This is a genomic window from Streptomyces sp. XY006, from assembly GCF_002237655.1.
Lineage (GTDB): Bacteria > Actinomycetota > Actinomycetes > Streptomycetales > Streptomycetaceae > Streptomyces > Streptomyces levis.
The window spans coordinates 1-114,049 of the sequence record NZ_NOKT01000008.1 but is presented as its reverse complement, the minus strand read 5'-3'; the positions used below and the strand labels follow the sequence as shown (position 1 = coordinate 114,049).

101 protein-coding genes, 2 tRNA genes and 2 pseudogenes (1 of these 105 cut by a window edge) are annotated in these 114,049 nt (G+C 71.9%); 48 read left to right on the top strand and 57 right to left on the bottom strand.

From position 1 onward, the window contains the following. On the top strand, positions 1–324 hold the end of the coding sequence (locus CHR28_RS11585) for a S41 family peptidase (protein WP_094053464.1). The gene continues 2,907 nt to the left of window position 1, outside the view; 324 of the gene's 3,231 nt are visible here — the last part of the coding sequence; its start codon lies off the left edge, out of view; the stop codon is at positions 322–324. Between the two features lie 88 nt (positions 325–412). Here CHR28_RS11585 and CHR28_RS11580 read toward each other — a convergent pair whose 3' ends face one another. The 4 genes from CHR28_RS11580 to CHR28_RS11565 all read right to left on the bottom strand — a co-directional run bounded on the left by CHR28_RS11580 (position 413) and on the right by CHR28_RS11565 (position 4,017). Beyond that, positions 413–610: a hypothetical protein gene (locus tag CHR28_RS11580; RefSeq protein WP_094053463.1), complete on the bottom strand. Its 198-nt coding sequence runs from the start codon at positions 608–610 to the stop codon at positions 413–415. 76 nt (positions 611–686) lie between these two features. Continuing rightward, on the bottom strand, positions 687–1,571 hold the full coding sequence (locus CHR28_RS11575; RefSeq protein ID WP_094053462.1) for an SDR family oxidoreductase: 885 nt from the start codon (positions 1,569–1,571) through the stop codon (positions 687–689). Continuing rightward, entirely contained in the window at positions 1,568–2,491 is a 924-nt protein-coding gene (locus CHR28_RS11570; RefSeq protein WP_094053461.1) for an alpha/beta fold hydrolase, read from the bottom strand. Before CHR28_RS11570 ends, CHR28_RS11575 begins: the two co-directional genes overlap by 4 nt. Next, positions 2,488–4,017, bottom strand: coding sequence for a flavin-containing monooxygenase (locus CHR28_RS11565; protein ID WP_094053460.1), 1,530 nt, complete (start codon positions 4,015–4,017; stop codon positions 2,488–2,490). Before CHR28_RS11565 ends, CHR28_RS11570 begins: the two co-directional genes overlap by 4 nt. 130 nt (positions 4,018–4,147) lie before the next feature. Between CHR28_RS11565 and CHR28_RS11560 the strand changes: the two genes are divergently transcribed. Continuing rightward, on the top strand, positions 4,148–4,786 hold the full coding sequence (locus CHR28_RS11560) for a MerR family transcriptional regulator (protein ID WP_094053459.1): 639 nt from the start codon (positions 4,148–4,150) through the stop codon (positions 4,784–4,786). A 56-nt stretch (positions 4,787–4,842) separates the two neighbouring features. On the opposite strand, the gene CHR28_RS11555 is transcribed toward CHR28_RS11560, so the two are convergent. Next, complete coding sequence (locus CHR28_RS11555; protein ID WP_094053458.1) at positions 4,843–5,646, bottom strand: exodeoxyribonuclease III; 804 nt, start codon at positions 5,644–5,646, stop codon at positions 4,843–4,845. A 60-nt stretch (positions 5,647–5,706) separates the two neighbouring features. Here CHR28_RS11555 and CHR28_RS11550 point away from each other — a divergent pair, with 60 nt between their 5' ends. After that, positions 5,707–6,183: a GNAT family N-acetyltransferase gene (locus CHR28_RS11550; RefSeq protein ID WP_094053591.1), complete on the top strand. Its 477-nt coding sequence runs from the start codon at positions 5,707–5,709 to the stop codon at positions 6,181–6,183. Between the two features lie 78 nt (positions 6,184–6,261). Here the strand turns inward: CHR28_RS11550 and CHR28_RS11545 are convergent. From CHR28_RS11545 to galU, 7 genes are all read right to left on the bottom strand, one after another. Further along, positions 6,262–6,335: transfer RNA gene (locus tag CHR28_RS11545), tRNA-Ala, on the bottom strand. 83 nt (positions 6,336–6,418) lie between these two features. After that, positions 6,419–7,627, bottom strand: coding sequence for a divisome protein SepX/GlpR (gene sepX / locus CHR28_RS11540; RefSeq protein WP_094053457.1), 1,209 nt, complete (start codon positions 7,625–7,627; stop codon positions 6,419–6,421). A gap of 172 nt (positions 7,628–7,799) precedes the next feature. Next, a complete protein-coding gene (locus tag CHR28_RS11535) occupies positions 7,800–8,447 on the bottom strand; it encodes a GNAT family N-acetyltransferase (protein WP_094053456.1) in 648 nt (215 codons plus the stop codon). Next, positions 8,444–8,941, bottom strand: a complete 498-nt coding sequence (locus tag CHR28_RS11530; RefSeq protein WP_094053455.1) for a MogA/MoaB family molybdenum cofactor biosynthesis protein — start codon at positions 8,939–8,941, stop codon at positions 8,444–8,446. Before CHR28_RS11530 ends, CHR28_RS11535 begins: the two co-directional genes overlap by 4 nt. Beyond that, positions 8,938–9,447: a cyclic pyranopterin monophosphate synthase MoaC gene (gene moaC, locus CHR28_RS11525; RefSeq protein WP_094053454.1), complete on the bottom strand. Its 510-nt coding sequence runs from the start codon at positions 9,445–9,447 to the stop codon at positions 8,938–8,940. The genes CHR28_RS11530 and moaC overlap by 4 nt, the downstream gene beginning before the upstream one ends. An 82-nt stretch (positions 9,448–9,529) precedes the next feature. After that, positions 9,530–10,870, bottom strand: a complete 1,341-nt coding sequence (gene glp / locus CHR28_RS11520; RefSeq protein WP_094053453.1) for a molybdotransferase-like divisome protein Glp — start codon at positions 10,868–10,870, stop codon at positions 9,530–9,532. A gap of 4 nt (positions 10,871–10,874) precedes the next feature. Next, a complete protein-coding gene (gene galU / locus CHR28_RS11515) occupies positions 10,875–11,777 on the bottom strand; it encodes a UTP--glucose-1-phosphate uridylyltransferase GalU (RefSeq protein ID WP_094053452.1) in 903 nt (300 codons plus the stop codon). Between the two features lie 168 nt (positions 11,778–11,945). On the opposite strand from galU, the gene CHR28_RS11510 reads away from it, so the two are divergent. Then, positions 11,946–12,494: a 5-formyltetrahydrofolate cyclo-ligase gene (locus CHR28_RS11510; RefSeq protein ID WP_373453344.1), complete on the top strand. Its 549-nt coding sequence runs from the start codon at positions 11,946–11,948 to the stop codon at positions 12,492–12,494. Between the two features lie 165 nt (positions 12,495–12,659). Here CHR28_RS11510 and CHR28_RS11505 read toward each other — a convergent pair whose 3' ends face one another. Beyond that, positions 12,660–15,515 carry a penicillin acylase family protein gene (locus CHR28_RS11505; protein ID WP_094053451.1) on the bottom strand — a complete coding sequence of 952 codons (2,856 nt, stop codon included), beginning with the start codon at positions 15,513–15,515 and terminating at the stop codon, positions 12,660–12,662. Positions 15,516–15,753: 238 nt separating this feature from the next. Here CHR28_RS11505 and CHR28_RS11500 point away from each other — a divergent pair, with 238 nt between their 5' ends. The 6 genes from CHR28_RS11500 to mscL all read left to right on the top strand — a co-directional run bounded on the left by CHR28_RS11500 (position 15,754) and on the right by mscL (position 21,683). Further along, positions 15,754–17,283 (top strand): potassium/proton antiporter, encoded by a 1,530-nt coding sequence (locus CHR28_RS11500; RefSeq protein ID WP_094053450.1) that lies wholly within the window; start codon positions 15,754–15,756, stop codon positions 17,281–17,283. Between the two features lie 289 nt (positions 17,284–17,572). Then, the gene (locus tag CHR28_RS11495) at positions 17,573–18,865 is read left to right on the top strand and encodes an MFS transporter (RefSeq protein ID WP_094053449.1); all 1,293 of its coding nucleotides are present in this window, start codon (positions 17,573–17,575) and stop codon (positions 18,863–18,865) included. A gap of 67 nt (positions 18,866–18,932) precedes the next feature. After that, on the top strand, positions 18,933–19,256 hold the full coding sequence (locus tag CHR28_RS11490) for an FmdB family zinc ribbon protein (RefSeq protein WP_094053448.1): 324 nt from the start codon (positions 18,933–18,935) through the stop codon (positions 19,254–19,256). Positions 19,257–19,333: 77 nt separating this feature from the next. After that, on the top strand, positions 19,334–20,248 hold the full coding sequence (locus CHR28_RS11485) for an S-methyl-5'-thioadenosine phosphorylase (RefSeq protein ID WP_256984222.1): 915 nt from the start codon (positions 19,334–19,336) through the stop codon (positions 20,246–20,248). 226 nt (positions 20,249–20,474) lie between these two features. Then, entirely contained in the window at positions 20,475–21,074 is a 600-nt protein-coding gene (locus CHR28_RS11480) for a hypothetical protein (RefSeq protein ID WP_256984221.1), read from the top strand. Positions 21,075–21,224: 150 nt separating this feature from the next. Continuing rightward, on the top strand, positions 21,225–21,683 hold the full coding sequence (mscL, locus tag CHR28_RS11475) for a large conductance mechanosensitive channel protein MscL (RefSeq protein WP_094053446.1): 459 nt from the start codon (positions 21,225–21,227) through the stop codon (positions 21,681–21,683). Between the two features lie 70 nt (positions 21,684–21,753). On the opposite strand, the gene CHR28_RS11470 is transcribed toward mscL, so the two are convergent. Beyond that, positions 21,754–21,933 (bottom strand): hypothetical protein, encoded by a 180-nt coding sequence (locus CHR28_RS11470; RefSeq protein WP_094053445.1) that lies wholly within the window; start codon positions 21,931–21,933, stop codon positions 21,754–21,756. Positions 21,934–21,989: 56 nt separating this feature from the next. Between CHR28_RS11470 and CHR28_RS11465 the strand changes: the two genes are divergently transcribed. From CHR28_RS11465 to CHR28_RS11450, 4 genes are all read left to right on the top strand, one after another. Then, positions 21,990–23,219, top strand: coding sequence for a low temperature requirement protein A (locus CHR28_RS11465; RefSeq protein ID WP_094053444.1), 1,230 nt, complete (start codon positions 21,990–21,992; stop codon positions 23,217–23,219). A 157-nt stretch (positions 23,220–23,376) separates the two neighbouring features. Beyond that, positions 23,377–24,417: a P1 family peptidase gene (locus CHR28_RS11460; protein WP_179272397.1), complete on the top strand. Its 1,041-nt coding sequence runs from the start codon at positions 23,377–23,379 to the stop codon at positions 24,415–24,417. Positions 24,418–24,800: 383 nt separating this feature from the next. Next, positions 24,801–26,018 (top strand): L,D-transpeptidase, encoded by a 1,218-nt coding sequence (locus CHR28_RS11455; RefSeq protein WP_094053588.1) that lies wholly within the window; start codon positions 24,801–24,803, stop codon positions 26,016–26,018. A gap of 179 nt (positions 26,019–26,197) precedes the next feature. After that, a complete protein-coding gene (locus CHR28_RS11450) occupies positions 26,198–26,944 on the top strand; it encodes a DUF6227 family protein (protein WP_094053442.1) in 747 nt (248 codons plus the stop codon). Between the two features lie 35 nt (positions 26,945–26,979). Here the strand turns inward: CHR28_RS11450 and CHR28_RS37750 are convergent, their stop codons facing one another. From CHR28_RS37750 to CHR28_RS11430, 5 genes are all read right to left on the bottom strand, one after another. Continuing rightward, entirely contained in the window at positions 26,980–27,135 is a 156-nt protein-coding gene (locus tag CHR28_RS37750) for a hypothetical protein (protein WP_179272396.1), read from the bottom strand. A 149-nt stretch (positions 27,136–27,284) separates the two neighbouring features. Then, a complete protein-coding gene (locus CHR28_RS11445) occupies positions 27,285–29,486 on the bottom strand; it encodes a PTS fructose transporter subunit IIABC (protein ID WP_094053441.1) in 2,202 nt (733 codons plus the stop codon). A 183-nt stretch (positions 29,487–29,669) separates the two neighbouring features. Next, positions 29,670–30,617: a 1-phosphofructokinase gene (gene pfkB / locus CHR28_RS11440; RefSeq protein ID WP_094053440.1), complete on the bottom strand. Its 948-nt coding sequence runs from the start codon at positions 30,615–30,617 to the stop codon at positions 29,670–29,672. Next, a complete protein-coding gene (locus tag CHR28_RS11435; protein WP_094053439.1) occupies positions 30,614–31,375 on the bottom strand; it encodes a DeoR/GlpR family DNA-binding transcription regulator in 762 nt (253 codons plus the stop codon). Before CHR28_RS11435 ends, pfkB begins: the two co-directional genes overlap by 4 nt. A 272-nt stretch (positions 31,376–31,647) precedes the next feature. Continuing rightward, the gene (locus CHR28_RS11430; protein WP_094053587.1) at positions 31,648–33,144 is read right to left on the bottom strand and encodes an MFS transporter; all 1,497 of its coding nucleotides are present in this window, start codon (positions 33,142–33,144) and stop codon (positions 31,648–31,650) included. A gap of 61 nt (positions 33,145–33,205) precedes the next feature. On the opposite strand from CHR28_RS11430, the gene CHR28_RS11425 reads away from it, so the two are divergent. After that, on the top strand, positions 33,206–34,171 hold the full coding sequence (locus CHR28_RS11425) for a helix-turn-helix transcriptional regulator (RefSeq protein WP_094053438.1): 966 nt from the start codon (positions 33,206–33,208) through the stop codon (positions 34,169–34,171). A 406-nt stretch (positions 34,172–34,577) separates the two neighbouring features. Here CHR28_RS11425 and CHR28_RS38960 read toward each other — a convergent pair. The 3 genes and pseudogenes from CHR28_RS38960 to CHR28_RS11400 form a co-directional block, all read right to left on the bottom strand. Next, positions 34,578–35,030: pseudogene (locus tag CHR28_RS38960) on the bottom strand (TetR/AcrR family transcriptional regulator); the annotation flags it as partial. A gap of 480 nt (positions 35,031–35,510) precedes the next feature. Further along, on the bottom strand, positions 35,511–36,509 hold the full coding sequence (locus CHR28_RS11405) for a sigma-70 family RNA polymerase sigma factor (RefSeq protein WP_094053437.1): 999 nt from the start codon (positions 36,507–36,509) through the stop codon (positions 35,511–35,513). Between the two features lie 446 nt (positions 36,510–36,955). Then, positions 36,956–37,741 carry a dioxygenase family protein gene (locus tag CHR28_RS11400; protein ID WP_179272395.1) on the bottom strand — a complete coding sequence of 262 codons (786 nt, stop codon included), beginning with the start codon at positions 37,739–37,741 and terminating at the stop codon, positions 36,956–36,958. An 86-nt stretch (positions 37,742–37,827) separates the two neighbouring features. On the opposite strand from CHR28_RS11400, the gene CHR28_RS11395 reads away from it, so the two are divergent. Further along, positions 37,828–38,361 (top strand): MarR family winged helix-turn-helix transcriptional regulator, encoded by a 534-nt coding sequence (locus CHR28_RS11395; protein WP_094053585.1) that lies wholly within the window; start codon positions 37,828–37,830, stop codon positions 38,359–38,361. Between the two features lie 274 nt (positions 38,362–38,635). Here the strand turns inward: CHR28_RS11395 and CHR28_RS11390 are convergent, their stop codons facing one another. Further along, a complete protein-coding gene (locus tag CHR28_RS11390) occupies positions 38,636–40,165 on the bottom strand; it encodes an MFS transporter (RefSeq protein ID WP_094053436.1) in 1,530 nt (509 codons plus the stop codon). Positions 40,166–40,429: 264 nt separating this feature from the next. Beyond that, entirely contained in the window at positions 40,430–41,083 is a 654-nt protein-coding gene (locus tag CHR28_RS11385) for a TetR/AcrR family transcriptional regulator (protein WP_094053435.1), read from the bottom strand. Positions 41,084–41,373: 290 nt separating this feature from the next. On the opposite strand from CHR28_RS11385, the gene CHR28_RS11380 reads away from it, so the two are divergent. The 3 genes from CHR28_RS11380 to CHR28_RS11370 all read left to right on the top strand — a co-directional run bounded on the left by CHR28_RS11380 (position 41,374) and on the right by CHR28_RS11370 (position 45,261). Next, on the top strand, positions 41,374–42,786 hold the full coding sequence (locus CHR28_RS11380; protein WP_094053434.1) for a M6 family metalloprotease domain-containing protein: 1,413 nt from the start codon (positions 41,374–41,376) through the stop codon (positions 42,784–42,786). 250 nt (positions 42,787–43,036) lie between these two features. Beyond that, entirely contained in the window at positions 43,037–44,722 is a 1,686-nt protein-coding gene (locus CHR28_RS11375; protein WP_094053433.1) for an IclR family transcriptional regulator domain-containing protein, read from the top strand. A 92-nt stretch (positions 44,723–44,814) separates the two neighbouring features. Continuing rightward, positions 44,815–45,261, top strand: a complete 447-nt coding sequence (locus CHR28_RS11370) for a hypothetical protein (RefSeq protein WP_094053432.1) — start codon at positions 44,815–44,817, stop codon at positions 45,259–45,261. 41 nt (positions 45,262–45,302) lie between these two features. On the opposite strand, the gene CHR28_RS11365 is transcribed toward CHR28_RS11370, so the two are convergent. Continuing rightward, a complete protein-coding gene (locus CHR28_RS11365; RefSeq protein ID WP_179272394.1) occupies positions 45,303–46,397 on the bottom strand; it encodes a toll/interleukin-1 receptor domain-containing protein in 1,095 nt (364 codons plus the stop codon). A gap of 305 nt (positions 46,398–46,702) precedes the next feature. Between CHR28_RS11365 and CHR28_RS11360 the strand changes: the two genes are divergently transcribed. From CHR28_RS11360 to CHR28_RS11340, 5 genes are all read left to right on the top strand, one after another. Further along, positions 46,703–47,842: an FxsB family cyclophane-forming radical SAM/SPASM peptide maturase gene (locus CHR28_RS11360; RefSeq protein ID WP_256984228.1), complete on the top strand. Its 1,140-nt coding sequence runs from the start codon at positions 46,703–46,705 to the stop codon at positions 47,840–47,842. Between the two features lie 261 nt (positions 47,843–48,103). Then, entirely contained in the window at positions 48,104–49,366 is a 1,263-nt protein-coding gene (gene fsxC, locus CHR28_RS11355; RefSeq protein WP_094053431.1) for an FxsC protein, read from the top strand. A gap of 64 nt (positions 49,367–49,430) precedes the next feature. Then, complete coding sequence (fxsT, locus tag CHR28_RS11350; protein ID WP_094053430.1) at positions 49,431–53,402, top strand: FxSxx-COOH system tetratricopeptide repeat protein; 3,972 nt, start codon at positions 49,431–49,433, stop codon at positions 53,400–53,402. A gap of 58 nt (positions 53,403–53,460) precedes the next feature. Next, the gene (locus CHR28_RS11345; RefSeq protein WP_094053429.1) at positions 53,461–54,408 is read left to right on the top strand and encodes a hypothetical protein; all 948 of its coding nucleotides are present in this window, start codon (positions 53,461–53,463) and stop codon (positions 54,406–54,408) included. Positions 54,409–54,597: 189 nt separating this feature from the next. Then, positions 54,598–54,670: transfer RNA gene (locus tag CHR28_RS11340), tRNA-Arg, on the top strand. A gap of 330 nt (positions 54,671–55,000) precedes the next feature. Here the strand turns inward: CHR28_RS11340 and CHR28_RS38285 are convergent. Next, positions 55,001–55,345, bottom strand: a complete 345-nt coding sequence (locus CHR28_RS38285) for a CU044_2847 family protein (RefSeq protein ID WP_256984219.1) — start codon at positions 55,343–55,345, stop codon at positions 55,001–55,003. A 582-nt stretch (positions 55,346–55,927) separates the two neighbouring features. Here CHR28_RS38285 and CHR28_RS11335 point away from each other — a divergent pair. The 4 genes from CHR28_RS11335 to CHR28_RS11320 all read left to right on the top strand — a co-directional run bounded on the left by CHR28_RS11335 (position 55,928) and on the right by CHR28_RS11320 (position 58,877). Then, a complete protein-coding gene (locus CHR28_RS11335; protein WP_028799214.1) occupies positions 55,928–56,131 on the top strand; it encodes a cold-shock protein in 204 nt (67 codons plus the stop codon). Positions 56,132–56,377: 246 nt separating this feature from the next. Then, positions 56,378–57,916 (top strand): DEAD/DEAH box helicase, encoded by a 1,539-nt coding sequence (locus tag CHR28_RS11330; RefSeq protein ID WP_179272393.1) that lies wholly within the window; start codon positions 56,378–56,380, stop codon positions 57,914–57,916. 153 nt (positions 57,917–58,069) lie between these two features. Then, positions 58,070–58,318: a CBS domain-containing protein gene (locus CHR28_RS11325; protein ID WP_094053581.1), complete on the top strand. Its 249-nt coding sequence runs from the start codon at positions 58,070–58,072 to the stop codon at positions 58,316–58,318. A 208-nt stretch (positions 58,319–58,526) separates the two neighbouring features. Continuing rightward, positions 58,527–58,877 (top strand): MerR family transcriptional regulator, encoded by a 351-nt coding sequence (locus CHR28_RS11320; protein WP_094053428.1) that lies wholly within the window; start codon positions 58,527–58,529, stop codon positions 58,875–58,877. Positions 58,878–58,894: 17 nt separating this feature from the next. On the opposite strand, the gene CHR28_RS11315 is transcribed toward CHR28_RS11320, so the two are convergent. After that, positions 58,895–59,203, bottom strand: coding sequence for a hypothetical protein (locus CHR28_RS11315; RefSeq protein WP_143655824.1), 309 nt, complete (start codon positions 59,201–59,203; stop codon positions 58,895–58,897). A 324-nt stretch (positions 59,204–59,527) separates the two neighbouring features. Between CHR28_RS11315 and CHR28_RS11310 the strand changes: the two genes are divergently transcribed. Continuing rightward, positions 59,528–60,712, top strand: a complete 1,185-nt coding sequence (locus CHR28_RS11310) for a polyketide synthase (protein WP_094053426.1) — start codon at positions 59,528–59,530, stop codon at positions 60,710–60,712. A 67-nt stretch (positions 60,713–60,779) separates the two neighbouring features. Here the strand turns inward: CHR28_RS11310 and CHR28_RS11305 are convergent, their stop codons facing one another. Continuing rightward, positions 60,780–62,933, bottom strand: a complete 2,154-nt coding sequence (locus CHR28_RS11305) for an ATP-binding SpoIIE family protein phosphatase (RefSeq protein WP_094053425.1) — start codon at positions 62,931–62,933, stop codon at positions 60,780–60,782. Between the two features lie 330 nt (positions 62,934–63,263). Between CHR28_RS11305 and CHR28_RS11300 the strand changes: the two genes are divergently transcribed. The 4 genes from CHR28_RS11300 to CHR28_RS11285 all read left to right on the top strand — a co-directional run bounded on the left by CHR28_RS11300 (position 63,264) and on the right by CHR28_RS11285 (position 66,429). Next, positions 63,264–63,926 (top strand): glycoside hydrolase family 11 protein, encoded by a 663-nt coding sequence (locus CHR28_RS11300; RefSeq protein ID WP_094053424.1) that lies wholly within the window; start codon positions 63,264–63,266, stop codon positions 63,924–63,926. Then, positions 63,923–64,633 carry a polysaccharide deacetylase family protein gene (locus CHR28_RS11295; RefSeq protein ID WP_094053423.1) on the top strand — a complete coding sequence of 237 codons (711 nt, stop codon included), beginning with the start codon at positions 63,923–63,925 and terminating at the stop codon, positions 64,631–64,633. Before CHR28_RS11300 ends, CHR28_RS11295 begins: the two co-directional genes overlap by 4 nt. A gap of 194 nt (positions 64,634–64,827) precedes the next feature. Then, entirely contained in the window at positions 64,828–65,637 is an 810-nt protein-coding gene (locus CHR28_RS11290) for an SAM-dependent methyltransferase (RefSeq protein ID WP_094053422.1), read from the top strand. 90 nt (positions 65,638–65,727) lie between these two features. Then, entirely contained in the window at positions 65,728–66,429 is a 702-nt protein-coding gene (locus CHR28_RS11285; RefSeq protein ID WP_094053421.1) for a nucleotidyl transferase AbiEii/AbiGii toxin family protein, read from the top strand. Here the strand turns inward: CHR28_RS11285 and CHR28_RS11280 are convergent. Then, the gene (locus CHR28_RS11280; protein ID WP_256984218.1) at positions 66,383–67,621 is read right to left on the bottom strand and encodes an MFS transporter; all 1,239 of its coding nucleotides are present in this window, start codon (positions 67,619–67,621) and stop codon (positions 66,383–66,385) included. The genes CHR28_RS11285 and CHR28_RS11280 overlap by 47 nt on opposite strands. Before the next feature lie 70 nt (positions 67,622–67,691). On the opposite strand from CHR28_RS11280, the gene CHR28_RS11275 reads away from it, so the two are divergent. Then, positions 67,692–68,675 (top strand): ArsR/SmtB family transcription factor, encoded by a 984-nt coding sequence (locus CHR28_RS11275; protein ID WP_094053420.1) that lies wholly within the window; start codon positions 67,692–67,694, stop codon positions 68,673–68,675. A 9-nt stretch (positions 68,676–68,684) separates the two neighbouring features. After that, entirely contained in the window at positions 68,685–69,194 is a 510-nt protein-coding gene (locus CHR28_RS11270; protein WP_094053419.1) for a glutathione peroxidase, read from the top strand. A 151-nt stretch (positions 69,195–69,345) separates the two neighbouring features. On the opposite strand, the gene CHR28_RS11265 is transcribed toward CHR28_RS11270, so the two are convergent. The 3 genes from CHR28_RS11265 to CHR28_RS11255 form a co-directional block, all read right to left on the bottom strand. Further along, entirely contained in the window at positions 69,346–69,537 is a 192-nt protein-coding gene (locus tag CHR28_RS11265) for a DUF397 domain-containing protein (protein WP_094053418.1), read from the bottom strand. A 196-nt stretch (positions 69,538–69,733) separates the two neighbouring features. After that, complete coding sequence (locus CHR28_RS11260; protein ID WP_094053417.1) at positions 69,734–70,591, bottom strand: helix-turn-helix domain-containing protein; 858 nt, start codon at positions 70,589–70,591, stop codon at positions 69,734–69,736. A gap of 253 nt (positions 70,592–70,844) precedes the next feature. Further along, positions 70,845–71,597 (bottom strand): GOLPH3/VPS74 family protein, encoded by a 753-nt coding sequence (locus CHR28_RS11255; protein WP_094053416.1) that lies wholly within the window; start codon positions 71,595–71,597, stop codon positions 70,845–70,847. A gap of 415 nt (positions 71,598–72,012) precedes the next feature. Between CHR28_RS11255 and CHR28_RS11250 the strand changes: the two genes are divergently transcribed. Together CHR28_RS11250 and CHR28_RS11245 are read left to right on the top strand one after the other, a co-directional pair. Then, complete coding sequence (locus CHR28_RS11250; protein WP_373453343.1) at positions 72,013–74,721, top strand: D-alanyl-D-alanine carboxypeptidase; 2,709 nt, start codon at positions 72,013–72,015, stop codon at positions 74,719–74,721. A 195-nt stretch (positions 74,722–74,916) separates the two neighbouring features. Further along, entirely contained in the window at positions 74,917–76,800 is a 1,884-nt protein-coding gene (locus tag CHR28_RS11245; protein WP_094053414.1) for an MFS transporter, read from the top strand. Between the two features lie 24 nt (positions 76,801–76,824). Here the strand turns inward: CHR28_RS11245 and CHR28_RS11240 are convergent, their stop codons facing one another. Both CHR28_RS11240 and CHR28_RS11235 read right to left on the bottom strand, forming a co-directional pair. After that, positions 76,825–77,262 (bottom strand): glutaredoxin family protein, encoded by a 438-nt coding sequence (locus tag CHR28_RS11240; RefSeq protein ID WP_094053413.1) that lies wholly within the window; start codon positions 77,260–77,262, stop codon positions 76,825–76,827. Positions 77,263–77,311: 49 nt separating this feature from the next. Further along, complete coding sequence (locus tag CHR28_RS11235) at positions 77,312–78,151, bottom strand: hypothetical protein (RefSeq protein WP_094053412.1); 840 nt, start codon at positions 78,149–78,151, stop codon at positions 77,312–77,314. A 77-nt stretch (positions 78,152–78,228) separates the two neighbouring features. Here CHR28_RS11235 and CHR28_RS11230 point away from each other — a divergent pair, with 77 nt between their 5' ends. Both CHR28_RS11230 and CHR28_RS11225 read left to right on the top strand, forming a co-directional pair. Continuing rightward, on the top strand, positions 78,229–79,014 hold the full coding sequence (locus tag CHR28_RS11230) for an SDR family oxidoreductase (RefSeq protein WP_094053411.1): 786 nt from the start codon (positions 78,229–78,231) through the stop codon (positions 79,012–79,014). Between the two features lie 126 nt (positions 79,015–79,140). Further along, positions 79,141–80,715, top strand: coding sequence for a sodium:solute symporter family protein (locus CHR28_RS11225; RefSeq protein WP_094053410.1), 1,575 nt, complete (start codon positions 79,141–79,143; stop codon positions 80,713–80,715). 64 nt (positions 80,716–80,779) lie between these two features. Here the strand turns inward: CHR28_RS11225 and CHR28_RS11220 are convergent, their stop codons facing one another. The 5 genes from CHR28_RS11220 to CHR28_RS11200 form a co-directional block, all read right to left on the bottom strand. After that, positions 80,780–82,096, bottom strand: a complete 1,317-nt coding sequence (locus CHR28_RS11220) for a phytase (protein ID WP_373453342.1) — start codon at positions 82,094–82,096, stop codon at positions 80,780–80,782. 166 nt (positions 82,097–82,262) lie between these two features. Beyond that, complete coding sequence (locus CHR28_RS11215; RefSeq protein WP_094053579.1) at positions 82,263–83,381, bottom strand: ADP-ribosylglycohydrolase family protein; 1,119 nt, start codon at positions 83,379–83,381, stop codon at positions 82,263–82,265. Between the two features lie 170 nt (positions 83,382–83,551). After that, positions 83,552–83,869 (bottom strand): DUF6247 family protein, encoded by a 318-nt coding sequence (locus CHR28_RS11210; RefSeq protein ID WP_094053409.1) that lies wholly within the window; start codon positions 83,867–83,869, stop codon positions 83,552–83,554. Positions 83,870–83,871: 2 nt separating this feature from the next. Next, the gene (locus CHR28_RS11205; protein WP_256984216.1) at positions 83,872–84,660 is read right to left on the bottom strand and encodes a helix-turn-helix domain-containing protein; all 789 of its coding nucleotides are present in this window, start codon (positions 84,658–84,660) and stop codon (positions 83,872–83,874) included. 248 nt (positions 84,661–84,908) lie between these two features. Further along, the gene (locus tag CHR28_RS11200; protein WP_094053407.1) at positions 84,909–85,331 is read right to left on the bottom strand and encodes an ATP-binding protein; all 423 of its coding nucleotides are present in this window, start codon (positions 85,329–85,331) and stop codon (positions 84,909–84,911) included. A gap of 113 nt (positions 85,332–85,444) precedes the next feature. Between CHR28_RS11200 and CHR28_RS11195 the strand changes: the two genes are divergently transcribed. From CHR28_RS11195 to CHR28_RS11185, 3 genes are all read left to right on the top strand, one after another. Beyond that, on the top strand, positions 85,445–86,257 hold the full coding sequence (locus tag CHR28_RS11195) for a helix-turn-helix domain-containing protein (protein ID WP_094053406.1): 813 nt from the start codon (positions 85,445–85,447) through the stop codon (positions 86,255–86,257). Continuing rightward, positions 86,254–86,448, top strand: coding sequence for a DUF397 domain-containing protein (locus CHR28_RS11190; protein ID WP_094053405.1), 195 nt, complete (start codon positions 86,254–86,256; stop codon positions 86,446–86,448). The genes CHR28_RS11195 and CHR28_RS11190 overlap by 4 nt, the downstream gene beginning before the upstream one ends. Before the next feature lie 147 nt (positions 86,449–86,595). Next, positions 86,596–87,108, top strand: a complete 513-nt coding sequence (locus CHR28_RS11185) for a DUF2165 domain-containing protein (RefSeq protein WP_094053578.1) — start codon at positions 86,596–86,598, stop codon at positions 87,106–87,108. On the opposite strand, the gene CHR28_RS11180 is transcribed toward CHR28_RS11185, so the two are convergent. Together CHR28_RS11180 and CHR28_RS11175 are read right to left on the bottom strand one after the other, a co-directional pair. Beyond that, positions 87,101–87,661 (bottom strand): hypothetical protein, encoded by a 561-nt coding sequence (locus CHR28_RS11180; protein ID WP_179272392.1) that lies wholly within the window; start codon positions 87,659–87,661, stop codon positions 87,101–87,103. The two genes, CHR28_RS11185 and CHR28_RS11180, sit on opposite strands and share 8 nt — an antisense overlap. Positions 87,662–87,754: 93 nt before the next feature. Next, positions 87,755–88,753, bottom strand: coding sequence for a glycosyltransferase family 2 protein (locus tag CHR28_RS11175; RefSeq protein ID WP_094053403.1), 999 nt, complete (start codon positions 88,751–88,753; stop codon positions 87,755–87,757). Positions 88,754–88,861: 108 nt separating this feature from the next. Here CHR28_RS11175 and CHR28_RS11170 point away from each other — a divergent pair, with 108 nt between their 5' ends. Together CHR28_RS11170 and CHR28_RS11165 are read left to right on the top strand one after the other, a co-directional pair. Next, positions 88,862–89,332, top strand: coding sequence for a GtrA family protein (locus CHR28_RS11170; protein WP_094053402.1), 471 nt, complete (start codon positions 88,862–88,864; stop codon positions 89,330–89,332). A gap of 24 nt (positions 89,333–89,356) precedes the next feature. Beyond that, positions 89,357–90,763, top strand: coding sequence for a hypothetical protein (locus tag CHR28_RS11165; RefSeq protein WP_256984214.1), 1,407 nt, complete (start codon positions 89,357–89,359; stop codon positions 90,761–90,763). Between the two features lie 91 nt (positions 90,764–90,854). On the opposite strand, the gene CHR28_RS11160 is transcribed toward CHR28_RS11165, so the two are convergent. The 9 genes from CHR28_RS11160 to CHR28_RS11125 form a co-directional block, all read right to left on the bottom strand. After that, the gene (locus CHR28_RS11160; protein ID WP_094053400.1) at positions 90,855–93,440 is read right to left on the bottom strand and encodes a bifunctional FO biosynthesis protein CofGH; all 2,586 of its coding nucleotides are present in this window, start codon (positions 93,438–93,440) and stop codon (positions 90,855–90,857) included. Next, a complete protein-coding gene (locus CHR28_RS11155) occupies positions 93,437–94,906 on the bottom strand; it encodes a phytoene desaturase family protein (protein ID WP_094053399.1) in 1,470 nt (489 codons plus the stop codon). The genes CHR28_RS11160 and CHR28_RS11155 overlap by 4 nt, the downstream gene beginning before the upstream one ends. A 146-nt stretch (positions 94,907–95,052) precedes the next feature. After that, positions 95,053–95,259 carry a hypothetical protein gene (locus CHR28_RS11150; RefSeq protein WP_094053398.1) on the bottom strand — a complete coding sequence of 69 codons (207 nt, stop codon included), beginning with the start codon at positions 95,257–95,259 and terminating at the stop codon, positions 95,053–95,055. Positions 95,260–95,302: 43 nt separating this feature from the next. Continuing rightward, on the bottom strand, positions 95,303–96,154 hold the full coding sequence (locus CHR28_RS11145; protein WP_094053397.1) for a serine hydrolase domain-containing protein: 852 nt from the start codon (positions 96,152–96,154) through the stop codon (positions 95,303–95,305). A gap of 20 nt (positions 96,155–96,174) precedes the next feature. Further along, the gene (locus tag CHR28_RS11140) at positions 96,175–97,197 is read right to left on the bottom strand and encodes an HTTM domain-containing protein (RefSeq protein ID WP_094053396.1); all 1,023 of its coding nucleotides are present in this window, start codon (positions 97,195–97,197) and stop codon (positions 96,175–96,177) included. Beyond that, complete coding sequence (locus CHR28_RS11135) at positions 97,194–97,835, bottom strand: DUF5819 family protein (RefSeq protein WP_179272391.1); 642 nt, start codon at positions 97,833–97,835, stop codon at positions 97,194–97,196. Before CHR28_RS11135 ends, CHR28_RS11140 begins: the two co-directional genes overlap by 4 nt. Positions 97,836–97,842: 7 nt before the next feature. After that, on the bottom strand, positions 97,843–98,280 hold the full coding sequence (locus CHR28_RS37745; RefSeq protein WP_179272390.1) for a hypothetical protein: 438 nt from the start codon (positions 98,278–98,280) through the stop codon (positions 97,843–97,845). 140 nt (positions 98,281–98,420) lie between these two features. Beyond that, the gene (locus CHR28_RS11130; protein ID WP_094053394.1) at positions 98,421–98,693 is read right to left on the bottom strand and encodes a response regulator transcription factor; all 273 of its coding nucleotides are present in this window, start codon (positions 98,691–98,693) and stop codon (positions 98,421–98,423) included. A gap of 193 nt (positions 98,694–98,886) precedes the next feature. Beyond that, on the bottom strand, positions 98,887–99,741 hold the full coding sequence (locus CHR28_RS11125) for an LLM class F420-dependent oxidoreductase (protein ID WP_094053393.1): 855 nt from the start codon (positions 99,739–99,741) through the stop codon (positions 98,887–98,889). A gap of 199 nt (positions 99,742–99,940) precedes the next feature. On the opposite strand from CHR28_RS11125, the gene CHR28_RS11120 reads away from it, so the two are divergent. Continuing rightward, on the top strand, positions 99,941–101,470 hold the full coding sequence (locus tag CHR28_RS11120; protein WP_094053392.1) for a CehA/McbA family metallohydrolase: 1,530 nt from the start codon (positions 99,941–99,943) through the stop codon (positions 101,468–101,470). Between the two features lie 9 nt (positions 101,471–101,479). Here CHR28_RS11120 and CHR28_RS11115 read toward each other — a convergent pair whose 3' ends face one another. Beyond that, a complete protein-coding gene (locus CHR28_RS11115) occupies positions 101,480–102,307 on the bottom strand; it encodes an endonuclease/exonuclease/phosphatase family protein (RefSeq protein ID WP_094053391.1) in 828 nt (275 codons plus the stop codon). 101 nt (positions 102,308–102,408) lie between these two features. On the opposite strand from CHR28_RS11115, the pseudogene CHR28_RS11110 reads away from it, so the two are divergent. Beyond that, positions 102,409–102,801: pseudogene (locus CHR28_RS11110) on the top strand (nitroreductase/quinone reductase family protein). Between the two features lie 49 nt (positions 102,802–102,850). On the opposite strand, the gene CHR28_RS11105 reads toward CHR28_RS11110, so the two are convergent. The 6 genes from CHR28_RS11105 to CHR28_RS11080 form a co-directional block, all read right to left on the bottom strand. Beyond that, positions 102,851–104,302 carry an aldehyde dehydrogenase family protein gene (locus CHR28_RS11105; protein WP_256984213.1) on the bottom strand — a complete coding sequence of 484 codons (1,452 nt, stop codon included), beginning with the start codon at positions 104,300–104,302 and terminating at the stop codon, positions 102,851–102,853. Continuing rightward, on the bottom strand, positions 104,299–106,029 hold the full coding sequence (locus tag CHR28_RS11100; RefSeq protein ID WP_094053390.1) for an N-acyl-D-amino-acid deacylase family protein: 1,731 nt from the start codon (positions 106,027–106,029) through the stop codon (positions 104,299–104,301). Before CHR28_RS11100 ends, CHR28_RS11105 begins: the two co-directional genes overlap by 4 nt. A gap of 94 nt (positions 106,030–106,123) precedes the next feature. After that, a complete protein-coding gene (locus CHR28_RS11095; protein WP_094053389.1) occupies positions 106,124–107,242 on the bottom strand; it encodes an LLM class flavin-dependent oxidoreductase in 1,119 nt (372 codons plus the stop codon). A gap of 97 nt (positions 107,243–107,339) precedes the next feature. Next, positions 107,340–108,110, bottom strand: a complete 771-nt coding sequence (locus CHR28_RS11090) for an SDR family NAD(P)-dependent oxidoreductase (RefSeq protein WP_094053388.1) — start codon at positions 108,108–108,110, stop codon at positions 107,340–107,342. A 9-nt stretch (positions 108,111–108,119) separates the two neighbouring features. Continuing rightward, positions 108,120–109,022: a TIGR03619 family F420-dependent LLM class oxidoreductase gene (locus CHR28_RS11085; protein WP_094053576.1), complete on the bottom strand. Its 903-nt coding sequence runs from the start codon at positions 109,020–109,022 to the stop codon at positions 108,120–108,122. Positions 109,023–109,036: 14 nt separating this feature from the next. After that, positions 109,037–110,281: an amidohydrolase family protein gene (locus tag CHR28_RS11080; protein ID WP_094053387.1), complete on the bottom strand. Its 1,245-nt coding sequence runs from the start codon at positions 110,279–110,281 to the stop codon at positions 109,037–109,039. A gap of 227 nt (positions 110,282–110,508) precedes the next feature. On the opposite strand from CHR28_RS11080, the gene CHR28_RS11075 reads away from it, so the two are divergent. Both CHR28_RS11075 and CHR28_RS11070 read left to right on the top strand, forming a co-directional pair. Further along, complete coding sequence (locus tag CHR28_RS11075) at positions 110,509–113,520, top strand: AfsR/SARP family transcriptional regulator (protein ID WP_094053386.1); 3,012 nt, start codon at positions 110,509–110,511, stop codon at positions 113,518–113,520. A gap of 179 nt (positions 113,521–113,699) precedes the next feature. Beyond that, complete coding sequence (locus CHR28_RS11070; RefSeq protein WP_094053385.1) at positions 113,700–113,885, top strand: hypothetical protein; 186 nt, start codon at positions 113,700–113,702, stop codon at positions 113,883–113,885. Positions 113,886–114,049: the final 164 nt, after the last annotated feature.

Sequence of the window (114,049 nt, the reverse complement as noted above, 5' to 3'; positions counted from 1 at the left end):
CTGGGGCCGGTGGTGGGGCAGCGCACCTGGGGCGGGGTGGTCGGCATGACCGGCCGGCACGAGCTGGGCGACGGCACGGTGATCACGGTGCCGATGAACGCGGCCTGGTTCGAGGCCTACGGCTGGTCGGTGGAGAACCGGGGCGTCGCCCCGGACGTCGACGTGCTGCGCACCCCGCTGGACTGGGCGGAGGGGCGGCACGCGCAGCTGGCCGACGCCGTCGAACTCGCTCTGGGACTGCTGGAGTCCAACCCGCCGGCGACGCCGCCGACCTACAGCGACGTGCCGGACCGCTCCCGTCCGAAGCTGCCGCCCCGGTCGTGACGGACGTCCGGGCCCGCGGGGCGAGCGGGCCCCACAGGGGAAAGGGGCGCCCCGCACGGGGGCGCCCCGGTCCGCTCAGCGCGCAACGTCAGGCGTCGTAGTCCTGGTCGAAGCGGTCCTCCTGCTCGCGCTCCCGCTCACGGTCGCGCTGCGGCTGCGAGGGGTCCATGTCCTCGTCACGCCGGCGGTCGCGGCCCTGCATCTGCTCGCGAGCCTGGTCCGCCTTCTGACGGGCCTGGTTCTGCCACTGCTCGGACTTCTCCTGGAACTGGTCCTTCATACCCATGTGGGTTCACTCCCGTTGGGGGTGAGGGGATCTGGCTCGATCAGATTCACACGGGTCGTGACGCTGCGCATGTCGATCACTCACGGAGCGTGGTGCGCTGCTGTTCGTCGGCGGCGCCACCGGCTCCGACCAGGCCCGTTCGCATGCCCGTCAGCCGGTCCGCGAACCGCCGCATCTCGCGCTGGCCCACCGTCCCGATGACCCCGGGCAGGTAGCCGCGCACGCCCTGCATGCCGCGCAGCCACCACTGCCCGTAGACGTGGCTCGACCGGCGCTCGATCCCGGTCACGAGCCGGTCCACCGCCGGGCCCAGCGGGTAGGTCTTGTTGGACGGCCAGGGCAGCCGCTGCCGCAACTCCCGCATGACGTCCTCCTGGTCGGCCCCGCGCACCATGTCGGTGTCGGTCCACGACAGGTACCCGACGCCGACCTTCACGCCCCGGTAGCCGACCTCGGCGCGCAGGCTGTGCGCGTACGCCTCCACGCCCGACTTGGACGCGCAGTACGCGGTCATCATCGGTGCCGGGGTGATCGCCGCGAGGGACGCGATCTGCAGCAGGTAGCCCCGGCTCTCCAGCAGCATCGGCAGGAACGCGCGGGCCGTCACGGCCGAGCCGACCAGGTTCACCTCGATCACCCGCCGCCAGGACTCCGGGTCGGAGTCGGCGAACGGACCGCCGGTCGCCACACCGGCGTTGGCGACGACGATGTCCACCCGCCCGAAGCGCTCTTTCACTTCTTCGGCGACCCGGGCCATCGCCTCGTGGTCGGTGACGTCGGCGTGCCAGTGGTCGCTGTCGCTGTGCAGCCGCGCGGAGACCTGCTTGAGCGCGTCCGGCTCCAGGCCGACCAGGGCGATGCGCACACCGCGCGCGGAGAGCTTGCGGGCCAGCAGCTCCCCGACGCCGCGCGCCGCTCCGGTCACCACGGCGACCTTGCCTTCGAGGCTCACCCTGCTCATGCGCTCTCCTCGGATCGAACCTGGATGTGTGTGCTGACGAGCTCGCGTATCTTGCCGGTGACCAGCTCGGGCGCCTCGACCGGGGTCATGTGGCCGATGCCGGGCAGCTCGGTGAACCCGGTGCAGTTCGGCAGGGCCTCGCACAGGGCCCGGGACTGGGCGGGCGGCGTCAGCCGGTCCGCCGTACCGACGACGATGGCCGTGGGCACGGTCAACTCCCGCACGCCCTGGTCGAGATCGAGCAGGTCCAGCACCTGCGACCAGCTGTGCCGGACCTTGCGGGGGCAGGCGTGCACGATCCGGGCGCAGGCCTCGACCATGTGCGGAGCCGAACCGGGGCCCATGGTGCCGTACTTGAGGATCCGGCGGGCCGCCGGCGTGACCGGCCCCAGCGGGGCGCGGGAGCCGAGGATCCGCCGGGTCAGCCAGGTCCGCACCCGCCCGGGCCGCATCGGGACGACGGTGGAGCCCGCGACCAGCTGCGAACTGCCCGTGCTGCACAGCAGGACGGCGGCCGCGTGCGCCTGGAAGGCGGCCCGCACGGAGGCCGCCATGACGGTCATGCCGCCCATGGAGTGCCCGGCGATCACGGCCTGTTCACCTGGGGCGAGGGTGGCTTCGAGGACGGCTTCCAGGTCGTCGGCGAGCGCGTCGGTGCTGCACGCCGGGCTCGCGGGGCTGCGGCCGTGGCCGCGCTGGTCGTAGGCGATGACCCGGTGGTCGGCGGCCAGGTCGCGGATCTGCGCCGCCCAGAAGGCGGTCGAGCAGGTCCAGCCGTGGGCGAGGACGACGGCGGGGGCGAACTCGGGCCCGTGGATCTCGACGTGCAGCCGGGCGCCGTCGGCGGAGACGGCGGTCAGCTCGCGCACGGGAGCGGGCGGGGCGTACGGCCCGGACGTGACGTGCGACAGGCGGCTCACGCGTCCACCCCGGCCTTCCGCGCGGCCTGCGCCTCGCTCGCCCCGGCCGCCGGCGGCCGCAGGACGTCGTACTCGGCGAGGTCCACCCGGCGCGTCGCACGCCGGAACTCGGCTGTCGTGCCGGGCCAGATGGTGGTGTTGCGGCCGGCCGCGTCGAGGTACCAGCTGGTGCAGCCGCCGGTGTTCCACACCGTGCGCTTCATGCGCTCCTGCACCCGGTGGTTCCAGCCCCGCACGGCCTCGGGGCGGGCGTCCAGCGCGACCCGGCCGCCGAGCACGTCCAGCTGACGGACGTAGTCGGCCAGGTAGTTCAGCTGGGACTCGATCATCAGGATCATCGAGGAGTTCCCGAGGCCCGTGTTGGGGCCGATGATCGTCATCCAGTTGGGGAAGCCGGCCGCGGAGGCGCCGCGCAGGGCCTCCATACCGCCCTTCCAGGTCTCGGCGAGGGTCCGCCCGTCGGCGCCCACGACCCGCTCGGCGATGGGCATGTCGGTGACGTGGAAGCCCGTGCCGAAGACGATGGCGTCCACCTCGGCCTCGCTGCCGTCGGCGGCGACGAGGGTCGAGCCGCGCACCTCGGAGAGGCCGCTCGCGACGACGTCCACATTGGGCTGCGCGAGCGCCGGGTAGTACGCGCTGGACAGCAGGATCCGCTTGCAGCCGATGCGGTAGTCGGGCGTGAGCTTGGCCCGCAGCTCCGGGTCCTTGATGGCCCGGGCCATGTTGCGCTTGGCCAGCTGCTCGACGAACCCGAGCTCGTTGGGGTGCTTGGTGAACGCCTGGACCTGCAACTCCCGGATGCCCCACAGCAGTCCGCGGCGCAGTTGCGAGGTGAAGGGCAGCTGCCGGTGCAGCCACCGCTCGGCGTCGCTGATGGCCCGGTCCATCCGGGGCATGACCCACGGCGGGGTGCGCTGGAAGAGGGTGAGCCGGGAGACGTCCGGCTGGATGGACGGCACGATCTGGATGGCCGAGGCGCCGGTGCCCACCATGGCGACGCGCTTGCCGCGCAGGTCGTAGTCGTGGTCCCAGCGGGCGGAGTGGAAGACCTTGCCGGGGAAGGAGTCCAGGCCGGGGATGTCCGGCACCTTCGGGTCGGACAGCGGACCGGTGGCCGACACGACGAGGTCGGCGGAGAGGTTCCCGCTGCTGGTCTCGATGTCCCAGCACAGCCGCTCGGCGTTCCACGTCATCCGCTTCACCTCCGAGTCGAAGCGGATGTGCGGCCGCAGCCGGAACGTGTCGGCCACGTGCTCCAGGTAGGCCCGGATGTGCTCCTGCCCCGAGAAGGTGCGCGGCCACTCCGGGTTGGGCGCGAAGGAGAACGAGTACAGATGCGACGGCACGTCACAGGCGCACCCGGGGTAGCTGTTGTCCCGCCAGGTGCCGCCGACACTGCTCGCCCGTTCCAGGACGACGAAGTCGGTGACGCCCTCCCGGCGCAGCCGTACGGCGGCCCCCAGCCCGCCGAACCCGGACCCGACCACCGCGACCCGCACATGCTCGTGTTCGCGCTCGCCCATGCCGACACCTCCACACACCACGAGAACCGCGCCAGTGAACACTGGCGCAATGGGAGCGTAGAGCAGAGGCGTACTGATGGGTAGGGGGTGCGACGAGGAAGTTACCCGCGGTACGCCTTAAGGTGCCCAGGTGGCCGAGAAGCGTGAATACCGCATGGAAGAGCTGGCCCGCCTCGCCGGGATCACGGTGCGCACCCTGCGCTTCTACCGCGAGCGCAAGCTGATCCCGCCACCGCGCCGGGAGGGCCGCATCGCCTGGTACGACGACCAGCACCTGGCCCGGCTGCGCACCATCACGGCCCTGCTGGAACGCGGCCACACCCTCAGCGGCATCGCGGAACTCGCGGAGGCGTTCGACCACGGCCGGGACGTCGGCGACCTGCTCGGCGTGGGCGGCCCGACCGAGGAGGAACCGGTCCACCTCACGCCCGAGGAACTCGCCGACCACTTCGCGGGCGAGGCCACCCCGGAGAACCTCGCCACCGCGATGGAACTGGGCTACCTCGGCACCGACGGCGGGGAGATCGTCCACATCAGCCGCCGCCTGCTGGACGTCTCCTCGGCCCTGGTCCGCGAGGGCATCCCGCTCGCGGAGGTCCTCGGCGCCGCCAAGGAGGTCCGCGCCCACGCCGACGCCCTGGCCGGCCTCTTCGCCGACCTGGTCCTGCGCCACGCCTCCGCGGACGATCTGCCGCGGCTGCGCCCCCTGGCCCGCAGCGTGGTGGAGGCGGAGCTGTCCCTGGCCCTGGACCGCAGAATGCGGTCGTAACCGGCCGGCGGTCGCCTCCCGCCCAGCGGTCGTAGCCGGCCGGCGGTCGCCGCCACCTAGCGGTCGTAGACGACGGTCACCGGCGCGTGGTCGGACCACCGCTCCGAGTGCGTGGCGGCGCGCTCCACGAACCCCTTGACCGCCCGTTCGGCGAGCCCGGGGGTCGCCACGTGGTAGTCGATCCGCCAGCCGGTGTCGTTGTCGAAGGCGCGCCCGCGGTACGACCACCAGGAGTACGGCCCCTCGGTGTCCGGGTGCAGGGCGCGCACCACGTCGACGTAGCCGCCGTCGGCCGGGTCGAGGACGCGGCCGAGCCACTCACGCTCCTCGGGAAGGAAGCCGGAGTTCCTGGTGTTGCCGCGCCAGTTCTTCAGGTCGGCCCGCTGGTGGGCGATGTTCCAGTCGCCGCAGACGACGACCTCGCGCCCCTGAGCCGCGGCCCGCTCGCGCAGCCCCTTCAGATAGGCGAGGAACTCGCCCATGAAGCGCTCCTTCTCCTCCTGCCGCTCGGTGCCGACCTCGCCGGAGGGCAGATAGAGGGAGGCGACGGTGATCCCGGGCAGGTCGGCCTCCACGTACCGTCCGCTGCCGTCGAACTCGGCGGACCCGAACCCGATCCGCACCCGGTCGGGCTCACGCCGGCTGTACAGGGACACCCCGGCCCGGCCCTTGGCGGCGGCCGGCGCGTGCACCACGTGCCACCCCTCGGGCGCGCGGACGTGCTCGGGCAGCTGCTCCGGCTCGGCGCGCACCTCCTGCAGGCACAGCACATCGGCGTCGGTCGCGGCCAGCCACTCCACGAAGCCCTTCTTCGCGGCGGCCCGCAGCCCGTTCACATTCACAGAGGTCACAGTGAGCACCCGGGCACGATACCGGCACCCTGGACGGAGTCCAGTTCCGGATCACATACGGTGGTCGGCATGCACATACGCCGGGTCTCCTTCGACCACCCCGACGCCATGAAGCTGAACGACCAGGTCCAGGCCGAGTACGCCGTCCGCTACGGGGACGACGGCGACGCCACGCCCATGGCCGCCACCGACTTCGACCCGCCGAACGGCACCTATCTGATCGCCTACGACGAGCACGGCAGCCCCGTCGCCTCGGGCGGCTGGCGCGCCCAGGACGCGAACGACGAGGGCAACCTGGACGGCGACGCCGAGCTGAAGCGCATGTACGTGATCGAGCAGATGCGCGGCCGGGGCCTGGCCCGCCGCATCCTGGCGGCCCTGGAGGAGGACGCCCGCGCGGCCGGGCGCGTCCGCATGGTCCTGGAGACGGGCACCAAGCAGCCGGAGGCCATCGCCCTGTACACGTCCAGTGGTTACGAGCCGTGCGCCAAGTTCGGCTACTACCGCCACCACGAGTCCAGCCGCTGCTTCGCGAAGCGTCTCTGACGACCCGAAGGGCCCTACGGGGCCCGCGAACAGAGCAGAGCCCCTGTCGGCTGTCGCCGACAGGGGCTCGAAGCTGCGTGGACCTGAGGGGATTTGAACCCCTGGCCCCCTCGATGCGAACGAGGTGCGCTACCGGACTGCGCCACAGGCCCTTGCAACGAGTGAAACTCTAGCACCCCGATCGGCCTGCATAAAAATCCGTTCCCGGGCGGCGGCCGGCCGCGGGCGCGCGGGGCTACTCGTTGGCGGCCCGGGGCCGGTCCCCGTCCTCGTACTGGTCGAACAGCGGCGTCCGGCCGCGCTCGCGGGCCCGCCGCGCGGAGGCCGCGGCGGGGTTCTGGCCGCGCGGGCGCTTGCGGGCGGCCGGCGGGGCCTCGCCGAGGCCGTCGCCGTCCGCCCCTTCCGGCGCGTGGGGCTCCGCAGCGGCCGGGCCCGCGGCGCCGGCCTCGTCCGCCGTTTCCGGGGTGACCGAGCTCGACCGGGCCGCGCTCCAGGTGTCGGGGGCCCCGAGGTCCACGTCGCTCGTCGCCCGGGGGGCGACCGGCGCGGTCACGTAGGTGGGCAGGGGCACCGGCACCGGGTCCCAGCTGTCGCCCTGTCCCGGGCGCCGCTGCCGCTCGCGCTGCTGGTCGACCCACTCCGCGTGGTCGGTCTGCTCGACGAGGGCGCGCCGGTCCGCCGCGAGGGCCGAGAGGCCGGGGTCGGTCACCGGCTCGGGTCCCTCCTCCGGTTCGTCGGCCTCGTCCTCGGCCAGGGGGCGCCGCCGGGGCTGGCGCTGCCGCTCCCGCAGCCGCTGGGCGGCGGCCTCGGCCCGGCGGCGGTCCATCTGGTAGGTGAAGCGGCGCCGCTCCTGGGCGCGCAGATAGGCGATGTACACGCTGAGCATCACGGCGGGCACGCCCGGGGCCCACAGGAACGCCAGGCCTCCGACCGCGGCGACGATCGCGCCGAGGGTGAAGGCGAGGAAGAGCATGGTGGTGGTGCGCCGGCGGCGCGCGAGCACCTTCGAGCGCCGGGCCCGTGCCGCGGCCGCCTGGGCCTGCGGCGACATGCCGCGCCGGGCGGCGGGCACCCGGCCCTCCTCGCGCTCGGGACGGACCGCGTGCGGCGCCGGGCGGGCCGGCTGCTCGGGGACGGGCGACGGAACGGGCGCCTGGGTCTGGGGGCGGGTCTTGGACACGGCGAAGGCCCGGACGTCCACCGACTCGGTGACGGCGTCCGGATCGCCGGCGTCCTGCTCCCCCTCCTCGGTGGAGCGCGCCCGCAGGTCCTTGGCGTACCGGCGCTCCATGGCCGCCTTTCCGGACAGAAGCCGGATGGCGGTGCTGAAGCGTTCCGTCGGACGGGCCTCGTTCAGCTCGTCCTGCCTACGGAGCCACATCGGCACCAAGTAGGCGGCCCAGGCCCCGACAATGACTGCGTAGATGAGGCCGCTGCTGCTCACGCCTCACACCGTAGAGGGGTTTGCGTGAGGCCATCTGCCAATTGAGCCGGTGTGTCGCACGATCTGGCTGATATTTCGAACTTTTTTTGCGACTGATGCGATCAGCACACCACCGAGGCCGGGAATTCCTGGCTCCGAGACGGTCAGTGGCCGATCAATTTCGAACACATATTCAATTTCCGGGGTGGGGTCGCATTCCCGGATTACTCTGCGATCGTGCCCGCTGCCAGCGCCTGAGCAAACCGTCCGGGACCTCTTCCGCCGTGAGCGCGAAGACGAGGTGGTCGCGCCAGGCCCCGTCGATGTGGAGATAACGGGGCCGCAGCCCCTCCTCGCGGAATCCGAGCTTTTCGACGACCCGGCGGCTCGGGCCGTTCTCAGGGCGAATGCAGACCTCGACGCGGTGCAGTCCGACGGTGCGGAAACAGTGGTCGACGACGAGCGCCACCGCCGTCGGCATGACCCCGCGCCCGGCCACCGCCTCGTCCACCCAGTACCCGACGTGCCCCGAGCACATCGAACCCCAGGTGATCCCGGCGACCGTCAGCTGTCCCACCAGCCGCCCCTGGTACTCGATGACGAACGGCAGCATCCGGCCGGCGTTCGCCTCCGACCTGAGGTGGCGGACCATCTGGCGGAAGGTCGGGCGGTGCGCGATCGGCCCGCTCGGGGTGGGCGGCGGGATCGTCGCCTCCCAGGGGCGCAGCCAGTCGCGGTTGCGCCGGTTGACCTCGCGCCACGCCCGCTGGTCGCGCAGCTTTATCGGCCTGAGGACGACGTCGCCGTCGACCAGCTCGACGGGCCAGGCTGGGCTGTTCAGCTCGCACCCCCGTCGGGTCTGGGGTGGTCGCCGCCGCGCAGCTGCTCGACGGCGTGGACCAGCAGCGGCTCCAGCACGGCGAGGCCGTCCCTGACACCGCCGCTGGAACCGGGCAGATTGACGATCAGGGTGCCCCCGGCCACTCCGGCCAGGCCCCGGGAGAGCGCCGCGGTCGGCACCTTCTGCCGGCCGAACGCCCGGATGGCCTCGGCGATGCCGGGCACCTCGTGGTCGATCACCCGGCGCGTGGCCTCGGGGGTGCGGTCGGTGGGCGAGATGCCCGTGCCGCCGGTGGTGACGATGACGTCGTAGCCCGCCTCGACCCCGGCGCGCAGGGCCGCCTCGACCGGGTCGCCGTCGGGGACGACCTGCGGGCCCTCGACCGCGAAGCCGAAGCCCTTCAGGCCGTCGGCGATCAGCGGGCCGCCCTTGTCCTCGTAGATGCCCGCGGCGGCCCGGTTGGAGGCCGTCACGACGAGAGCGCGGTACGTCATGTCCGGCTCCAGTCGCCCGACTTGCCGCCCGTCTTCTCCTCGACCCGTACGTCCGTGATGACCGCTCCCTTGTCGACCGCCTTGACCATGTCGATCACGGTGAGCGCGGCGACGGAGACCGCGGTGAGGGCCTCCATCTCGACGCCCGTGCGGTCCGTGGTCTTCACGGTGGCCAGGATCTCCACGGCGTCGTCCGCGACCGACAGGTCCAGTTTCACACCGGACACCGACAACGGGTGGCAGAGCGGGATCAGGTCGGGGGTGCGTTTGGCCCCCATGATCCCGGCGATGCGCGCGGTCGCGAGGGCGTCTCCCTTGGGGACGCCCTCACCGCGCAGCAGCTCGATCACACGGGGCGAGACGAGGACGCGTCCGCTGGCGCGGGCGGTGCGCGCGGTCACGTCCTTCTCCGACACGTCCACCATGCGGGCGGCACCCGCCTCGTCGAGGTGCGTCAGCCTGCTGTGCGTGGAGCCGTCCTGCGTGCGTGGGTCCTGCGTGCTCATGCTGTGTGGCGCTCCCGGTCCGGGCCCGTCGCGGTGCGGCGCACGGGCCTGCTGTGCGCGACACGGTACCCCCAACCAGCGGCTATCGGCCGAGCAGGACCACCTCGACCGGGGCGCCGGGCTCGACGGACTCGGTGTCCTCGGGGACGACGATCAGCGCGTCGGCGTGGGCCAGGGCCGCGACCAGGTGGGATCCGGCGCCGCCGACCGGGGTGACCCGGCCGTCCGCGTACGTGCCGCGCAGGAACTGGCGGCGGCCCTTCGGGGAGGTCAGCGCCTTGTCGGCGGCCAGGGTCGCCCGGGTGGTCGGGCGGTGGACGTCCGGCAGTCCCATGAGGGCGCGGATGGCGGGGCGCACGAACAGTTCGAAGGAGACGTACGACGACACCGGGTTGCCGGGCAGGGCCAGCAGCGGGGTGTGGTCGGGGCCGATGGAGCCGAAGCCCTGGGGCTTGCCGGGCTGCATGGCCAGCTTGCGGAACTCCACGCCGCTGCCCGGCTCGTCCTCGTCCCCGACGTGGGACAGGGCCTCCTTGACGACGTCGTAGGCGCCGACGCTCACCCCGCCCGTGGTGACCATCAGGTCGGCGCGGACCAGCTGGTCCTCGATGGTGGAGCGCAGGCCGTCGGCGTCGTCGGCGACGGCGCCCACGCGGTAGGCGATGGCGCCGGCGTCGCGGGCGGCGGCGGTGAGGGCGAAGCTGTTGGAGTCGTAGATCTGACCCGTGCGCAGTTCCTCGCCGGGCTGGACGAGTTCGCTGCCGGTGGAGAGCACCACCACGCGCGGGCGCGGGCGCACCCGCACGCTGCCGCGGCCGATGGCGGCGAGCAGGGCGATCTGCGGCGGGCCGAGGATCGTGCCGGCCTCCAGGGCGCGGTCGCCGGCCTTCACGTCGCTGCCCTTGGCGCGCACATGGGCGCGGGCCCCGGCCGGGCGGTACACCTGCACCTGGCCGGTGGCGTCCTCGGGGCCGAGGCTGCGGGCGCGCATCCCGCGCACCGGGCCCTCGCCGAGCCCGCCGTCGGTCCACTCCACGGGCACGACCGTCTCCGCGCCGGGCGGCAGCGGGGCGCCGGTCATGATGCGGGCGGCCTGGCCGGGCCCCACGTGCGGCGGTTCCGCCTGGCCGGCGGCGACGTCCCCGACGACCTCCAGGGCCGCCGGGAACTCCTCGCTCGCGCCCGCCACGTCCGCGACCCGCACCGCGTAGCCGTCCATCGAGCTGTTGTCGAAGGGCGGCAGGGACACCGGCACCGTGACGTCCTCGACGAGGACGCAGCCCTGCGCGTCGAGCAGATGCAGCTCGATCGGCTCCAGGGGCCGGACGGTGGCCAGGATGTCCTCCAGGTGCTCGTCCACCGACCAGAGGTGGTCGGGGCCCGAGTGCTCCTGGTCCGTGACGCGGGGCGCGGCGCTGCTCAACGTGCTACATCTCCTCGGCTACGTAACTGCGAAGCCAGGTCCGGAAGTCCGGGCCCAGGTCCTCACGTTCGCATGCGAGTCGGACAATGGCACGCAGGTAGTCGCCGCGGTCGCCGGTGTCATAGCGGCGGCCCTTGAAGACGACGCCGTGCACCGGGCCGCCGATCTTCTCGTCCTCGGCGAGCTGCTGCAGCGCGTCCGTCAGCTGGATCTCGCCACCGCGGCCCGGCTCCGTCCGGCGCAGTATGTCGAAGATGTGCGGGTCGAGGACGTAGCGGCCGATGACCGCGTAGTTGGAGGGAGCGTCGGCCGGGTCCGGCTTCTCGACGAGGCCGCCGACCTTGACGACGTCGCTGTCCTCGGTGGTCTCCACGGCCGCGCAGCCGTAGAGGTGGATCTGCTCCGGGGCGACCTCCATGAGCGCGATGACGCTGCCACCGCGCTGTTCCTGGACCTCGACCATGCGCTGCAGCAGCGGGTCGCGGGGATCGATCAGGTCGTCGCCGAGGAGGACGGCGAAGGGCTCGTGGCCGACGTGCGGGGCGGCGCACAGCACGGCGTGGCCGAGGCCCTTGGGGTCGCCCTGGCGGACGTAGTGCATGGTCGCGAGGTCGCTGGACTCCTGCACCTTGGCGAGACGGTCGGCGTCGCCCTTCTTCTGGAGCGCCGACTCCAGCTCGTAGTTCCGGTCGAAGTGGTCCTCAAGGGGGCGCTTGTTGCGGCCCGTCACCATGAGGACGTCGTCGAGACCCGCCGCGACGGCCTCCTCGACCACGTACTGGATCGCGGGCTTGTCCACGACCGGCAGCATCTCCTTGGGAGTGGCTTTGGTGGCCGGCAGGAACCGGGTGCCGAGGCCTGCTGCGGGGATGACAGCCTTGCTGATCCGAGGGTGCGACTGAGTCATGCCCGCCACCCTATCCGGTGCCTTTGCATGGAATCTGCGGCTCCGGTTCATAGGCGCTCATATGAGCGTATTGCGACGGTACGGGAGCAACCATTGAGGCCTATCGCACGTCCGGGCGAGCCTGACAAGCGGAGTTTGCGGCGCGAGATCCTCGCGGTGAGGAACAGGTTGACAGCGGATGACCTGCGGGAATCGTCGGCCGAGCTGGCCGGGCGGGCCCTGGAGCTGCCCGAGTTGGCGCGGGCCGGCACGGTCGCCGCGTACGTCTCCGTGGGGAGTGAACCCGGGACGCTCGCGCTCCTGGACACCTTGCGCGCCCGGGGCGTGCGCGTACTGCTGCCGGTACTGCTGCCCGACAACGACCTCGACTGGGGCCGGTACGAGGGCGAGGACTCGCTCGCGCGGATCCGGCACGGCGGCCGGATGGACCTGTTCGAGCCCGCGGGCGAACGCCTCGGGCCGGACGCGGTGACCGCGGCCGACGCCGTGCTGCTGCCGGGGCTCGCGGTCGACACGCGCGGGATGCGCCTGGGCCGCGGCGGCGGCTCCTACGACCGGGTGCTGGCGCGGCTGGAGCGTGCGGGGGCCCGTCCCGCGCTGGTGGTGCTGCTGTACGACGCCGAGGTCGTCGAGCACGTCCCCGAGGAGCCGCACGACCGGCCGGTGCACGCGGTGGTGACGCCGTCGGGCGTGCGGCGGTTCGGGCCGGAGACCTGACACCGGAAAGCGGCCCTGACATCGGACAGCGGCCCCGACGCCGGAAAGCTGCTCTGACACCGAAAGCGGCCCTCCACGCGTGCGTGGAGGGCCGCTTTTTGTCGCCGTCGCGGTCGCCGTCGCCGTCGCCGTCGCCGGGTCAGTGCCGCACGGCGGGTCGGTGCCTCACGGCTTGAGCACCAGCTTGTCGGCCGTGTTGCTCTCGACCGCCTGGTCAGAGAAGGACCACGGCAGCAGTTCGCCGTCGGCCCACTTGTCGGTCTGGTCGACGTAGTGGGCGCTGTAGGCGTGCCCGGAGGCGCCGGTGAGGTTGATCCAGCGGGACTTGTCGAGGTCGCCGAGGTTCACCACCATCCGCATGGACGGCACCCACACCACCCCGTAGCCGCCGGCGGCGTTCCAGCCGGTCGCGTTCACCGTCGCCTCGCCGCCGCTGAGCTCCCAGGGGCCGCGGTTGAGGGCGTACTGGACGAACCCGGGACCCGCGGTGCCGAGGGTCTGGTTCTTCAGGAACAGGCGGTGCAGCCGGCCCCAGCTCCAGGTGTCGATGTCCTTGCCGAGCTTGGCGGTCAGCTCCCAGCGGGCGTCGACCATGGCCCGCTTGAACAGCTGGTCGCGGTTGACGGCGCCGTCGCGGGTGCCCACCTCGGGCGTCTTCCACCAGTCGCTCTTCGGCTGGTCCATCAGCTTGCGGACCACCTCGAACCAGCGGTCACCGCCGTCGGGCTGCGCGCGGTCCGGGGCGCGCTGGCCGCACTCGCGGACCTCCTCGGCCTCGTCGGCGGGGCCGGTGGTGTTGACCGGCTTGACCCACAGGCACTGTCCCTTGGGCCGCAGTTCCTTGGGCAGCTTGTTGCCGAAGGCCAGCTTCAGGACATTGCGCCAGACGGCGTTGAAGTACGCGGCGGCCGCCGAGTCGGCGTCCTGGGTGTAGTCCCAGCCCTCCAGGAGCTTCTGGGCCTCGCGGACGTCCTTGTCGCCGGTGTCGATCTTCAGCAGGGTGGGCACCAGCAGCCGGGCGATCTCGCTGCTGTTGTCCAGCTGCATCTGGCGCATGTCGTCCGTCGAGATCTTGCCGCCGTCCTTGATCTTCGACTGGATCAGGTCGGTGATCCGCTGACTGCGCGTGCCGTAGCCCCAGTCCGTGGTGAGCGTGAGGGCGTACTTGTCCTCGTCGATCACGGCCTGGTTGGCGGTGACGATGTACCCGCGGTCCGGGTTGTACTCGTAGGGCAGCGCGTCCTGCGGGATGTAGCCGGTCCAGCGGTACTCCGGGTCCCAGCCGGGCGCCGGCAGGGAACCGTCGTAGTCCTCCGCGCGCGTGGGGATCCTGCCCGGCAGGGTGTAGCCGATGTTGCCCTCGGTGTCGGCGTAGACCAGGTTCTGCGAGGGCACCTCGAACAGGGCGGCGGCCTTGCGGAAGTCGGTCCAGTTCCTCGCCTTGCCCATGGCGAAGACGGCTTCCATGCTGGTGCCCGGCTGCAGGGCGGTCCAGCGCAACGCGACGCCGTAGCCGTCGCCCCGGTCGGGCGCGGCGGTGTCGACGGTGGCCTTCTTGCCGACCTTCACGAGTTCCTGGTCGCGGTCGGAGAGCAGGGGCCCGTTGTTGGTCTCGCGGACGACGATCTTCTTGGCCGGGCCGCCGGCGACCTTGATGGTCTCCTCGCGGGTCTCGAACGGCTTGGCCTTGCCGTCGTAGAGGTAGCCGGCGCCGGTGATCTTCTCCAGGTACAGGTCCGTGACGTCGACGCCGGAGTTGGTCATGCCCCAGGCGATGTCCTGGTTGTGACCGATTATCACGCCCGGCATGCCGGCGAAGGTGTAGCCGCTGACGTCGTACTGGCAGGTGCTGGAGACGCTGCGGCAGTGCAGGCCCATCTGGTACCAGACGGACGGCAGGGAGGGTCCGAGATGCGGGTCGTTGGCCAGCAGCGGCTTGCCGGTGATGGTGTGCTCGCCGCTGACCACCCAGGAGTTGGAGCCGATGCCGTCGCCGTTCACGCCGACCGCCGGGGGGAGGTCGTCCAGGACGCGGGTGAGGCCGGTGAGCTGGCTGTCGAGGCCCGAGGTGCCGGAGGCGGTGCCGGCCGTGCCGGACGCGGTGCCGCCTGTGCCGGACGTGCCCGCGGTGCCCGCGCCGGTGCCGGCGGTTCCGCTCGTGCCGGCGGTCCCGCTCGTGCCGGAGGTTCCGGCGGTGCCCGAGGTGCCGTTCGTGCCGGAGGCGCCGGTGCCGCCCTGCTCGAAGGCGCCGGTCAGCTCGCTGTACTGGCCCTCCTGGACGATCGCCTTGTTCCGGCTGTACGGGTACTTCGGGTACAGGTCGGCGATCTGCTTGGGGCCGAGGCGGCTGGTCAGCAGGGCGCGGTCGATCTCGTCCTGCATGTTGCCGCGCAGGTCCCAGGCCATCGCCTTCAGCCAGGACACCGAGTCGACCGGGGTCCACTTCTGCGGCTTGTAGTCGTTGGTGAAGCCCAGCGCCGCGTACTCCAGGGAGATGTCCTCGCCGTCCTTGCCGTCGAGGTAGGCGTTGACCCCCTCGGCGTAGGCCTGGAGGTACTTCTTCGTGGCCGCCGACAGCTTGGTGTCGTACTCCTGCTTGGCGACCCGGTCCCAGCCCAGGGTGCGCAGGAACTCGTCGTTGTCGACCTGGCCCTCGCCGAACATCTCCGACAGGCGCCCGGCGGCCATGTGGCGGCGGACGTCCATCTCGTAGAAGCGGTCCTGGGCCTGGACGTAGCCCTGGGCCATGAACAGGTCCGCGTCGGAGGAGGCGTAGATCTGCGGGATGCCGTAGTCGTCGCGTTTGACCTCGACGGGTCCCGAGAGGCCCTTCAGCGTGAGAGTGCCCTTCGTCTGCGGGAAGGACGCCCGGACGGTGCTGATCGACCAGTACGCCCCGAAGGCGACGCCTCCGATGACGGCCAGCACCAGGACGAGCACGATCAGCCGTACTTTGCGCCCCTTTCTCCTGCCGGACTTGACGGGCTGCTGACCCGTGGAGGCGGTGGTGTCGGTGGGCATCGCTGTCCTTGCTGTCCTAAGTCGAGCGGCAGGTTCGGCTGTGCTTTTAACTGAGCGCTGGAGCAACGATAGGCGCAGGGCCTTGCGCCCCTTGACGCGGAGTCGGGAACCGGCGCGGACGGACGTTCGATCTTGCCCTCCCGAGTGTCAAGAAATCGTCAAGAGTTAGGTAAGGTAACGAAGTAGTCGGCGCGCTGCGCCACCACTTCGTGTGCGATGTACGTGAGCCCACGCACGCGTGCGTGCGGGCCAGGGAAGGATTCGGCCGCTGACTGTTCACCACCTCAACCAGCTCCTGCTCGTCTGCTCGCTCGTCCTGCTCGTCGCCGTCGCAGCGGTACGGATCTCCTCGCGCAGCGGGCTCCCCAGCCTGCTCGTGTACCTGGGCATCGGCGTCGCCATGGGCCAGGACGGCATCGGGGACATCCACTTCGACAACGCCGAGCTGACCCAGGTCATCGGGTACGCGGCGCTGGTCGTGATCCTGGCCGAGGGCGGTCTGGGCACGAAGTGGAAGGAGATCGAGCCGGTGATGCCGGCCGCCACGGCACTGGCGCTGGCCGGTGTCGCGGTGAGCGTCGGGGTCACGGCGTCGGCCGCGCACTACCTGGTCGGGCTGGAGTGGCGGCAGGCACTGATCATCGGGGCGGTGGTCTCCTCGACCGACGCGGCCGCCGTGTTCTCCGTGCTGCGAAAAATCCCCCTGCCCGCGCGCGTGAAGGGCACGCTGGAGGCGGAGTCCGGCTTCAACGACGCGCCCGTGGTCATCCTCGTGGTGTCCCTGTCCACGGCCGGGCCGGTCGAGCACTGGTACGTGCTGCTGGGCGAGATCCTGCTGGAGCTGGCGATCGGCGCGGCCATCGGGCTCGCGGTGGGCTGGCTGGGCTCCTGGGGGCTCAGGCACGTGGCGTTGCCCGCGTCCGGCCTGTACCCGATCGCCGTCATGGCGATCGCCGTGGTGGCGTACGCGGCGGGCGCCCTGGCCCACGGCAGCGGCTTCCTCGCGGTCTACCTGGCCGCCATGGCGATGGGCAACGCGCGGCTGCCGCACTGGCCGGCCACGCGCGGGTTCGCCGACGGGCTGGGCTGGCTGGCGCAGATCGGCATGTTCGTCATGCTCGGCCTGCTGGTCACCCCGCACGAGCTGGGCGACGACATCGTCCCCGCGCTGGTCATCGGGCTGGTCCTGACCGTGGTGGCGCGTCCGCTGGGCGTGTTCGCCTGCCTGCTGCCGTTCCGGGTGCCCTGGCGGGAGGCGGCGCTGATGTCCTGGGCCGGGCTGCGCGGGGCGGTGCCCATCATCCTGGCGACCATCCCGATGGTGAAGGGCGTCGAGGGCAGCGACCGGATCTTCAACATCGTCTTCGTCCTGGTCGTCGTCTACACCCTGGTGCAGGGCCCGACACTGCCCTGGCTGGGCCGCAAGCTGCGCCTCGGCGAGGACTCGGAGGCGGCCGACCTCGGCATCGAGTCGGCCCCGCTGGAGCGGCTGCGCGGGCATCTGCTGTCCGTCGCGATCCCCGAGGGGTCGAAGATGCACGGCGTGGAGGTGGCCGAGCTGCGGCTGCCGCACGGCGCCGCCGTGACGCTCATCGTGCGCGGCGGGGAGTCCTTCGTGCCGCTGCCGACCACGATCCTGCAGCGCGGGGACGAGCTCCTCGTGGTCGCCACGGACCCGGTCCGGGACGCGGCCGAGAAGCGGCTGCGTGCGGTCGGGCACGGCGGCAAGCTGGCCGGCTGGCTGGGAACGGACGGACCGGCCTCCTGACAGGCGATTCGCTCGGTTTGACCGCCGTACGGCCCCCCTTGTGCATTTGTAAGGCCTACGGATCCATGGTGCTCACTTTCACAGGGGGACGAGCCCTTGATCCCTGTAGGATGAAGGCGAACCCAGATCGAACCAACTCTGCCTGACGCAGAGCTGGCGCGACCGTATGGCGGTCGGGACACCCCTCCTCACCGGGCCCCGGCATCTACCGCAGTTCCGCGCAAGAGGACAGCTCTCGGCGCCCCCCGCTGACGGGGCCGCGCTACCAGGCGGCAGAAAGGCACGGGCCGTGGCATCCACGGTCACCTCGAAGACGTCGGAGAACCCGTCGGCTTCCGCCCGCCCGGGATACGGCCGGCTGCTGCGCACCCGCGGCGCCTGGACGTTCCTGCTCCCCGGTTTCGCGGCGCGCCAGCCGTTCGCGATGCTGACGATCTCCATCGTGCTGCTGGTGCAGCACACCACCGGCTCCTACGGCGCGGCGGGCGCCGCAGCGGCCGTCACCGGTGTCTCGATGGCCCTGTTCGCGCCCTACAGCGGACGCCTCGCCGACCGCTACGGGCAGCGCGCCGTGCTGATCCCTGGCGTGCTGCTGCACGCCCTGTCCGGGCTGACGCTGACGGCGCTGGCGCTCATGGACGCACCCCTGTGGGCGCTGTTCGCGGCGGCCGTCCCGACCGGCGCCTCGGTGCCGCAGGTCGGGCCGATGGTGCGGGCCCGCTGGGGCGTCAAGCTGGGCGACTCGCCCCTGATGAGCACCGCGGCGGCCTTCGAGTCCGTCACGGACGAGCTGACCTTCGTCGTCGGGCCGCTGCTGGCCACCGCCCTGTGCACGGCCGTCGACCCGGCCGCGGGCCTGGTCACGGAGGCCTCGCTCACCCTGGTCGGCGGTCTGCTGTTCGCCGCGCAGAAGAGCACCCAGCCCTCGGTCTCGCGCGGCGGCCACGCGCGCGTGGAGCACGTCTCGGCCCTGCGCGTGCCCGGGGTGCGCGTGCTGATCGTGACCTTCCTCGGCATCGGCACGGTCTTCGGCGGCATGCAGGTCTCGCTGGCCGCGTTCACCGAGTCGATCGGCGAACCGGGCCTGAACGGCGTGCTCTACGGCGTCTTCGCCGCGGGCAACATGCTCTCCGGCCTGGTGTGCGGCGCGATCGCCTGGAAGCTGGCTCCGCAGCGGCGCCTGGTCGTCGGCTACGCCGCGCTCGCGCTGACCGCGTCGGGCCTGTGGGCCGCCCACTCGGTACCGGTCCTCGCCGGCCTGGGCCTGCTGGTCGGCGTGTGCATCGCGCCCGCCCTGATCACCGGCTACACCCTGGTCGAGAGCCTGGTCCCGGCCGGTGCCCGCACGGAGGCCTTCACCTGGCTGACCGGCGCGGTCGCACTCGGCCAGGCGGCGGCCGTCACGGTCGCCGGGCAGCTGGAGGACCGTCTGTGGGACGGCGCCGGCTTCCTGGTGCCGATGGGCGGCACGGTCCTGGCCCTGCTGACCCTTCTGTCCCTGCGTTCCCGGCTGTCCGCGCGGGGTCCCGGGCGGACCGTCGCACGTGGCGTGGGTCACCGCGTGCCGGTGGCAGTGGACTGAGCGGCCGGAATACGTCACTATGGAGCGTCGTTAGCACTCATCGAGTGAGAGTGCCAGGAGGAAGACAGTGCCCACCTACCAGTACCAGTGCACCGAGTGCGGCGAGGGCCTCGAGGCGGTGCAGAAGTTCACCGACGACGCCCTGACCGAGTGCCCCAGCTGCCAGGGCCGCCTGAAGAAGGTGTTCTCGGCGGTCGGCATTGTCTTCAAGGGCTCCGGCTTCTACCGGAACGACAGCCGCGGCTCCTCGTCCAGCAGCTCCCCGGCGTCGAAGTCGTCGAGCTCCTCCTCGTCGTCCTCGGACTCCGGCTCGTCGAGCTCGTCGAGTTCGTCCGGCTCGTCGTCGAGCGCGGGCAGCAGCTCCACGAGCAGCAGCACGACCGCCGCGTAAGGTCTTTTCTTCCGGGACCCTGTCGCCCCCGGGGCGACAGGGTCCTCGGCGTTTCCGCGTGCGGTTAGGGTGCGGGCATGGCGAACAACGCGAACGCGGCGAGCTCGGCCGACTCAGAGGTCAAGGGGAGCACAGGGGGCCCGGAGGGCGCGGGCGGCACGGAGGATGCCGGGATCGGCGTCATCGGCGGCTCCGGGTTCTACTCCTTCCTCGACGACGTGACCGAGGTCCGGGTCGACACCCCGTACGGGCCGCCCAGCGACTCCCTCTTCCTCGGTGAGGTCGCCGGCCGGCGGGTCGCCTTCCTGCCCCGGCACGGACGAGGCCACCACCTGCCGCCGCACCGGATCAACTACCGGGCCAACCTGTGGGCGCTGCGCTCGGTCGGCGTGCGCCAGGTGCTCGCCCCCTGCGCGGTGGGCGGTCTGCGCCCCGAGTACGGGCCGGGCACCCTGCTGGTGCCGGACCAGCTGGTCGACCGCACCAAGTCCCGCGCGAACTCCTACTTCGACGGGCTGCCGCTGCCCGACGGCACGGTGCCGAACGTCGTGCACGTGTCGCTGGCCGATCCCTACTGCCCGACCGGGCGGGCCGTCGCGCTGAAGGCGGCGCGCGGGCGGGACTGGGAGCCGGTGGACGGCGGCACGCTGGTGGTGGTCGAGGGGCCCCGCTTCTCGACCCGTGCCGAATCGTTGTGGCACCAGGCGCAGGGCTGGTCCGTGGTGGGCATGACCGGCCATCCCGAGGCGGCGCTCGCCCGTGAGCTGGAGCTCTGCTACACATCGCTGACGCTGGTCACCGACCTCGACGCCGGTGCGGAGACCGGCGAGGGCGTCTCGCACGACGAGGTGCTGCGGGTCTTCTCGGCGAACGTCGACCGGCTGCGGGGCGTGCTGTTCGACGCGGTGGCCGGGCTGCCGGCGGTGGCCGAGCGGGACTGCCTGTGTGTGGGCGCGCTGGGCGGGATGGACCCGGGGTTCGCGCTGCCGTAGCGGGCTGGGGGCTGGGAGCTGTTGGGTGCGGGCTGTCGGCTGCGGGTTGGCCTCTGGCGGCTGCGGGCTGGAGTCTGCCCGGCTGCGGGTTGGGGGGCGGAAGTTGCCGTTCGGGTGAGGGAGTTGTCCACAGGCCGGCGGTGGGTCCACAGGCCCGAGCGGGGTGCGGCGGGACGCCTCATCGTGGGGAGCGCAAGCCGGTCCCTCGTCGCAGGTGGTGGTCCCCGTGTCTCTCGCTCGCCCTTCGTTCGCGCCGTCGTCTCCCTCCTGGTCCGTCGCACCGGGCCCGCCCGGGGCCGAGGTCCCCGCGACCCGCGAGGTGCCGAGGTTCGACCCGGTACGGGTGCGCGGGGTGCGCGGCCGGTGCCGCTCGGGCCGGCTCGTGCGGCACCGGCGGCCGGCCGTCGCGGTCGGGCTCGCGGTCACGGCGACCGCGCTGGTGGCGGCGGGGCCGCGCGACACCGACGGGGCCCGCGGTCATCCCCGCGCGCAGACGCCCGCCCGCACGGCTCCGGTCTCCGGGGAGCACTCCGGCCGGGCCCGCCGCGCGGCCGCCGCGGTGACGGCCCCGGTCCGGATCGCCGACGCCGCGACCGTACGGCTGCTGCGGCCCGGTGACCGGATCGACGTCATCGCCGCCGAGGAGACGGCGACGGGCGGGGACGCCCGGGTCGTCGCGCGCGGAGTCAGGGTGACGGAGGTGCCGGAGCCCGTGACGGACGCCTCCGACGGCGGAGCGCTGATCGTGCTCTCGGTGCCGCGTGCCACCGCCGCGCGTCTGGCCGGCGCGAGCGCCACCGCGCGACTGGCGGTGACGCTCTGGTGACCGGCGTGAGGGCGAGGGACGCGATGAGGCGGCGCAGGGTGCCGTCAAGTCCCTCGTTGGAGGGACCCGCGTGGTCGGTTCGGCCCAAGGGTGCCGTAGGTTGCGGAGCGTTTTGTTCCACAAGCTGCTCGTACGAGGAGAGGCCCCCAGGTGAGCGAGAAGAAGGAGCCGAGCGTCTGGGAGGGCTTCAAGGCCTTCCTGATGCGCGGGAACGTCGTCGATCTGGCGGTGGCGGTGGTGATCGGTGCCGCCTTCACCAACATCGTCAACGCCGTGGTGAAGGGGATCATCAACCCGGTCGTCGGTGCCATCGGGACCAAGAACCTCGACCACTACAGCTCGTGCCTGAGCTCCACCTGCGAGGGCGAGCAGGGCATCCAGATCCTGTGGGGCTCCGTCCTCGGCGCCACCCTGAGCTTCGTGATCACGGCGGCGGTCGTCTACTTCCTGATGGTGCTGCCCATGGCGAAGTACCTGGCCCGGGTGGAGGCCCGCCGGAAGGCGAAGGAGGGCACGCAGGAGGTCATCGAGGTGACCGAGCTGGAGGTGCTGAAGGAGATCCGGGACGCCCTGGTCGCGCAGCGCGGCTCGGGCCACGACCGGCAGTAGCGCTCGGCACGGCGGCCCGGGTCCTGCGCGCCACGGCCGGAGGCCCGGTAGCGGCGGCGGCCCGGCTGCTTCAGAGGTGGTGCGGCGGCTTCTCGTCGAGGAAGCGCTTGAGGTCGGCCGCGCCACCGCCGGAGTCGGTGCGCTCGCCCCAGCCGCGGTCGGTGTCGTCGGAGGACTGCTGGTCGAGCGGGTCGTCGAAGACCAGCGCGGGCTTCGGCGCGCGGGGCTCGGGTTCGGGGGCGGTGCTCATGCGTCCAGGGTACGGTCGCGGAGAAAATCCCGGCGCCTTCTGTTGTGCTGGGAATCATGACCTCCAGCACCCCTCCCCCGCCCGACCTCCCCGACGCGCCCGGCGGCCGGGGCCCGCTGCGCCGGCTGAGGGCCCGCGGCCGGGACGAGGAGCACCGGACGGCCTCGCCGCTGGAACTCTTCTTCGACCTGTGCTTCGTCGTGGCCGTCGCCCAGGCCGGCATCCAGCTGGTCCACTCGGTCGCCGAGGGGCACGCGGGCGAGGGGATCGCCGACTACGCGATGGTGTTCTTCGCCCTGTGGTGGGCGTGGATGAACTTCACGTGGTTCGCCTCGGCGTACGACAACGACGACGTCCTCTACCGGGTGGTCACGCTGGTGCAGATCGCGGGCGTGCTGGTCCTCGCCGCGGGCGTCTCCCGGGCGTTCGAGGAGCACGACTACCTCGTGGTCTGGCTGGGGTACGCCATCATGCGGCTGGCCCTGGTGTCCCAGTGGCTGCGGGTGGCCCGTTCGAGCGAGGGCCCGGAGCGCACGACGGCCCTGCGCTACGCCGGCGGTGTGCTGCTGTGCCAGGTCGGCTGGCTCGGGCTGCTGTTCCTGCCGGAGGGGGCCCGGCCCTGGTGGTTCCTGGCGATGGCGCTGCTGGAGATGTGCGTGCCGCCCCTCGCGGAGCGGGGATACGGCACGGCCTGGCATCCGCGCCACATCGCGGAGCGGTACGGGCTGTTCACCATCATCGTGCTCGGCGAGACGATCGCCGCGGCCACGGTCGCGGTGAAGTCCGGTATCGACGAGAACGACGCGCTGGGCGAGCTCCTCCCCATCGCGGCGGGCGGCCTGCTGATCATCTTCGCGGCGTGGTGGCTGTACTTCGTGGTGCCCATCCACGGCCATCTGCGCTCCAACCGGCAGGCGTTCCTGTGGGGCTACGGCCACTACCTGGTGTTCGCCTCGGCGGCCGCGATCGGGGCGGGACTCGAGGTGGCGGTGGAGCAGACGGTCGGCAAGGCGCACATCTCCACGCTGGCCGCGTCGGCCGCCGTGACCCTGCCGACGGCCCTGTATCTGCTGACCCTGTGGGCCCTGCACTCCCGGCACTTCAAGGTGGGCATCACCCAGCAGCTGGTGCTGCCGACGACGGCCCTGCTGGTCATCTGCTGCACCTTCCTGGGCGACTGGGCGGTGTTCACGGCGGGCCTGGTGTGCGCGCTGTCGGTGGTGGTGGGCGAGACGCTGGCGACGCGCCCGCCGAAGATCCACACGGCGGAGGGCCGAGCGGCCTGAGCCCGCGCCGGGCCGGGCGGCCTGAGCCCGCGCCGGGCCGGGCGGCCTGAGCCCGCGCCGGGCCGGGCGGCCTGAGGCGGCGCCGGGCCAGGGGCCATGGACGGCGTCGGCCGCGGTGCCGGTCCGTGTGGGTCGTTGTCTGGACGAGACTGTCGCCATGACAGACGAGGCTCGGATGGACGCCCTGACGGATGTGGCCGGTCTGCGGGTGGGTCACGCGACCCGCGCCGGCGACGGCTGGCTCACCGGCACCACGGTCGTGCTCGCCCCGGAGGGCGGGGCCGTGGCCGCCGTGGACGTACGGGGCGGTGGTCCCGGCACCAAGGAGACGGACGCGCTGGATCCGCGCAACGTGGTGCGCAAGGTCGAGGCGGTCGTGCTGACCGGCGGCAGCGCGTACGGGCTCGACGCGGCGTCGGGGGTGATGGCCTGGCTGGAGGAGCGGGGACGCGGCATCCGGGTCGGGGCGGACCCGGCCCACGTGGTGCCGGTGGTGCCCGCCGCGTGCGTCTTCGATCTGGGGCGGGGCGGTGACTTCCGGGCCCGTCCGGACGCGGCCCTGGGGCGTGCCGCGGTCGAGGCGGCCGCGGCGAGCGAGCCGGGGGCGCGGGTGCCGCAGGGGTGTGTGGGCGCGGGCACGGGCGCGGTCGTCGGGGTGATGAAGGGCGGCGTCGGCAGCGCGAGCACGGTGCTCGGGTCGGGGATCACGGTGGCGGCGCTGGCGGTGGCCAACGCGGCAGGGTCGGTGCTGGATCCGGAAACGGGGGTGCTGTACGGGGAGTTGTTCCAGGGGCGGGTGGAGTACCCGCGGGCGGAGGTGCACGAGGCCGCGCTGCGGCGGCTCGCCGAGACGTCCGCGCGCAGCGCGCCGCCGCCGCTCAACACCACGCTCGCCGTGGTGGCGACGGACGCCGACCTGACGAAGGCGCAGGCACAGAAGCTGGCCGGCACGGCCCACGACGGCATCGCCCGCGCGGTGCGGCCGGTGCATCTGCTGAACGACGGGGACACGGTGTTCGCGCTGGCGACGGGCGACCGTCCCCTGGACGCGGCGGACCCGCTCGCGCTCAACGAGGTCCTCGCGGCGGGCGCGGACGTCGTGACGCGGGCGATCGTCCGGGCCGTGCGGGCCGCCGGGCCGGTCGACGGCCCGGGCGGGACGTGGCCGTCGTACGGCGAGCTGTACCCGGGGCACTGAACGGAGTTGGGCTCGGGGCGCCGAACTGGATCGACCCAGGGTGCTGAACGGGGTGGGGCCAGCACGCTGAACGGGGTGGGACCAGCGCGCTGAACCGGGTTGGTCCCAGGCGCTGAACTCGCTGTTCCCAGTTGGCTGCTCGGGTCGGTCCCAGTTCGCTGAGCGGGTCGGTCCCGGTTCGCTGGGCGGGTCGGTCCCGGTTCGCTGGGCGGGTCGTCCGGGGGCCGTGCGCGTACGGCGATGTCACGGCGGGCCGGACTTTGTCGCGGTTCTGTCACGTGACGGCGTTCACCGCGCACGGACGGAACCCGGCCGGGTGCCGGTCCCCTCTTCTCCCACGTACTGGAGCGGATCACGCACATCACATGAACTGGGAGCAGCCCGTGACAACGCCGGACATTGCAGCGCGGCGCGTACTGGGGGCCTGTGCCGCCCTGGTGGTCGGCGCCCTGACGCTCACCGCGTGCGGTGGCAGCGCCAACGCCGAGGACGACGACAAGGGCGGCAAGGGCGCCACGAAGACGTCCGTGGCGAAGATCGCCATCTCGGCCGAGGACGGCTCGACGGGCGCGTCCATCAACACGACCGGCGTGAAGGTCAGCGACGGCAGGCTGACGGACGTGAAGATGACGGTGGCGGGCAGCGGGCAGGCCGTGCCGGGCTCGCTCTCCTCCGACGGCCGGGTGTGGAAGCCGAAGGAGCAGCTGGAGCGCGGGACGAAGTACCGGATATCGGCGACCGCGAAGGACGCCGACGGCCGGACGTCCGCCGCCAACTCCATCTTCACGACGGTGTCGTCCTCGAACAGCTTCATCGGGACGTACACGCCGGACAACGGCACCACGGTCGGCGTGGGCATGCCGGTGTCGTTCACCTTCGACAAGGCGATCACCGACCGCAAGGCCGTGCAGTCGCACATCTCGGTGACGTCCAGCAGCGGGCAGAAGGTCGTCGGGCACTGGTTCAACGGGCAGCGGCTGGACTTCCGGCCGGAGGAGTACTGGAAGGCCGGCTCCAAGGTCACGATGAAGATCGACCTGGACGGGGTCGAGGGCGCGAACGGTGTCTTCGGTGTGCAGAAGAAGACGGTCACCTTCACCATCGGGCGCTCCCAGGTCTCCACGGTCGACGCGAACACGCAGACCATGACGGTGGTCCGGGACGGCAAGACGCTCAAGTCGGTCCCGATCTCGACCGGCGACGCGCAGCACACCACGTACAACGGGCAGATGGTGATCTCCGAGAAGTTCGTGCAGACGCGGATGAACAGCCGGACGGTCGGGCTGGGCGGCGAGTACGACATCCCGGACGTGCCGCACGCGATGCGCCTGACGACCTCGGGGACGTTCCTGCACGGCAACTACTGGTACAACAAGGACAATCCGCCGTTCGGCCGCCAGGGCACCAGCCACGGCTGCGTGGGTCTCGCCGACGTCCGGGGCGCCGGGGGCGACACCCCCGCGAAGTGGTTCTACGACAACTCCCTGGTCGGGGACGTGGTGATCGTCAAGAACTCGCCCGACAAGACGGTGGCACCCGACAACGGGCTCAACGGATGGAACATGGCGTGGAGCCAGTGGGTCGCGGGCAGCGCCTCCTGACCCCCTGAAGTACCGCTCCAGCAGCGGTTTTTGACGAACCGGCCGGGCCGCGCGGGAACTTTTCGCGCGGCTCGCGCGTTTTCCTGGACGTACGTTTCCTCGGTTCCCGGACATGATGTCCGACCGAGGGGCTACGGTATGCACCCACAAGGTGACATGCAGCAACGCCGGGAGAAACCTTGAGCGTTCCGTACGAGACGGCAGCGTACGAACCCCATGACTCGCCCGAGTCTCCGGAGGAGCAGCTCGCGCGACTCCTCGGCCGTGCCCTGAACTCCTTCGAGCTACCGGACGAGACGCTGAGGCGGCTGGACTGCGCGCTGGCGCACGACGGTTCGCTGCACTCCGCGCACCACAGCGCGGGCCTGCACCGGGAGACGTACCGGCACACGTGGCTGCTGGCCGACGGCTCGGCACTCACGCTCTGGGAGCTCGTCCACAACACCGCGCCGGGCAGCGAGCCGCAGCACGAGGTGTACGTCGACGAGGAGGAGCTGCGTGCCGCGACGTCGCGGCTCCCGCTGCCGCCGGACACGCCGGACTTCGAGCTGCCGGTGACGGTGCAGCTGTCCCCGGCCCCCACGCCCCGGCACGCCTACGCGGCGGAGGACTCGGCCGACCACGCACGCCGTTTACTGCGCCGGGCGGAGAACGCGGACCGGCCGGGCGCGGACACGGCGGCCCGGCTGGCCACGGCGTCCGGTCACCAGATCACGCAGGCCTTCGGCCGACCGTGCCGCGCGGGCCGGGCGGGTCTGGGCTTCTCGCTCTACGAGCACGCGTTCCTGCTGCGCGACGGCGAGGAGCTCTCCCTGTGGGAGGTCGAGCACACGGCCACGCCGGACGGGCGGCACATGTGCGAGGTGTACGTGAGTGAGGACGCGGCGCGCGAGGCGATGGAGCGGCGGGCGGCGCAGCTGTCGTGAACCACGCCGCGCCGCAGCAGCGCATCGGACGCGGTTCAGTCGCCTTCGGCGAGGTGGCGCACCAACGCGGCGAAGGCGTCTCTCTCCTCGGGGGTCAGTTCCACGGACTCCGCCCGGGAGCCCGTCTGCCGCTGCTGCGGGAGGGCGGGGAGGGAGTGGCCCTCGGGCCACCGGGAGACGTGATCGGGCATGCGCCCCAGTAGACACCACGGCCCGGGACATCGGTCCCGGGCCGTGATTTTCGTGATCTATCTCGCAGGAGGCATGAACAGCTCACACCACCCGAAAGGGACGGCCTGCGACGGGCCTCGGATTCCCGTGAATCTCAGGCCCGCGGCCCTCAGGCCGCCACCGGCTGCTTGTGCTCCGCCGCCGGTGCCATGGTGTCCCCACCGGAGGCCGTGGTTGCGCCGGGAGCCGGCTTCCGCAGGCCCTTCAGGACGACGACCAGGGCGGTGGTGACGCAGACGCCCGCGGCGATGGCGACCAGGTAGAGCAGCGGGTTGCCGATCAGCGGGACCACGAAGATGCCGCCGTGCGGGGCGCGCAGGGTGGCGCCGAAGGCCATCGACAGGGCGCCGGTGAGGGCGCCGCCCGCCATCGAGGCGGGGATGACGCGCAGCGGGTCGGCCGCCGCGAAGGGGATCGCGCCCTCGGAGATGAAGGAGGCGCCGAGCACCCAGGCGGCCTTGCCGTTCTCGCGTTCGGTCTGCGTGAAGAGCTTGCCGCGCACGGTCGTCGCCAGGGCCATCGCCAGCGGCGGGACCATGCCGGCCGCCATCACCGCGGCCATGATCTTCATCGCCGAGTCGCTGGGGCTGGCCACGGCGATGCCGGCGGTGGCGAAGGTGTAGGCGACCTTGTTGACGGGGCCACCGAGGTCGAAGCACATCATCAGGCCGAGGAGGGCGCCGAGCAGGATGGCGTTGGAGCCGGACAGGCCGTTCAGCCAGTCGGTCATGCCCTTCTGGGCCTCGGCGATGGGCTTGCCGATGACGACGAACATCAGGAACCCGACGATCGCCGAGGAGATCAGCGGGATCACCACCACCGGCATGATGCCGCGCATCGCCGCCGGGATCCGCACCTTCTGGATCGCGATCACCACGCCACCGGCGATGAGGCCGGCGGCCAGACCGCCGAGGAAGCCCGCGTTGATGGTGAGCGAGATCGCGCCGCCGACGAAGCCGGGCACGAGGCCGGGCCGGTCGGCCATGCCGTAGGCGATGTAGCCGGCCAGGACGGGGACGAGGAAGCCGAAGGCGACGCCGCCGATCTGGAAGAGCAGGGCCGCCCAGCTGTCGGCCTGCGTCCAGACGAAGTGGTCCATCACCGACGGAGCCTTGTTGATCTCGTAGCCGCCGATCGCGAAGCCGAGGGCGATCAGCAGACCGCCCGCGGCGACGAACGGCACCATGTAACTGACGCCGGACATCAGCCACTTGCGCAGCTTGGTGCCGTAGCCCTCGCCGGAGTCGCCGGAGCGCTCCACGGGCGTGGCCGGGGCGGATCCGGCGGTGACCTCGCCGCGGGCGGCCTTCTCGCGGACCTCGGCGATGAGTTCCGCGGGGCGGTTGATGCCCGCCTTGACGCCGACGTCGACGGTCGGCTTGCCGGCGAAGCGTTCCTTCTCCCGTACGGGCACGTCGTGGGCGAAGATCACGGCGTCGGCCGCCGCGATGACCCGCGGGTCGAGCCGGGTGAATCCGGCCGAGCCCTGGGGCTCGACAGTGAGTTCGACGCCGGCCTCGCGGCCGGCGTTCTCCAGCGACTCGGCCGCCATGTAGGTGTGGGCGATGCCGGTGGGGCAAGAGGTGACGGCGACGATCCGGAACGGGCGGTCCTCGCCCGTGGCGGTGACGTCGTCCTTGCCGGTGACCTTGGCGGCGTCCTCGCCGGTGGCGGTGGCGGCGTCCTCGCCGGTGGCCGTGGCGCCGACCTCACCCGTGGCGGTGGCGCCGACCTCGCCGGTGGCCGTGGCGCCGACCTCACCCGTGGCGGTGGTGGCGTCCTGGCCCGTGGCCGTGGCGTCGGCGGGAGAGGCCGCTCCCGCCGACGCCACGGGGTCTTCGGAGGCCGGCTGCCCGGCGGGCCGCGCCGGCTCGTCGCCGCGGAGCAGCGCCGCCGCGGCCGCCGGGTCGTCCACCGCGCGCAGGGCATCGGTGAACTCGCTGTTCATCAGCTGCCGGGCCAGGGACGACAGGATCGTCAGATGGGCGTCGTCGGCGCCGGCGGGCGCGGCGATCAGGAAGATCAGGTCGGCGGGGCCGTCCGCGGCGCCGAAGTCGATCCCGGCCGCGCTGCGCCCGAAGGCGAGCGTCGGCTCGGTGACGTGTGCGCTGCGGCAGTGCGGGATGCCGATGCCGCCGTCCAGGCCGGTCGGCATCTGGGCCTCGCGGGCGGCCACGTCGGCGAGGAAGCCGTCCAGGTCGGTCACCCGGCCCAGGGCCACCATGCGCTCGGCGAGGGCACGGGCCGCCGCTTCCTTGGTGTCGGCGGACAGGTCGAGGTCGACCAGCTCCGCCGTGATCATGTCGCTCATCGCGGGCTCCTTAGCACGCGTATCGCCCGGTCGGTGGGGTGGGCGGGAGGGGGACGGGGGTGCGATGGGGGGGTGACGGGTGAGGCTGGTGAGGCGAGCGGGACGAGGCGGCCGCGGGGAGTGACGGGGAGGTCTGGCGCCCGGGTGCCGGTGGGTGCCGCCCGTCGTGGGCCGGGGCACCGGTCATGACACCGGCTCCGTCAGCGCGCGGTCGACGGGCAGGTCCGCCGTGACCGTCACCGCCGCCGGGTCGAGGTCGGCCGGCGTGGGCATGACGCTGCCGGGCAGCCGGACGGCCGCCGCTCCGTGGGCGACCGCGGAGGCGAGGGCCTCGGGGCCGCTGCCGCCGGCGATCAGGAAACCGGCGAGGGAGGAGTCGCCGGCGCCCACGTTGCTGCGTACGGCGTCCACCCGGGCGCTGCCGAACCAGGCACCCTGGTCCGTCACGAGCAGCTGCCCGTCGGCGCCGAGGCTGGCCAGGACGGCCCGGGCCCCCATCTCGCGCAGTTCCTCGGCGGCTTTCACGGCGTCCGCGACGGTGGCGAGGGGGCGGCCGACGGCCTCGGACAGTTCCTCGGCGTTGGGCTTGACGACGTCGGGGCGTTCGCGCAGGGCCGCGAGCAGGGCGGGGCCGGAGGTGTCCAGGGCGATCCGGGCACCGGCGGCGTGGGTGCGGGCGACCAGGTCGGCGTACCAGTCGGGGGCGAGGCCGCGCGGGAGGCTGCCGCAGCAGGCGATCCAGGAGGCGTCGCGGGACTGCTGCCGGACGGTCTCCAGGAGCAGTTCGCGTTCGGCGCCGGTGAGGTGCGGGCCGGGCGCGTTGATCTTCGTCAGTACGCCGTCGGCCTCGGCCAGGGCGATGTTGGAGCGGGTGGCGCCGGCGACGGGGACCGGGGCGACCTCGATGCCCTGCTGGTGGAGCAGGTCGGCGACGAGCGCGCCGGGGGCGCCGCCGAGCGGCAGGACGGCCACCGTGCGCTGTCCGGCGGCGGCGACCGCGCGCGAGACGTTCACGCCCTTGCCGCCCGGGTCCATCCGCTCGCCGGTGGCGCGGATGACCTCGCCGCGGTCGAGGGACGGCACCTCGTAGGTGCGGTCCAGGGACGGGTTGGGGGTGACGGTGAGGATCATGCGCGCACTACTTCCGTGCCGCCGCGCTCGATCGCGACGGCGTCTTCGGGGCTCAGCCCGCTGTCGGTGATCAGCAGGTCCACATCGCTCAGGTCGCCGAAGCGGGCGAAGTGCTCCTGGCCGTGCTTGGAGGAGTCGGCGAGCAGCACCACGCGGCGGGCGGCGGCCACGGCCGCGCGCTTCACGGCGGCCTCGGCGAGGTCGGGCGTGGTCAGGCCGTGTTCGGCGGAGAAGCCGTTGGCGGCCACGAACAGCACGTCGGCGCGGATCTCGCCGTAGGCCCGCAGCGCCCAGGCGTCCACCGCCGCGCGGGTGCGGTGCCGTACGCGGCCGCCGACGAGGTGGAGCTGGATGCCGGGGTGGTCGGCGAGGCGCGCCGCGATGGGCAGGCTGTGCGTGACGACGGTGAGGGAGCTCTCCAGCGGGACGGCGGCGGCCATGCGGGCCACCGTCGTACCGGCGTCGAGGATCATCGTGCCCTCGGTGGGCAGTTCGACCAGGGCGGCCTTGGCGATGCGGTCCTTCTCGTCGGCGGCCGTGGACTCGCGCTCGGCGAGGTCCGGCTCGAAGTCCAGGCGCCCGACCGGGATGGCCCCGCCGTGCACCCGGCGGACCAGACCGGCGCGGTCGAGGGCCTTCAGGTCCCGGCGGATCGTCTCCGCCGTCACCTGGAACTCCTCGGCCAGCGACACGACATCCACTCGGCCGCCGTCACGGGCGAGCCGGAGGATCTCCTGCTGCCGTTCCGGTGCGTACATGTCCGTTCGCCTCCGCCTCATGCCCGAACGTGTGGTTTCAGCGGGAGGCTACGCCGAGATTTCTGCGAAGTAAACAGGTTCGGACCCAATCGGGCATGATCGGAAATCGGCGGGACGGGCCCGTCGCACACGCGGGACGGCCCCGCCGCACACGCGGGAGGGGCCCGTCGCACACGCGGCACGACCCCGCCGCACACGCGGGAAGGGCCCGTCGCACACGTGGACGGGCCCGGCACCCGAAGTGCCGAGCCCGTTCCGCGTCCCCGGACCGGTCAGACCAGCGCCGGTTCCTGGTCCTCGCGCCCGGCCGGCTCCTGCTCCCCCTCGACGTGCTGCGCGGGCCGCTTCGGCAGCGCGAACATCAGCAGGAAGATGGCGCCCATGACCGCGGCGACCCAGCCCAGCGCGTTCTCGAAGGCGTCCGCGAAGGCCGGACCCACCTGTTCCGGGCGCAGGTGCTCGGCGATCGTGCCGAAGAAGACCACCGAGACCAGCCCGAGCCCCAGCGCGTTGCCCATCTGCTGCACGGTGTTGATCAGGCCGGAGGCCGAACCGGAGTGCTCACGCGGCACCTCGGAGAGGATCGCGTCGGTCAGCGGCGCGACGATCAGGCCCATGCCGACCCCCATCACGACGAGCGGCAGTGCCATCTGCCACGGGGTGATCGCGAGGCCGTAGTGGCCGGACTCCCAGATGTAGAGCAGCACCCCGGCCGCCATCACCAGCGCGCCCGCCTGGAGCACCTTGCGCCCGAAGCGCGGCACCAGCATCTGCACCGACATCCCGGCCGCCGCCGACACGGCGATCGAGAACGGCACCCCGGTCAGCCCGGCCTTCAGCGGGCTCCAGCCCAGCCCGATCTGCATGTACAGCGTCCAGACCAGGAAGAACACACCGAGCGCGACACCGAAGACGGTCTGTACGGCGATACCGGCCGCGAAGCTCTTCACCTTGAACAGGGACAGTTCCACCAGCGGCGAGCCGTCCCGCACGGCCTTGCGCCGCTCGTACGCCACCAGCACCGCGAGCACCACGAGCGAGCCGGCCATCGACAGGTGACCCCACAGCGGCCAGCCCAGCTCACGGCCGCGGGTGAGCGGATAGATCAGCATCAGCAGGCCCAGCGTGACCAGTGCGACCCCCACGAGGTCGAGCTTCAGGGCCCGCGGCGCCCTGGACTCGGTGATGAAACGGCTGCCGAGGACCAGGCCGGCGACACCGACGGGCAGGTTGATCAGGAAGATCGAGCGCCACTCCCAGCCGAACAGGTTCCACTCGGTCAGCAGCGCGCCGAGCAGCGGACCGGACACCGCCCCGAGGCCGACGACCGCGCCGAACAGCCCGAACACCTTGCCGCGCTCGTGCGCCGGGAAGGTCGCGTGCACGATCGACAGCACCTGCGGCACCATCAGCGCGGCCATGCCGCCCTGCAGGAACCGCGAGGCGACCAGCATCTCCGGGTTCACCGCGAGGCCGCACAGCGCGGAGGCGACGGTGAAGCCCCCTATGCCGACGAGGAAGATCCGCTTGCGGCCGTGGATGTCGCCGAGCCGCCCGCCGGTGATCAGCCCGGCGGCGAAGGCGAGGGCGTAACCGGCGGTGATCCACTGGATCTCGCTGAAGGACGCGCCCGCGTCCCGCTGGATGGACGGGATGGCGATGTTGACGATGGTCACGTCGACGAGGTCCATGAAGGCCGCGGTCATCACGATCGCGAGGGCGAACCAGCGGCGGCGATCCGTGCCGGGAGTGGTCTCGGTGGAGTTCATGCCGTGACAGTAGAAGGCCACTAGGTCAGATCGTGTCCTAATGGTGCGGCATCCTCACCTCATGACGACGGACACCCCGGCCCGGCTGCTGACGCTCCTCTCCCTCCTCCAGACGCCCCGCGAATGGCCCGGCGGCGAGCTCGCCGACCGGCTCGGGGTCTCCCGCCGCACGGTCCGGCGCGACATCGACCGGCTGCGCGAACTCGGCTATCCCGTGCAGGCGACCAAGGGCGCCGACGGCGGCTACCGGCTCGTCGCCGGCAAGGCCATGCCGCCGCTCGTGCTCGACGACGAGGAGGCCGTGGCCATCGCGGTCGGCCTGCGCGCCGGGGCGGGACACGCGGTGGAGGGCCTGGACGAGGCGTCGGTGCGGGCGCTGGCCAAGCTGGAGCAGGTGCTGCCCGGCAGGCTGCGCCATCGCGTGACCACGCTCCAGGCCGCCACCACCCCGCTGACCAGCGGGGACGGACCCAGCATCGCGCCCGAGACACTGACCGTCATGGCCTCGACGGTGGCCGGGCACGAGCGGCTGCGGTTCGCCTACCGGGCCGCGGACGGCACCGAGTCGCGGCGCCTGACGGAGCCGTACCGGCTGGTGTCGACGGGCCGCCGCTGGTACCTGGTGGCGTACGACCTCGACCGCGACGACTGGCGCACCTTCCGTGTCGACCGGGTGAGCGAGCCGTTCGCCACCGGGGCCCGGTTCACGCCGCGCGAGCTGCCGACGGGGAACGCCGCGGAGTACCTGCGGCGCTCGATGCAACGGCAGCAGCGGACCTACGACTTCGAGGTCACGTTCGCCGCGCCGGCCGCCTTCGTCGCCGCCCGGCTGCCCGGGTGGCTGGGCACACCGGAGCCGGTGGACGAGCACAGCTGCCGGCTGCGCGGGTCGGTGGGGGACGCGACGCAGTGGGTGGCGTTCCGGCTGGCCATGCTGGAGTGCGACTTCCGGGTGCACGAGCCCCGGGAACTGGTCGACGCCGTGCGGGAGTTGGGTGCGCGGCTGAGCAGAGCGGCCGGGGCGTGATCCGGCGGGGTCACGGAGCGAACGGGAAGTTCCGCAGGGCCGCGAGGTTGCGCAGCGCGAGGTCGGCCGGGCTGCCCGGCCCCTCCGCCGGCCCGTCCCCTTCGGCCCAGCCTTCGAGCGCGGTCCGCACGGCGGCACTGGCGACGGCCGCCGCGAAACGCGATTCGGCGTAGGCGAAGCGCGGTTCCGGGCTGGCGAAGCGCGGTTCAAAGTCGGCGAGCCGTCCTTCCGGGTCGGCGAGCCGCCGCCCAGAGTCGGCGATGCGCAGCTCCCGGTCGACGAGGCCCGGTTCCGCTTCGGCGAGACCCGGTTCCGGGTCGGCGAGGCCCGGTTCCGGGTCGGCGAGGCCCGGTTGCGGGTCGGCGAGGCGCGATTCCCGTTCGGCGCGGCGCTGTTGAAAGGCGGAGGCAACGTTGTCGTCCCCGGCCGTCGCCGCGGAGCCCGTGGCGGTACCGGCACGTGTCACCCGTTGCGCCAGCACCTCCCCCAGCATGCGTTCCGAGTCCTGGCACACCTCCGCCCACACCCGGCGCAGCGACGGGTTGGCCGCGGCCAGGCGCAGCAGCGTGCGGACCCACTCCCAGGAGGACGCCGAGACGCCGACGCCCGGGGTGAGGGTGTGCCGGACCCCTTCCTCCAGGGCCTGCGCGACGCTCACCGCGGCGGGGGCGGCCCGGACCGCCTCCACCCAGCGCTGGGCACCGGCCGCGTACAGCGGGGCGACGGCCTCCTCCTTGGTGGCGAAGTACCGGTAGAAGGTGCGCGGGGCGATACCGGCGGCCTGGGCGATGTCCTCCGCGCGGGTGGCGCGCAGTCCGTGCCGTACGAAGAGACCGGCCGCCGCCCGGGCGATCTCCATGCGCGTCTCGGCCTTGCGCCGCTCGGTCAGCGAGGCCTGCGGGGTCGGGGTGGTGCTGCTCACGCCCGGCAGGCTATGCCCATGTGACACAATCTGCCATCTGGCGGGCCACCCCGTGGTTCAGGTACGGGGTGGCCCGCTCTCCAGCGGCGCCTCGGCGCGGGTCGGCCCGGTGCGCGCACAGAGAGAGCCGGGCCCCGGCGTCCGGGGGGAGGGACGCCGAAGCCCGGCCTTGGGAGAGTCCCGGCACCGGGGGGAGTGCGACGGGACTTGGCTCTGCGGGGCCGGGGGGTCGGCCCCGGGCCCGAACTGATGGACCCGGAAGTCTTGTTCCCGGAGCCCTGCGGGTTGAAGCGGCGTTACAACGCCATGTTTGCGCGGTCTTTCGCCACCCGGCGTACGCGGTGACCACCAGGCGCACACGAACCGTCACCCAGGGGCCACGGCTCGTGCGCCGGGGCGATCAACGCTGACCGCCGGTCAGGCCGCCGCGTCGAAACCGGTGCTGCGGGCCAGCTTCTTCAGCTCCAGCAGCGCGTGCTTCTCGATCTGGCGGATGCGCTCGCGGGTCAGGCCGTGCTCCTTGCCCACCTCGGTCAGCGTGCGCTCGCGGCCGTCCTCGATGCCGTAGCGCATCTTGATGATGGAGGCCGTGCGCTGGTCCAGTCGGCCGATGAGGTCGTCGAGCTCCTCGCTGCGCAGCAGCGTGAGCACCGACTGCTCGGGCGACACCGCGGAGGTGTCCTCCAGGAGGTCGCCGAACTGGGTCTCGCCCTCGTCGTCCACCGACATGTTCAGCGAGACCGGGTCGCGGGCCCAGTCCAGCACGTCGGTGACGCGCTCCGGCGTGGAGCCGAGCTCGGCGGCGATCTCCGCCGGCTCCGGGTCCCGGCCGTGCTCGCGGTTGAACTCGCGCTGCACACGGCGGATCCGGCCGAGCTCCTCCACGAGGTGGACGGGCAGGCGGATCGTGCGGGACTGGTCGGCTATCGAGCGGGTGATGGCCTGGCGGATCCACCACGTGGCGTACGTGGAGAACTTGAAGCCCTTGCGGTAGTCGAACTTCTCGACCGCGCGGACCAGGCCGGCGTTGCCCTCCTGGATCAGGTCCAGCAGCGGCAGGCCGCTGCGGGGGTAGCGCCGGGCGACGGCGACGACCAGGCGGAGGTTGGAGCGGATGAACACGTCCTTGGCGCGCTCCGCCGCCGCGACCAGGGCTTCGAGCTCCTCGCGGGTCGCGTCCGTCTTCGTCTCCTCGTACCCGTCGAGGACCTGCCTCGCGAACACACCCGCCTCGATGACCTGCGACAGCTCGACTTCCTTGGCTGCGTCGAGCAGCGGTGTGCGCGCGATCTCGTCGAGATACATGCCGACCAGGTCGCGGTCGGCGATCTCGCCGCCATGGGCGCGAACACTGCTTGCCGCGTCGGCCGTCTCGCCGGTGGCGGACTGACGACGGGCGACGGCACGGGTTGCCATGCGTGCTCCCTTGCGATGTGAGGTCAGCGGGTGGTCCTTCGGACGCCTGACTCCGTCTTCCGGACTCTCTCCGGACTCTCCTCGGGTGCCCTGCATCCGATGGAAACAACGACTGGAATCAGGACAGAATTCCCAACCGTGCCTCCAATTTTTCTGATCATGCAGTACCCTGTCGGACCGCTGCCCGGACCAGGGGGAGGCCCGGTACCGCCGGGACGCACGGAGGCGCAGGTCAGGCCGGGAGTCGAAGACGCCCTCCCGGCCCTCACCACGCGCTCCCACCCCCACGAAGGTGAGACGGCGCTCACACGCGACACCGCGATCTTCACTCCGCAGGACCGCGACTCCGGCCGCTCTCCCACCTGGAAGACGGGCCGTGCCCGCTGATGGTTGCCACGCTCGGGGACCCACGGCCCCACACGAAGGAAGCCGCAGAGGGGAAGCCCTCAGCCGAACTGCACCGACCGCTTCGCCAGTCCCATCCAGAACCCGTCGATCACCGACTTCTGCGCGTCCAGTTCACCGGTGGCGTCGGCCGCGCCCATGGTGACGAAGAGCGGGGCGAAGTGCTCGGTGCGCGGGTGGGCGAGCCGCCCGGCGGGCGACTTGCGGGTGAAGTCGAGCAGGGCGTCCACGTCCCGCGACTCCAGCGCGCGCCGGCCCCAGTCGTCGAACTCGGCCGACCAGGCGGGGATGCCGCCCTGCCGCAGGGCTGCCAGGTTGTGGGTGAAGAAGCCGGAGCCGACGATCAGCACGCCCTCGTCCCGCAGCGGGGCGAGCCTGCGGCCGATCTCCAGCAGCCGGACCGGGTCGAGCGTCGGCATGGAGATCTGGAGGACGGGGATGTCCGCGCCCGGGTACATCTCCACCAGCGGGACGTACGCGCCGTGGTCGAGACCCCGGTCGGGCACGTCCTGCACGGGCATCCCCGGGGCGCGCAGCAGCTTCCGTACGGACTCGGCGAGCTCCGGTGCGCCGGGGGCGTCGTACCTCACCCGGTAGTAGTGCTCAGGGAAGCCCCAGAAGTCGTAGACGAGCGGGACGGTCTCGGTGGCGCCGAGGGCGAGCGGGGCCTCCTCCCAGTGCGCGGAGACCACAAGGATCGCCTTGGGCCGGGGCAGGCCGGCGGACCAGGCGGCGAGTTCGCCGGGCCAGACCGGGTCGTCCGCCAGGGGCGGCGCGCCATGGCTGAGGTACAGAGCGGGCATGCGCTCCTGAGTGGCGGCGGACATGCTGCGGCTCCTTCCATCCGTGGTACTTGAAAACTGTACGACACACTTGTTGAAAGTTCAAGGAGAGTCCGCGTACAGTGGAACGCATGAAGGCACCCGCATCCGCACCGGCAACCGGCTCCACCGCGGAGCCCCAGGAACCACGCTGGCTCACCGACGAGGAGCAGCGCGTCTGGCGTTCGTTCATGGAGGGCGTCACCCTCCTCGACGACCATCTCGACCGTCAGCTCCAGCGCGACGCGGGCATGCCGCACGTCTACTACGGCCTCCTGGTCAAGCTCGCCGAGGCGCCGCGGCGGCGGCTGCGGATGACCGAGCTGGCGATGCTGGCGAAGATCACCCGCTCCCGTCTCTCGCACGCGATCGCGCGCCTGGAGAAGAACGGCTGGGTGCGCCGCGAGAACTGCCCCGACGACAAGCGGGGCCAGTTCGCCGTGCTGACGGACGAGGGCTACGAGGTGCTGCGGAAGACCGCGCCGGGCCATGTGCAGGCCGTGCGCCAGGCGGTCTTCGACCGGCTCACCCCGGAACAGCAGAAGTCCCTCGGCGAGATCATGCGGATCATCGCCGAGGGACTTCAGCCGGCCGAAGCCGGTGCGGACCTGCCCTGGCTCCGCTGAGCCGGGGCAGGTCCTGGATTCCGTAGGCCGGGGCGTCCCCTTCCCCGGCCTACGGATGGCCCGAAGTGCCCGTGAGGGGCCCGAAGGGGTGGGCGCCGCCGCTGACCGGGCGTCGCCGCTCAGTGGGCTCCGCCGCTGGGCGGGCGATGCCGCTCAGCGGGTCCCGCCGCTCAGTGGGTCCCGTGGGTCCCGCCGCTCAGTGGGTCCCGTGGGTCCCGCCGCTCAGTGGGTCCCGTGGGTCCCGCCGCTCAGTGGGTCCCGTGGGTCCCGCCGCTCAGTGGGCGACGACCGGGATCTGCACCTCGTCCGCCGCGCCCTCGTCGGAGCCGGTCACCGCGGTCATGTTCGGGCGGCCGGCGTTGACGAAGGTCAGGGCGATCGTGGCGGCCACCACGAGGATGCCCACGGCGAACCAGATGGCGCTGGTGTAGCCCTGCACCATGCCCTCCAGCTGGACCAGCTGCTGCTGGGACCGGCTGGTCGCCCCCACGATGTGGTCGGCGATGTAGGAGGTGGTCGCCGAGGCGGCGATGGTGTTCAGCAGGGCCGTGCCGATCGCGCCGCCCACCTGCTGCGAGGTGTTGACCATCGCGGAGGCGACACCGGAGTCCCGGGGCTCGACGCCCTGGGTGGCCAGCGACATGGCCGGCATGAACGCCGTACCCATGCCGAGGCCGAGCAGCAGCATCGCAGGCAGCAGCAGGGCCGCGTACGAGGAGCCGATCTCCAGCTGCGTCAGCAGCAGCATGCCGAGCGCGGCGACCAGGAAGCCGGGGCCCATCAGCAGGCGCGGGGCGACCCGGGTCATCAGACGGGTGCCGATCTGCGTGGAGCCGGTGATCATGCCCGCGATCATCGGCAGGAAGGCGAAACCGGTCTTGACCGGCGAGTAGCCCTTCACGATCTGCAGGTAGTAGGTCAGGAAGAGGAACAGGCCGAACATCGCGATGATCGCGAGACCGAGGGACAGGTAGATGCCCCCGCGGTTGCGCTCGGTGACCACGCGCAGCGGCAGCAGCGGGGCCTTGACCTTGGACTCGACGACCACGAAGGCCAGCAGCAGCACCGCCGAGGCGACGAACATGCCCACGGTCACGGCGTCGCTCCAGCCGTCCGACTCGGCGCGGGTGAAGCCGTAGACCAGGGCGACCAGGCCGAGGGTGGACAGGATCACGCCGGGGATGTCGAGCGGGGAGCGGTTGCGGCCGCCCTCGGGCTCACGGATGACGAAGTACGCACCGGCCGCGGCGACGACGGCGAACGGGATGTTCACGAAGAACGTCCAGCGCCAGTCGAGGTACTCGGTGAGGAAGCCGCCCAGGATCAGGCCGACGGCACCGCCACCACCGGCGATCGCGCCGTAGATGCCGAACGCCTTGGCGCGCTCCTTGGCGTCGGTGAACATCACGGCCAGCAGGGAGAGCGCGGCGGGCGCGAGCAGGGCGCCGAAGACACCCTGGAGGGCGCGGGCACCGAACATCATCGCCTCGTTGGTGGCCGCGCCGCCGAGCGCGGAGGCCGCGGCGAAGCCGCCCAGACCGACGACGAAGGCCTTCTTGCGGCCCCACAGGTCGGCTATCCGGCCGCCGAACAGCAGCAGACCGCCGAAGGCGAGGGCGTAGGCCGTGACGACCCACTGCCGGTTGCCGTCGGAGATGCCGAGGTCCTGCTGGGCGGAGGGCAGGGCGATGTTCACGATGGTCGCGTCGAGGACGACCATCAGCTGGGCGAGGGCGATGAAGACCAGCGCTTTCCAGCGATTGGCGTCCGGGACGCTCGGTGCCTTTACGGCTGTTTCAGACATGGGGGTACCCACTTCGGGACTTCGTGACGGAACGGGACGGAAAAAGGGCGACAAAAGGTGACGACGGAGGATGGCGCCGAAAGGTGGCACCGAAAGGCAGGGGCTCGTCGACGATGACGGCCGTGTCGGAGTGTCGTGGGACTGTCGTCCGCGCTGCAGACGACTGGCTGTCGCCGGTGTTTCAGGCGGCTGGCTGTCGTCCGTGCTGCAGACGACTGGCTGTCGCCCGTGTTTCAGACGGCTGGGACGAGCTGAACTAATCGGTCAGGACGGGCAGGGCTTGCGAAGGTCCTCCAGGGTCACGGCCGTTCCGGGCAGGGTGGAGCGGGCCGGAGCCCGCAGCCCGTCCAGGAACAGCTGGAGATGACGGTGGACGAAGCGGTCGGCGCGGAAGCAGTCCGTACCGGCCGGGGGCCGGCTGAGCTGGGCCACGGCGATCATCACGTCCCCGACGTCCACGTCGGAGCGGAGCTGACCGGCCGTCCTGGCCCGGTCCATGACCTCCGCGACCAGCCGCTCGACCCGCTCCCGCGCGGCCTCCAGGTCCGGGTGGTGCTTGTCGAACGTGCTGGCGACCATCGGGCACAGCGCGCTGATCCGCTCGTCGGCGGCGGCGTGCACGAAGCGCTCCAGCGCCTCGAACGCGTCGCCGGTCTCGGCGAGCGCGAGCTCGGCCGCGGCGGCCGTCCGGTCCATGACGGAGCAGACGACCTCGCGGACCAGCGCATCGCGGTCCGGGAAGTTGCGGTACACCGTGGCGTTGCCGACACCGGCCCGGCGGGCGATCTCGTCGAGCGGCACGTCGGGGCCGTGCTCGACGAACATCTCCCGGGCGGCGGTGACGATCCGCTCCCGGTTGCGCAGGGCGTCGGCGCGAGGCCGGGGCGCCTTGCGCGGTGCGGGGGTCGCGGTCTGCACGGCGTACTCCTGGTCAGTGGTGATCTACGGTCTGCGATCCGGGGAAGCTCTCCCCGTTTCGCGCGGACACCTAGCTAAACGGGGAGTGGGTCCCCGGTATTTCCCGCCCACGGGGAATTTATTTGTGACCTGGGTCACATGCAGCGGGCCCGGCAGGGCTACCGGCCGGAAACCCACGATCGGTCTCCCCCAGCGCGCGCCCGCGCACCCCGCGACGCAGGGTGAGCGCAAGGGTGCAGCCGGAGACCGGAGGCTGCCGTGGCGCGGGAGGTCCCTTGCAGGTGCCTGACATGCAGCCACCCCAGCCGCCCCAACCACCCCGGCCACCCCAGCCGCCCCAACCGCCTTCGTCGAGGTCCGGCCCGAACCGGCCGGGCAGGTGCGGACCGGGCCGGCCCGGCCGGTGCGGGCCGCCGGGCGGCCGGATACCCCGGCGCCGTCTGGCCGCACTGGCCTGCGTCTCCGCCCTGACCTTCACGGTCAGCACCTCGGCCGGCACGGCCCATCTCGCCCCGGGCACCACGGCGGCCGGCGCGGGCCCGATATCCCTCTCGCGCACCTCCGCCCACGCCCCCTGCCTGATCCGCGGCGCCCGCGAGGTCCAGATGTCCGAGGGCATCCCCACCTCGGAGGGCTACTCCCGCTCCACCGGCACCGTCCGCGCCCTCACCCTGATGATCGACTTCTCGGACGCCCCCGGCGAGGGCAGCGCCCAGGACCGCTTCAAGGAGTTCTTCCCGCAGACCCGCGAGTGGTTCCGCACCAGCTCCTACGGCCGCCTGGACTACCGCCCCGAGACCCCGATCCCGGAGTGGCTGCGGATGCCCAAGTCGTTCCGCGAGTACGGCATAGAGCGCGGGGCCCCGTTCGAGCCCGGCTACCGCGAGCTGGTCCAGGACCTCGTCGCGGCGGCCGACCCGAAGGTGGACTTCGGCGACTACGACCTGCTGAACGTCCTGGTCACCCCGAACGCCGGCCCCTCCGCCCTGGACACGGTCCTGTCCGTCACCTTCGCGGGCAACCCCGAGGCCCCGAGAGCCGACGGGATCGCCGTGGCCAACGCCTCGTTCGTCTACTCCCGCCAGGACGACGGCTCCGGCTCCTACCACCGCACCGGCTACCGCGTGCTGCCCCACGAGAACGGCCACGTCTTCGGCCTGCCCGACCTGTACACCGCCGAGGGCGGGGGCGCGGTCGGGCACTGGGACATCATGAGCGAGGACTGGGGCGCCAACAACGACTTCCTCGGCTGGCACAAGTGGAAGCTGGGCTGGCTGGACGCGGCCCAGGTGCACTGCGCGACGTCCCGCGGCCCGACCGAGTACACCCTGACGCCACTGGCCCACGCGGGCGGCTCCAAGCTGGTCGTCGTACCCCTGGACACCGGGACCGGTTACGCCCTGGAACTCCGTACGCGCGGCGGCAACGACGAGACGGTGTGCCGCCCGGGCGTGCTGGTCTACCAGGTCGACGCGGAGGTGGACACGGGCATGGGCCCGGTCACGGTCCGCGACTCCCGCCCCGACAGCGGCGGCTGCACCCGCGCCCCCAACGTCCACGCGGAACTCTCCGACGCGCCCTTCGTCCCCGGGGAGACCTTCAGGGACGCGCGCAGGGGCATCACGATCGAGGTGACGGGCGTGGACGGGAAGGGCAATCACCGGGTACGGGTCACGCGGGAGGAGCAGGGGCAGCGGAGCTGAGGGGAGGCAGGACCGGGGCGTCCACCTCGGTGGAGCCCAGAGGTTCGTAGAGCCCAGAGGTACGTAGGCCGAAGGGCGAGCCCGGGTCCCTCCGGACGCCGGCGTCCCGGTTCCGGACCACGGTGGGCCGGTCCGGATCACGGCGGGCCGGTCCGGATCACGGCTGGCCGGTCCGGATCACGGCGGGCCGGTCCGGATCACGGCGGGCGGATTACGGTGGGCCTGCCCAGACCGCCGTACCGGAGAGCCGATGCCAGCGAATCCCACGCCCGAGCCCGAGCCCGAGCCCCTGGAGGGTTCCGCCGGGCAACGGTCCGGTGGCACCCCGGCCGAGGCGGTCACCCCCCTCATCCGCGGCATCACCGTGCTGCGCGAACTGACCGACGCGAACGGCACGCTGAGCCTGAGCGCCCTCGAACGGGCCACGGGCCTCGCCCGCTCCACGGTCGACCGCATCACGGCCACGCTCGCCCGCATGGGCTACGTCCGCGTGGACGGCCGGGACGTCTTCCTGGCCCCCCGCCTGATGGAGCTGGGCAACGCCTACCTGGCTGCCCTGCGCCTCCCCTCCCTGCTCTCCCCGTACGCGGACGCCCTGGCCGACGAACTGGACGAGTCGGTCTCCCTCGCGGTCGCCGACCAGGACGGCATCCGCTTCATCCACCAGGCGACCCGCCGCCGCGCGATGTCCCTCAGCTTCCGCATCGGCGACCTGCTCCCCGCCGAACGCACGGCCCCGGGCCCGCTGTTCGCCACGGAGTGGACGCCCGCGGACTGGCAGCGCTGGCGCGAGCGCAGAGCGGCGGACCCGAGGGACCTGTCGTTCACAGCCGTACCGCCACGCACGCACGGACTGGACGCGACGCACGGAACGAATCCGACACACGGGTCGAATCCAGCACACGGTTCGAATCCGGCACACGGCGAAGACTTCGACTTCGTCCGCCGCACGGAGGAGGCGTCGGCGCACGGCTGGGCCCTGGACGACCAGCTGATCGAACCGGGCCTGGTGGCGATCTCGGTCCCGGTCCGCGGAGAGGACCGGAAGGTGGCGTGCGTGGCGAGCGTGGTCAGCCACACGAGCCGCCACACGGCCCACGGCCTGCGCGAGGCCCTGCTGCCGAGGCTGCGGTCGGCGGTGGCGCGGATGGAGGAGGAACTCCACCGCACCCCACCCCCGGAGCCGGGCCCGCGCCCCGCCGACCTGGCACTGTGGACCGGCGCGTCGAAACTGCAGCTGGGCCGCGACTTCATCGAGTCCCTGGCGCGGGGCCTGACGGTGCTCACGGCCTTCGGCGAGGGCAGGCCGCGGCTGACCCTCACGGAGGTGGCCCAGGCGACGGGCCTGGCCAGGGCGACGGCCCGCCGTGCCCTGATCACCTACGAACACCTGGGCCTGATGACCACGGCCGACCGCACCTTCGCCCTCACCCCCAGGGTCCTCTCCCTGGGCTTCCCACCCCTGTCCCGCACCACCCTCCCGGAGATCGCCCAGCCGCACCTGGCCGCCCTGACGTCCCGCATCCACGAGTCGACGGCACTGGCGGTACTGGTGGAGGCCGGCGAGGAGATCCAGTACACGGCGCGGGTGGCGACGGGCCGGGTGATGAGCGTGAACATCGCGGTGGGCACGAGACTCCCGGCCCAGGCGACGGCCTCGGGCCGGGTCCTCCTGGCGGACGCCGGCACCACGGTCCACACCCAGGGCTACGCCTTGGTGGACGAGGAACTCGAAGAGGGCCTCCGCTCGCTGGCGGTCCCGATCCGCGACCGCGAGGGCAGGGTGGTGGCGGCCCTGAGCACGGCGACGCACGCGAGCCGCCACTCCCCGCACGAGTGCGTCACGGCCCTCCTCCCCGAACTGACGACCACAGCCACCCACATCGAATCCGACCTCCACACAGCGTCCCGCTTCACCCGGGTCCCCCTGACCTGATTCCGCCCCCACCACCGAGGGATACCGGCCGTACGAGTGCCTGGTCGGGTGGGACTGCCTAGGATGAAGAACACGGCGGCACAGGGGGATGGATGTCCACGCTGGACGATGCGGGTTCGGGGGCCTTACACGGGGCGTCGCTGGGCGAGGACCGCCTCAAGCATCTGGAGTTCCTGCAGGCCGTCATCACACGGCTGTCGAACCATTCCTTCCTGGTGAAGGGATGGGCGTTGACACTCGCTGCGGGTTTCTTCGCCGTCTCTTCCAGCCAGCAAAGCTGGCAAGTGGCCGCCAGCGGGTTGGTGCCGCTGGCGTGCTTCTGGTTCCTCGACGGCCTCTTCCTCCGCCAGGAGCGGCTGTTCCGGTACCTGTACGACGATGTACGGCGTCCCGGCATCGAGGTGGAGACGCTTTCCATGGACGTGCGCCCGTATCTGCATCGGATCAGCTGGTTCGAGGCGACGTTCTCCCGAACGCTTCAACTCTTCTACGGTGCCTTGCTGATCGCCGACGGGGCGCTCGTGGCCGTCAACGTCTGAGGGGGTGGGCCCGCCCTCCGCTTCGTTTGTGCCTGGTGATCTCAGGGTGCCTTGCTTTTGATGTAGTCCACCAGGTCCGGCAGGTCCCCCTCACCCGTCTCGGGATCGAGCGTGTAGAGTGTCACGCCTTTCAGGAAATCGGGTATGCACGCCCTACCGTGTTCGGGGAAGGACACCAGGAGAATCCGTTCGTACCACTGACGGTCAGTCATGCGCTCGTCGAGGATGAAGTCCGCCTCGTACCCCACCCCGTCGCCCTTGCCCGGCTCCTCTTCGTGCTCAGCACGGCGCTTGTACGCCGGTGAGACGATCACGACCACGAAGTCCGCTTCGTTGTACTGCTTGCGCATCCACCGGCCCCAGTGCTGGGGACCTTTGCGGTGGGCGTCCGTGTCGAGCAGGACGCCGATTCCCTCACTGCGAAGCCGTCCGCCCAGTGCCGCGACTCTGCCCTTGTGAACGTCACCGTCCTCCTCATGCGCGTACGACAGGAACACGCACGGTCTCTGGGTATCCTCCGTCGCCTTGCGCGGCTGCGGCACACTGGCCCGCGGAGCCGGTGAACCGTCATCGGTGCGTGCATCGCCCGCACGTCGGGGGAACGGGAGCGCGAGGTCGGGCACTTCACCGAGGGACACCGTCGGCGGACTGCACTCATGCGCTCCACAGACGGCGTCGGCGATCTTGCCGACGGCATCCTGGTACACCGCGGAGCGGGGCCCCTCCTCGCGGATGATGCCGTAGATGCCCTGGCAGGCGTAGCTGTCCGTGATCTCACCGCTGAGGACCGGGGCGAGGGGAAGGTGAAGAGGGGGCTGGGCCGGCTGCCAGCGCACCAGGACCCGGGCCGTCGGCTCGGCGCGAAACCGGGACGGAACGAGGTGCAGTCGGTGTTGGAACACCGCCCAGTCGGCACCGCAGCCGTGGTCGTTGTAGTAGGCAGGCGAGCACAGGGCGACGAAAACCTTGGTCTCGGCGACGAGAGGGCGGTTCGCCTCGCCTCCGCCGCGGCACATGGCCGCACTGACCGCCCGGCCCTTGCGGCGCGCCACGGCCTGGACCAAGTCCTGGTGAAATCGTGCCGCGTAAGCCCGGTTCTCTACGGCGGCGAAGCTTGTGATGAAGTCGTTGGCCATGTTCAACCCCTTCACTCCCATTGCCCCGCGATCGCCGTTGTCACGCCAAGACGAACCTGACGTTGGCCAGTTGGCTGCTCATGGGACACCGGTCGTTCCTCGTACGCTGGGCGGGGGCCCATACCGCCACGCCGTCCGCCGCTCCGGTGTGGTACCTAGCCGACCCCCGGTTCCGAACGGGGGGTCGGATGCACGGAACCTCGCCGAGCCTTGACACTACGTCATTGTCGGCAGTCGGGAATAGGCGTCAGGGCCCCACATGGGATGACTCCACACCGCCTCAGAATCACTGGCCAGAACCTCAAATATCCGTAACCGAGGATGGCAGGACAACACTCAAGGCATTCGATCAATTCATCACCAAGCTGTCCAGCCGATGCAATCTCAGCTGCGACTACTGCTACGTCTATGAATTGCGTGATTCCGGTTGGCGAGAACGCCCCCGGATCATGCCCGCGCCGGTGCGCCGGCAACTCGCCCTGCGGATCGCCGAGCACGCACGGCGGCACCGGCTGGAGCGCGTCCGCGTGCTCCTGCACGGCGGTGAGCCACTTCTCGCCGGTCCACGAGTGATCGCCGACTTCACCACGATGGTCCGCCGAGCCGCGTCGGGAGCCGGCACGGCGGTGGACTTCGCCCTGCAGACCAACGGCGTACTGCTCAGCGAGGCACTTCTGGACCTGCTGCTGGACTTGAACGTGCAGGTGGGTGTCAGCCTGGACGGCTACGCCGAAGCGCATGACCGGCACCGGCGGGGGCCCGGCGCCGGCCGGGGCAGTCACGCTCGGGTGACCGCCGCGCTCGCCCTGCTGTCACGCGCTCGCTACCGGCCGTTGTTCGGTGGCCTGCTGTGCACGATCGACCCTGCGAACGATCCCGTGCGCACCTTCGACGCACTCGCCACCCACCACCCGCCCGCTGCGGACTTCCTTCTGCCGCATGCCACTTGGGACCATCCGCCGGCCGGATGGGGCAACAGCGAGGCACCGTACGGAGCGTGGCTGTGCGCTGTGCACGACAGGTGGCGGGCGACCGGGCAGCCGATGCGGATTCGGCTCTTCGAGTCCATCGACCTCCTGTCACGCGGCACCGGGGGAAGCAGCAGCGAAGTACTGGGCACCATGCCGACGGCAGCCGTGGCAATCGAGACCGACGGAGCCGTCTCGTGGACGGAGTCACTCAACGCCGTGGCGGATGGGGCGGCCCACACGGGGGGCACCGTATTCAGCCACTCCTTCGACGCCTTGCTGGCACTCGACGGCGCCCCGGAAGACGGTGTGGGCTCACTGTGCCGATTGTGCCGCGAGTGCCCCTTGGTGCGGGTATGCGGTGGTGGACTGCGCGCTCATCGCTTCGGTCGCGGCTGCGGCTTCGCCAATCCCTCCGTCTACTGCAGGGACATCTCCACCCTCATCCGGCACATCGCACTCCGGGCGGATCAATGACTGCCATATTCCGGAACGCACGCCCGAAAAGCGGCGACAACCAGCGCACATGTACGACAGCCTGCGTTCTTTCGGGCGACTCAATAGACAATGTCGGGTTTTCGAGGGCACCTGGTGGGCAAAATCACATAGCATAGAGGTCAATTGGCGTGGGGGTGACGCACAACTGAATCCTCCCTGCGCACACCGCGTCGATGTGGGTCCCTGGACAAACGACCCGACCGTGGTTGCAACAGGAGGCAGGCCCTTGGGGGGGATGCTATGGGGCCGTTGTTCTTTACCAGCTACGCCAGCTCGACCGGCGACAGAGGGCCGGTTCAACGGTTCCACGTCGATGTCCAGAACGAGATCTGCAGCGTGCTGGGTCGCGGCCCCTCCACCGAGGGCCGGTTGAAGCACCCCGAGCCGGCCTCCGGACCCGATGCCGCAGTGCTCGACTGTCGCGCACTGCTGGTCCTCTACTCGGCCGAGTATGTGGACGACGCGCAGTGCGCCTCGGAGTGGTCGGTCTTCGCCGAGCGAATGGACCGCTGCATGCGACGCACCGGGATGCGTCCCGACTCGCTGGTCGGCGTCGTGTGGCGCTCGGACGCGTTGGTACTTCCCCGGCCTGTCACGGCGATCCCTCACATCGTCGACGAGGTGTACCAGGGGCCCGGTGTGCTCTGCCTGCAGCAAGACCCACGCAGCCGGGACCAGTACCGCAGGATCGTCCGTCGTGTGGCGGCGCGGCTGATGCGCGCCGCCGAAGGACCACCGCCGGTCATGTCCGAGGCGGAAAGCCGAGCGGTCCCCCCTCAGTTCGGACCGAGCCGCGCCATGCGGCCCAAACGGCGTGACGTCGCAGGACCGCTGTCTGACCCCCCCGGTGCCGCCACACCGGACCACGCCGGCCGACGCATGACGCTTCTGTTGGTAGCCGGCACCAGCGACCGGATGAGGCGGCTGCGCGACCATGTCGACTACTACGGCGATCACGCCAAGGAGTGGCGTCCCTTCCTCCCCCACCACGACGAGACGGTGCCGTCGACCGTCGGTTACGCGGCTCGCGCCTGCGGAGTCGACAGCCTGGCCGTCGCAGTGCCCGAGCCGGACGAGCCGTGGCCGGAGGAACTCGACGAGTCGGCGACCGTGCTGGTCGTGGTCGACCCCTGGCTGACGGATGATCCCGCGTTCCGCGCGCTGTGGGAGCGCATCGTGCGGTCGCGTGCGCGGATCGCCGCCGTCGTCGTCGTACTCGCCCGGGCGGACGAGGAGAGCACGGCCCACGCGATCCGGCTGCGCGAGGCGCTCTGCAGGACCCCGACACGGATGCTGAACGCGGCCCACCACGAAGCGGGAAGTCGCGAAGCGCTCGCGCACATCGTGGTGGCCGTCATGGCCGACTCCGTCACCGATTCGGCACATGAAACGGGAGGCACCCAAGGCAAAGCGGGCGAGTTGACGATCGAGAGTCCAGCGGAACGGCGCGTCCGAAAGCAGCGAGAACGCGTCGGCTGGCTCAGGCACGGGGCGAAACCGTGACCTCCGGTACTGAGCAGTACGCCCGGCGCGTCGCCGGGCCCGGGCTGAGCGCATGAGGCGGGAAATGAGCACCAGGTTGGCAAAGACGTCCGGTTCGCCGAGTCCAGCGAAGATCGTTTCCTTCTACTCCTTCAAGGGCGGAGCCGGCCGCACCATGGCACTGGCCAACGCCGCCTGGATCATCGCCAGCCAGGGCAAGTCGGTTCTGGTCATCGACTGGGACCTTGAAGCACCCGACCTCCACCTCTACTACGGCGCCTTCCTCCCCGTCTCCGACCTCAGCTACGCCGACGGCGTGCTGGACATGTTCTCCGCCTTCGCCGGTGCCGCCGCCGACATCCACGATGACGACCTGCGGGCCCTGCACCCACAGCACACTGACTTCGAGCGGTATCAGATCGGACTTGACCACACCTTTCCCGGCGGCGGACGGCTGCACTACATGGGCCCCGGGCGTATGGACGAGGAGTACGCCAACCGCTTGGCCGACTTCAACTGGACGGGGTTCCACACCAGTGACGACGGCCAGGAGTTCCTCGAGGCGCTGCGAGAGCGGCTGCGCGACAGCGACTACGACTACATCCTGATCGACAGCCGTACGGGCTTCTCCGACGGAGCGAGGATCTGCACGCTGACCCTGCCCGACAAGGTGGTCATCGCCCTGACCCTGAATCCTCAGGCCATTCAGGGCGCGCGCAGGGCAGCTGAGCTCATCCGCCGGTACCGACCGGACACCGAGCTGCATTTCGTGCAGATGAGGGTGGACCAGAATGAACGTGACCGTCTGGACCAGCGTTTCGTCGAAGCGCGACAGGCGCTCGACCCGTACCTCGGCTTCACGGACGAAGACGCGCTCGCCACCTACTGGGGGCAGATGCGCGTGCCGTACGTGCCGTACTACACGTACGGCGAGGAACTCGCGGTCATGCGGGAGGATCCCCGCGTGAGCGGCAGCATCGTCGCGGCGTACGTACACCTCGTCGACCGGATCACCGACGGTGAGATATGCGCCCTGCAGCCGCCTTCATCCGCCCAGTACAGGGCCTATCGCCGACTTCTCGCGCATCGTGAGAGGCTCCAAGCCGAGCAGGAGACCGAACCCTGCACAGTCACGCTGCTGCACGCGCCCAACGACCAGCTCTGGGCGGACTGGATCGGTGAGCTCCTGCGGCCGACCCGGGTTCACATCGTCCCACCGGGTGACAAGCCCGCCGACTCCCTGCCCGACACCACGTACGTCCTCGCCCTGCTGTCCCCGCACCTCGCCGGGACACCGGCCGGCGACACGGTCGCCCGCCTCACCACCGGAGCACCGGTCGGCAGCGGCCCCCGCGACCAGCGCATCATCGGCGTACGGGTGGGCACCGCGCGGTTGGCGCCACACTTCGAGTTCAGCCGGCAGGACACCATCACGCTCGACGGGCAGAGCGAGGACGTCGCCCGCCAGGAGTTGCTCAGCCATTTCGGGCTGTCCACCCACACCTCACAGGACACGGCCTGGGCAGGTCCCCGCTTCCCCGGGCTTCAGCCGACGGTGTGGAACCTGTCGATGCGCAATACCGGTTTCGTCGGCCGCGTCGATCAGCTCGACGCCCTGAGGAACGCATTCGATTACTCCGGCGCGGGCTACTCGCCGCCTCAGGTCCTGTGCGGGCTGACAGGTGTGGGCAAGCGGCAGATCGCCCTCGAATACGCCCACCGGTTCGCATCGCAATACGACCTGGTGTGGTGGGTGCCGGCAGCGACCCCCGAGAGCGTCCAGGACTCCTTCACCAAACTGGCCCGAGAGGTCAATGTCAAGACCGGTGGCCAGCGCTCCGGCGAGGAACGGCAGGCGCTGCTGGACGACCTGAGGCAGGCGCGGTATCCACAACTGCGCCGATGGCTGCTCGTCTTCGACGGGGCGTCGGATCAACAGGCTGTCGAGGACTACATCCCCACTGGCGGCTCGGGGCACGTCCTGATCACATCGACCAACATGGACTGGGCTCCCGCCGAATACACGAGACATTCCGTGACGCCCTTCTCGCCCGAGGAGAGTGTGGCGCTGCTCAGCCACAGGCTTCCCGGCTCCGCCGAGGACGAGTTGTTGCGGCTCGCCGAGCGGTTGGGTCACTTGCCCATCGCGGAGGAGGCGGCAGCCGCCGTCCTACGCACCTGCCCGCAGGACATCGAACCGTACATCGCCTTGCTCGACAGCGGTCAGATGGCTTCACAAGAGGCAGTGCTGCCGGAGTACCAGGAGTTCACCGGTGTGTGCCGCCTGGCGTACGACGACCTCCGGGACCAGTCCCCGGCCGCCGCCCGCCTCCTCGACCTGTGCTCCTTCCTCTCACCGGACGGCGTGGGCATGAACGTCATCCAGTCGGACGGAATGGTGCAACTACTGAAGCCGTTCGACCCCGAACTCGGTGACTCGGTTTTCACGCTGTATAAGCATCTCAACCTCCTCGGCAAGCAGTCACTCGCCGTGCAGGATCTGCCGTCCCAGACGCTCATGGTCTGCCGTGTGGTGCAGGACCTGGTCCGCAGCTGGATGTCCGAGGAGGAGCGGGTCGCCACCCGCGCCGACGTCCTCGGAGTCCTCGCCTCGATGGTGCCGAACGATCTGGAACGCCACAAACCGAAGCACCACGACACGTTCACCGAACTCGACAAGCACGTCAGCGTCTCCGGAGCCATCGACAGCACAGACCCGGAGGTCCACCGCTGGATCGTGAGCCAGGTGTACCACCGCTGGATGTCGAACGACTGGAAGGGCGCCCGCGACCTTGGCGAACGCGTCCTGGACCGCTGGCGGGAGTCCCTCGGCCCGGAACACCTCATGGTGCTCCGCATGGAGTCCCAACTCGGCGCGGCCTGCCGGCTCCTCGGCGACTACCGCGCAGCCCTCAAACTCACCACCCACGCGGTGACCACTTTGCAGAGCACGCGCAGCAGCCAGGCCGACATCCTGCTGGCGCGCCGCGGGTATGCGGCGGATCTGCGGGCCGCGGGCAAGTTCCAGGAGGCGTACGACGAGGATCGGGCCACCTTCTCGGGGCTTCAGAACGCCATCGGTGAGAACGCCAATGGAACGCTGGCTGCCTCGCACAACCTCGCGCTGTCGAAGTTCTACGCGGAGTCCGTCCCCGCCGCGATCCTCCAGGAGCAACAAGCGCACGAGCGGCACAGCCTGGGCACAGCGGACAAGGACCCCGACCCGAAACGCTGGGTGTCGTACGCCCACCTCGGCACCTACTACAGGGAATTGGGCGATCTGGACGCTTCGGAGCAGTATCTGGCTGAGGCCCGCACCCATCTGAACAAGCTGCTGGACGCGGGCTCTCATCACACGCTGGGCGCGGTTGCCAGCCTGGGCATGACCATGGTGCGCCAGGGCGACGTGTCTCACGGTCTGCCGCTGCTGAAAGACGCGTACGTCGCCTACCGTGATCGATGGGGTTTGAAGCACCCGCGCACGATGGCCTGCCAGCTGTCCCTCGCCATCGGCCTGCATGCCGAAGGCAGCCGGACCGTCGACGCCATCGGTTACACGCGGGACGTCCTGGGCCACTACATCGAGGTATTCGGCGACGACCACCCCTTCACCAGCATCTGTCGCAGCAATCTCGCGGTGTACCTGCTGGCGGGCGGGGACGCGGAGGAGGCGAACGACCACGCGGGCAAGGCGGTCCTGCGGTTGAAAGCCGCGTTCCACCGCAAGCACCGTTACACGCTGGTGGCGCGGATGAACCAGAACAACTGCCAGAGCGCGCTGGGCCTCCTTCCTGGTGTGGAGCTCGCGAACGAGGACCAGGACATCCACGACAGCTGCAAGGAACGGTCGGCGTGGGGTGAGAGCCACCCGGTCACTTTGATGGCCATGGCCAACATGCTCGACTCCCGTCCCCCGGTCGACGTCGACGGCGAACTCACGGCAAGCCTCAAGCGCAAGGTCTCCGAATTCCTGCCGAAGGGCCACAGGCTCGCCGAGGCGCTGCTGGCGGAGCCGTACCGGCGGATCGGCGCCGATCTGGAGGTGCAGGGTGTCTGACCCTCTCGCGGCATCGGCGTACGCCCCGGCGCACGAACTGGACGGAGTGAACCAGCATATGGGCGAACTCGAAATGCAACTGCGGCTGTTACTGCAGGCATGCGGCCTGCGGCATCTCGCGTTCTACGATCGGGACCGAGCGGAATTGTTCGTCGCCGAGAATCTGAAGCCTGCGAAGGGCGTGCCGGCCGAACAGCCCTCGTCCAGCGGGCTCGAACGCGCCGGACGGCAGCTCTTCTACATCCTTGAGGAGTTGGCGCCGGACTTCGCAGAACTACGTACGGGTTCGCTCATACGCACGGTGGTGGGCGTTCCGGAGCTGGGAGCGCTCGTCTATCAGTCCGTCCAACCGGGGTTCCATCTCTGCTGCGCCACCCCACAGGACCGGGTCAATGAGCTGATCCCGCGGATGACGGAGAACATCGACGTGCTCCGGCCGACGGTGCGATACGGCCTGCTGCCTCGACGATCCCATCTGAGCAGGTACATGACCCTAGCCGCCGAGTCAGTGAAGCCGCCCCCGGCCGCAGCCGTCCCTGCGGCCACCGACACCGCCGACTCTGCGGAGAGCAGCGCCTACACGGTGGAATCCGCCGCCGATACGCCCACCGAACTCACCGATCTTCTGCGCACGGCCCTGCACGTCGACAGCTTGCACTATGTGGCCTACTACGCGGCCGGCGCACCCGTCTGCGCTGCCGACATCTTCCGCCACAGCGCTTTGAGCACCTACTTCGGCGGCTCCACCACGCCACAACAGAGGCGGGACAAGTACAGCCTCCTCGGTCAGCTCCTGCCAGGTGTCACCCACCGCATGAACACCTCATTGCACGCCCTCATGGATGGGCGCATTCACCAGGTGGTCCTGAACGTGGAACAAGGTGCCGTCTATTTCCAGCACCTTGAGGAAGATCGCTACCTGCTCGGCGTCTCCCTGGACCACTCCCGGCTCGCGGAGGCCGATCGGCACATCGAGCGGCTGATGTCGGGCCTCGTGCGCGACTGACAGCACTGCCCTCGCCGCCACCCGCACGGGACGCTCCACGGCAGCGTTCGCACAGGCGGAGCGGTCAGGCGGGAGCGACGGGCGCCCGGTGTGCCTTGGCCTGCTGTGGGCCCGTGAGGTCCTGCGGTCAAGGCATCGGCGTCGATCCACCCGACCCGCTACACTGTCGGCGGCGGTTCAGACCGCCGTGCCTTCGTAGCTCAGGGGATAGAGCACCGCTCTCCTAAAGCGGGTGTCGCAGGTTCGAATCCTGCCGGGGGCACAGCCAGAAGGGCCAGCTCAAAGGGGTTTCCTCCCGGCGGCTGGCCCTTCGTCTTGTTCGAGGTCGGGCCACACGCGTGCCAGTCAGTCCACGAGTAATCCACATCTCCTAGGCAGGAGCCTCTCCCTCACTCTTACGAATCCGGGCTACGAGTGGCTGGTCATGTGCTGTCGATGTACCAGCTCAAGTCGGCGGAGTGTGGATGGCAGAGGTGTATGACCCGGTTCGACCATGCACCCTTGACGCCAACTACCGCACCGCGTAGGAGCTAGTACAGTCCGTGCAGGTTCCGGCGGCCAACGCGAGGCAGAACTGCCCGCTTCCCACTCTTCAAGAACTTCTGGGCCTCGGATCGTCACGGTGCCAGGTGAGAGTGACAGTGAAATTGGCGCTGGCGCCCGCTGCAGCGATAAAGGCGCCTGCTTCGGCGTGCAGGTTGAGGCCGAACTCGACTTGGATCTCGTTGGGAGACTGCGCTGCAGATTGAATATGGGACACTACCGCATGCATGGCGGGTTGCACGCGGTATATGGCGTCTTCGAATGTGTGTTGAGCACGTTCGGAGACCTGAGACGCAGAAATTCCACGCGTCACCACCCCAGCCGACCGGTCGTTGACCTCGTAGGTGCCGTCTGGACGGAAGGCCAACGAAAGAACAGGATCCTCATGAACCATTTTGCAGACCAAACGTGCGTTGGTCGTATCCCAGACGCGCGCTGCCCGTGGGTGGGGCGTCCCGGGGCAGTCTGTGCATGCGACGGGCGGTCGATCCGCCAGCCAACGGTCGGCAAGGGCTGCGGCTCCGGGCGACTCGGTCATGGCCGGTCCATATGTGCCTGCGCGGAGTGCGTTGCGTCGAAGCCGCCACGCCCCGAGGCGGCATGTGACCCTCCTCTCCATGTCCGGCTGCCGGGTCGGTCGTTGCTTGGGGGGTGTCCGGGGGTGGCTGCAGTGGTGGGTGCGGCGTTGAGGGAGGTCACAGGGCTGCGCGTTGCCGTGGGCGATAGGGAAGGGTGCTTCGCCGGGGAGCAATATCTGTAGGCGTGACGTGAGGTATTGGGGGTGGGCGCTGGGATTATTCCTCGTTTGGGTGTCTGAATGGGAATTACGAGTGCCAGTGGTCGATCGTTGCGTGCTAGTGTCGTTGTCAGTTGCAGGTGTGGTTGCCAGAAGGTTTTTTCCTACGGGGTAATCATCACGGCGACACGGAATGCGCGCAGTGCGTTTTCCCGACACCGCCTCCGAAGGAGAAATGACATGGCTACTGGCACCGTGAAGTGGTTCAACGCGGAAAAGGGCTTCGGCTTCATCGAGCAGGACGGCGGCGGCGCCGACGTCTTCGCCCACTACTCGAACATCGCCACCCAGGGCTTCCGCGAGCTGCTGGAAGGCCAGAAGGTGTCCTTCGACATCGCCCAGGGCCAGAAGGGCCCGACGGCCGAGAACATCGTTCCCGCCTGACACCGGCGCTCGACGCATACTTCGTAGCTGGGGCCCGCACCTGATGGGGTGCGGGCCCCGGCTCGCTTCTTTTCGGGGAGCGGGAGGACATTCAGGGGCGGGGTATTCCGTCCTGTCGTCGACGGTGGCACTTCTCCGTCGCTCCGGCCCGCCCTCATCACATTCGGCTCGTCTCGTGATTCTCTGCGCCGCTCATCTGCTGCGGGAATTCCTTGCCACGTGCCCACCAAGGAAGGTTCCGCCCGCATGAAGCGTGCCCGCACATCTCAGAATTCCCGCACAGCCCGTACGTCCCGTACTTCCCGCACGTCCGGCTCTTTCCAGAGCTATGACCGCTCCGGCGGTGCCGACCGTTTCGGTGGCGGTTCGCGCCGCCCCCAGCGTCATGGCGGGCGGTCGTCGGCTGGACGGGCCGTGCAGGGGGAGTTCGCGGCCCCGGAGACCATCACGCCCGGGCTGCCCGCCGTGGAGTCGTTCGCCGAGCTGGACATGCCCGACCGGCTGCTGGCCACGCTCGGGCACGAGGGTGTGACCGTGCCGTTCCCGATCCAGGGGGCGACGCTGCCGAACTCGCTGGCCGGCCGTGACGTGCTCGGCCGTGGCCGCACCGGGTCGGGCAAGACCCTCGCCTTCGGCCTGGCCCTGCTGGCCCGGACCGCGGGGCGGCGTGCCGAGCCGCGGCAGCCGCTCGCGCTCGTCCTCGTACCCACCCGCGAGCTCGCCCAGCAGGTCACCGACGCGCTCACGCCGTACGCCCGGTCCGTGAGTCTGCGGCTGGCCACCGTCGTCGGGGGGATGTCCCTCGGCCGGCAGGCCGGTGCGCTGCGCGCCGGTGCCGAGGTGGTCGTCGCGACGCCCGGGCGGCTCAAGGACCTCATCGACCGGGGCGACTGCCGGCTGGGCGATGTCGCCGTCACCGTTCTCGACGAGGCCGACCAGATGGCCGACATGGGCTTCATGCCGCAGGTCACCGCCCTGCTGGACCAGGTGCGTCCCGACGGGCAGCGGATGCTCTTCTCGGCCACCCTGGACCGCAACGTGGATCTGCTGGTCCGCCGCTATCTGTCGGACCCGGTGGTCCACTCGGTCGACCCGTCGGCCGGCGCGGTCACCACGATGGAGCACCACATCCTGCACGTACACGGCGCGGACAAGCACCGGACGACCACCGAGATCGCGGCGCGGGACGGTCGGGTGATCATGTTCCTCGACACCAAGCACGCGGTGGACCGGCTCACCGAGCACCTGCTGAACAGCGGGGTCCGGGCCGCGGGCCTGCACGGTGGGAAGTCCCAGCCGCAGCGCACGCGGACGCTGGCGCAGTTCAAGAGCGGTCACGTGACGGTGCTGGTGGCGACCAACGTCGCCGCGCGCGGCATCCACGTCGACCATCTCGACCTGGTCGTCAACGTGGATCCGCCCAGCGACCACAAGGATTACCTGCACCGCGGGGGCCGTACGGCCCGGGCCGGGGAGTCGGGCAGTGTCGTCACCCTCGTGACGCCCGATCAGCGGCGCGGCATGACCCGGCTGATGGCCTCGGCGGGCATCACCCCGCAGGTCGCCCAGGTGCGGTCGGGCGAGGCGGAGTTGAGCCGCATCACCGGCGCCCAGGCACCTTCCGGTATCCCGGTCGTCATCACCGCGCCGCGTGCGGAGCGTCCGGGTGGGGCGTCCTCGCCGTCCCGGGCCCGTCGCGGGCGCCGCAGCGGCCAGGGCAGGCCCGCCGGTCAAGGGGCGCGCCGCGGGGCCCAGCAGCGGCCCGGCTTCGGTTCGGCCGCGTAGCCGCCGTGGGCGTGGGCCCGACGTGCTTCTTGCCGCCGTAGCAGCCACCCCGACCGTGTGCCGGCCTCCTGCCGCGCAGCACCGCCGTGATGACGAGCCGACCCCGACCCGTAGGAGACACCTGTGACGCCGACCGAGACCGCGCACCATGCGGTGGACTTCTTCCCCACGACCGTGATCGACATCGCAGGCGCGTTCGGGCCTCGCGTACCGGACGACATGACCGTCGAGGTGGCCCTGTCCCTCATGGCCGGCGCTCGCGTCGATCACCTCGTCCTGTGCGACGGGGACGACCAGAGCACGGGTCTGGTCACCCTGGCCCGGCTCGCCGGGGTCGCCGGCGGTCCGGCCTACACGGACCGGATCCGACTGCGGGACGTCCTCACCGGAGCTCCCGTCTAGCCCCGGTCATCCAGGCCCGGTGAGGGCCCTGCCGACGCGCGTCGGCAGGGCCCTCACCGCTGTTCCCGCACCCTGGCCCGACCGGGCCGGGCAGCGGAAACAGGAGGTCGGCCGGGCACGAGGGCCGGAGGATGGTGTTTCATTTCCTCGGGGGCCCTGGCTCCGTTGGGCACCAGGGCCCCTCGGCGCGGTGCGACAACGAGGTGACATGGCAGCAGATTCTCCGCTCGGCGATCGTCTGGACGACGACGACTACCCCGCGTACACCATGGGGCGCGCCGCCGAGATGCTCGGCACCACGCCGGCCTTCCTCCGCGCCATCGGGGAGGCTCGGCTGATCACTCCGCTGCGCTCGGAAGGCGGGCACCGCCGGTACTCCCGCTATCAGCTGCGGATCGCCGCGCGCGCCCGTGAGCTCGTGGACAAGGGCACTCCGATCGAGGCCGCGTGCCGCATCATCATCCTCGAGGACCAGCTGGAGGAGGCCCAGCGGATCAACGCGGAGTACCGCCGTGCCGCGGGCGAGGCGTCCGGGGATTCGGATCCCGCCTCGGGCTGACCCTCAGGGCTGGCCCCTCAGATCAGCTCACCCAGCTGAAGGGGCCAGTGGACCCCGTACATCAGAGAGCACCGCAGGGTGTGCCGCACCAGCAGGCGTGTCATGGTCACGATGAGGACGCAGCTGAGCCAGAGGCCGAGGGGAACAGCCGCCCACACCGGTCCCGCGGCGAAGAAAACGACGGCACAGGCTCCCAGCCAGACGAGGATCCCGAACCACGCGTCGCGGAACACCTCCGCCCAGCCCACGCGCAGACCTGATCTCCCGCGGTCGGCCAGATGGCTCAGGTAGACGTGGTCGAGCGTCCCGCACCGGCGATCGATCACCGTCGCCCCCGCTTCCGTGACTGTCGAGGGAGCAGCGTCCCGGGTGGTCAACCGGACCTGGTGCAACGGTAGTTGTCGAGTAGGACTCCGGCGACCCCTGAGGCGCCGCCCCGCCCTCCCTGTGTGCCGACTCACGTACCGAACTTCCTCCCAAGTTGCCCAGCTCACAGCGGAAATGTCCTTTTAGCGGCCATGCTCGTCTCGGACGACGGCGCGCCGGAAGTGGACTACGGCGACGCCGACTTGGTACGCGCAGTGGTGAAGTGACCCGCGCCACAGCGCTCGTGACGCTCTCCCCTCCCACCCCTCGGAAAGGTGCCGACTGTGGCCGCTTACCTGTGCCCCCCTGCCGTGATCCACGGCGAACACACCGTGAAGACCAGCCAGATCGTGGAGGAAGTACGCGATCGGCACCCGCACGCGGCCTGGGCGCCGCGGATCGACGGCATCGCCGCCAGTACGGGCATCGAGGCCCGCGGGTGGATGCTGCCGCTGGAGAGCGCCGTCGCGCCCGGGGACGGCCGCGGGCGGTGGCCCGCCGGCACCGGACCCGCCCGGGAGGCGCTGGCCCGGGACGGGTTCGCCGAGCGGGACGTGGACCGCGTGATCGCCGCCCTGGAGTCGATACCCGCCCCGCAGACCGTCCAGGAGCGCACCGCCCCGGCCTGGGCCGCCGTGCAGTCCTACGGGGAGCGCGCCGCGCGCGGGGCCCTGCAGATCGCCGGGCTGGACCCGGCGGACGTCGACTGCCTGATCACCAGCAACTCCACCACCCCGGCCCTGCCCGGGCTGGACGTGGCCCTGGCCGACAAGCTCCCGCTGCGCAGCGACGTCATGCTGCTGCCGGCCACGCAGTGGGCCTGCATCGCCGGCACCCGTTCCCTGGCGCTGGCGGCGGACCTCGTGGCCGCCGACCCCGACCGGGTGGTCCTGGTCGTGATCTCGGAGGCGCTGAGCACGACGTACCAGCCCGGGGACGACACCCTGGAGTCCCTGATCGTCCGGCTGCTGTTCGCCGACACCGCCGTCGCCGCGGTCGTCACGGGCCGCCCGAGGCCCGAGTCGGTGCTGCGGCTGGACGCCGCGTGGAACCACACCCTGCCCGGCACCCAGGACCTGCACCGGCTGGAGACGCGGGCGGACGGCACGCACTTCGTGATGGACCGGCGCGGGCCGCGTGCCGTGCAGGAGACGGTGACCGCCATGTGGGAGTGGCTGCGCTCGCGCTACCAGGACGACCCGGACTCCTGGCACCCCGACGTCCTGCTCGCGCACCCCGGCGGCACGCGGGTGCTGGAGTACATGGAGCAGACCATGCCCGACGGGTGGCCCTCGGGGCTGCTGGACCACAGCCGGGAGAGCTACACCAGCGGCAACCGCGGGGGCGCCGCCGTGTTCGACATCATGCGCAGGGCCCACGACGCCGGGCAGGCACCGGGCAGCCGGGCCGTGCTGTACGCGGCGGCCCCGGGCCTGACGGCCACGGCACTGGAAGGCGAGTGGCTGTAGACCGACCGCCACCGTCAGCGGGCCCGGACGGCGGCGGTGTCACCTAGCACCGCCGCCCGGACCACTGTCACCTCGCCACCGCCGCCCAGACCACCTTCCCGGTGTCCGTCCACCGCACCCCCCAGCGGGTGGTCAGGCGGTGGACGACGTGCAGGCCCCGGCCGGCGTCGTCGAACGGTTCGTTGCGGCCCAGCCGCGGTCTGCCGTTGCCGGTGTCGCCCACCTCGCACAGCAGCCCGTGCCCGGTCCTGATCAGCCGTACGGTGATGGGGCCGCCGGCGAAGCGGACCGCGTTGGCGACCAGCTCGTCGACCACCAGCACCACCCGGTCCCGGGTGTCGGCCCGGGTGCGCCAGCGTGCCAGCAGCGCGGAGACCAGGGCGCGGGCGCGGGCGGCCGCGTCGTCGCGGGCGGGCAGCCGCCAGGTCGCGGTGTCCCCCTTGCGGTAGCCGATCATGCGGGCGAGCAGCAGGGTCACGTCGTCGCGCCGCCGCGCGGGCGCCAGCGTCGACACGACGTGCCGGGCGGCCTGGGGCAGGGGGTCCCAGGGGTCCACCGCGGAGACGGCGTCGGCCAGTCTGGCGATGCCCTCGTCGATCGACAGGGCGGGATCCTCCACCAGGCCGTCGGTGTAGAGGGCGAGCAGGGAGCCCGGGGGAGCGGCGAAGGCGTGCACGTCGAACGGCTCCCGCAGCGCGAACTCGGCGCCCAGGCCGGGGTGGGGCCGCACCGCCAGCGGGACGGCGGTCCCGCCGGGCGGTGCCAGGATCGGCGGGAGGTGACCGGCGCTGGACAGGGCCACCTGCCGGCTGACCGGGTCGTACACGGCGACGCAGCAGGTCGAGCCGAGGGCGCTGTAACCGGCCGCGAGCCCGGAATCCGCGTCGTCCAGCAGGGACACGGTCTCGTCCAGGTGCTCCAGCACCTCGTCGGGCGCCAGCCCCGCGGAGAGCAGGGCCCGGGCCTCCATGCTCAGCTGTCCCATGGTCGCCGCGGCGCCCAGGCCGTGTCCGACGACGTCACCGACCACGAGGGCGGTACGGCCGTCCGGCAGCGGGAAACTGTTCACCCAGTCGCCGCCGACGCCCGCGCTGTCGGGGGTGGCGGGCTGGTAGACGCTGGCGGTCTCGATGGTGTCGCCGCCGGTGCGGGGCAGCAGCCGGCGCTGCAGGGCCAGTACCTGCGTGTGTTCGCGCTGGTGCTGGCGGGCGAGGTCGACGTGGTGGGAGGTCCTGGCCACCAGTTCCTGGAGGTCGAGCAGCTCGCCGTCGTGGAAGGGCCGGTCCGCCCGGCGCCAGACCTCCGCGACGCCCAGGACGACGGGCGGGGTGCCGTCCAGGACCAGCGGGATGAACGCCACGGCTGCCGCCTGGTCGCCGGGGACCAGGGCACGGACCAGCCGGGGGCCGCCGAGGACCCGCTCGATGGCGTCCCGGTCGGGTATGACGATCGCCTGCGCGGCGTCGTCGCGCCGTATCGCCTGGGACAGCAGGCGGCTCGCGTCGCCGGGGAGGTCGTCGCCCGGGGTCACGTAGCCGTCGGGCCAGGCCCGGTCCGGGACCAGGGCCGCCCGGCGCAGCCGGATGCGTCCCTGTGACTGTCTGGCGACCGCCTCGCCCGTCCACACGGCGAAGTCGAGGTCGACGGCGGCCACGTCTCCCCAGGCCAGCAGCGACTCGGCGAGCGACTGCGCGGTCTCGCCGATGTCCAGCGAGGTGCCGATCGCGGTCTCGGCGGCGTACAGGTGCAGCCTCTTGGCCATGGCGATCAGGGAGACCGTCAGGCCCTCCTGGGGTGCCGCGGCGGCCAGGATGCTCATGGAGACCACCAGCTCCGACCCGTCGGCGCGGCGCAGGCGCTGGACCCGGGCGACGTGCGGCTCACCGGTCTCCAGGACCTGCCGCAGGCGCCGGGTGACCGTGGGCACGTCCCCGGGCGGCAGCAGATCGACGAACGGGCTCCCGGGCGCGGCCTCCACGCCGGCGAAGACGGGGGCGCCGAGGTTGGAGCGGATGATCCTGAGCTCGCGGTCCAGGTTGACCGCGCCGAGGATCTGTTCCTGACGGGCCGGGGCGGGGTCGGCGGACACGAGGGAGCGGGCGGGCGGGTCGCCCTGCGGGGCGGCAGAACCGGCGGACGTTGCCGCTCCGCCGCGCGGGATGTACTTCCCCAGGGCGCTGCTGATCATGTCGAACGGCGACGAGGACGAGGATCCCGACATTCCTGACCGCACACCTCATTCAATAACAGGTGGGGGTACTTCGCCCACATCAGCGATCAGGGGCGGCCGCTCTGCGACGGGTCGACTGATCCGGGAGGAATCTCGAAACATTCGACTAGCGGAAGCGATCAATCCGGTCCTATGTCTACGGCGACGGCCGTCAGCGAGGACTCCAGCCCTGCTCAGCGAGCGAGTGAACAGCACGTATGACTCGCCGAGCCGATCCGATCAAGGGCGAATATTTCGAAACTCCTACCGAAACTGTTGACAGTTGTCAGGGACCGGCCAACACTCCCGATGACCGATGAGGCGAAGGAGGAAGCGCCCCCCATGAACACGCTGTCGAATCGCTTACGGCTGCTCATCAGCAGTGTCTGCGCCATGCTGCTGCTGACCGCCGCGGCCAGTACCGCTCACGCGGACACCGTGGTCACGACCAACCAGACCGGCACCAACAACGGCTACTACTACTCGTTCTGGACCGACGCCCCGGGCACGGTCTCCATGACCCTGTCCTCCGGCGGCAGTTACAGCACCTCGTGGCGGAACACCGGGAACTTCGTGGCCGGCAAGGGCTGGAGCACCGGCGCCCGCCGCACCGTGACGTACTCGGGCAGCTTCAACCCGTCCGGCAACGCCTACCTGACGCTCTACGGCTGGACGGCCAACCCGCTCGTCGAGTACTACATCGTCGACAACTGGGGCACCTACCGGCCCACCGGCCAGTACAAGGGCACCGTCACCAGCGACGGCGGCACGTACGACATCTACAAGACGACGCGGTACAACGCCCCGTCCGTCGAGGGCACGCGCACCTTCGACCAGTACTGGAGCGTGCGGCAGCAGAAGCGGACGGGCGGCACCATCACCGCCGGCAACCACTTCGACGCCTGGGCCCGCGCCGGTATGCCCCTCGGGAACTTCAAGTACTACATGATCATGGCGACCGAGGGCTACCAGAGCAGCGGCAGCTCCAACATCACCGTGCGATGAGCGTGCGCACGGGTTCGCGCCCCGCACCGCGCGCCCTGGCCAGGAGGCTCACCGTCCTCGCGGCGGCCCTGGCGGCCACCGCCACCGCCCTCACCGCCACCGCCGGCGCCGCTCCCCCGCGGACGGCCGCCTGCACCGGCTACGTCGGACTCACCTTCGACGACGGCCCGTCCGGGAACACGACGAGACTCCTCGACGCGCTCCGGCAGAACGGACTGCGGGCCACGATGTTCAACCAGGGCCAGTACGCCGCCGCCAACCCGTCCCTGGTCCGGGCCCAGGTGGCGGCCGGGATGTGGGTCGGCAACCACAGCTACACCCACCCGCACCTGACGCAGCTGAGCCAGGCGCAGATCGACTCCGAGATCTCCCGGACCCAGCAGGCGATCGCCGGCGCGGGAGGCGGCACGCCGAAACTCTTCCGCCCGCCGTACGGCGAGACCAACGCGACCGTGAAGTCGGTCGCGGCCCGCCACGGCCTGACCGAGATCATCTGGCACGTCGACTCACAGGACTGGAACGGCGCGAGCACCGACGCGATCGTCCAGTCCGCGGCCCGCCTCACGAACGGCCAGGTCATCCTCATGCACGACTGGTCCGCCAACACCCTGGCCGCGATCCCCCGCATCGCCCAGGGCCTGGCGTCCCGGGGCCTGTGCGCGGGCATGATCTCCCCCCAGACGGGCCGCGCCGTGGCCCCCGGCTGATCCATCACCGCCCACGGCCCACACCGCACCACCCAGGCGCGACGGCCACCCCGGCCGTCGCGCCGCCCGTTCGGGCTTCTGGCCGAAACCCCACCCCAGGTCGCCGTCGCTCTCGTCATCTGCCGCGCCCCGACGTCCGGTTCGCCTAGGTTGGTGGGCCGGAGCCCTTTCCCCGCCCCCCAGGAGGACCCGTCGTGCCCGATGGCCGCTCGCGTGTGCGTATCGACACCTCCAAGCCGCATTCGGCCCGCTTCTGGAACTACTTCGTCGGCGGCAAGGACAACTACGAGGTCGACCGCGAGATCGGCGACCAGATCAAGACGATCTTCCCGGGACTGGTCGACGTGGCCGTGACGAGCCGGCGGTTCCTGGGGCGGGCCGTGCGGTATCTGGCCGTCGAGCAGGGCGTGCGGCAGTTCCTCGACGTCGGCACCGGGCTGCCGACCGCCGACAACACCCACGAGGTCGCCCAGCGCGTCGCCCCGGACGCGCGGATCGTGTACGTCGACAACGACCCCATCGTCCTCGCCCACGCCCACGCGCTGCTCACCAGCACCCCCGAGGGCCGGACGGCGTACCTGGACGCCGATCTGTACGACCCCGAGGCCGTCCTGAAGGCCGCCGCCGGCACGCTCGACCTGTCCCGGCCGGTCGGGCTGATGATCCTCAACACGCTCGGGCACGTCGCCGACTACGAGCAGGCGCGCGCACTGGTGCGGCAGCTCATGGCCGGGCTCCCGGCGGGCAGCCACCTGGTGATCAGCGACAGCACGGCGACGAGCGAGGGCATGATCGCCGCGTCGGAGGCGTACAACGCGAGCGGGGCCGTGCCGTACCACGTCCGGCCGGTCGCCGAGATCGCCGGGTTCTTCGAGGGGCTGGAGCTGGTCGAGCCGGGGGTCGTACGGGTGCCGGAGTGGCGGCCGGACCCGGCGGACGCCGGCGCCGGTGACGCCGGTGCGGTGGACGCGTACTGCGGTGTGGGGCGCAAGCCCGGGACGTAGGGGGCGGCCCGGCCCTCACCGGTCCGCCCGTCCTCACCCGTCCGGGCCGGTCGTCTCCGGTCCGTGCGGGGGCCCGGCGATAATCAGGGCATGTCAGCGCCGCCCTCCGTCCCCCAGCCGGCCACCGGCCGGCTTCTCGGTGATCTGATCGCGGTGGGTGAGGCCCACGCGCTCGTCCTCGCCGGCGGATCCGCGATGCTGGCGCACGGGCTGGTGGAGCGGGCCGGGCGCGACGTGGACGCCGCCACCGAGCACCCCGCCGGGATGGACGCCATCGCCGACACGGTCCGCACCGGGCTGGTCGCGCGCGGCTGGCTCGTGCAGACGCGGGAGACCGCGCCGCTGTCCGCCCAGTTCCTCGTCACGGACGCGGCGAGCGGCGAGGAGTACCAGGTCGAACTCCGCAAGGAGGTGCTGTGGCGGCCGCCCGTGCCGACGGAGCTCGGGCCGGCCCTCTCCCTCGACGACCTCGCCGGTACCCGGGTGCGGGACCTGGCCGACCGTGGACTCGCCCGCGACCTGGTCGACGTGCACGCCCTCGCGGCCCGCTGGAGCCACCCCGAACTGGAGGAACTGGCCCGCCGCCACGCCCCGGACGCCTTCGATCCGACCGACCTCCAGGCCCGGTTGACCGGCACGGACTGGCTCGACGACAGGGCGTTCACCTCCCAGGGGCTCGACGCCGACGCCGTGGCCGGGCTGCGCCGCTGGGCGCAGGAGTGGGCCGACGACATCGCGGAACGGCTCATCGAGGGCGAGGCCCCGGAGGACGGCGAGCCGGACGAGGAGTGACGACCTCATCTCGCCGGGCCGTCCCGATCGGGTCCTCGTCCCGCCGCTCCGCCGTCATCAGCGTCAGTGTCACTCCCACCGAGACCGTCGCCATCGCCGTCATCGCCGTCGCGGGTGAGGTCAGTTGGGCCACTGTTCCGGCCAGGGTCGCCGCCACGCCCTGGAGTGTGAGCATGCCCGCCGAGTGCAGACCGAGCGCGTGTCCCGTCAGCTCGTCCGGGGTCAGGGCCACCAGCCGTTCCTGCTGCACCAGGCTCGCGCCGAAGCCGACCGAGGCGACGGTGACGGCGGCCACCGCGAGCGGCAGCGGCGGGTGCAGGAGGAACGGCACGTAGGGCAGGGCCAGGAGCAGCAGCAGGGGGAATCCGAGGCGGGCACGGACACGGGGCGGCAGCAGGCGGCCGACGAGGACGTCCCCGGCAAGCATGCCGAGCGCGGCGCAGGCGAACAGGGTGCCGGCGGACTCCGGCGCGTAGGAGACGTAGAGGGATTCGCAGCCGACGACCAGGCCGTTGGGGATCCACAGGGCCAGGTAGACGCGGCGGCGTGGTGCGGACGACCACAGCAGGGCGTTGGCCCGCCAGGTCGCCGCGACCGAGGGGCGGCCCGTGGTGCGGGGCGGGCGGCGGGTCAGGCCCAGCCGGACCACCCCGGCCGCGAGGACGTACAGGGCGGCCGCCGCCAGGAGCGACAGCCGGGGGGACAGCAGGGCCACCAGGGCGCCGCCGGTCGCGTAGCCGGCGATCTGCATCAGGCCGCTCATCATGTTGAAGACCGAGCGGCCCAGCAGATAACCGTCCTTGCCGATGATCTCGTTGAGCAGGCCCCAGCGCACTCCCCCGCCCACCGATTCCGCCAGGCCCTTGGCCAGGACGATCGCGAAGAGCGACCAGACCGGCAGGCCCGGCAGGGCCAGGGCGGCCGTGGCCGTCGCGAAGAGCAGCGGAAGGGTCGTCAGGGCGGCGCGCGGGGGCAGCCGGTCGGCCGCCGAGAGCAGGAACGTCGCGCCCAGCACCTGCACGAGGGACGAGCCGAACATGCTCACCGCGGACAGCAGCGGCGAGGCGGTCTGCCGGTACACCAGGACGCCCAGGGCCAGTCCGCCCATGGTCTGAGCGACCGTCTGCGCCGACGCGGCCAGGAGGAAGGGGGTGAACTCGGGTGTGCGGAACAGATCACGGTAGCTGCGCATGCGCGGAGTCTGCGGCGGGGCCGCGAGCCGGGGTTACTGTTTCGCGCACACGCGAAAGGACGGTGCCGACGTGGGCTGGTGGCAGATCAACGCCGACACCCTCGCGGGCAGCCGGTTCGTGATCTCGCCGTTCGCGGAGGCCTTCGGGAGCCTGCGGCTGCTGCACACCGCCGAGGCCGCGCATCCGGGCGAACGCCGGTGGCTGGACGCCCATCTGCCGGACTACCGGCGGCGGCTGGCGGGGGATCCGGTGACCGCGCTGCTCGTGCGGGCCGGCATCGGCAAGGAGTGGACGGCCGACTTCCTCGCCCCCACCCCGCGGGACGGGGAGACCTTCGAGCAGGCGGTCGCGCAGGTCCGGGCGGCCTGCCCGGCGGGGGCCCGCGCCGACCTCACCGTCTCGCTGCGCGGCCCCGTCCCCGCCCTGCTGGAGCGGGACGACCTGCCGGAACGCGCCGCGGACCTGCTGACGTACGTGTGGACCACGGCCGTGGAGCCGTACTGGGACCAGCGGCGGCGCGTCCTCGAAGCCGATGTGGTCGCGCGGACGGCACAGGTCAGCCGGGGCGGCTGGGCGAGCGCGCTGGACACGCTGCGGCCGGGGACGCGGTGGCTGGGCGAGAACCGGCTGCAGGTCAACGCGCACGAGTACCCGCCGCGGGAGATCTCGGGCGCGGAGCTGGTGTTCGTGCCGATCACCACGCAGCGCATCGGCTGGGTGTCCTGGGAGGGGACGGACCGGTACGCGCTGGTCTACCCGTGCGCCGGAGCCCTCGCCGACCCGGGCGGCAGGCCCGTGCCCGCGAGCCTCGCCGCGCTGCTCGGCCCGGCCCGCGCCGGGGTGCTGGTCCGGCTCGGTTCCCCGCTGAGCACCAGCCAGCTGGTGGCCGTGACCGGCCAGGGGCTCGGCTCGGTCGGGCGGCATCTGCGGGTGCTGCTGGACGCGGGGCTGGTGGAGCGGCGCAGGGCCGGCAGGTCGGTGCTGTACTCGCGGACGGCGGCGGGGCAGGTCCTGGTGGAGGCCCAGAACGGGTCCGGCACCCGGCGGAGCTAGCATCCGCCCATGACGACTACTGAGAACACCGGTCCCTCCCCCCTCGACGTCGAGATCGACTCCCTGCAGGGCGGCCCCGCCGACCTGTCCCGGTACGCGGGCACGGCGGTGCTCGTGGTGAACGTGGCCTCCAAGTGCGGCCTGACCCCGCAGTACGCCGGTCTGGAGAAGCTCCAGGAACGTTATGCCGGGCGCGGCTTCACGGTCCTGGGCGTGCCCTGCAACCAGTTCCTCGGCCAGGAGCCGGGCAGCTCCGAGGAGATCGCCGAGTTCTGCTCGGCCACGTACGGCGTGACGTTCCCGATGACGGAGAAGGTCGAGGTCAACGGCGAGAACCGGCACCCGCTCTACGACCGGCTGACCGGCTTCGCCGACGCCGAGGGGCACAGCGGGGACATCCGCTGGAACTTCGAGAAGTTCCTCATCGGCCGGGACGGCACGGTCGTCGCCCGCTTCTCGCCGCAGACCGAGCCGGAGTCGGCCGAGGTCGTGGCGGCGATAGAGGCTCAGCTGGCCTGAGGCCCGGCTGCTTCGGCCCGCCGGGCCCGGTCGGCGGGACCGGCGGTCGCGCGGGCACGACGCGGGCACAAGCGGAGCCCTCTCGGCAAGGACGGCGATGCTGGTCGAGAGGGCTCTGTCGGTGATGCTTGTGCTGTTGTGGATCTCGTGGTCAGGCCTTGACCGAGGCCACGAAGGCGTTCCACGCGTCGGCGGGGAACGCCAGCTTGGGGCCCTCGGGGACCTTCGTGTCCCCGAGCTCCAGGGCCTCTTCGAGGGTCGACCTGACCATCACACAGGCGCCGTTGTTGTTGGTGTAGGAGGACGTCGTCCACGTTTCCGTGGCGCCCAGACGAATTGCCATGTTCGCTCCGTAGCCAGTTGCGTTTACGCCAACCCGTGCTGGTGGTTGGCGTGATCGACGCTACTCGCCCACATCCCCGTTCGGCGCAGTCATTCACTCGACTGGATGGCATATTCCAGGGGAGACTTCCAGTCAGGCGTGTCAGGGGTGTAGCATCCCGCGCTTTGCCCGGTGGAAGGCCTCTTCCGGCGGCGGTTCAGCGTGCGTAGTCCTTCGCCAGCCGCTCGATGAGCTGCCGCGACTGGTCCACGTTCAGCGACTGGGCGCGCAGGTGCTCGTACATCACCGTGTACTTCTGCACGTCGAGCGGCTTCTCCAGGTACAGGTCGCTGGTGACGCCCTCGATGTACACCACGCTGGAGTCGGCCGCGTCGGCGAACTCCAGGATCGAGTACTGGCCGTTGATGCCGGCGTGCGCGCCGACCTCGAACGGCAGGACCTGCACGGTGATGTGGGGCAGCTGCGACATCTCGATCAGATGCTCCAGCTGCTCGCGCATCACTTCCTTGTTGCCCACCACCCGGTGCAGGGACGCCTCGTCCAGCACCACCCACAGCCGCAGCGGGTCCGTCTCGGCGGTGACACGGCCCTGCCGGCGCAGCCGGACCTCGACGCGCTTGTCGTTGTCCGCCTCCGAGGCCTCCGGCGAACCGCCCCGGATGATGGCCTCGGCGTACGCCCGCGTCTGCAACAGGCCGGTGATGATCTGCGGTTCGTAGACCCGGAGCGACTCGGCGTCCGTCTCCAGGCCGATGTAGACGGAGTAGGGGATGTCGCCGAAGGCGTGCCACCAGCCCTGCTGGCGCGAGTCCTTGGCCATCTGCATCAGCGAGTCGACGATCCGCTGGTCCTCGACCTCGTAGACGCCGCACAGGTCGCGCACGTCGCGCTGGCTGATGCTGCGCCGCCCGTTCTCCAGGCGGCTGATTTTCGACTGCGACACCAGCAGCCGCTCGGCCACTTCCTCGGCCGTCATGCCCTTGAGCTCCCGGAGCCTGCGGAGCTCCTGGCCCAGCCGGCGCCGCCTGACGGTGGGATTGACATTGGACGCCACGGGACGTGCACCTCCGGCTGCGTGCCTCTACTTTGCGTATCTGCTGTTGAGCAGACTGCCACCAAGGTGCTTCCTACCGCTGGGAAACGGTGGATATGCGACGGGTACACGCCAGTTCGGGCACGGCACGCCGAGCGGGGCGGCGAGAGTCTGCACTCTCGCCGCCCCGCTCGGACAGCGGCTCCCGTGACCGGGCTCGTGGGTCCCGTGGTGTGTACCGGTCGTCGGTCGTGCCGGTGCGGCGCGGCGCGGCTCAGTGGGCCACGGCGCGCGCCATGGATCCGTGGCGCGGCTGCATCGGAACGCCTCGGGCGGGTTCCGGTGCGGGCCTGGCTCCGGCGGCCGGACGGCCGGACGGTGCCGGGCTGCGGCGCGGCTGGGCCGCCACGCCGTTCTGGACGTCCATCACGGCGTGCGCGACGAGACCGCCCATGGGGTCGTGCCTGATCAGGTCCCTGAGCCGGGAGCGAGAGGAACGTCCCTCGTTGCCCGGGTACAGGTGCTTGCCGAGGCCGACCGCGTGTGCCAGGGCGGCGAGCGCCGCGGTCCGCGGGTCCGGCGGTACGCCGGTGCGGATCGCGGAGTCCAGCCGGGCCCTGATCTCCCGGCTGATCTCGGTGTCCGTCGCCTGGTAGCGAGTCGTCGGCAGCACTCCGCACATCTGGCCCGCCACGGCATGCACCATGCCGCACCGCTCCAGATGCGAGAGGTAGGTCTGGCGGAGCCCCAATCGCGGCCCGCCGATCCAGTGGACCGCCCGTACGGGAGCGCCACGCCTTCGCAGCAACTCCAACGCGCAGTCCAGAGTCGGATCTCCAGTCGGCCGTGGTACCACCACGGCGATACGATCCCCGTCTGGGGCTATCCGTCCGGCCAGCGCCAGCTCCACTAGCTGTGCTCCGGCCAGACCGAGGTCGAGCGACTGCGGCTGTGCGGTGGTACCCGTGGCCGGGTCCAACGCCAGCAGCAGAAGCTCCTCCGGAAGTGTTCTGCGGCTCCTGCCCATCCATGCCTCCCCGCGTGGATGAATGACAGGGTGACCCCTCTCACATTGGTCTGTCGAGGGTGCGTGACCGGTTCGTAGTGGAACCAGTAGGTATGTCGTTCTCGTCTACCGGATGGGTCCGGTCCGCACACAGGACACTGGTACATGGTTCGGACAGCGCCGGGGAGCGTTGTCAGGGCGGCGGTTCACGGTTCGGTTCGGTACGCGCACGCGGGTGGTGCGGCGCGAGGAGGAGGCATCGGTGGCGGGCGAGTCCCCCGACAGGTCGAAGCAGCGCGAGTCGTCGGCAGAACCGACGTCGGGGAGCGCGGGTCCGGTTCCCGGGGCCAGGAGCGAGTCCGCGGACCCGCGGCTCGCGATGGCGCGGGAGGCGAAGGGGTCCTCGGGGCGCGGGAGCGTCGACACGGCGACGCGCGTGCTGTCCGCACGCACGGCCGACGAGCCGGGGGACGCGGAGCGCGGCGAGAACGCGGAGTCCGCGAAGTCAGCGAAGTCCGCGGAGGCGACCGGTGAGGACTCCGGCTCCGGCGGGCGGGGCGAGGGCGACTCCGGCGGTACGGACGGACGGCTGCGGAACGCGGTGGCGGCGTGGGTCGCGTCGGCGGACGGCGACGAGAAGCGGGCCGACGCGGGCGAGGACTCCCCCCGGAAGACCGACACCGACACGGACGAGCAGGACACCGAGGGCGCGGCGGCATCGGACGCCGACGCCGGCACGGACGCCGAGAGCGACGCCGAGCCCGTTGACGGCGACGGCGGTGACGAGGACGCGCAGGACCTCCGGGACACCGAGGGCGCCGAGCAGGGCAAGGCGGCCCAGGCGCCCGCCGACGCGCCGGAGGAGCCTTCGGACGCCCGGGAAGACGCCCAGGAGGCCGCTGGGGCGGCGTCGAAGGGTTCCCGGGACCAGGACGAGGCCGAGGAGGCCGAGAAGCCGGAGGCGGACCGTTCCGCCACGGCCGACGACAGCACGGACGGGGACGAGACCGAGCCGACCGCCGCCGCCGCCGCCGCCGACGACGCGAACGCCGACGCGAAGGCGAGCGGCACGAGCCCCGCAGCAGCGGCCGACGGCAAGACGAACGGCACGGGCTCCGCCCCGGCGGCCGACCGCGCCGACGGCAAGGCCGCCAAGGCCGAGGCCGCAGCGCCCGCCGACAGCAAGACGAGCGGCACGCGCCCCGCCCCGGCGGCCGACCGCGCCGACGGCAAGGCCGCCAAAGCCGAGGCCGCAGCGCCCCGTGGCGACGCCAAGGCCGCGCCCGCCGACAGCAAGACGAGCGGCAAGAGCTCCGCCACGGCGGCTGACGGCACCGACGCCGAGCCCCCGGCCGACTCCGCCGACAGCAACGCCCCGGCGGCCGACCGCACCGACGGCAAGGCCGCCAAGGCCGAGGCCGCAGCGCCCGGCTCCGGCGCCAGTAAGACGAGCGGCACGGGCTCCGCCTCGGCCGCCGGCCGCGCCGACGGCAAGGCCGCCAAGGCCGAGGCCGCGGGTGGGTCCGCCGGCGGTAAGACGAGCCCTGCCCGTGCGGCCGGCGGTGAGGCCGCCAAGGCCGAGGTCGGGGGTGGTTCTGGCGGTGGCGAGACCGGTGGCGAGGCTGTTGATCAGCCCACCGCCGTGTTCAAGGCCGTGCGGCCGCCTGTCGATCAGCCGACCACCATGCTCAAGCTCGGCGGCGGCACCAAGGACGCGGGTGAGAAGGACGCCGAGCGGACCAGCAAGTTCGTCGCGCTGAAGCCGTTGGACGACCCGGCGAGCCGGAAGCCCGCTCCGCCGGCCGAGGCCACCGCCCCCGTCCCCACCGTCGGCCCCGAGCGGACCACCCAGCAGCCGCTGCCGCCGAAGCCGCCGCTGGACCTGCTGGCCGAGCTGACGAACACCCCGCCGCCCCCGGACACCCCGCTGCGCACGGCCGTGCGGCGGGTGAAGATCTGGACGCCGCTGGTACTGCTGCTGGTGATCGTCTTCGCGGTCGTACAGAGCGTGCGCCCGCTGCCGACGCCCACCCTGGAACTCACCGCGAAGGACAGCCACACCTTCGAGGGCGGCCAGGTCGACATCCCCTGGCCCGCCAAGGGCCAGGCCGCGCTGGACGTCCAGGGCATCGGCACGTTCGGCTCGTCCGGCGAGCAGAAGCCCGTGCCGATCGCCAGTGTCGCCAAGGTCATGACCGCCTACGTCATCCTGCGCGACCACCCGCTCAAGAGCGGCGCCGACGGGCCGAAGATCGACATCGACCAGGCCGCCGAGGACCAGTCCGACGCCGGCCAGGAGTCCACCGTCGACGTCACCAAGGGCGACAAGATCTCGCAGCGGGAGGCCCTGGAGAGCATCCTGATCGCGTCCGCGAACAACGTGGCGCGGCTGCTGGCCCGCTGGGACGCGGGGTCCGAGAAGGCGTTCGTGCAGAAGATGAACGACGCCGCCAAGGACCTCGGCATGAAGAACACGACGTACACCGACCCGTCGGGCCTGAACAACACGACCGTCTCCACGGCCGTGGACCAGGTGAAGCTCGCCAAGGCCGCCATGCAGCAGCCCGCCTTCCGCGAGGTCGCGGCGATGATGTCGTACGTCGACTACAAGGGCACCAAGCACGACAACTGGAACCGCCTGGTCGGCTCCAACGACGTCACCGGCATCAAGACCGGCACCACCACCTCCGCGCTCGGCAACCTCGTCTTCGCCGCGAAGAAGGACGTGAACGGTGAGACGCACCGGATCATCGGCGCGGTCGTGCGCCAGCCGGCCGGCGGCCCGGACAACACCATCCTGGGCGCCGCGCTCTACGAGGGCGACCGGCTGATCCGGGCCGCGCAGGGCGCGCTGGAGTCGGCGACGATCCTGAAGAAGGGCACGGTCGTCGGGTACGCCGACGACGGTCTCGGCGGCCGTACGCCGGTGGCCGTCACCGAGGACGTCACGGCCGTCGGCTGGGCGGGCCTGTCCGTGAAGCTGACGTTCGCGGCGGACGACCTGCCGCACACGGCCGAGGCCGGCACGAAGGTGGGCACGCTCACCGTCGGGGACGGCAGCAGCGGCGCCGTGAAGGTCCCGGTCGCCCTCCAGGAGGACCTGGTGGAGCCGGGCTTCGGGGCCAAGCTCACGCGCATCGGCTGAGCCGGGGCACCGCCCCGCGCGAGCGCACCCCGCAGGCGGCGGCCCGTCCGGGCCGCTGCCCGGCGGGGTGCGTGCTAGCGTCGCGAATCGGGGCAGGTCGCCGCGCGCGGCGACGCGGCCGGGTACCGAGGGCGAACGGGACACGGCCGGGGGAAGCAGCGAGAACAGAAGACGGGACACGGGGAGTGCCTTCGAGTGGCCACTGCGGAGCCGACACGCGCAGACGACGCCGATCCGGGCCCGGTATCTGCCGGCCCGCGAATAGGCGCGCCCGAAACACGCGACCCCGGCACACCTGACCCCGGCACAGCCGACCCCACGCCGCCGGAAGACACGCCCTCCGGATTCCGCCGGCCCGGCTTCGTGCTGGCCGTGCGTGAGCGGATGCTGCGGCATCCCGTGCTGTCCGTCACGGGTCTGGCCGGGGTGCTGCACGTCGTCTGGTTCTTCACCTTCGCCAACAGCGGGGGCGACCTGGCCGCGCAGGATGCGTGGGCGGAGTTCGTCGGCCGGCACCCGGACTCGGCGTACAACCTCGCCTGGTACGGCGGCATGCACCCCGTGTCGTACAGCGTGGTGTCGCCGTATCTGATGTCCGTGCTCGGTGTGCGGACGACGATGATGATCGCCGGGACGGTGTCGGCGGGGCTGCTCACACTGCTCCTGCTGCGTTCGCGTTCCGTGCGCAATCCGCTGTGGGCGTCGCTCGCCGGCGTGTTCGGACTGTTCTGCAACGCCGTGTCCGGCCGGGTGACCTTCGGTCTGGGCATGATGTTCGCGCTCGGCGCGGTGGCGGTGGTCTTCTGCTGGCCGTACCGGTGGCGGTACAAGCGCTGGGCGAAGGCCCTGTGCGCGGCGCCGCTGGCCGCGCTGGCCACCATGGCGTCGCCGGTGGCGGGCCTGTTCGTGGGCCTGGTGGCCGCGGCCTTGTTCCTGCAGAAGCGGCGGCCGGGCGCGTGGGCGCTGGGCCTGGCGCCGAGCGCGGTGGTCGCGGTGTCGGCGTGGCTGTTCCCGTTCTCGGGGACGCAGCCGATGATGTTCGGCTCGGTGGTGCTGCCGCTGGCGTTCTCGGTGCTGGTGCTCGTGCTGGTGCCGCGGGACTGGAAGACGGTCCGGCTCACGGCCGCGGTGTACGGCCTGGGGGTCGTGCTGGTGTGGCTGATCAGCTCCCAGATCGGTTCGAACATCACGCGTCTGGCGATGCTGTTCGCCGGGGTCGCGCTGGTGGCGGCGCTGCCGTTCACGGTGCCGCGCAGCCGCAAGTGGTACGCGGCGGTGGTGGCCCTGGTCGGGTTCGTGGTGTGGATCGGCTTCAAGACGGTCGACGACATCGTGCACACGGCGCCCGCGGCCTCCTGGTCGCGCGAGCTCGCGCCGCTCGTCAACGAACTGCAGGAGGTCGGCGCGGAGAAGGGCCGGGTCGAGGTCGTCCCGGCGCGTTCCCACCGTGAGGCCTCCGCCCTCGCGCCCTACGTCAACCTGGCCCGCGGCTGGAACCGGCAGGCCGACATGGAGCGCAACCCGCTCTTCTACGACGACACCCTGAACTCGGCGAACTACCGCGAGTGGCTCAAGCGCTGGGCGGTGCACTACGTGGTGCTGCCGAAGGACGAGCCGGACGGCGACGGCGGCGAGCGGGAACGGGCGCTGGTGCAGCGCGGTCTGCCCTATCTGAACCAGGTGTGGGGCGACGCGAACTGGCAGCTGTTCAAGGTGACCGATCCGACCCCGCTGGCCGAGCCGAACGCCGTCGTCGACCGGGCCGAGCAGGGCGAGATGGTCCTCCAGGTGCGTGAGGCGGGCCGGATCCTGGTCCGCATCCCGTACTCGCCGTGGCTGAGCATCGTCGACGCGGAGGGCAAGAGCCTGAAGCCGCCGCAGGAGACGGAGGCCTCCAAGGACCGCCCGGAGGGCGAGCCGAAGACGTACGTCAACGTCAACGGCTGCCTGAGGGAGACGGAGGAGGACGCCCAGGGCGACCGCTGGACGGAGCTCCTCGCCCCGAAGCCGGGCACGTACCGTCTGGCGGCGCCCTACCAGCTCCCCCGAGGCACCCCGTGCCCGGAGGAACTGCGCTGACCGCCCTTACCCACCTGGCCCCGCTCAGCGGGAGCGGACCAGTTGCTCGCGCACCCGGGCCGGACCGGGATTGACATACGGGCGACCGGCCACCAGCACGGTCGGGACCGTCTCGTCGCCCCCGGTGGCCGCACGCACCGCCGCGGCTCCCTCCGGGTCACGCCGGATGTCGGCCCAGTGCAGCAGCCCGGCCCGGCGCCCCAGCGCCAGGCGCAGCCGCAGGCAGTAGCGGCAGCCCGGCCGCCAGAAGACGACGGGCCGGCCGTCGTCGGCGCTGCGGCGCCGCGCCTCCGCCGCGCTGACCGGCCGCGGGAAGACCAGCGGCGAGTGCGCGACCGCGAGCAGCGTCAGGACCAGCGCGCACACCGCCGCCGCGGCCGTGTCTCCCCGGGCGGCCGACCCGGCCGCGCCCAGCGCCCCGGTGAGCGCGAGAAGGAGTGGCAGGATCCAGGCGCGTGTCATGGACGCGAGGGTAGCCCTCCGGGCCGGGGCGGCAGGGGTGGGTGGGGCCTCAGCGGAGGCGGTCGGCGTAGTGGTCTGTGCCTGGGATCGTCGGGAGGAACGGGGCCACCAGTTCCACCCGGCCCAGGCCCGATTCCGTCACCGCCGTGTCGAGGCCCGTGAAGTACGGGTCCCAGCACTCCGCCGGGTCCGTCTGGAGGAACCACAGCAGGGTCAGGCGGGTGTCGACGCCCTCGACCTGTTTGACGTAGGTCATGCGGTCGCCGGGCAGGGGGGTCGGGCGGAAGACGGTCACCAGGGCCGCCGGTGAGCCCGTGAGGCGCTTGGGGAGGTGGCGGGTGCGCAGCCACTCCAGGAGCCGGTACCGCTGCTCGGGGGTGTCCGCCTCGACGACCTGGAGGACGAGGCCGGCGTAGGGGTGGTCGAGGGCGTGGACGTCGCGGGGTCCGGCCGCGCCGTCGCGGTACACCGTCGTCTCGTGGTCGTGGAACGCCGTGAGGACGTGGGTGCGGTCGTGGTAGACGCGGCCGTCGCGGTTGAGGCGCTTGTTGATGGCGACGGTCCAGCGCATGTGGTCGTCGTAGCGGCCGGCGGTGATCCAGTACGTGGAGAGGTAGCAGCCGGCGGTGACCGGCTGGGCGATCGCGGACTTCTCCGGGTAGCGCAGGAGTTGCAGGTCCCGGGTCGCCACCCAGCGGCGGCCCGCGTACATCCAGGGCATGGCCATCGCGCCGGCGTAGTAGTGGTCGTCCTCGTACCAGCGGTTGTAGGCGTACTCGTGGCCCGGGTGCGGTTCGACCAGGGTGATCAGGGCGTGTCCGGGGCGGGTGCCGTAGGGGCCGACGGCGGCCAGTTCGGCGTACAGCTCGCTGCGGGTGTCCTCGCTCATGCCTTCCCCTTCCTCGGCGGGCGGTTCATACTCTGACGCTCCGTCAGATAATGCGCCAGGGTTCCGGGAGGTCTGCGATGGCACTGCTCGCGGGGAAGACGGTCGTGGTGTCGGGGGTCGGGCCCGGGCTCGGGCGGCAGGTCGCGGCGGCCGTCGTACGGGACGGCGGGCGGGCCGTGCTCGGGGCCCGCACCGAGGCGAGCCTGGCGAAGACGGCCGCCGAGCTCGACCCGGGCGGGGCGCGCACCGCGTACCGGGTCGCCGACATCACCGACGAGGGGCAGTGCGAGGCGCTGGCCGCGCTGGCCGTGGAGCGGTTCGGGCGGATCGACGCGGTGGTCCATGTGGCCGCGCTGGACAGCCACTTCGGCGGACTACAGGACGCGGACTTCGCGGCCTGGCGGGCCGTGCTGGACGTGAATCTGCTGGGCACGCTGCGGATGACCCGGGCCTGTCTGCCGTCGCTCAAGGAGGGCGGCGGCTCGGTGGTGTTCATCGGCACGCAGTCGGCGGTGGCGGCTCCGTCGCAGGTGCGGCAGGCGGCGTACGCGGCGTCGAAGGGGGCGCTGACGAGCGCGATGTACTCGCTGGCCCGGGAGCTCGGGCCGCACCGGATCCGGGTCAACACCGTGCTGCCGGGCTGGATGTGGGGGCCGCCGGTGCAGGCGTTCGTCCGGCTCACCGCGCAGGCGGAGGGCGTGCCCGAGGCGGCCGTGCTGGAGCGGCTGACCGAGCGGGTGGCGCTGCCCGAACTGGCCGCGGACGCGGACGTGGCCGACGCGGCGGTGTTCCTGGCGTCGGACCGGGCGCGGGCGATCACCGGACAGTCGTTGCTGGTCAACGCCGGGGAGCTGATGCGGTGAGTTCATGTAGGTGAACGAAGGCCATCACGTCGAACATTTTTACCTCCCTTTGACTCAACGCTCACTTGTCGTGCTCACGCAGCAGCACCCACGATGAGCGCCGGGCTGAACCCTGGGAGGGCGCACATGAACGGTCTCGACTGGGCCGTGCTCATCGGCTATTTCGCCGTGATGGTCGCGATCGGCGTCTGGTCGCACAAACGCGTGGACAACGTCAGCGACTTCTTCACCGCCGGCGGCAAGATGCCGTGGTGGCTGTCCGGCATCTCGCACCACATGTCGGGCTACAGCGCGGTGATGTTCACCGGGTACGCGGGCATCGCCTACACCTACGGCGTCACGTCCTTCGTCACCTGGTCCTTCCCCATCGCCCTCGGCATCGCCATCGGGTCGAAGCTGTTCGCGCCGCGCATCAACCGGCTGCGCTCCCGGCTCCACGTGGCCTCCCCGCTGGAGTACCTGAAGAACCGCTACGACCTGAAGACCCAGCAGGCGCTGGCCTGGTCGGGCATGCTGCTGAAGATCGTGGACGTGGGCGCGAAGTGGGCGGCGATCGCCACGCTGCTCTCCGTCTTCACCGGCATCTCCCTCAACCAGGGCATCCTGATCACCGGCGGCATCACGGCCATCTACTGCACGATCGGCGGCCTGTGGGCCGACGCGCTGACCGAACTCGGCCAGTTCGTCATCCAGTTGCTGGCCGGCATCGCGATGTTCGTGGCGGTGTTCGTCCGGCTCGACGACCACGGCGGCTTCTTCGGCGTCTGGGACTCCCCCGAGCTCCAGGGCCACGAGAAACCGCTGGTCGGCCCGTACGGCACGGTGTTCCTGCTGGCGTTCCTCTTCATCAAGCTCTTCGAGTACAACGGCGGCATGCTCAACCAGGCCCAGCGCTACATGGCCACCCCGAACGCCAAGGAGGCCGAGCGCTCGGCCCGGCTGTCGGCGATCCTGTGGCTGGTCTGGCCGCTGGTGCTGTTCTTCCCCATGTGGATGTCGCCGCTGCTGGTGGAGTCACAGAAGCCGGACGGCTCCGACTCGTACGCGCTGATGACCGAACAGCTCCTGCCGCACGGCCTGCTGGGTCTGGTCATCGTCGGCTTCTTCTCGCACACCATGGCCATGTGCTCCTCGGACGCCAACGCCATCGCGGCCGTGTTCACCCGGGACTGCGCGCCGGTGATCTGGGCGCGGGCCCGGCGCTGGAACGAGAGCCAGGGCCTGCGGGTCGCCCGGATCGCGACGGTCGTCTTCCTCGGTCTGTCCATGGCGGCGGCGACGCAGGTCAACTCGCCCACGTTCAAGGACATCATCACGGTCGTCATCAAGTGGGTGGCCGGTCTGATGGGCCCGATGGCGATCCCGATGATGCTGGGCCTGCTGCGCGCGTTCCGCAGGTCGGGCCCGACCGCCGCCCTGGCCAGCTGGTCGATGGGCCTGCTCGCCTTCTGGCTGGTGAACTACCCGATCAACTGGAACGTCGAGGGCGGCGTGCCGCTGCAGTACCAGGTGTCGGTGCCGCTGGCGGTGTCGCTGGTGCTCTACATCCTCATCGGGTACATCAAGCCGGAGGACACCCCGGAGCGGCTGGCGCTCATCGAGAAGATCAACACCGACGGGGACGGGGCCGCCGCGGCGGCCGTGCCGGCGCCCGCCGGTGAGGTCGAGGACACCGCCGTGCGCACGACGGTGAAGGACTAGCGGCGGCACGGCCGCGACGACGGTACGCCCTCCGCCTCTCAACGGGCGGAGGGCGTAGCGCTGTTCAGTCGTCCTCGTCCAGTACGCCGGTGACCTTGCGCAGGTCGACGAACTTGAAGTCGGTGTTGTCGCGGACCTCGCCGTCGGCGTCCGTCTCGTCCGGGGTGTTGTGCCCGTCCTGCACCACGAGCAGGCCGCCCGGGTAGCGGGAGCCGAGGGGCGCGTTCAGCACGGCGGCGCCGTCGCACTCCTCGGAGCCGTCGACGGTGCCGGCGGTGATGCGGAAACCGCTCTCGTACTCGTTGTCGTCGGAGACCTCGCGGTCGTACGCGGCGAAGGTGTCGTCGCCCTGGCTGGAGGCGAGCAGGTAGCCGTCGCCGTCACCCTCGTCGAGGAGGGTCAGGCCCTCGACGTCGGCCGACAGGTGCGTGCCGCCGTAGCCGGGGTCGGCGCCCGCGACGCACTCCTCGGTCGCCTCGTCGTAGGTGGCGGGGACGCCGTACTCGCGGACCTTGTCGATCAGCTTCGGCCTGCCGGTGAGGTCGGCGGGCAGCCGCCAGATGCCGACGTCCTCCTGGCCGGCGTAGAGCACCTTGTTCGCCGGGTCCACGACCATGCCCTCGACCTGCGGGAGGTCGCCGGGGTCGCCGCAGGGGGTCCAGGACGTGCCGTTCGGGAGGGTGAAGGAGGCGGGCAGGTCGTAGGTGCGCACCCGCCGGTAGGTGACCGCTCCGGCGGCGGTGGTCCGCAGCTCCAGCAGGGCGAGCCGGGTGCGGCTGCGCCGGCTGACCACGGCGTAGGAGCGGCCGGTGGCCTTGTCCTTCCAGGTGGCCAGGCCGTAGGGGGTGGCCTGATCGTTGACCTCGTCCTGGGTGCTGGAGAAGACGAGCGGTGCGTTCGGGTCGGTGACGTCGGTCAGCGGCCGGGCGGCGCCGGGGGTGATGCGGTAGATCCGCAGGTGGTCGCGGCCGCGGTCGGTGACGACGGCGACGTCGGCGCGGCCGGTCGGCAGCGGGAACCCGGAGACCAGGTCCACGTTGTTGAAACGGCCCGGCTTGGCGTCGGGGGTGGGCGCGGGCGGCGCCGGGATCGACTGCACCTCCTTGCCGGCCAGGTCGTACACGCGCAGGCCGCCCTCCTTGGCGGTGGCGATGACCAGGCTGGCGTCGGGGTCGGCTGCGTTGCGCCAGATCGCCGGGTCGTCGGCGTCCGCGTTGTCCGCGTTGCCGCCGGCGTCGTCGCCGTACAGGGCCGGGGTCTCGGTGGTGGCGGTCACCGCCGGAAGCCCGGAGCCGGCGGCCCGGGCCGGGGCGGGCAGCACCGCCATGGCCGTCAGAACCGCGGCGATCGCGGCCGTCTGTGTCCCGCGCAGCTTGCGCACAATGCCTCCACGAAGGGGGGTGAACGGACGAGACCCGGTGGTGCGGCCACGGGAGGGCGATCCCCGTGCCGGGCCGTGCAGATCCTGTGGACCGAAGGTGACGGGACGACCACGCTACGGTGACGTGCCCATGCCACGCGAGTGAGCAGTGGGCAGGGGGCGCGTTCTACACGGCGCGCGGGTAGCGGGCCAGCCAGCCCGGGGAGGAGCCTGCGGGGCCGTGGAGGGCCGGGCCCTGGGTCATCTCCATGGCGAAGTCGTCGGCCAGTTCCAGGATCGTGGGGCGGCCCTCCAGCTCGGCCAGCCAGGCCGGGGGCAGGGCGGTCTCGCCGTGCAGGGCGCCGAGGAGGCCGCCGGTGAGGGCGGCGGTGGCGGCGGAGGGGCCGTCGTGGTTGACGGCGAGGCACAGGCCGTGGCGGACGTCGGCGGCGACCAGCGCGCAGTACACGGCGGCCGCGACGAGTCCCTCGGCGGTGCCCGCCCCGCTCAGTTCGGCGACCCGCTCGGGCCCGGGCATGCCCTGGCGCACGGCGCCCAGCGCGTGCTGCAGCGCCTCCGCGACGGGCTGGTGGCCGGGGCGGGTGGCGAGCAGGGCGAAGGCGCGCTGCACGGCGGCGTCCAGGCTCTCGCCGAGGGCCAGCCCGTGCACGATCACCGCGTACGCGCCCGCCGCGATGCAGGCCGTGGGGTGGCCGTGGGTCTGTGCCGCGCACTCCACCGCGAGCTGGGCGACGAGCTGCGGCTCCCACCCGACGAGCAGCCCGAACGGCGCGGACCGGGCGGCGGCCTCGGGCCCGGTCTCGCCCGGGTTCTTGGGCGCGTCCGGTGTGCCCATGGTGTCGTCGCCGAGCCCGAGGATCAGCGCGCGGCTGGGGTCGCGGCGTGCGTACAGCCACTCCTCGCGGGCCAGCCAGCCGTCCTCCTTGCGGCGCTCGTCCGGGCCCCAGTCCCGCTGGGTGGCGGCCCAGCGCAGGTACGCCCGGTGCACGTCGGTCGGCGGGTGCCAGGCGCCGGTGTCCCGCCGCACCTGGGCCCTGATCAGCCCGTCCACGGAGAACAGGGTGAGCTGTGTGAGGTGCGTGACGGCGCCGCGTCTGCCGTAGGCGGGGGCGAGGTCCCGCAGCCCCTCGGCCCCGTGCGCCTCCCGGATCGCGTCGATCCCCAGCCCGTCCACCGGCGCGCCCAGCGCGTCCCCGACGGCCACGCCGAGCAGGGTCCCGCGCACCCGGCTGCGAAAGTCCTGCTGCTCCGTACGCCCCCAGACGGCACCGGCAGTCGCACCCACCTTGACCTCCCAGGGCACCGTCCATACGTACGACAGCTCGCCACTGTAATCGAATGGGGACGGTGGGTTCAGGGGGAGGAACGGGGTGGGGGTGGGCCAGGATTCCCGGAGCGGGACGGGTCAGCCGTACCAGGTCGAACCCAGGCAGGACCAGCCGTCAGGACCAGTCGTCACAGTCCTGCCTCGGCCTCTGCGGCGTCCCGGATGGCGCGGATCTCGGCGATGGCCTCGGTCGGGTCCTGTTCCCCGGCATCGACGATGCGCTCCAGCTCCCGCAGACGCTCGGCCCTGGCGGGGTGGCGCTCGATCGCGACGAAGACGGCCCATGAGTGCACGAAGGCGCGCAGGGGCGCCAGGCTCTGTGTCTGCTGAGCATTGGTCGCGGCCTCGAAGAGGTGCTGCGTCAGCGTCGGGAGACGGCTCGGGGCGATCCGTGCCACGGCATCACGCAGTGCCTCGGGCGTGAGCGGAGGCATCGGACTCGGCATCGTCACGCTGCCCTGTGTGTGTCGGTTCGGCAGTCGCGGCAGTGGCCTGGGTGGGAGGCGCGGAAGGCTCGGTCGCAGCCGTCGCAGGTCTGGAGGGGGTCCGGGCGGACCAGGGGCGGGGAAGGGGGTGGGGCCGCGGGGAGCGGTGGAGGGAGGAGGGCCGTCAGACGGTGGGCCAGGAACGCCGCCGGGTGCTGGATCGGGGCCGTGGGCAGGCCCGTCGTCAGCGCGCGCCGGACCGCCTCGGCGGGCACGCCGCGCTCCAGCCACGCCGTGACCGCCGGGGCCAGGCGGTGTACGTCCCGCTCACTGAGCAGCAGCCGGGAGTCGAGCGTGCGCAGGCCGGTGAGGACGTCGGAGGCCGCGGTGCGGTCCGGCCGCGGAGCCGCCTTGCCTTCCGGGCGGGGCGTGGCGGGTGCCGGGCGGGGCTCCGGGGCGGCGGCGGTGCGGGGCTTGTTGTACGAGACCGTGCGGGTTACGACTCGGCCCGATTGAAGACGCTCCCTGGGGCGAGCGAGGTACCCGTGGGCCTCCAGTTCGCGCAGGGCCGCCGCGATACGGATCTCGCCCTCCGGGAACTTCGCCGTGAGTGCCTTGATGCCGACCGGCGTTCCGGCGGGCAGCGACTGGATGTGGACCGCCAGGCCGATCGCCGTCAGGGACAGCTCAGGGTGCTGGGCGAGGTGGTTGCCGACGACCGTGAAGTGGTCGTCGTGGCGTTCCGTCACGTGCTGGACACCCGAAGTGCCGGACTGCGCGCGCGAGGGCGCGCTAGGGTGCTGCTCAGTCATCGGGAAGGGCTCTTCTTCCTTGGTGATCAGGCCCTCGCAGTGGGATGGCAGTCCCGGCGAGGGCCGTATTCGTCTGTGGGGTTGTCTGCGCCGACGCTGCACCATCGACTGCCCGCCGCGCCAGCCGAGTTGGTGATGTTCACCCCTGCGGGTGAGCCGCGGGGGCGGTGGGGGTGGGTGGGTTCTTTCCCCGGTTCTTTTGGTTCTTGGCGTCGCGAACGGCCGGGTCATGACGCACCGCGACACGGTCACACGAGGGTCAGTTCGGCCCAGACCGTCTTGGTGCCGGCCGGGGCCTGCGTCACGCCCCAGCGGTCCGTGTACGCCTCGACGATGCGCAGGCCCCTGCCGCCTTCCGCGTCCTCCTCCACCGGGTCCGGGACGCGCGGGATCCGGTCGCCCCGGGCGTCCGTGACCTCGACGCGGAGCGTGCGGTCGGCGCGCAGCTCCAGCCGCAGCCGGAAGTCCCTGCCGAGCACCCGTCCGTGCCGTACGGCGTTGGACGCCAGCTCGGCCACGACCTGCGCGGCGGCCTCGTACGGCTCGCCCCACGCGTCGAGTTGGCGTTCGGTGAGCAGCCGCGCCAGTCGCGCACCTCTTCGAGTCGCCGACAGCTGAACGGCGAAGAGGCGGGTGTGCGCGGGGATCCGGGTGGGGGATTTCTGACTCATGTCACCCAGCGTGGTCGTCCGCCCCTACCCTGAACAGTGACGACCTCGGTACGGAGCGTGACTGTCCGGACGCGTGACGGGGTCGTACGGGTCGTACGTCAGGAGGGGAAGGCGTGGAGGACGAGGAAGCGGCTGCCGTGCTCAGGACCGTCGGGCGGCAGATCAAGATGTGGCGCGAGGCGGCGGGGCTGAAGCAGGCGGAGTTGGGCGCGGCCATCGGGTACGGCGAGGAGATGGTGTCGTCCGTGGAACGGGCCCGCCGCATCCCCAAGCCGGATTTTCTCGACAAGGCGGACGAGGTCCTCCACGCCGGCGGCAAACTCGCCGCGATGAAGACGGATGTGGAGCAGGCTCGGTATCCCAAGAAGGTGCGGGACCTGACCAGGCTGGAGGACGACGCCGTCGAGCTCGGGGCTTACGCCGGTCTGCACATTCACGGACTGCTCCAGACGCCCGAGTACGCGCACGCCCTGTACGCCATGCGGCGGCCGGCCTACACGGAGGAGGAGATCGAGCGGCTCGTGGCCGCCCGTATGGCCCGGAAGGCCGTCTTCGAGAAGGTGCCCCGGCCACTCCTCACGTTTGTCCAGGAAGAGGCGACACTGCGACGGCCCCTCGGGGGCAGGATGGTGCTACGTCGTCAACTCGAACACCTGCTTGAAGTAACCGAGTTGAGGCACGTATCGATCCAGGTCATGCCTACGGACCGGGAGGATCACGCGGGCTTGATGGGCCCGTTCAGGGTGCTGAAGCTGAGGGACGGCACGACGCTGGGGCACTCGGCGGGTCAGCTGCACGACCGAGTCATCTCCGACCCGAAGGACGTCCAAGTCCTGGATATGCGCTATGGAATGATCCGGGCGCAGGCCCTCTCGCCCCGGGAGTCGCGAGCCTTCATCGAGAAAGTACTGGGAGAAGAGACATGACACCCACCCCGCCGAGGTGGTTCAAGAGCAGCTACAGCGGCAACGACGATGCCGACTGCCTCGAAGCCGCCATATCCCCCACCCCCCGACTCACCCTGCTCGTCCGCGACTCCAAGGACCGCGACGGTGCCCGGCTCGCCTTCACCCGGGCCGCCTGGTCGGAGTTCCTCGCGTTCACGGCAGGTCGCTGACCCGGCCCATGGCCGGATGCGTCGGTCGGTCCGCCGAACACGCCCTGTTCCGGGCCGACTTGGCCACCGAGCCGGACGGCTCCCGCATCGGCGGTATCCGCCGCCATGGTGTCGCGTGCGCACCGGCGGTTGGGAAGAATGATCGTCATGGCCACCTCCACAACCCCACGCGGCGGGCTGTCGCTCGCCGCCACGCTGCTCACCGGCACCATCGCCCTCTACATGGCGCTGGTCGCCTTCGGGAACATCACCGACTTCGGCACCAACCAGCAGTTCGTCCGGCACGTGCTGGCGATGGACACCACGTTCAAGGACGAGGACCTGATGTGGCGTGCCATCACCAGTGAAGGGCTTCAGGACGCCGCGTACGTCGCGATCATCGTGTGGGAGACCGTCGCCGCGCTCGTCCTGATATACGGGACGTGGCTGTGGGCCGGACGTGACGCCGTGCGCGCCCGGCGGATGTCGACGTACGGGCTGCTGATGGTGATGCTGCTGTTCGGCGCCGGGTTCATCGCGATCGGCGGTGAGTGGTTCTCGATGTGGCAGTCGAAGAACTGGAACGGGCTGGACGCCGCGACCCGCATCTTCCTGTTCAGCGGGGTCGTGCTGATCGTCAACCAGCTGTCGGCCCCGCGCGCGGAGACGTCCGCTACCTGACCACGGCCACGGTCGTGCCGACCGTGCCGAACGCCCACAGTGCCGAGCCGTCCGCCTTCTTCATCCGGACCCCGCCGGTCTTCCCGCCGGAGGCGGCGGGCGGCGGGGAGGACCCGTCGACCGCGTTGGAGAAGGCGACGGAGACGCCGTCCTGTGCGGCGAAGTACATGATGTGCTCGATCTGGACCCCGTCGGAGCCGGTCGTGGCCTCGTTGCGGGACGAGATCGTGTAGGTGCCGAGGGCGGGGTCGACCGTGCCCGGCCAGACCGTGAACGTCCGGCGGGTCGCCTCGCTCGCGTCGACCATCCACACCCGCTTCTCCCCGAGGGAGTAGACGATGCGCCGGCCGGTGCCGGAACCGTCCGGGACCCGGGCCGGGGCGGACGCCGTGGGCTTGGGCTGCGCCGACACCGAGCTGCTCGGCTTGGCCGAGCTCGCGGTGGGATGCGGGCCCTGGTCCGCCTGCACGGCCAGGACCGTCACCGCGGCTATCGCTCCCACGGTCAGCCCGGTCGTCCAGGCCCACGAAGGAAGTCGGGCAGGCACCGGCACGCATCTCCTCAGTCACGGGACCCCGCACAGCACCGGGGTTCCGATCATCGTACTGCGCGCCCGCCGCTCCTCGACGGCCTCGGGGCCCCGCGATCACGGGCCCCCGGCGGTCTTGCGGACCGGTACCGGTCCGGTGCCCGCGCCGCGCGCGGTGTAGCGCGGGGCCCGTACCGGGGCCGGGTAGGCGAGGTGCACCAGCCGGGTCTGCTCCTGCCGCATGTGGGTGAGCGACTCCAGGATGTAGCCGACGAGCAGGACCAGGGCGGCGATGGTCATGATCGCGGCGGCGAGGATCGCCGTGGGGACGCGGGGCACGGTGCCCGTGCGGACGAAGTCGGCGATGACGGGGATGCCGAGGATCACCGAGACCAGGGCCAGCACGCCCGCGATCACGGTGTGCACGAGCGAGGGGCGCTCGCGGCGCGCCAGGTCGAGGATGACCCGCAGGATGCGCCAGCCGTCCCGGTAGGTGCGCAGCTTGCTCTCGCCGCCGGCCGGCCGGACCCGGTAGTCCACGGGCACCTCGGCCGTGGGCAGCCGCAGGTGCAGCGCGTGGATGGTCATCTCGGTCTCGGTCTCGAACTCGCGGGCCAGGGCCGGGAAGGACTTCACGAAGCGCCGCGAGAAGACCCGGTAGCCGCTGAGCATGTCGGTCACGTCGTTGCCGAACAGGGAGCGCACCGCGCCGGTGAGCACCTTGTTGCCCACCGCGTGCCCGGCCCGGTAGGCCCCGTCGGTGACGACCCGGCGGGCGCCGACGACCTGGTCGTACGGTCCGTCGAAGAGCAGGTCGACCAGGTCGCGGGCGCGGGAGACGTCGTAGGTGTCGTCCCCGTCGACGATGAGCAGGGCGTCGGCGTCCACGTCGGCGAAGGCGCGGCGGATCACGTTGCCCTTGCCCTTGCGGGTCTCGTGCCGGACGATCGCGCCGGCCTCCCGGGCGAGTTCCGCCGTGCGGTCGGTGGAGGCGTTGTCGTACACGTAGACGACGGCCTCGGGGAGGGCGGCGCGCAGGTCGCGGACGACCTTGCCGACGGCCGCCTCCTCGTTGTGACACGGCACGACACACGCGATCGTCGGTTCCACGACCACTCCTCACCCGGACCGTCGTTGTGCCCGTCGGAACTTCCTTTGTGGGGAAATCATGCGATATGCGCGCGTCCTGGGCGCGCGGGAGCGCCGGGTCGTTACGCTCGCCGGGTGCCGGTCCTCGCATCCGTGACGCTGCGTGCGCGCGACGCCGTCAAGGGCGTCTGGCGGGAGGCCGCCAAGTTCGGCGTCATCGGGGCCCTGGCCTTCGTCGTCGACAACGGCGGCTACAACCTGCTGGTCTTCGGCCTGCCCGGCGGCGCCGAGGGCGGGGTGATGCACACCGCCCCCGTACAGGCGTCCGTGCTCGCGACGGGCGCGGCCGCGCTGTTCAGCTGGGTCGGCAACCGGTACTGGACCTACCGCCACCAGCACCGGGACAAGGTGACGCACGAGCTGGTGCTGTTCCTGGTCGCCAACGGCGTCGGGCTGGTCATCACCGCCGGGACGGTCTTCGCCTCGCGCCAGCTGCTCGGGCTCGACTCGGCGCTCAGCGACAACACCGCCCGCATCCTCGGCTGGGTGCTGGCGACGCTGTTCCGCTTCTACGCCTATCGGCGCTACGTCTTCGTCGCCCCCTGAGCGCGAGCCGCTAGCATCCGGCATATGTCGCATAAGGGACGGATGTCGGGTGGGCGCTGGGTCGCGGGTCTGGCCGCCGTCGCCGCCGTCTGCTGCCTGGGCACGGTGCTCGTCTTCGCGCCGGGGTTCCTCAGCCCCGACAGCCTCGACCAGCTCCGGCAGGCCCAGGGCCGCACGCCCCTGACCGACTGGCATCCGCCCGTGCTGAGCCTGGTGTGGCGGGCCCTCATCGCGGTGACCGGCTCGATCGCCTCGATGCTCGTCCTGCAGTCCCTGGTCTTCTGGGGAGCGCTGTGGGTGCTGTCCTGGGCGGTGTGGGAGCTGACCGGGAGACGGGCCGGTTCGCTCGCGGTGCTCGGACTCGGGCTGACCCCGTTCGTGCTGACGTTCGCCGGGGTGGTGTGGAAGGACGTGCACGCGGCGTTCGCCCTGCTCGCGGCGTGTGCGGTCGCCCTCACCGGGCTGCGGCTCCGGGACACCGCGGCGCGTCCCGCCGTGCGGTGGGCGCTGCTCGCTCTCGGTGTGCTGTTCCTGGCGTACGCCATGCTCGTGCGCAAGAACGCCTTCCTGGCCGCGCTGCCCGTCTTCGTCCTGCTGGTCCTCGCCCTGTGGCGGCCCCCCGGGCGCCGTACGTGGGCGACGTGCACGGCGGCGCTCGCGGCCGGGCTCGTCCTGCCCGCCGCCGCCATCTCCCTGTTCGCCGAGCCGCTGCAGACCAGACAGGGCGCGCAGATCATGCTCGACGACCTGGTGCACGTCCTCACGGTGGACGAGTTGCGGTCGGCGGACGTCCCGCCCGGGCTGCGCGACCGGCTCGTGGCCTCGGCCCGGGAGTGCGCCCGCACCGGCGCGCTGTCGGATGCCTACTGGGCCTGCTGGGAACGCCCCGCCGACGGGCTGCGCGCGGACGCGGACGAGATCACCTCCCTGTGGCTGCGGGAGATGGGCGGGCACGTGCCGGGCTATCTCCAGTACCGGCTGCGGCTGTTCGCGACGCTGCTGTTCGAGACCGACTACGTCTACAAGGCCGGCATCACCCGCAACGACCTGGGCATCGAGGTGGCGCACCCGCAGCTGGAGGCAACGCTCGGCAGTTACGTCGACGGCATGGCGACGGACCTGCGGTGGCTGTTCCGCGGCTGGTTCTGGCTCGCCGTCGCGCTGGTGCTCGCCGTCCGGCCGGGCAGGGGACGGTTCGCGATGCCGGTGCGGGCGCTGGGCATCAGCTCGGCGGCCTACATCCTCGGCTATCTGCCGATCATGCCCGCGACGGACTTCCGCTACGTGTACTGGCCCGCGCTGGCCTGCGGCCTCGGGGTGGTGCTGCTGTGGGCGGGCCGGGGCACGCCTCCCCCGCGGCCCGCGCACCCCGGCGCCACGACCGGCCGGCCCCTGACGGAACAGCAGCCGGCGGACGCCGGGGGACCGTAGGCCCGTCGACCGGAACAACCGGCGCCCGCCCGAGGCCGGCAGGACCGTCGACCGGAGCAGCGACCGGCGGGCGCCGGGGCCGGCGGATCCGTCAGTCCAGCACCGGCAGGAGCTCCGGCAGGTGCCCGTCCGAGGCCAGTGCCGTCCGCTGCCGCTCCTCGGGGACCTCGCCGTAGAGGGTGGTGCGGGGCCTGGCGGGACGACCGGCCGCCTCCGCCACGGCGATCAGGTCCTTCACCGACTTGTACGAGCCGTACGACGAGCCCGCCATCCGGGAGATGGTCTCCTCCATGAGCGTGCCGCCGAGGTCGTTCGCGCCGGAGCGGAGCATCTCGGCCGCGCCCTCGGTGCCCAGCTTGACCCAGCTGGTCTGGATGTTGGGGATCCACGGGTGCAGCAGCAGCCGGGCCATGGCCGTCACCGCGCGGTTGTCCCGCAGGGTCGGGCCCGGGCGGGCGATCCCCGCGAGGTAGACCGGCGCGTTGGTGTGCACGAACGGCAGCGTCACGAACTCGGTGAAGCCGCCCGTGCGCTGCTGGATGCCCGCGAGGGTGCGCAGGTGCCCGAGCCAGTGGCGCGGCTGGTCGACGTGCCCGTACATCATCGTCGAGGACGAGCGGATGCCGAGCTCGTGGGCCGTCGTCACGACGTCGATCCAGTCGGCCGCGGGCAGCTTGCCCTTGGTGAGGATCCAGCGGACCTCGTCGTCGAGGATCTCGGCGGCCGTGCCCGGGATGGTGTCCAGACCGGCCTCCTTGGCCGCCGTCAGCCACTCACGCACCGACATGCCGGTGCGGGTCGCGCCGTTGACGACCTCCATCGGCGAGAACGCGTGCACGTGCATACCGGGGACGCGTTCCTTCACGGCCCGGGCGATGTCGAAGTAGGCCGTGCCGGGCAGGTCCGGGTGGATGCCGCCCTGCATGCAGACCTCCACCGCGCCCACGTCCCAGGCCTGCCGGGCCCGGTCGGCGACCTGGTCCAGGGAGAGGGTGTAGGCGTCGGCGTCCGTGCGGCGCTGGGCGAAGGCGCAGAAACGGCAGCCGGTGTAGCAGACGTTGGTGAAGTTGATGTTGCGCGTGACGATGTAGGTGACGTCGTCGCCCACGGCCGACTTGCGCACGTCGTCGGCGACCCGCGCGAGGGCGTCCAGCGCCGGTCCGTCCGCGTGCAGCAGGGCCAGCGCCTCCTCGTCGGAGAGCTTCGTCGGGTCGTCGGCGGCCGTGCGCAGGGCCTGCCGTACGTCCGTGTCGATGCGCTCGGGTGCCATGCCCGGGGCGGCGGCCTCGCGCAGGGCGCCCCAGTCGCCGTACACCTCGTCGAAGTCGTCCCGGCGGTCCGACGTACGGCCCTCGGTGTCGATGGAGGTGTGCAGGTCGGTGCGGCCCGAGGCGGTGAAGACCTCCTCCGGCTCCTGCCACGGCAGGCCCCGCGGGAGAGCCTCGGGGCGGGCCAGGCCGGTCTCCGGGTCGGCGAGGGCCGCCACGTGCGGACGCAGCCTCGGGTCCAGCCAGGGCTCGCCGCGCCTGACGAACTCCGGGTACACGCACAGCCGTTCGCGCAGCTCGAACCCGGCCGCCCGGGACTTCTCGGCGAGCTGCTCGATCTGCGGCCAGGGGCGCTCGGGGTTGACGTGGTCGATGGTGAGCGGGGAGACGCCGCCCCAGTCGTCGATGCCGGCGCGGATCAGCCGCTCGTACTCGTCGTCGACCAGGTTGGGCGGGGCCTGGATGTTGCCGTTCGGGCCCATCAGGAGACGGGCGACGGCCACCGTGGCGACCAGTTCGTCCAGTTCCGCGTCGGGCATCCCGCGCATCGCGGTGTCCGGCTTGGCGCGGAAGTTCTGGATGATCAGCTCCTGGATCCCGTGGTAGGCCCGGGAGACCTTGCGCAGCGCGAACAGCGACTCGGCCCGCTCCTCGAAGGTCTCGCCGATGCCTATGAGCAGCCCGGAGGTGAAGGGGACGGAGGACCGCCCGGCGTCCTCCAGGACGCGCAGCCGGACCGCGGGCTCCTTGTCGGGCGAGCCGTGGTGGGGGCCGCCCGGCTCCGACCACAGGCGGGTGGCGGTGGTCTCCAGCATCATCCCCATGCTGGGCGCGACGGGCTTGAGGCGCTGGAAGTCGGCCCAGCTCATGACGCCCGGGTTGAGGTGCGGCAGCAGGCCCGTCTCCTCCAGGATGCGGATGGAGATGGCCCGCACGTAGGCGAGGGTGTCGTCGTAGCCGTGCGCATCGAGCCACTCGCGCGCCTCCGGCCAGCGGTCCTCCGGCTTGTCGCCGAGGGTGATGAGGGCTTCCTTGCAGCCGAGGGCGGCGCCCTTGCGGGCGATGTCCAGCACCTCGTCGGGGGACATGAACATCCCGTGGCCCGCCCGGCGCAGCTTGCCGGGCACGGTGACGAACGTGCAGTAGTGGCACTTGTCCCGGCACAGCCGGGTCAGCGGGATGAAGACGCTCTTGGAGTACGTGATGACCCCGGGCCGGCCGGCCGCCTCCAGGCCCGCGTCCCGCACCCGGGCGGCCGAGGCCGACAGGTCCTCCAGGTGCTCACCCCGCGCCTGGAGCAGGACCGCCGCCTCGGCGACGTCGAGGGAGACGCCGTCCCTGGCCCGTTTCAGGGCGCGACGCAGGGAGTTCTCGGTGGGGCCGGTTCCGGAGGTCGCGGGAGTCGTCATCCTTCGAGCATACGAGTGCCCTGATCAGGCCGGGCCCGGGCGGTCGGGCCCGCCTCCGGCCACTCCCGCAGCGCCGCCCGGGCCGCGTGGTGGCCGCACATGCCGTGCACCGACGGGCCCGGCGGGGTCGCCGAGGAGCACAGGAACGTGCCCGGCAGGGGCGTGCGGTAGGGGTTCCAGCGGGGCACCGGACGGGCCAGCGTCTGCCACAGGCTCATCGCGCCCGAGGCGATGTCACCGCCCACGTAGTTCGCGTTGTACGCGCCCAGCCGGGCCGCCGTGACGCCGCGTTCGGCGAGCACCGTGTCGGTGAAGCCCGGGGCGTGGGTCTCCAGGGCGGCGCGGATCACCGGCAGCGGGTCCCGGGTGTCGCCGTGGGGCACGTGCGCGTAGGCCCAGACCGGTCTCCTGCCGCGCACGGCCCGGGCCGGGTCGGCGGCGGCCGGGTCGACCACGATGATGTACGGGTGCCCGGTCCGCAGTCCCCGGGCCGTCGCCGTCTCGGCGCGGGCCAGCTGCGGTGCCGTGCCGTGCGTGCCGCCCAGGTGGATGGTGGCGGCCCGGGACAGCCGGGGGTCGCTCCAGGGGATCGGGCCCTCGACGAGGAAGTCGGCCTTGGCGGCGCCCGGACCGTAGCGGTAGCGGGACAGCGCGCGGAGGTAGCCGCTCGGCAGGGGGGCGATCCGGGCCAGTTCGCGGGGCGAGACGTCCAGCAGGGTGAGGCGGCGGGCGGGCAGGTCGTGCAGGCTGTCCACCCGGACTCCGGTGTGGATGCGGCCGCCGAGCCGCTCGATGTGCGCGGCCATGACGTCGGCGACGGCCTGCGAGCCGCCGCGCGGGACGGGCCAGCCGGTGGTGTGGGCGAGGTGCCCGAGCAGCAGCGCGACCGCGGCGGCCGCCGGGGAGGGCAGCCGGCCGATGCCGTGGGCGGCCACGCCCGTCAGCAGCGCCCGGGCCGCCTCCGTGCGCAGGCCGCCGCCCACGCGCAGGGCCAACGGCGCCAGCCGGGGGGCCAGCACGGCCAGGGCCCGCGGGTCGGGCGGCGTGCGCTGGGTGGAGAGCATCAGCTCCACCACGTCCGCCGAGCGCTCCATCAGCGGCAGCATCAGCCGCCGCCAGCGCGGCCCGTCCGCGCCCAGTTCCGCGCAGGTGGCGTCGAGGTCGCGCCAGGCCAGCGCGGCCGGGCGGCCCTTGAGGGGATGGCCGTAGGCGGCCGGAGAGTGCAGCAGGGGGACGCCGTGTCCCGCCAGGTCCAGGGACCGCATGAACGGGGAGACCGGTGCCATGGGGTGGACCGCGGCGCAGATGTCGTGCAGCACCTCCGAGTCGAACAGGGCCTTCGAGCGCAGCCCCCCGCCGATCCGCTCGTGCGCCTCGAACACCTCCACGCGCAGGCCCGCGCGGGCGAGGGTGAGCGCGGCCGCGAGCCCGTTGGGCCCGGAGCCGACGACGACGGCGTCCGTCATGCGAGTCCCCTGAGTGGAAAGGAGTGGAAGGGGGTGGAAGGGAGTGGAAAGGAGCGCGAAGGCCGGTGGGTGGGCAGGCCAGTGGGTGGACAGGCCGGTCAGTGGACAGGCCGGTCGGTGGACAGGCCGGTCAGTGGACAGGCCGGTCAGTGGAAGGCCAGCCACCCGATGCCCACGGCGCAGGTGAGACCGGCGGCGGCCACGGCGGCCGGGCGGTTGCGGTGCAGCGCGAACCACACCAGCGCGGCGGTCACCAGCACCGCGCCGGTGCCGATCGCGGCGCGCAACGGCCCGTCGCTGTAGCCGTACTCGCCGAAGTGCTGCGCCAGCCAGCCGAACCAGGCGATCCTCATGACGTTCCCCGTGCTTCTCTCGGTGTCGTGCGGGTGGTCGTGCTCAGTTCCCGCCGCGCGGGGCGGGAGCCGCGAGGAGGGTCTTCCTGGCGAGGCTGTCGGTGCCGTCCGGGTCGCCCAGGCGGTGCAGGACGAGCCAGCGGCCGTCGTCGTGCGCCGCCGCCACGACGGACGAACCGCGGGTGGCGCCGTTGTGCCAGGTGATCGACTGCCCCCGCTGCCAGCTGGGCGCGGGCGGGCCCAGCCGTCGTTCGACGAGCAGGCCGACGACGACTTGGGACAGGGTCCGGCAGGTGGACCACAGGCCGCCGGCCGGCAGGATCGGTCCGGTCAGCGTCCACAGGGGCCGGGGCCGGCCGAACAGGCCGCGCGGGATCAGCCGCAGCTCCCGCGGCGGCAGCGCGGTCACCGAGCCCGGCTCCAGCCCGAGGGGCGACAGCACCCGTTCGTCGACGAGTTGCTGGTAGGAGCGTCCCGTGACGGACGTCAGCGCGTGCCCGAGCACCGCGTACCCGAGGTTGGAGTACTCCTCCTCGCCCAGCCGGCCCGTGGCCACCCGGTCCAGCTCGCGCAGCGAGGCGCGCAGGGCCTCCTCGGTGAAGGTGGCGTACGGGTCGTCGGGCGGGCCGGAGGGGCCGACGGGCAGGCGCGGCAGGCCCGAGGTGTGCTCGGCCAGGTGCCGCAGGGTGATGCCCGTCCCCGCGGGCACCTCCGGGAGGCACTCCTCCAGCGGGGTGTCGAGGCCGACGACGCCGTCCTCGGCCAGCCGGGCCAGGACGGTTCCGGTGAACACCTTGCTGAGGGAGCCGATTTCGACGAACCGGTCCTGGTCATGGCCGTGGGCGGCCCGGTCGTCGATACCGGGGCCGCCCAGCAGGCAGGTCGGGGTGGGCACGTGGGGTGTCGCTCCTGTCGTCAGACGAGTTCGGCCTCGGGTGCGGCCGACTTGGTTCCGTTCTCCCCGTTCGCGGGGGCCGCCTGCGCGGACGCCGCGCGCTCCGCCTCGGGCGTGCGGGCCGCGGGCAGCAGGCCCTTGACCCGGAGCACCGCCCGGTCGAGGGCGCCGGAGAGGAAGACGAGATCACAGGCGATCATGGTCAGCGCGAAGCCGGTCAGCCCCATGAAGAACGCGATCGACAGGTGGAAGCAGATGGACGCCGCGGCCGCCCAGGGGCGCAGCGCCGGGACGAGCACGCCCAGCGGGAAGTACACGAGGAAGGCGACCGTGCCGTAGGTGCCGAGCACCACCAGGAAGTCGCTCTCGTACACCAGGTTCGACCAGCCGGGCAGTTCGAACTCCGCGACGCGCATGATGTAGAAGAGCGCCGTGCCGTCCTGCCACTCCTCGCCCATCACCTTGTACAGGCCGGAGACGACGTAGACGAGGCAGATCTGCGCGGCCACCATGAGGACGCCCAGGTTGTGGAACGGCACGGACACCGCCCGCAGTTGCCCGGGGACCCGCTCGGCGAGGCGGCTCGCGAGGCCGGTCGGCAGGGCGAAGCGGTCGTAGCAGCGCGTCAGCAGCAGGAACGGGATGACGACGTAGGCGAGGTTGTCGCCGCCGTCGAGGAGGCCGGGCTGGCGCTGGTAGACGGACCACAACAGGGCCCAGTGCAGGACCAGTCCGGGCCGGCCGCCGACACCGAGCGTCACGGCCAGCGCCACCGCGATCCCCAGGTGGTAGACGACCTGGAAGAACACCGGTGACCCGGACAGCGCGTAGACGCTGAAGCCGGTCAGCTGAGCCGTGAACTCGTCGTGCGGCAGCACCCCGTCGGGCCCGAACAGGTAGTTCCGCTCCCGGTACTGGCCGACGTAGTACATGAGCCCGACGAAGCCGAGAAGCGCGCGCGTTCCCGAGACGCCGGTGACGGCGACCGGGTTCAGCGACCAGGAGTCCAGCCGGCCGGTGACGTCCTTCAGGGCGTTCCTCATCGCAGATCCCGGGTCTTGTGCCAGGAGAAGTCCTTCACGAGGACCTTTCCCTCGGCGGTCGGGTCGTGGCGCTTGGACCACGGCGGCAACTCGTGGACGTACATACGGACCTGCACCTTCTCGGCTTTTCCGTCGCACGCGTCGGGCATCTGGTCGTAGGCGTACCGGGACAGCCCCTTCACGGCCTCCGCCTCGGTGGCCTTCTCGAAAGGCAGCGGGGGCAGTGCGGGTTTCTTGTCGTTGGTCTGCTGCTGCCGCAGTCTGCGCAGGAGTTCCTCGCTGCTGGTGATGTTCTGCAGATGCGCGGACACGATTCTGACCTCACGCGACGGGAAGAACCGGGAACTCTGCGCCTTTTCCACTCCCCGGGCCGAGACGTCGTAGTACGGCGACACCGATCCGTCCGCGCACGCGGCCCGGGCCAGGATGCCGCGGTCGTCGGAGACGGGGGTCGGGGCGAAGAGCTGCCAGTTCTGCGAGAAGTACGGGTCGAGGTATTCCGCCACGGTGTCGCCGTAGACGAGTTTCGCCGGGCTGAGCGGCGCCTGGGACAGGGCGGCCATGGTCATGTGAGCGCCCAGGAGGGCGCCGCCGACAACGAGCGCCGCCCTCCTGGTCGTGCGATACGTGGTCGTCACGTGGTGCTTACCGGTCGAAGACCGAGTCGGCCGTGACTCCCTGCGGCAGGTCGGCCGGAGGGGCGAAGACGCTGCCGTGGGACAGCATGTTGTCGGCGTTGCTCTTCGCGACGACGGCCATGCCCTTGCCGACGGCCGTGGCCTTGTTGGCCGCCTTGGTGGCGGCCTTGCCCACGGACTTGGCGGCCTTGCCGACCAGGGAACCGATGGCCTGCGGGGCCTTGTCCTGCGACGGCTTGGCGGCGACCACGGGCGCGGCCGGCTGGGCCGGGGCGGCCTGGGCGCTGCCCTGGGTGCCGATGAAGAGGGCGACACCGGCGGTGGCGACACCGGCGGCGGTGGCGATCTTCTTGATGTTCATCGGGTTCTTCTCCCCCATGATGGTGATCCAGGTACGGACGTGCCATGCGCCCGGTGTGGTGTTCCGGAAATGCTGCACACGCATGGCGAACAACGCCGTCGAGCCTGCCATTTGCGGGGCGGGCCCTCCATTGCCTCTTGCGGCATAGCCGCTTTCGGCATTGCCGGGTGCGGCATTGCCGCTTCAGGCATTGCCGGGGTGGCATTGCCCGAAGCGGCTATGCCTCAGGAGGCGATTGCCTCCTCGGCGAGGGCCTCGTAATGATGGAACGCCACCAGGCCGGCTTCGAATCTGGATCCCAGCTCCAGTTTGCGCACGATGCTGGTGACATGGGCACGGACGGTCCGTTCGGCGATGCCGAGTCTCCGGGCGAGCACGCGATTCGACTCGCCTTTCGCCAGGTGGCGCAGCACCTCGCGCTCCCGGCCGGTCAGACGCGCAAGCGTCTCCACCGCCACGGGAACGTCGAACGGCCGGGTCTCTGCGACCGTGGTCAAGTGAAATCTCCCCCTGTTTACTTGTTCCTGCCGGTCCGGCAAACGACACGACAGGACGAGCCGGTCACACCTTCGGGCGGGCGGTGGTCAGTCGCCACACCGGTGTTCGTCCGGCTCGGTTGTTTACTCGCAGTTTAGTAGGGGGAGACCGACCGGAACCAGCCAGCGTGGGCTGAATCACAGTCAGAAACCGTCAAAAGCCTGGGATGTACCGCTCGTAGGCCTCCAAAGCCTTCAGTACCTCGCTCTCCCCCGCCGGCGGCAGCTGCACCACGACCTCCTCGATGCCGAGGTCGGCATAGTGGGCCAGCTTGCCCGGGCTCGGGTGGACGGCGTACGGGACGACCTGGAGCGCCCCGGGGTCGCGGCCCGCCTCGCTCCAGGCGGCGCGCAGCCTCGGCAGGGACTCGGACAGGCCACGGCCGCCGATGGGCAGCCAGCCGTCGGCGTACGCGCAGACGTGGTCGAAGAGCTTGGGTCCGGCCGCCCCGCCGACGAGCGTGCGCGGGCCGACCACGGGGCCGCGCGGCTCGCGCACGGGCTTGGGGTGGGCCTCGCTGGCCCGGACCGAGCCGAACTCCCCCTCGTAGGCGACCGGTTCCCGGGACCACAGCGCCCGCATCAGCGCCATCCGGTCCTTCACCAGCTCGCGCCGGGTGCGCCAGCGCACCCCGTGGTCGGCGGCCTCCTCGACGTTCCAGCCGAAGCCGACGCCGAGCGTGAACCGGCCGCCGGAGAGGTGGTCCAGGGTGGCGATCCGCTTGGCCAGGCCGATCGGATCGTGCTGGGCGACGAGCGTGACGCCCGTGCCGAGGCCCAGCCGCTCGGTGACGGCGGCGGCCTGGCCGAGCGCGACGAACGCGTCGAGCGTGCGGCCGTACTCGCGCGGGAGCTCCCCGCCCGCCGGGTAGGGCGTGGTCCGCTCGACGGGGATGTGCGTGTGCTCGGGCAGGTACAGCCCGGCGAAACCGCGCTCCTCCAGCTCCCGGGCGAGCCGGGCCGGGGTGATCGTCTCGTCGGTGAGGAAGATCGTTACGGCGATACGCATGCACCATCTCTACCCGAGGGGGGCAGAGGTGTCCATACCGACCGGTCGGCACAGGTGGGCGGGCGCGGCCCGTTCCCCTGTTCCCCGCCGCCGGATCCCCCTCCCTTGTCCGCCGGTTCACGCCTCGATACAAGGGTGGCACGCACCACCCCCGCACCACCCATGTCAGGTCAGCCGACGACACCTTGGGAGCAGCAGCATGTGCGAGGACAACCACGGCGGGCCCGGCCGGCGCGCCCTGTTCGTGACGGGAGCGGCCGCCGCGCTTACGTTGGGGAGCGTGAGCTTCGCTTCAGCGGACGGCCGGGACCAGGACGACGGCGGCCAGGAGACCAGAACGGTGCGGGGCACCCTGCCGCCCGGGTCGCCCGACTTCGTGTACGTGCCCGTCGAGGTCCCGGCCGGCGTCCGGGAGCTGCGGGTGGCCTACACCTACGACCGGCCGTCCGTACCGGCCGGCACCACGGGCAACGCCCTCGACATCGGCGTCTTCGACGAGCGCGGCACCGACCTCGGGGGCAGGGGCTTCCGGGGCTGGTCGGGCGGGGCGCGCACGGAGTTCTTCATCCGCGCCGACGAGGCCACACCGGGCTACCTCCCGGGCCCGGTGCGCGAGGGCACGTGGCACATCGCGCTCGGCCCGTACACGGTCGCCCCGCAGGGCCTGGCCTACGAGATCACGATCACGCTGACGTACGGCGAGCCGGGCGAGGCCGCCCGGCCGGTGTATCCGCCGGAGCGGGCCAGGGGCCGGGGCCGGGCCTGGTACCGGGGCGACTGCCATCTGCACTCCTGGTACTCCGACGGCCGCCGCACCCCGGCCGAGATCGGGGAACTGGCCCGGGCGGCCGGCCTGGACTTCATCAACTCCTCCGAGCACAACACGCACTCCGCGCACGCCCACTGGGCCGACGTGGCCGGGGACGACCTGCTGGTCCTGCTGGGCGAGGAGGTCACCACCCGCAACGGCCACGTGGTCGCGCTCGGCACCGACCCGGGCACCTTCGTCGACTGGCGCTACCGGGCCCGCGACAACCGCTTCGGCCGGTTCGCCCGGCAGATCCGGCGCGCCGGCGGCCTGGTCGTCCCGGCCCACCCGCACGCCACCTGCGTCGGCTGCAACTGGAAGTTCGGCTTCGGCGAGGCCGACGCGATCGAGGTGTGGAACGGCCCGTACACGCCCGACGACGAGGTGGCGCTGGCCGACTGGGACAGCATGCTGGTGGCGTCCGTGCGGGACGGGCGCGACTGGATCCCGGCGATGGGCAGCAGCGACGCCCACCGCTCCCCGGACGCCGTGGGCAGCCCCCAGACGGTGGTGCTGGCCGACGACCTGACCCGCCGGGCCATTCAGGAGGGCATCCGGGCGGGGCGGTCGTACGTCGCCGAGTCAGCCAGGGTCACGCTGGCGTTCCGGGCGACCGGCGGGCGCGGGGAGCACGCGGGCATCGGCGAACGGCTCGCCGTCGGCCGCGACACCCCCGTCACCGTCCGCCTGGAGGTCACGGGCGCCCCGCGCTGCACGGTCCGGTTCGTCACCGACCAGGGCGTGCTGCACACCAGCGCCCCGCTGCCGGTGGCCGGCTCGGGCACCGTCGAGTGGCGGACGACGCCGTCGTACGCGGCGTACGTCCGGGCGGAGCTGCGGCACGAGGCGGCGGCCGGTCCGCTGCCGGGGCCGCTGGCGGCGTTCACCAACCCGATCTTCCTGGGGCGGGCCGGCGGCTGACGCGCCCGGTCAGGCCCCGTCCCGGTCCGCCAGGTCGGCGACCACCGCCGCGTGGTCGGAGGGCCACACCCCGTCCACCGGGCCGTCGCAGGCCCGCCGCACCGCCCGTACCCGGCCGAGACCGCCGGGGCCGGGCGGCCCGACGTGGATGTAGTCGATGCGCACGCTGGGCTCGTGGGTCGCCGCCACGTACGGGTTGGCGGCGTCCCAGGTGGCGGCGGGGGCGGCCGGGCCGGCGTACTCCCAGGCGTCGAGCAGCACCTGGCCGGGCACGGCCGGGGCGGTCTTGTAGCCGCCGAGGAGGCGGACCTCGTCGGAGTCGGGCCAGGCGTTGAGGTCGCCGGTGACGACGGGCGGGAAGGGGGTGTCGCCGCGGTGCCGGGCGACGAAGGCGGCGACCGCGGCGGCCTGCCCGCAGCGGACCGCCGAGGCGTGCACGGCGGAGGTGAAGTGCGTGGTGAAGAAAGGGACTTCGTGACCGGGGGCGGCGATGCGCGTGTAGAGCGCGAGCCGGCCGTCGGCCAGGTCGGCCGGGGCGGGCAGCGGCAGCGCGTCCCGGTCGACGACCGGCCAGCGGCTGAGCACGGCGTTGCCTATGTCGACGGATGGATCACCGATCCGCGCCCGCCAGCGTTCCGGGGCGGGCGAGGCGGCCCAGGCGCAGTGCAGGCCCAGCTCACCGGCCAGCCACTCGGCGAGGTTCTCGCCGTCGGCGGCCCACACCTCCTGCAGACCGACGATGTCGGGCTCCAGCTCCCGCAGGGCCGTCAGGACGGCCTTCTGCCGCGCCTGCCACGGCCCGAAGCGCCACCAGAGATTCCAGGTCACTATGCGCACCGCCGGCCACCCGCTCCCGTCCCGCCGCGTCAGGGGATCATCATTGAAGCAGGGTCCCCCGCGGAACCGATGAGAACCGTGTCTGAAGGAGTCGCCCGGACATGTCCCGCCGCACCGATCTGAGGTTCCGCGCCACCACGGCCTTCCAGCGCCGCGTCAACCCGCTGCTGCGGCGGCTGCCGCTGCAGACGGTCCTGGAGACCCGGGGGCGCGTCTCCGGGCTGCCCCGGCGCACCCCGGTGGGCGGCCGCCGCGTCGGCGACTCCTTCTGACTGGTCTCGGAGTTCGGCGAACGGTCCCAGTACGTGCGCAACATCAAGGCCGATCCGCGGGTGCGCGTGCGCATCCGGGGCCGCTGGCACGAGGGAACGGCCCATCTGCTGCCGGACGACGACCCGGTGGCGCGGCTGCGCCGGCTGCCCCGGGTCAACAGCCTGGGCGTGCGCGCGCTCGGGACGGACCTGCTGACGGTGCGGGTGGACCTGGCCGGGTGAGAACCGCCCGGCCGGCACCGACGCTACGGGGGCCCCGGCCCGGTGAGGGTCACCCCGGCCAGACGATCGACTGCACCTCGCTGTAGGCGTGCAGGGCGTAGGAGCCCACGTCCCGGCCGACGCCGCTCTTCCTGAAGCCGCCGAAGGGCGCCTCCATGTTGCGCCCCACGGTGTTGATCCCGACGCCCCCGGCCCGCAGCCGCCTGGCCACCCGGAAGGCGCGGGCCACATCGCCCGACCAGACGTAGTCGATCAGGCCGTAGTCGCTGTCGCCGGCGAGCGCGATGCCCTCCTCCTCGTCGTCGAAGGGGATGACGACCACCACCGGCCCGAAGATCTCCTCACGGGCCACGCGCATGGCGTTGGTGCAGTCGGCCAGCAGGGTCGGGGCGACGTAGAAACCCACGGGCACATCCGGGCGTGCGCCGCCCGCGACCACCACCGCGCCCTCCTTGCGGCCCAGTTCCACGTAGGACTCCACCCGGTCCCGGTGCGCCGCCGAGATCACCGGCCCGACGACCGTGTCCGGCTCCCGCGGGTCGCCGACCTTCAAGCGGCGCGCACAGGCGGCCAGTTGCCCGACGAGCCGGTCGTACACGCCCCGCTGGGCCAGCACCCGGGTCGGTGCGGTGCAGATCTGGCCGCTGTAGAAGGAGAAGGTGGTGCCGATGCCGGCCACGGCCGAGGCGAGGTCCGCGTCGTCGAAGACGAGGGCCGCGCCCTTCCCGCCCAGCTCCATCAGCTGCCGCCGCATGTCCCGCCCGCACACCTCGGCGATGCGCCGCCCGACCGCGGTCGAGCCGGTGAAGCTGACCATGTCGACGTCCGGCGACTCGACCGCCGCCTCGCCGACCCCGGTCGAGCGCCCCGAGACGACGTTCACCACGCCCGGCGGCACCCCGGCCGCCTCCAGCGCCCGCGCCATCCGGTACACCGACAGCGGGTCCTGCGGGGCGGGCTTCACCACGACCGTGTTGCCCATGGCCAGGGCGGGGGCGACCTTCCCGGCCGCGTTGGCCCAGGGGTTGTTGTACGAGGTGACGCAGGCGACGACCCCGACGGGCTGCCGGACGGCCAGCGCGCCCAGCACGCCCGCCCTGCCCATCGGCCCTGCCTCGGTGATCTGCGGCGGGATCGCCCACTCGGCGGGCTCCACGCGCGCGTAGCGCCGGAAGCGGGCCGCGGCGACACCGACCTGCATGCCGCGCGCGGTGCCCGTGGTCGCGCCGGTCTCGGCCCGGGCCACCTCGGCGTGCGCCACCAGGTCCCGCCGGATGAGGTCAGCGGCCCGGCCCAGGATCGCCGCCCTGTCCTCGGGCGCCGTGCGCGACCACGGCCCGAAGGCCTCCCGGGCGGCGGCACAGGCCGTGCGCACCTGGCCAGGCGAGGCCTCCGGCGCCCACCCGGCGGTCTCCTCGGTCGCCGGGTCGACCACCGCGTAGTGCCCGCCCTCCGGCTCCACCCAGGAGCCGCCGACGAACAGCGCCTGCCCCGCCGTCACCTCGTGCCCACCGTCTCCGTGTCCCGCCCGGAGCGCAGCACTTGGCCCGGCACGGCCCCGGTCACCACGTCGTCCCGGATGGCCTCGACCCCGTTGACCCACACGGCCCGCACGCCCAGGGCCCGGGAGTCCAGCCGCGGGCTGTCGCCGGGCAGGTCGTGGACCAGCGTGGCCGGGCCCGCGTCGATCCGCTCCGGGTCGAACAGCACCAGGTCCGCGTGCCAGCCCTCACGGATCCGCCCCCGTTCCCGCAGCCCGAACAGCCGGGCCGGGTCGTCGGTCAGCATCCGCACGGCCTGCTCCAGACCGACCAGCCTCCGCCCCCGCAGACAGTCCCCGAGGAACCGGGTGGTGTACGGCGCCCCGCACATCCGGTCCAGATGGGCGCCCGCGTCGGAGCCGCCGAGCAGCACGTCCTCGTGCTGCCAGGTCTCGGCGCGCAGCGCCCAGGACGCCGGGTCGTTGTCGGGCGGCATCGGCCACAGCACCGTGCGCAGCCCGTCGTGCGCGCAGATCTCCACCAGGCACGCGAAGGGTTCCTGGCCGCGTTCCTCGGCGATGTCCCGCACCACACGCCCGGTCAGTCCGGCGTTGGCCTCGCTGTAGGTGTCGCCGATGACGTACCGCCCGAAGTTGGCCAGCCGCCGGAAGACGCCGGCCTCCTTGGAGTGGGCGCGCCGGAGCATCCCGGCCCGGACGTCCGGATCGCGCAGCCTCTCGATCCGCTCGGGCACCGGCAGGGCGAGGACCGGCCCCCAGCCGGGGATGAGGTTGAGCGCGCAGAACGTCCCCAGGGACATGTTCATCGGCGTGAGGATCGGCATGGTCAGCGCCACCACCCGGCCGCCGGCCTTCCTGGCCTGCTCGCTCGCCAGCAGCTGCCGGGGCACGCGCTCGGGCACGGCCGCGTCGATGGTCAGCACGTTCCAGTTCAGCGGCCGTCCCGCCGCCGCGCTCATCTCGGCGAACAGCTCGATCTCCGCGTCGCTGAACTGGTCCAGACAGCCCGCGACGATCGCCTCGATCTGTGTGCCCTCGTGCTCCCCGACGGCCCGCGACAGCGCGATCAGCTCGGCCGGCCGGGCGTGCCGCGAGGCGACGGGCTGCCCGTCCCCGTCGGAGTGGCTCCTGGACTGGGTGGTGGACAGCCCCCACGCCCCGGCCTCCATGGACTCCCGCAGCAGCCGCACCATGGCGTCGAGCTGTTCCCCGCTCGGCTGTCCGCCCACGGCGTCCGGTCCCATCACGTACCGCCGCAGCGCGCAGTGCCCGACCATGAACCCGGCGTTGACGGCGATCCGCCCCTCCAGGGCGTCCAGGTACTCCCCGAACGAGTGCCAGGTCCAGGGCGCGCCCTCCTCCAGCGCCACCAGGGCCATGCCCTCGACCTTGGACATCATCCGCCGCGTGTAGTCGGCGTCCTGGGGCCGCTCGGGGTGCAGCGGCGCCAGCGTGAACCCGCAGTTGCCGCCGGCGACGGTGGTGACGCCGTGGTTGAGCGAGGGCGTGGCGTACGGGTCCCAGAACAGCTGGGCGTCGTAGTGGGTGTGGGGGTCGACGAACCCGGGGGCGAGGACGAGACCGGCGGCGTCCTCGGTGGTGCGGGCTTCCTGCGTGACGGTGCCGACGACGGCGATCCGGCCGCCATGGATACCGACGTCGGCGGTCCGGCCGGCGGCGCCGGTCCCGTCGACGACCGTCGCACCTTTGATGACGTGATCGAGCACTCGGGGCACCTCCTGGTGGGCGGTGGGACTGGCACCTGGGGGCGCGGGGGACTGCGCGGCAAGCCACGACGCACCCGCACCCGCCGACGAACGCTCAACCACCCCGCCGGAACCGAGTGGTCCGATGCACCGGATCCGTGTCGATCTCGGGAATCACGTACTCCCCGACCAGCCGGATCGTCTGCAGCGTCTCCTCCTTCGGCACCCCGACCGGCAGCCCGAAGCAGAGCTGGTCGGCGCCCGCCTGCTCCCAGCGCTTGCACTGCCGGGCGACCTCGTCCGGGTCGCCGCAGATCAGCAGTTCGTCCTGGATGAGCAGTTCGATGAACTCCTCGGTGTACTCCGGCAGCGTCCGCGGCCACTCGGGGAACCCCTCGGGCCGCGGGAACGTGTCGTGGTACCGGAACACCAGCGAGGGCAGGTAGTGCAGCCCCCCGTTCGCCGCGATCCGCACGGCCTCCGCGTGAGTCGGCGCGCAGATCGCCGTGGTCGTGACCATCACGTTGTCGTTGACGAACGCCCCGACCGGCTCGGCGTCCACGATCGCCGTCTTGTACTGCTCCAGCACCCACTCCATGTCGGAGACCTTCTGCACGCTGAAGCCCAGCACGCCGAGCCCCTTGCGCGCGGCCATGGCGTACGAGGGCGGCGACCCGGCCGCGTACCACATGGCCGGGTGCGCCGGGCCGTACGGCTTGGGCAGCACCTTGCGCGGCGGCAGCGACCAGTGCTTGCCCTGGAAGCCCTGGTACTCGTCCTGGAGCCACATCTTCGGGAACTCGGCGACGGTCTCTTCCCAGATCTCCTTGGTGTGGTTCATGTCGGTGATCCCCGGCAGGAATCCGAGGATCTCGTGCGAGCCGGCGCCCCGGCCGCTGCCGAACTCGAAGCGGTTGCCGCTGAGGTGGTCGAGCATGGCCACCTTCTCGGCGACCTTCACGGGGTGGTTGACCTGGGCCAGCGGGTTGAAGATCCCGGATCCGAGGTGGATGCGCTCGGTGGCGTGGGCCAGGTACCCGAGGAAGACGTCGTTGGCGGACAGGTGCGAGTACTCGTCCAGGAAGTGGTGCTCGGAGGCCCAGGCGTACTTGAAGCCGGACCTGTCGGCCTGGATGACGTACTCGGTCTCCTCCATCAGCGCCTTGTGCTCGGCGAGCGGGTCGGTCTCGGCCCGTTTGCCGACGTATCCCTGTACGAAGATGCCGAACTCCAAGGAGGTTCACCGCCCCACGATAGTTTCTGACGATGCGTCAGATTCATGGTTCCGACTGTTCCACCGGCCGCCATAAGGGTCAATAGCTGATGACCCGTCAGATCACGCTGACGCCCGCCAGCCACCCGCCGTCGATCACGAACGGCTGGCCGGTGATGTACGAGGAGTCCTCCGAGGTCAGGAACAGCGCGAGCCGGGCCACCTCCTCCGGCCGCCCGACCCGCCCGAGCGGCACCAGCCTGCGGTACAGCCGGTCCAGCCCCCGTGCCGTCTCCTCGGGGTCGGCGTCCGGGTCGAGGCGGGCCGGGTTGGACATCGCGGTGTCGACGGCTCCCGGGCAGACGGCGTTCACGCGGATCCCCCGCCCGGCCAGCTCCAGGGCCGCGACCCGGGTCAACCCGAGCACGGCGTGCTTGGTCGCCGCGTAGGCGCCCACCGCCGCCATGCCGGTCAGGCCGGTGTACGAGGCGGTGTTGACGATCGTGCCCCCGTCGGCCATCTCCGGCGCGACCGTCCGGATGCCCAGGAAGCAGCCGACCTGGTTGACCTGGACGACCTGCATGAACTCGTCCAGCGGCGTGTCCAGGAGGGTGTTGAAGCGCAGGATGCCGGCGTTGTTGACGAGCCCGTCGACGTGCCCGTACGCCTCCCGGGCCGCGGCGACGGCGGCCTGCCAGTCGTCCTCCCGGCCGACGTCGAGATGGACGTACCGGGCGCCGATCTCCTTGGCGAGGGCCTCGCCCTGCGCGTCGAGCACGTCCGCCAGGACGACCCGGGCGCCCTCGGCCGCGAACAGCCGGGCCTCCTGCTCGCCCTGGCCGCGCGCGGCGCCGGTGACGATGACGACCCGTCCGTCGAGCTTGCCCATGACCCCTCCTCACAGCTCGGGGGCGACCTCGGCGCCGAACGCCGCGATCTGGTCGGTGAGTTCGCCGCGGTCCCGGCTGCGGAAACGCACCTGGATCTGGTCCACGCCCATGGCCCGGTAGGCCCGCAGCGACTCGGCGAGCTCCCAGGGCCCGCCGGCCAGGGTCCGGCGGCCGACGTCCCAGCGGGGCGTGCCGACGTACAGCGGCTCGGTGATGGCACCCACGGTGAACGGCCCCGGCACCCCGGCCTGTTCGCGCAGCTCGCGGATGCGGGCGATCTGCCCAGGCAGCCGGTCCCGGGGATCCCCCTGCGGCAGCCAGCCGTCGCCCTTGAGGGCGGCCCGGCGTACCGCGGCCGGCGAGGAGCCGCCGACCCACACCGGGACGCGCTCCTGTGCCGGTCGGGGCCGCTGGCCGAGCCCCTCGAAGTCGTAGCGCTTGCCGTGGTGTTCGGGGAACTCCTCGGGCCCGAGGGCGGCGCGCAGGGCGTCCAGGCACTCGTCGAGCACCGCCCCGCGCTGCCGGAAGTCCACGCCCAGCGCCTCGAACTCCTCCCGGACGTGCCCGGCGCCGACGCCGAGGACCAGGCGTCCGCCGCTGAGGTGGTCGAGCGTGGCGTACTGCTTGGCGGTGACCAGCGGGTGCCGCAGCCCGACGATCGCGACATGGCTGAGCAGCCGGACCCGCTCGGTGGCGGCGGCGAGGTAGGCCAGCGTGGCCACGGGGTCGTACCAGACGGTGCTCATCGCGGCGGCCAGCCGGTGCGGGATCGCCACGTGGTCGCAGCTCGCGAGGTAGTCGAAGCCGGCCGCGTCGGCGGCGCGCGCGACCGCCAGCAGATCGGCCGGACCGGCCCCGGCCTCCCAGCCCTCGGCGTAGAGGGCGCTCTGCGACTGGACGGGCAGCTGCATTCCGTACCGCAGCGTCACCGGGCACCGCGGCTGCCCGGCCACAGCCCCTCACCGGTGAGCCCGAGCAGGTCGATGGCGTTGCCCCGCACGATCCGCTCGACGACGTCCCCGGCGAGATGCCCCATCTGCGCCTCGCCGACCTCGCGGGACTTGGGCCAGGTGGAGTCGGAGTGGGGGTAGTCGGTCTCGTAGAGGACGTTGCCGACGCCGATGGCGTCGAGGTTGCGCAGCCCGAAGGCGTCGTCGAAGAAGCAGCCGAAGACGTGCTCGGCGAAGAGTTCGGACGGCGGCCGGTGCACCTTGTCGGCGACGCCGCCCCAGCCCCGGTTCTCCTCCCACACCACGTCGGCCCGCTCCAGGATGTAGGGGATCCAGCCGATCTGCCCCTCGGCGTACATGACCTTGAGGTTCGGGAACCGCTCGAACTTCCCGCTCATCAGCCAGTCGACCATCGAGAAGCAGCAGTTGGCGTAGGTGATGGTGGAGCCGACGGCGGGCGGGGCGTCGGCGGAGGTGGAGGGCATGCGGCTGCTGGAGCCGATGTGCATGGCGATGACCGTGCCGGTCTCGTCGCAGGCGGCGAGGAACGGGTCCCAGTCGTCGGTGTGGATCGAGGGCAGCCCGAGGAACGGCGGGATCTCGGAGAAGGCGACGGCGCGCACCCCGCGTGCGGCGTTGCGCCGGACCTCGGCGGCGGCCAGCCCGGCGTCCCACAGCGGGATGAGCGGCAGGGGTATGAGCCGCCCGTGGGCGTCGGGGCCGCACCACTCCTCCACCATCCAGTCGTTGTAGGCCCGCACGCACAGCAGTCCCAGGTCGTGGTCCTCGGCCTCGGTGAAGGTCTGGCCGCAGAAGCGCGGGAAGGTCGGGAAGCAGAGGGCGGACTGGACGTGGTTGACGTCCATGTCGGCGAGCCGCGCGGTGACGTCGTAGGAGCCGGGCCGCATCTGCTCGTAGGTGATGACCTCCAGCCTGATCTCGTCCCGGTCGTACCCCACGGCGGTGTCGAGCCGGGTCAGGGGCCGGCGCAGCCCCTCGTAGACCCACCAGTCCCCGACCGGGCCGTCGTCCCCGGGCTCGCCCATCACGGGCCGGAAGCGCCCGCCGAGGAAGGTCATCTCCTTCACGGGCGCCCGCACGACCCGCGGCCCGACGCCCCGGTACTTCTCCGGCAGCCGGTCCTGCCAGACGTGCGCGGGCTCCACGGTGTGGTCGTCCACGGAGATGATCAGCGGAAACGTGCTCTCGTGGCTGTCCATGCGGTTCACGGTAGCGCCGATCTGACGGACCGTCAGCTAGGTGCGCAGGGACGGTTTTCGGACGGGATGGCCTGATCGGCACGATCCGGCCGACGCCCTCTGCGGAGAGACTGTGCAGACCTCGTGGACTCCCCCGCGCCGCCCTGTGATCGGTGTCTCCCACGGCTGACGTATCCGCCCGCACAAGGCAGACTGGCGGGGTTGCTCAGGATGTCTAGGGGGACTGCATGGACGGGGTACCGGCCGGTGTACCGCGCGTACCGGAGCAGCGGCGTCCCGGCTCCTCACCGGAGTCACCGGGGCCGGGGGAGCCGGCGGGGAGGTCCGGGGCGGCGGTGTCCGCCTCGCTGCGCTTCAGCGTGCTCGGGCCCGTGCGCGCCTGGCGCGGCGCCGAGCCGATCACGACGGGCTCCCCCCAGCAACGCGCCCTGCTCGCCGCCCTGCTGCTGCGCGAGGGCCGTACGGCCACGGCCGCCGAGCTGATCGACGCCCTGTGGGGCGAGGAACCGCCCTCGCAGGCCCTGGCGGCGGTACGGACGTACGCCTCGCGGCTGCGCAAGGTGCTCGACCCGGGCGTCCTGGTCAGCGAGTCCGGCGGCTACGCGGTGCGGGACCTGCCCGACGGCGCCCTGGACCTGGCCGTCGCCCAGGACCTGGCCACCGAGGCGGAGAAGGCCCGGACCGCCGGCGACCTCTGCCACGCCCGGGACGTGCTGCGGCGCGCCCTCGCCCTGTGGGACGGGGAGACCCTGGCGGGCGTGCCCGGCCCGTACGCGGAGGCACAGCGGGTCCGCCTGGAGGAGTGGCGGCTGCAACTGCTCGAATCCCGGCTGGACATGGACCTGGAACAGGGCTGCCACGCCGAGGCCGTCTCCGAACTCACCGCCCTGACCGCCGCGCACCCGCTGCGCGAACGGCTGCGCGAGCTGCTGATGCTGGCGCTCTACCGCAGCGGCCGCCAGGCCGAGGCGCTGGCCGTCTACGCCGACACCCGGCGCCTGCTCGCCGACGAACTGGGCGTGGACCCGCGCCCCGGCCTGAGCGAACTGCAGCAGCGCATCCTCCAGGCCGACCCGGGCCTGGCGGAACCCTCCTCCCCGGCGCCCGAACCGGCCTCCGCCCCGGTACGCCCGGCCCAACTGCCCGCGACCGTGCCGGACTTCACCGGCCGCTCCACCTTCGTCCGCGAGCTCGGCGGCCTCCTGGCCTCCGCCGAGGCCCGCGTCATGGCCGTGTCGGCCCTGGCGGGCATCGGCGGCGTGGGCAAGACGACCCTCGCCGTGCACGTGGCGCACCAGGCGCGCGCGGCGTTCCCGGACGGCCAGCTCTACGTCGACCTCCAGGGCGCCGGCGCCCGGGCCGCCGAGCCGGAGACGGTGCTGGGCTCCTTCCTGCGCGCCCTCGGCACCGCCGACACGGCCATCCCCGACTCGCTGGAGGAACGGGCCGCGCTGTACCGCTCGGTGCTGGCCGGCCGCCGCGTCCTGGTCCTGCTGGACAACGCCCGGGACGCCGCCCAGGTGCGTCCGCTGCTGCCCGGCACGGACGGCTGCGCCGCCCTCGTCACCTCCCGCGTGCGGATGGTGGACCTGGCGGGCGCCCACCTGGTCGACCTGGACGTGATGTCCCCGGACGAGGCGCTGGCGCTGTTCACCAAGATCGTGGGCGAGGAACGGGTGGCGTCCGAGCGCGAGGCCGCCCTGGACGTGGTGGCGGCCTGCGGCTTCCTGCCGCTGGCGATCCGCATCGCGGCGTCCCGGCTGGCGGCCCGCCGCACCTGGACGGTCTCCGTCCTCGCGGCGAAGCTCGCCGACGAACGCCGCCGCCTGGACGAGCTCCAGGCCGGCGACCTGGCGGTGAAGGCCACCTTCGAGCTGGGCTACGGCCAGCTGGAGCCGGCCCAGGCCCGCGCCTTCCGCCTGCTGGGCCTCGCCGACGGCCCCGACATCTCCCTCGCGGCGGCCGCCGCGGTGCTGGACCTGCCCGCGGAGGAGACGGAGGACCTGCTGGAGTCCCTCGTCGACACCTCCCTGCTCGAATCGGCGGCCCCCGGCCGCTACCGCTTCCACGACCTGGTCCGGCTCTACGCGCGTGCCTGCGCCGAACGGGACGAACAGCCGCCCGGCGAGCGGACCGCGGCCGTCTCCCGGCTGCTGGACTTCTACCTGGCCTCGGCGGCCGGCGTGTACGCGATCGAGCGGCCCGGGGACCGGCTGGTGGACCATCTCGCGGTCACCGCGTATCCGGGCCTGCGGTTCGGCAACCGGCACGCGGCGCAGGACTGGCTGTACGCGGAGGCCATCTGCCTCCTGGCGTGCGTACGGCAGTGCGCCGGGGATCCGGGCACCCTCCCGCGCGCCATCGACCTGCTGTGGGCCGCCCACGACCTCTCCGAGTCGGGAGCCAACGCCAGGGAGTACGAGGCGACCGCGGAGGCCCTGCTGGACGCGGCCCGGCTGCACGGCCTCGCCCGCGCGGAGGCCCGGGCGCTGACCACCCTCGTCAACGTCCACCACGTCGGCGGCCGCTTCGAGCGGGCCGACCAGGAGGCCGAGCGGGCCATCCTGCTCGCCCAGGAGGCCGACGACCTGCTCCCCGTCTGCTGGGCGCGCAACGCCCGCGGCATCATCGCGCTGTACCAGAACCGGCACGAGGACGGCGAGGAGCACCTCTCCCGGGCCATCGAGCACTTCCGGGCCCTGGGCGACCGTCCCGGCGAGGCCGCCGCCCTGTGCAACCTGTCCCGGATCCACCTCGCGACCGGGCGGACCGCGAGCGCGGTGGCCCTGGCCCAGGAGGGCATCGACATCTACGACGGCATGGGCAACTCCCTGCGCGGGGCGAACGCCCGCTACGCCCTCGGTCTCGCCCTCACCCAGAGCGGCGAGCTGGGCGACGCGGCCGGGCGCCTGCAGGAGGCGCTGGAGGTCTTCCGCGACAGCAGGCAGCGCCTGTGGGAGGGGATGAGCCTGTTCCGGCTGGCCGAGGTGGACCTCGCCGCCCGGCGTCCGGCGCAGGCCGCGGCCAGCGCCGAGATGGCGCTCACCGTGCTGCGCGGGATCGGCGGGGAGTGGCGGCGGGGCAACGTCCTGACCGTGCTGGGCCGCGCGCTCAGCGGCATCGGGCAGACCGGCCGGGCCCAGGTGTGCTGGCAGGAGGCGGCCGTGATCTACGAGGAGCTGGGCTCGCCCGAGGCCGCCGAGGTGCGCGCGCTGCTGACTCCGGTCCGGGCGGCCTGAGGCCCGTTCGGGGCGTTCATCATTCGTTTATCGCCCCCCGCCATGATGGACGCAGTCGATCCGTCGCGTCGGGGGGCAGACGGGTCGCCGCACGGGGCCCGTCCGGTCGGACTCGGGGGAGTGACCGGACGGGCCCGCCGACCGTACTGCCTGTTCCACGCCAAGGAGAGTTGACGATCATGGGCGACGAGCTCAAGCCGCAGGACCTGCACGCCACCGGTACGACGGACGGCGAGGCCTCCACGGAGGACCTGCACGCCACGGGTGAGGGGGCCGCGAAGACGGAGGACCTGCACGCCACCGGCGAGCCGCTGGAGACGAAGGACCTGCACGCCACGTCGGAGCCGTTCAAGCCGGCGAAGTAAGCCATCACCACACGGGGTTCGGCCGCGGCGGCGCGGAGGGGGAGCCGTCGCGGCCGATGCGTGGCCGCAGGCCCGCGATGACGGCCGCAGCCGCGACGCCGGCGTGGACACCCGGGCCGCGGGGGCCCGGCCCGGCGGCGCGCCGACGGGGTTCGGCCGCGGCG

What these genes read in the sequence shown, in the direction of transcription:
- CHR28_RS11580 (WP_094053463.1), bottom strand. Translation starts at nt 610, where the DNA reads ATGGGTATGAAGGACCAGTTCCAGGAGAAGTCCGAGCAGTGGCAGAAC.
- CHR28_RS11575 (WP_094053462.1), bottom strand. Translation starts at nt 1,571, where the DNA reads ATGAGCAGGGTGAGCCTCGAAGGCAAGGTCGCCGTGGTGACCGGAGCG.
- CHR28_RS11565 (WP_094053460.1), bottom strand. Translation starts at nt 4,017, where the DNA reads ATGGGCGAGCGCGAACACGAGCATGTGCGGGTCGCGGTGGTCGGGTCC.
- CHR28_RS11550 (WP_094053591.1), top strand. Translation starts at nt 5,707, where the DNA reads ATGCACATACGCCGGGTCTCCTTCGACCACCCCGACGCCATGAAGCTG.
- CHR28_RS11530 (WP_094053455.1), bottom strand. Translation starts at nt 8,941, where the DNA reads ATGACGTACCGCGCTCTCGTCGTGACGGCCTCCAACCGGGCCGCCGCG.
- moaC (WP_094053454.1), bottom strand. Translation starts at nt 9,447, where the DNA reads ATGAGCACGCAGGACCCACGCACGCAGGACGGCTCCACGCACAGCAGG.
- galU (WP_094053452.1), bottom strand. Translation starts at nt 11,777, where the DNA reads ATGACTCAGTCGCACCCTCGGATCAGCAAGGCTGTCATCCCCGCAGCA.
- CHR28_RS11505 (WP_094053451.1), bottom strand. Translation starts at nt 15,515, where the DNA reads ATGCCCACCGACACCACCGCCTCCACGGGTCAGCAGCCCGTCAAGTCC.
- CHR28_RS11485 (WP_256984222.1), top strand. Translation starts at nt 19,334, where the DNA reads ATGGCGAACAACGCGAACGCGGCGAGCTCGGCCGACTCAGAGGTCAAG.
- CHR28_RS11470 (WP_094053445.1), bottom strand. Translation starts at nt 21,933, where the DNA reads ATGAGCACCGCCCCCGAACCCGAGCCCCGCGCGCCGAAGCCCGCGCTG.
- CHR28_RS11465 (WP_094053444.1), top strand. Translation starts at nt 21,990, where the DNA reads ATGACCTCCAGCACCCCTCCCCCGCCCGACCTCCCCGACGCGCCCGGC.
- CHR28_RS11460 (WP_179272397.1), top strand. Translation starts at nt 23,377, where the DNA reads ATGACAGACGAGGCTCGGATGGACGCCCTGACGGATGTGGCCGGTCTG.
- CHR28_RS37750 (WP_179272396.1), bottom strand. Translation starts at nt 27,135, where the DNA reads ATGCCCGATCACGTCTCCCGGTGGCCCGAGGGCCACTCCCTCCCCGCC.
- CHR28_RS11445 (WP_094053441.1), bottom strand. Translation starts at nt 29,486, where the DNA reads ATGAGCGACATGATCACGGCGGAGCTGGTCGACCTCGACCTGTCCGCC.
- pfkB (WP_094053440.1), bottom strand. Translation starts at nt 30,617, where the DNA reads ATGATCCTCACCGTCACCCCCAACCCGTCCCTGGACCGCACCTACGAG.
- CHR28_RS11435 (WP_094053439.1), bottom strand. Translation starts at nt 31,375, where the DNA reads ATGTACGCACCGGAACGGCAGCAGGAGATCCTCCGGCTCGCCCGTGAC.
- CHR28_RS11430 (WP_094053587.1), bottom strand. Translation starts at nt 33,144, where the DNA reads ATGAACTCCACCGAGACCACTCCCGGCACGGATCGCCGCCGCTGGTTC.
- CHR28_RS11425 (WP_094053438.1), top strand. Translation starts at nt 33,206, where the DNA reads ATGACGACGGACACCCCGGCCCGGCTGCTGACGCTCCTCTCCCTCCTC.
- CHR28_RS11405 (WP_094053437.1), bottom strand. Translation starts at nt 36,509, where the DNA reads ATGGCAACCCGTGCCGTCGCCCGTCGTCAGTCCGCCACCGGCGAGACG.
- CHR28_RS11400 (WP_179272395.1), bottom strand. Translation starts at nt 37,741, where the DNA reads ATGTCCGCCGCCACTCAGGAGCGCATGCCCGCTCTGTACCTCAGCCAT.
- CHR28_RS11395 (WP_094053585.1), top strand. Translation starts at nt 37,828, where the DNA reads ATGAAGGCACCCGCATCCGCACCGGCAACCGGCTCCACCGCGGAGCCC.
- CHR28_RS11390 (WP_094053436.1), bottom strand. Translation starts at nt 40,165, where the DNA reads ATGTCTGAAACAGCCGTAAAGGCACCGAGCGTCCCGGACGCCAATCGC.
- CHR28_RS11380 (WP_094053434.1), top strand. Translation starts at nt 41,374, where the DNA reads ATGCAGCCACCCCAGCCGCCCCAACCACCCCGGCCACCCCAGCCGCCC.
- CHR28_RS11375 (WP_094053433.1), top strand. Translation starts at nt 43,037, where the DNA reads ATGCCAGCGAATCCCACGCCCGAGCCCGAGCCCGAGCCCCTGGAGGGT.
- CHR28_RS11370 (WP_094053432.1), top strand. Translation starts at nt 44,815, where the DNA reads ATGTCCACGCTGGACGATGCGGGTTCGGGGGCCTTACACGGGGCGTCG.
- CHR28_RS11365 (WP_179272394.1), bottom strand. Translation starts at nt 46,397, where the DNA reads ATGGCCAACGACTTCATCACAAGCTTCGCCGCCGTAGAGAACCGGGCT.
- fsxC (WP_094053431.1), top strand. Translation starts at nt 48,104, where the DNA reads ATGGGGCCGTTGTTCTTTACCAGCTACGCCAGCTCGACCGGCGACAGA.
- fxsT (WP_094053430.1), top strand. Translation starts at nt 49,431, where the DNA reads ATGAGCACCAGGTTGGCAAAGACGTCCGGTTCGCCGAGTCCAGCGAAG.
- CHR28_RS11345 (WP_094053429.1), top strand. Translation starts at nt 53,461, where the DNA reads ATGGGCGAACTCGAAATGCAACTGCGGCTGTTACTGCAGGCATGCGGC.
- CHR28_RS38285 (WP_256984219.1), bottom strand. Translation starts at nt 55,345, where the DNA reads ATGGTTCATGAGGATCCTGTTCTTTCGTTGGCCTTCCGTCCAGACGGC.
- CHR28_RS11335 (WP_028799214.1), top strand. Translation starts at nt 55,928, where the DNA reads ATGGCTACTGGCACCGTGAAGTGGTTCAACGCGGAAAAGGGCTTCGGC.
- CHR28_RS11330 (WP_179272393.1), top strand. Translation starts at nt 56,378, where the DNA reads ATGAAGCGTGCCCGCACATCTCAGAATTCCCGCACAGCCCGTACGTCC.
- CHR28_RS11320 (WP_094053428.1), top strand. Translation starts at nt 58,527, where the DNA reads ATGGCAGCAGATTCTCCGCTCGGCGATCGTCTGGACGACGACGACTAC.
- CHR28_RS11305 (WP_094053425.1), bottom strand. Translation starts at nt 62,933, where the DNA reads ATGTCGGGATCCTCGTCCTCGTCGCCGTTCGACATGATCAGCAGCGCC.
- CHR28_RS11300 (WP_094053424.1), top strand. Translation starts at nt 63,264, where the DNA reads ATGAACACGCTGTCGAATCGCTTACGGCTGCTCATCAGCAGTGTCTGC.
- CHR28_RS11295 (WP_094053423.1), top strand. Translation starts at nt 63,923, where the DNA reads ATGAGCGTGCGCACGGGTTCGCGCCCCGCACCGCGCGCCCTGGCCAGG.
- CHR28_RS11285 (WP_094053421.1), top strand. Translation starts at nt 65,728, where the DNA reads ATGTCAGCGCCGCCCTCCGTCCCCCAGCCGGCCACCGGCCGGCTTCTC.
- CHR28_RS11280 (WP_256984218.1), bottom strand. Translation starts at nt 67,621, where the DNA reads ATGCGCAGCTACCGTGATCTGTTCCGCACACCCGAGTTCACCCCCTTC.
- CHR28_RS11270 (WP_094053419.1), top strand. Translation starts at nt 68,685, where the DNA reads ATGACGACTACTGAGAACACCGGTCCCTCCCCCCTCGACGTCGAGATC.
- CHR28_RS11265 (WP_094053418.1), bottom strand. Translation starts at nt 69,537, where the DNA reads ATGGCAATTCGTCTGGGCGCCACGGAAACGTGGACGACGTCCTCCTAC.
- CHR28_RS11255 (WP_094053416.1), bottom strand. Translation starts at nt 71,597, where the DNA reads ATGGGCAGGAGCCGCAGAACACTTCCGGAGGAGCTTCTGCTGCTGGCG.
- CHR28_RS11240 (WP_094053413.1), bottom strand. Translation starts at nt 77,262, where the DNA reads ATGACACGCGCCTGGATCCTGCCACTCCTTCTCGCGCTCACCGGGGCG.
- CHR28_RS11235 (WP_094053412.1), bottom strand. Translation starts at nt 78,151, where the DNA reads ATGAGCGAGGACACCCGCAGCGAGCTGTACGCCGAACTGGCCGCCGTC.
- CHR28_RS11230 (WP_094053411.1), top strand. Translation starts at nt 78,229, where the DNA reads ATGGCACTGCTCGCGGGGAAGACGGTCGTGGTGTCGGGGGTCGGGCCC.
- CHR28_RS11225 (WP_094053410.1), top strand. Translation starts at nt 79,141, where the DNA reads ATGAACGGTCTCGACTGGGCCGTGCTCATCGGCTATTTCGCCGTGATG.
- CHR28_RS11210 (WP_094053409.1), bottom strand. Translation starts at nt 83,869, where the DNA reads ATGCCGAGTCCGATGCCTCCGCTCACGCCCGAGGCACTGCGTGATGCC.
- CHR28_RS11205 (WP_256984216.1), bottom strand. Translation starts at nt 84,660, where the DNA reads ATGACTGAGCAGCACCCTAGCGCGCCCTCGCGCGCGCAGTCCGGCACT.
- CHR28_RS11200 (WP_094053407.1), bottom strand. Translation starts at nt 85,331, where the DNA reads ATGAGTCAGAAATCCCCCACCCGGATCCCCGCGCACACCCGCCTCTTC.
- CHR28_RS11190 (WP_094053405.1), top strand. Translation starts at nt 86,254, where the DNA reads ATGACACCCACCCCGCCGAGGTGGTTCAAGAGCAGCTACAGCGGCAAC.
- CHR28_RS11185 (WP_094053578.1), top strand. Translation starts at nt 86,596, where the DNA reads ATGGCCACCTCCACAACCCCACGCGGCGGGCTGTCGCTCGCCGCCACG.
- CHR28_RS11165 (WP_256984214.1), top strand. Translation starts at nt 89,357, where the DNA reads ATGTCGCATAAGGGACGGATGTCGGGTGGGCGCTGGGTCGCGGGTCTG.
- CHR28_RS11160 (WP_094053400.1), bottom strand. Translation starts at nt 93,440, where the DNA reads ATGACGACTCCCGCGACCTCCGGAACCGGCCCCACCGAGAACTCCCTG.
- CHR28_RS11155 (WP_094053399.1), bottom strand. Translation starts at nt 94,906, where the DNA reads ATGACGGACGCCGTCGTCGTCGGCTCCGGGCCCAACGGGCTCGCGGCC.
- CHR28_RS11150 (WP_094053398.1), bottom strand. Translation starts at nt 95,259, where the DNA reads ATGAGGATCGCCTGGTTCGGCTGGCTGGCGCAGCACTTCGGCGAGTAC.
- CHR28_RS11140 (WP_094053396.1), bottom strand. Translation starts at nt 97,197, where the DNA reads ATGAGGAACGCCCTGAAGGACGTCACCGGCCGGCTGGACTCCTGGTCG.
- CHR28_RS37745 (WP_179272390.1), bottom strand. Translation starts at nt 98,280, where the DNA reads ATGCGTGTGCAGCATTTCCGGAACACCACACCGGGCGCATGGCACGTC.
- CHR28_RS11125 (WP_094053393.1), bottom strand. Translation starts at nt 99,741, where the DNA reads ATGCGTATCGCCGTAACGATCTTCCTCACCGACGAGACGATCACCCCG.
- CHR28_RS11120 (WP_094053392.1), top strand. Translation starts at nt 99,941, where the DNA reads ATGTGCGAGGACAACCACGGCGGGCCCGGCCGGCGCGCCCTGTTCGTG.
- CHR28_RS11090 (WP_094053388.1), bottom strand. Translation starts at nt 108,110, where the DNA reads ATGGGCAAGCTCGACGGACGGGTCGTCATCGTCACCGGCGCCGCGCGC.
- CHR28_RS11085 (WP_094053576.1), bottom strand. Translation starts at nt 109,022, where the DNA reads ATGCAGCTGCCCGTCCAGTCGCAGAGCGCCCTCTACGCCGAGGGCTGG.
- CHR28_RS11080 (WP_094053387.1), bottom strand. Translation starts at nt 110,281, where the DNA reads ATGGACAGCCACGAGAGCACGTTTCCGCTGATCATCTCCGTGGACGAC.
- CHR28_RS11075 (WP_094053386.1), top strand. Translation starts at nt 110,509, where the DNA reads ATGGACGGGGTACCGGCCGGTGTACCGCGCGTACCGGAGCAGCGGCGT.
- CHR28_RS11070 (WP_094053385.1), top strand. Translation starts at nt 113,700, where the DNA reads ATGGGCGACGAGCTCAAGCCGCAGGACCTGCACGCCACCGGTACGACG.